Genomic DNA, 101,047 nt, shown 5'->3' on the forward strand with positions numbered 1-101,047 from the left:
CGCTGCAACCAGGCAGGGGTGTCAACTCGACACGCTTTTCGTCGAGTTGACACCCCTCCCTGGTTGTGGCGCGCTCTAGGTACGGCTTGTGACGGGACCACCCACCCGAACCGCACCACCTACGCAACGCAACTCCGCCCAACGCAACAGGCGTGCCATCAACCTGCTGACGGCGTGGAACCGGTCCTTGATCAGATTGGCGGGGTCCGGGGCGGAGCCCCGAAAGCTTGAAAACCGGCGGCCGACGGTGCCAACCCGAGCCCCCGCCACCCAACCTCCCCAGCCTGCGTCAAAACCACCGCCCGAGACGACCCGATCCGCTTGATCCACCCACGCTCAAAAAACACCGCACAAAGATGCGCCCCAGCAGCCCCCGCGACATGCGGCACCCGCTCAGTCCAATCCAGACAAGCCCGACTGACCACCCGCTTCGACGCCTCGAACCCGAGCTCCTTCAACCAGACCATCCCAGTCTCAGTAACCGCCAACTCCCCAGTCACAACCCCCAACTCCACCAACCCAGCCCTCAACGACACCCCAAGCCGCCCAGCCAGGTGGTCGTAACAGGTCCGCCCCCGAACCATCGCCTCCGAAGCCGAAACCGCCCTCAACCCCCGCGGCACACCCCCAGGCCCAGCAAACGCCGCCATCGTCTCCAACAACTCGGCAACATGCGGCCCAGCCAACGCCACATACCGATGCCGCCCCTGCCGGTGCTCAACCAGCACCCCACCCTCGATCAACCGAGTCAGATGCTCGCTGGCAGTAGAAGGCGCAACCCGAGCGTGCGCAGCCAACTCGTTGGCCGTCCACGCCCGCCCATCCAGCAAAGCTCCGCAAAACGCCGCCCGCGTCCGATCCGCGAGCAGCCCGGCAACCGCAGCAAGTCCCTCCACACGCCCCATTCTGCGACCAGAACACTTCGGCCCCCACCGAAACGTCCGCGCCATACGGTCACCCCATGACCGAAGAGCTGCTGAGCCTTCCCGTCCCCCAGGTACCCGCCGGAGACACCGGAGTCGCCTGGCTACGAGCCCACGTGGTCCGCTTCAGCAACGGCCCCGACCACACTCGCAGGCGCACGCTCACCACCAAGCTCCTCGAAAACATCACCGCCACCACTCTCGACGAGCTGGCCACGGCCCTGAACCTGCCCGGCTCACTCAACGACATCGCCACAATCGCCCCGGCTTACCAACCCCACGAACAGATCACCCCAGAAGCCGACGCCGCCGTAGAACGACTGGCCCCCACCAAATCCGAGGAATCCGCAGCCCGAATCGGCCTACTGGTCCAAGCCTGGGCAGCCACCCACACCCTCGCGGACCACCTCCGTACCTCAAACCCAGCCCCACCGGTCCCGATCACTCGCAGGGCCACCGATTCCGGCGTGATCGAGGTCAGCCTCGAAACCCACCCGTTCGGCCACGGCCCCCACGCCTGCCCAGGCCAGGCACTGGCCACCCGAATCGCCAAGAACATGGCGTTCCAAGCCCTCCACCACCAACCCGAGCCCTTGATCCTCCCCAACGCCTGGGACTACACCTCAGCCACCGCTCTGCACGCAGCAGGCTTCCCGGCGATCGGCACCACCAGCCTCGGCGTGGCGGCAGCACACGGCATCCCGGACGGCATGGGCCAAGCCGGAGCACAGGCCACAGCACTGGCCAGGCTGCTGGCGAATCTGCCCTGCCCGGTCACCGCCGACCTGGAGTCAGGCTTCGGCGCCACCCCAGCAGAACTGGCCGAAACAGTGGCCGGCCTGGGAGTAGCCGGCATCAACCTGGAAGACGGCAGGCCCCACGGCCTGGCCACACCCGACGAGCAGGCCAAGCTGATCGAAGCCGTCAAACAGCGAGCACCAGGCGTGTTCATCAACGCCCGCGTGGACACGCACTGGCAGGGCACAGCCATCAACGAAACCGTCGACCGCGCCAAGCGGTACGTCGACGCCGGCGCAGACGGGATCTTCGTGCCAGGCGTGACCGAGCCTCACGACATCGAAAAGCTCGCAACCCTGGCCCCGCTGAACGTCCTGGCCCAGCAACGCACGCCAAAAGAACTCGCAGACCTGGGCGTCAAACGCATCAGCACCGGCTCGCTGCTGTTCCGCGCAGCCCTCCAGCACACCGTCGCTACCGCGCAGGCAGTGCGCGACGGCCGACCCGCCGGCCCGGCGTTCAGCTACGCCGACGTGCAGGCGCTGATCAGCCCAGGAACACGTTCCGCCGCTGGGTGAGCAGGCGGTACAGGGTCTGCTGGATGGTCTCGCGGATCTGGTCGGTGAGGTTGAAGACCAGCATCGGGTCGTCGGCCGGGTTCTCGCCGAACACGTCGGTGCGGATCGGCTCGCCGAACTCGATGTACCACTTCGAGGGCAGCGGGATGGCGCCCAGCGGGCCGAGCAGCGGGAAGAACGGCGTCACCGGGAAGTACGGGAAGCCGAACAGCCGGGCCAGCGCCTTGATGTCGCCGATCATCGGGTAGATCTCCTCGGCCCCGACGATCGAGCACGGGATGATCGGCACGCCGGTCTTCAGCGCGGCCGACACGAAGCCGCCGCGGCCGAAGCGCTGCAGCTTGTAGCGGTCCTTGAACGGCTTGCCGACGCCCTTGAAGCCCTCCGGCCACACGCCGACGAGCTCTCCGGACGACAGCAGGCGCTCGGCGTCCGGGTTGCACGCCAGCGTCTGGCCGCCCTTGCGGGCGAGCGCGCCGAGCAGCGGGGTGCGGAAGACCAGGTCGGCACCGAGGCCGCGCAGGTGGCGCTGGGCCGGGTGCTCGTTCGCGATGCCGTAGGACGTCATCAGGGCGTCGAGCGGCAACGTGCCGGAGTGGTTCGCCACGATCAGCGCGCCGCCGGCCGTCGGGATGTTCGACATGCCGATGGTCTCGACCCGGAACCACTTCTCGTACAACGGCTTCAGCGGCGGCATCAGCACGTTCTCGGTCAGGTCGCGGTCGAACCCGAACTCGTCGATCTGGTAGTCGCCCGCGATCCGCCTGCGCGCGAACGACAGCAGGTCGGTCAGCCTGCGTTCCCAGTCCGGTGTCTCGGACTGCTGCTGCGCTGGCTCGGGGACCACCTCGACGTGGCGTGATCTGCGCGCGGCGTCGCGCTCCGGGTCGTGCAGCGGGATAACGCGTGCTCCTGCCACTGCGTTCATCTCCTCAAGGCAAAGATCAGCGGAAACGAGCGGCTGCGTCGAGGATTCCCCGTTCCGCCGACGCAATCGTCTCTGGATCGATGAACGGCCTCAGACCCCGGCCGCTCACGTAGTCGTCGAAGGCCTGTTGCGTGGTCCACCGCGGCGTGAACCCGAACTCCTTCTTCAGTGCGGTGGTGTCGACCACCCGGCCCCAGTTGAGGAACCTCATCTGGTCCGGCGAGAAGTCGACGAGCCGGGCGCTCCGGAAGAAGCCGCCGACCGTGGGCACGGCCATGCTGGGCACCGGCAGGTTCAGCCTGCCCGCCCGCCTGATGGCCTGCGACAGCAGCAGCACACCGTCGCCTCCCACGTTGTACACACCGGGCAGGTCGTGCAGCGTCGCGCGCTCCAGGACCGCCAGCGCGTCCTCGGAGTGCAGCAGCTGCACCCGAGCGTCGTAGCCCAGGACGGTGGGCACGACCGGTAGGGCGAAGTAGCGGGTCAGCACGGTGTCGATGCGCGGCCCGATGAAGTTCGTGAAGCGCAGCGTGGTGACGTTCACGTCCGGCCTGCGGCGGCCGAACCCGCGGACGTACCCCTCGACCTCGACCGCGTCCTTGGCGTAACCGGACGACGGCAGGTCCTTGGGGCCCATGTCCTCGGTGAACACCGCGGGGTCACGCGACGACGACCCGTACACGGCGCTCGTGGACTTCACGACGAGCTTCTGGACCTTCGGCGACTTCTGGCACGCGGCCAGCAGCTGCATGGTCCCGATGACGTTCATCTCCTTCATCGCCGTGCGACCGGTGGGGCCCGCCGGGTTGGCGGTGACGGAGGCGTGGACGACCGTGTCCACGTTCGCGGTGGAGATGACCTTGCTGATCAGCGGGTTGCGGATGTCCGCCCGCACGAACTCCGCCCTGCCCATGCGGCGCAGGAGGTCACGTGGCGGCGGCTCGGTGTCCACACCGAGCACGCGCTCGATGTCCGGGTTCGCGGCGAAGCGTGCGGCGAGGTGGCCGCCGAGGAAGCGGCTGACTCCGGTGACGAGGACGACCTTGGGCGTCATGCGACTCCAAGCAGAAGGGCGTTGCGATTGGTCGATGCTACAGACCAGATGTGAAACCGGAGGGGGCCGGAACGCCGTCTTGACGCAGGTCACGCAGGCTTTACCGGCTAATCACCCGATCGGCGGCGACCGTTCCCGTGTTTCCCGGCGCTCGTCTCACTGGGTGATATTCCGTGCCACTGCAAGCACCCGGCCAGGTCACGGACAGGCCCGGAAACGCAACCGCCGCCGATCCCCGTGAGGGGACCGGCGGCGGTAAAGCGCATGCGGGGCTTACTTGCCGCGCTTCCTGCGCTGGACCCTGGTCTTGCGCAGCAGCTTGCGGTGCTTCTTCTTCGACATGCGCTTGCGGCGCTTCTTGATGACCGAGCCCATGCGGGTTCCTTAGCTCTAGACGTTGCTTTGACTGGCGCGCCCCAGCCTTGGCCGTGTCAAGCACGGCGCGCCGGTAAGCACGATCGGCCTACCAGTCTACCCGCTGGGGTTCGCCAGCCTTCAGCCAGCGTCGAAGTACGCGTTCTCGAGGTAGGCATGCACCGCTTTTTCAGGCACCCGGAACGACTTTCCCACCCGCACAGCGGGCAGTTCGCCGGAGTGCACCAGCCGGTACACGGTCATCTTCGAGACCCGCATCATCGAGGCCACTTCGGCCACGGTCAGGAACTGGACCTGAGCGAGACCTGTTCGTTCGTTCTCCTTCGCAGGCATAAATCACCGCATCCTTCGACACGTGTCGTGCCGTCGGTCTTCCCCACCGACGGTTCGACACGCACGTGCTGCCTCTGAGAGTAGCGGGACTGGTGTGACTCCTGCGACGTCCAACCCAGTCAATCCTGGTCAGTCTTCGTGCTGACGGCCCAGCTCGACCGAGCGGTCACGCGCCGATTCGATGGCAGCGAGCAGGGCCGCACGGACGCCGTGCTTCTCCAGCTCCCGGATCGCCATGATCGTCGTTCCCGCCGGCGAGGTGACCGCCTCACGCAGGATGACCGGGTGGCTCGTGCCCTCGGCCAGCATCGTCGCGGCGCCCACCGCGGACTGGATGATCAGCGTCGAGGCCAGGTCGCGCGGGATGCCGAGCAGGATGCCCGCGTCGATCATCGCCTCGACCAGGAAGAAGAAGTAGGCGGGCCCGGAGCCGGACAGGGCCGTCACCGCGTCCTGCTGCGACTCCGGCACCACTGCGACCTTGCCCACGGTCGAGAGGAGCTCCTCGACGACCTTGAGGTGCTCAGGCGTGGCGTTGGAGCCGCCGGACACCGCGCTCATGGCCTCGCCGACGACCATCGGGGTGTTCGGCATGACCCGCACGACCGGCGTGCCCGCGGGCAGCCTGCGTTCGTACAGCGACGTCGGCAGGCCGGCGCACAACGACACGATGAGCGTGCCCGCGCGCAGGACCGGCTTCAGCTCCGTGAGCAACGGCTCGATGTCCTGCGGCTTGACCGCGACGATCAACACGTCGGCCTTGGCCGCGGCACCGGCGACGTCCACCGCCTCGAACCCGTACTGCTCGGTGAGCGAGCGCGCACGGGCCTCGTGCTTCTCGGTGAACATCAGATCGGCAGCCGAACGACCACCCTGCAGAAGCCCGGACAGCAGCGCCTCACCGATCTTGCCCGCGCCGAGCACCGCGATCTTCGTCATCGGTCAAGTCTCACACAGCAGGCGTCAACGCCAACTGCCGTGCCTGACACACCAGCCGGCCGGCTGAGTCGATCACCGTGGCGTCCTCGTCGAACCACTGCCCGTGCACCGCCTGGCAGGTGACGTGGATGCGCAGCCACCCCGGCGCCGGCCGGGCCCGCAGCAACGCGGTCAGCTGCACCGTCGGCGACCACCCGAAGCGGCCGAGGTTGAACGTCACCGGCATCGACAGATCGCCCGCGAGCAACGCGAAGTACGGGTCCGGCTGCTCGTCGATCGGCCGCGCCCACAGCTTCAGGGTCAGCGGGCCGTCCGTGCGCCGGTCGAGGAACGTCGCCGAATCCCGGTCGATCCGCAGGTCGCAGAGGCTGCCGACCTTGTAGACACCACCGGTGGGGAACGTCGCCAGCTCCACCGAACCGGGCGGCGGCGCGGCCGGGATCGCCGGCAGGTTCACGTAGTCGGCCCGGTGCTCGGGAATCCGTCCCGTCGTCACCGTCGCCTCGACGCACACCTGACCGCGCTGTTCCAAGGTCACCGCGATGACCGTTGCCGTCCGCCCCGCCTTGCGCACCTCGGTCCTGACCAGCACCGGACCGATCTCCGGCGCCCGCAGGAACTGGGCCGACACGGCGAGCGGATCGCCCTCGGCGACGTGGGCAGCGGCCCGCGTCATCACCGCGAGCAGGAACCCGCCGTGGGGTTTGGGACCGACGGTCCACTCGGCGGGCAGGGACGCGGTGAAGGTTCCGTCACCGAGCGACCGGACCGCACTGGACTTGGTGAAGGTCATGAGCGGCTGGCCAGCGACCGCAAGAAGAAAGTCACGTTGGCAGGCCGTTCCGCTAGTCGCCGCATGAGATATCCGTACCACTGCTCGCCATATGGGACATAAACACGAGTGCCAAGACGCCTCTGCTCTTCCGGCCGGATGCCGTAGAGCATCTGGTACTCGAACTCAGTTTTGTCATACCAGCGGGCCCGTTCGCCAATGATTTCGATCAACCGCGGATCGTGCGTGGCGAACATCGGGTAACCCTCTCCTGCGAGGAGAACGTTCAGGCACCGCACGTAGTTCAAGTCCACCTCGTGTGGATCCTGAATCGCAACCTCGGCAGGCTCCGCGTAGGCGCCCTTGACCAGCCTGACCCGTGATCCGGGCCCGGCCAGCGCCTTGCAGTCGTCCAGCGTCCGGTGCAGGTAGGTCTGCAACACCGCACCCACCCACGGCCAGGTGCGCCGCAGCTCCAGCAGGATCCGCAACGTCGAATCCGTGGTGGTGTGATCCTCCATGTCGAGCGTGACCGTCGTGCCGCACTGCTCGGCCGCCGCGCAGATCCGGCTGGCATTCGTCAGGGCGAGCGCCTCGTCGAGGTTCTGCCCCACCGCCGACAGCTTCACGCTGACCTCGGCGTCCCTGGCCAGCCCTGCGGCGTGCAACGCGTCGAGCAACTCCAGGTACGCCTGCACGATCTTCTCGGCCTGCGCCTTGTCCGTGGTGTCCTCGCCGAGGTAGTCCAGCGTCACCGGCAGACCAAGACCGCGCACGACGTCTACGGCGTCCTGCGTGGTCTCGCCCGCCACGAACCGCTTCACGACGTCACGGCTGATCGGCGCGCTGGCGACGAGATGACGGACAGTCTCGTTGCGAGACGCGGCCATGATCAACGCTCGCAGCGGGTTCACAGCACGAACCCTAACTCGCCAGTCGAATTACCGGTGTCTGGCCACCGCGACATCAGTGCGACAGCGACGAACGGCCCTTCCCCGTGCCACCCTCGGTCGGGAACTCCAGGTGCAGCCGCGCGAACAGCAACGACTCCGCGAGCATCTCCCGCCGAGCAGCAGGCGACGCCGCGCGACGGGTGTTGACCTCCAGCACGACCTGCCCGTCGAACCCGCCCCGAGCCAGCAGCTCACAGAGCTCGGCACAGGGCTGAGTGCCGCGGCCGGGGACCATGTGCTCGTCCTTGGGCGCGCCGGACCCGTCCGCGAGGTGGATGTGCCGCAGCCCGTCGCCCATCCGCTTGGCCAGTTCCAGCGCGTCCATGTGCGCGGCTGCCGAGTGCGACAGGTCCAGGGTGTAGTTGGAATGTCCCACGTCGGTGGGGTCGATCGAGGGCTTGAACGCGGTCATCTGCACCGACCGGCCCCGCCCCAGCGGCCGCCGGACCGGGAACATGTTCTCGACCGCGATCGCGATCCCGCTCTCGTCCTCCAGCGACGAGACGAGGTCGGCGAACCCGTCCGCGTACTTGCGCTGCCACCGGAACGGCGGGTGCAGCACGACGGTCGGTGCCCCGAGATCGGCGGCGGCCTGCACCGACTTGCGCAGGCGCTCGACCGGGTCCGGGGACCACACCCGCTGCGAGATGAGCAGGCAGGGGGCGTGCACGGCGAGAACCGGCATGCCCGATCGGGACGACAGGCGGTCGACGGCCCTGATGTCCTGCGACACCGGGTCGGCCCACACCATCAGCTCGACGCCGTCGTAGCCCAGGTCGGAGGCCATCTCGAAGGCGGCTCCGGCGGGCTGCGGGTAGACCGACGCCGTGGAAAGCCCGACCGGGATGCGGGCGGTCAACTCTTCACCAGCAGCATCGCCGCTGGTGAGACCGTGACGATGAGGCCCACGAGCACGGCCAGGACGGTGGTCTGCAGATCGTCTGCTCGGCGGATCTTGCGAACTAGCAACACCAGACCCACGGTAACGGCAAGCGCCACGACGAGTGCGGCGGCGGGTACGGAGCGCCACAGGAAGTTGAACGCGAGCCACAGGGCAGCACCGCCGAGCACGCCGACGGCGAGCTGGCCGATCATGATCAGCCATTCCTTGGCCGCAGAGCGCTGACCTGCGTCTTCCGGGTCCTCGTCGGTGACCTCTTCGGCGTCGTCGAGACCCGCGGGGCCGTCGTCTTCCGCCTCGTCGTCCTCGTCCGCGAGGTAGTCGTCCTCGGCGCGGTAGACGGCGTACTCCTGCGAGTCGTCGTCGTCCACGTACGGGGCGGGATGGGCCGCGGTCGACTCCATCGGCGGCATCGGAGCCATGGCCAGGTCGGTCTGGGCGGCCATCTCGTCGTCGGAGAACCAGGCGTCCGGCTGGTTGTTCGGCAGCGGTTCCGGCAGCCGCGGCGGGGCCGGCGGCACGATCAGCACGGACTCGGTCTCGAGCGCGGCGATCTGGTCCACCGGCGCCTTGGCCGGGATGCGCGGGAGCTGCTCGGTCATCGCCTCGCGCGGCGGGCCCGGCGGAGCGGGCTTCGGCACGGGAGGCGGTCCCGGCTTGGGCGGCCGGGCGATGTTCGTGCGCGACGTGGCCGGCGGGGCACCCGCCTCCAGGCGCGAGCTCACGTCGGGCCGGGGCATGTCGGAACGCGACGGTGCCTCGGGACGTGCGGCCTCGGGACGCGGCATGTCGGAACGCGACGGCTGGTCGCGGACCTGCGGCACCTGCCTGGTCTGCTCGGCGGCGGCGACGGGCGGCGGTACGACCGGCGGGGCGGGAGGCGCGGGTCTGCGGACCTGCGGCGGACCGGCGGGCGGCGCGACCGGCGGTTTCGGCTGGTACGCGGTGCGCTCGGCGGGCGGCGGCCCGACGGGAGGCGCCGGAGGTTCGGGTGCCGCGCGACGGCCCGGCTGGGGCTGGTCGTCGTCGCGGATGGCCATCAGCCGGCCGCTGTCGGACAGGACCCTCTCGATGATCGTCTGGGGTGCGGTCTCCGGCTGCTGGACATCGTCCTCGTCATCAGCCGCCCGGCGGCGTCGCCGACGAGGCGCACTCTCTGCGCTGCCCCCGTACTGGGCGAGCAGCTCAGCGACTGTGCGCTGCGTCTGGTCCGATCCGCTCTCTCGACTCATCAACTCCACCGTGCCCCGGTCTGGCCAGTCCGTCCAGTATCGCTCTGGTCCGTCCCATCAGTGTGGTCCAGCCGCCGGAGGATGACACCCTCCCGGAGTGCCCAGGGGCAAATCTCCAGCTGCGTGAGTGACAGGGCTCGCATTGTTGCCTCCGCGACCAACGCGCCCGCGACGAGCTGATGGGCGCGCGAGGTGCTCACGCCTTCCAGCTCGGCGAGGTCGCTGGCCGACATCCGGGAAATGAACGCGATCAGCTGCCGCAGGCCGGCGTCGGTGAGAACCCGGCGCGCCCTGGGCCCGGCAGACGATGGCGCGGCCCCGGTGAGCCGCGCCAGCGTTCGGAAAGTTTTTGAGGTCGCAACCACTCGATCGGGTTCACCCGCGCGTTTCAGCTTCCGCGCGACGGGCGCGAGCTGTTCGGCGAGCCAGTCGGTGGTCTCGCGGACCTCCGAGCGCCGGGGCGGGTCCTTCTTGAACCGGGTCCTGGTGAGCCTGCCCGCGCCCAGTGGCACGGAGAAGGCCATGTCGGGGTTCTCGTCGCGGCCGACGGCGAGCTCCAGCGAGCCGCCGCCGATGTCGAGGCTCAGCAGCTTGCCCGCGGACCAGCCGTACCAGCGGCGGACCGCGAGGAACGTGTACCGCGCCTCGTCCTCGCCGGACAGGACCTTGAGGTCGACCCCGGTCTCGGTGCGCACCCGGTCGAGCACCTCGGCGGAGTTGCCCGCCTCGCGCACGGCCGAGGTCGCGAACGCCATCAGGTCCTCGCAGCCGGACCGCTTGGCCGACGCCTTCGCGCCGGCCACCGCACGAACCAGCTGGTCAGCGCCCGACTTGGAGAGCTGACCCTTGTCGTCGAGCTGCTCTGCGAGACGCAGGATCGTCTTCTCGGACGTCGTCGGAATCGGGTGGGCACCACGATGTGCGTCCACCACCAGTAGGTGGACGGTGTTGGACCCCACGTCTAGAACGCCCAGGCGCACGCCGGAAACGGTACCTGGTCGTGTCCGTCAGGACTCGAACTTGTAACCGAGACCCCTCACCGTCACCAGGTGACGAGGAGCCGACGGGTCCGGTTCGATCTTCGACCGCAGCCGCTTGACGTGCACGTCCAGCGTCTTCGTGTCGCCCACGTAGTCCGCGCCCCACACCCGGTCGATCAACTGACCGCGGGTGAGCACGCGACCGACGTTGCGCAGCAGGTACTCGAGAAGGTCGAACTCCTTGAGCGGGAGGCTGATGTCCTGACCTGCGACGGTGACGACGTGGCGTTCCACGTCCATGCGCACCGGACCGGCCTCCAGGATCTGCGGCAGCAGGTCCTCGGACTCGCCGCCGCGGCGCAGCACCGCGCGGATGCGGGCGATGAGCTCGCGGGCCGAGTACGGCTTGGTGACGTAGTCGTCCGCGCCCAGTTCCAGGCCGACGACCTTGTCGATCTCGCTGTCCCGCGCGGTCACCATGATCACGGGGACGGCGGAGCGCTGCCGCAGCTGCTTGCAGACGTCGGTACCGCTCATGCCGGGCAGCATCAGGTCGAGCAGCACGATGTCGGCGCCGTTGCGGTCGAACTCCTCGAGCGCCTCCTGGCCGGTGGCCGCGAGCGCGGCGGTGAACCCTTCCTTGCGCAGCAGGAAGGCGAGCGGATCGGCGAAGGACTCCTCGTCCTCCACGATGAGCACCCTGGTCACAGCTCTCCTCCAGTGTCGCCCGCGCCGGTGGGGACGAGGGTCGGGTTGGGTTCGGTTGCCGCGGCCGGAAGCCGCAGCGTGAAGGTGGACCCCGTTCCTGGCAGGCTCCACAGCTTCACCTCGCCGCCGTGGTTGGCGGCGACGTGCTTGACGATCGCGAGCCCGAGACCGGTGCCTCCGGTCGCGCGCGACCGAGCCTTGTCGACGCGGTAGAACCGCTCGAAAACCCGTGTCTGCTGGTCCTCGGCGATGCCGATGCCGCGGTCGGTCACGGCGATCTCGACGTGCCCGTCCACCAGTCTGCGGCTCACGCTCACCGGGCTGCCAGGAGGCGAGTACGCGACGGCGTTGTCCAGCAGGTTCGTCAGCGCCGTGACCAGCAACGACCTGTCACCCGGCACGACGAACCCACTCGGTTCGTCGGTGGTGATCGAGATGTTGACCGACTCGGCGGCGAGCTTGGACCGCGACAGCGCCTCGTTGATCACGACGTCGATCTCGGTGTCGGACAGCTCCGGCAGCTTCTCCGCGCCCTGCAGGCGGGACAGCGCGATCAGCTCGGTGACCAGCACACCGAGGCGAGTCGCCTCCTGCATGATCTTCGCGCTGAACCGGCGGACCTCGTCCTGGTCGTCGCTCGCGTCCAGCACGGCCTCGGCCAGCAGCGCGAGCGCGCCGACCGGGGTCTTGAGCTCGTGGCTGACGTTCGCCACGAAGTCGCGCCGGGTCTTCTCCAGCCGCACCGCCTCGGACTCGTCGCTCGCGTCGACCACCGTGAAGCCCTCGGTGAGCAACCGGACCTCGGCGTGCACCGCCGCCGGCTGACGGCCCTTGGTGCCCGTCCCGTCCGGTGGCGAGATGTCGACGTAAACGATCTCGTTGCTGCTGCGGACGGCCTCCGCGGCCTTGCGTGCGCGGTCGTCGACGCGGTTGTTGCGAACGACGCCCAGCTCTTCTGCCCTCGGGTTGTGCAGCACTACGTCACCGAAGTGGTTCAGCACCACGATGCCGTCGTGGGAGTCCTCGACGATCCGCTGCATCAGGTCGGCGACCGTGAGGCCCTCGGGGACCTTCGGTGCGCGCGGGGCGGTGAACCGGCCGACGAAGAAAGCAGCGATCACGCCGATGAGCGCGAGGCCGATCGACACAGCGAGGTAACCCGTTGTGGTCACGAGGCGAATGGTAAGCAGCTCAGAGGTGTCTTGGCCTAGTGCGGAAGCGTGAACCGTGACACCCGCGACACCTCAGTGGACGGTTGTTCCCGCCCTGGTCAGACCGTGTTCACCCAACCGTGTCCTTAGACGCGAAAAGCGCACCCGAACGCCGGGTGCGCTTTTCCCGAAATGTGGTCAGCGGCCTTGGTTCGCGACCGCCGCGATGGCGTCCTTGGCGGCGTCCGGGTCGAGGTATTCGCCACCCGGCTTGAGCGGCTTCAGGTCCTCGTCGAGGTCGTAGCGCAGCGGGATGCCGGTCGGGATGTTGAGGCCCGCGATGGCCTCGTCCGAGATGCCGTCGAGGTGCTTCACGAGCGCGCGCAGCGAGTTGCCGTGCGCGGCCACGAGGACCGTCTTGCCGGTGCGCAGGTCCGGCACGATCGCCTCGTCCCAGTACGGGAGCATGCGCTTGACGACGTCCAGCAGGCACTCGGTCAGCGGCAGGTCGGGACCGAGGTCCGCGTAGCGCGGGTCGGTGTCCTGGGAGTACTCGCTGCCGGGCTCGATGGGCGGCGGCGGAGTGTCGTAGGACCGGCGCCAGAGCATGAACTGCTCCTCGCCGAACTCCTCCAGCGTCTGCTTCTTGTTCTTGCCCTGCAACGCGCCGTAGTGCCGCTCGTTGAGGCGCCAGTCGCGCTTGACCGGGATCCAGTGCCGGTCGGCGGCGTCGAGCGCCAGGTTCGCGGTCATGATCGCCCGGCGCATGAGGCTGGTGTGCAGGATCTCCGGCAGCACACCGGCTTCGCGCAGCAGCTGACCGCCGCGGCGGGCCTCCCGCTCGCCCTTCTCCGACAAGGGAACGTCCACCCAGCCGGTGAACAGGTTCTCCGCGTTCCACGTGCTCTCGCCGTGGCGGAGCAGCACCAAGGTTCCGACAGACATGGCGGCTAGCCTGCCATGCCGACCCTCCTGCCGTACCCCGGCCGGTCACCGTGATCCACGCCATGGGACTCGTCGGTGTAGACGTGGATCTCCAGCCCGTCCGGGTCGTTGAAGACCAGCAGCCAGCCGATGCTCGCCTCGATCTCCGGCGAGTGCGGGATGTCCAGCTCGTCGAGGCGCTCGATCCACTCGTTGAGGTCCTTGCGCGTCTCCACGGCCCAGTTGACCGGGTCGAACCCGGCGATCGCCGTGGCTTTTCCGGGGTTGAGCCTGAGGCTGAGCCCCGCCGCACCGTTGCCCACCGTGCCCGCGACGCCCCTCACCACCTCGTCCGCGTCCGCGAACTCCCACTCGACCTGGAAGCCGAACACCTGGCCGTACCAGTCGATGCTTCGCGCGAGGTCGGTCACCGGGATCTTCACGCCTCTGATGCCTCTGAGCTGCGCCATCGCTGTTGCTCCTTTTGACTGCAGACGCTATGCAACGAATACAGCTAGACTGCGCTCGATGAATGACGAAGTCAAGCGTTCGTACAGCTCACCGCTGCGAGAGCAGGGGGCCGCCTACACGCGCCTCCTGGTGCGCGACGCGGGCCACCGCCTGTTCGCGCGGGACGGGTTCGTGGCGACGTCGATCAAGAAGATCGCGTACGAGGCGGGCGTGTCCGAGCGGACCGTGTACACGCACTACCGGAACAAGGTCGAGATCTTCCAGGACGCCCTCAACGTCGCCATCGCGGGCGACGAGGCCCCGGTCGCGATGCGGGACCGGCCGGAGTTCCAGGAGGTGCTGGAGGTCTCGGCGGGACGCGAGATGATCGCCTCGATCGTGCGGCGCAACGCCGCCGTGCTGGAGCGCGCGGGTGCGTTGATCATGGCCGGCATCGAGTCGTCCGGGGCGGACGCGGACATGCGGCGAATCTCCGACGAGGGCGAGGTGGCGATGCGCGCCAACTGCCTGGCGCTGGCCACGGCGCTGGCCGGGACCGGGGAGGTGGTGGCGGAGCTCGACGTCGAGCGGGTGGCGGACGTGCTGACGACGATGTTGTCGCCGCACGTGCACCAGGTGCTGGGATGGCCGGCCGACCGCTACCAGGACTGGCTGATCGGAGCGCTGCAGAAGACGCTGCTGACCTACTCCTCCAGCTGAGCCAGGACGTCCGCCGCGTCGCTGCTGCCCGCGTCGGCGAGGCGGCGCAGCTCGTCGAGGTCGCCGCGCTCCTGGGCGAGCTCCACGAGCTGGTCCACGGCGTCGCTGGACCCGGCCGCAGCGAGCCGGCGCAACTCGTCGAAGTCGCCGCGCTCACCCGCGAGCATCACCAGCTGGTCGACGGCGTCGGACGAACCGCCCGCGGCGAGCCGGCGCAACTCGTCGAGATCGCCGCGCTCACCCGCGAGTTCCACGAGTTCGTCCACGGCGTCGCTGTCACCTTCCGCAGCCCGCCTGCGCAGGTCCGCCAGTTCGTCGTCCATCCCAGCCCACCTTCCCCGAGAAAGCCGAGAGGCCCCGGCAGCATCCTGCCGGGGCCTCCTCGACTCTGCCGATCAGGCCTGTTCGCGGGCCCTCAGGTCCTTGCGAAGGATCTTGCCCGCGGCCGACTTCGGGATCGCCTCGATGAACTCCACCGCGCGCACCTTCTTGTGCGGCGACACGTTCTCGGCCACGAACGCCATCACGGCGTCGGCGTCGATCGCCGAGTCGGCCTGCCGGACCACGAAGGCCTTCGGGACCTCTTCGCCGTCCGCGTCCCGCACGCCGATGACCGCCGCGTCGGCGATCTCCGGGTGGGTGAGCAGCACGGCTTCGAGTTCGGCCGGTGGGACCTGGTAGCCCTTGTACTTGATGAGCTCCTTGACGCGGTCGACGATCGAGACGATGCCGTCGGCGTCGATCACGGCCACGTCGCCGGTGTGCAGCCAGCCCTCGTCGTCGATGGTGGCTGCGGTGGCGTCGGCGTTGTTGAGGTAGCCCTTCATGATGTTCGGGCCCTTGCACCACAGCTCACCGCGTTCGCCGACGCCGACGTCCTCGCCCGACGCCGGGTCGACCAGGCGGCATTCGAGGTTCGGGATGATCACGCCGACGGTGCCCACCGAGATGTCGTCGCGGTCGTCCGGGATCGCGTGGCTGACCGGGGACATCTCGGTCATGCCGTAGCCCTGGGAGACGCGGCAGCCGAGGCGCTTGCGGACCGCGGCGGCGAGTTCCACGTCCAGCGGTGCGGCGCCCGAGAACAGCGTGGACATGGCGGACAGGTCGTAGTTGTCGACGATCGGGTGCTTGGCCAGGGCGACGGCGACCGGCGGTGCGATGTAGACGCGGTCGGTCTTGTGTTCGGCGATGACGCGGAGGAACTCGGGCAGTTCGAACTTCGGCAGCGTCACGACGACACCGCCGATGTACAGGCCGTTGTTCATCAACACCTGCATGCCGTAGATGTGGAAGAACGGCAATACCGCAAGAATTCGGGTGTGCGGGCCAACATCCGAAAGAATTGGGCCGCATTGCACGAGATTCGCGACCAAATTGCGGTGCGTCAGCATGACGCCCTTGGGCAACGCGGTCGTGCCGGACGAGTACGGCAGCACCGCGATGTCCTCGGCCGGGTTGATCTCGACCGACGGCACCGGGTGGTCGTTCGCCAGCAGCTCCGGCAACGACGGGTAGCCCTCGGCGCCGTCCAGCACCACGACGTCGGTCACGCCGGCCTTCGCGGCGCCGGGTGCGGCGTTGGGCAACAGCACGGACACCGTGAACAGCATCTTCGCGCCCGCGTCGTGCAGCTGATGGGCGACGTCGTCGGCCGTGTAGAGCGCGTTGATCGTGGTCGCCGTGGCGCCCGCACGCAGGATGCCGTGGAACACGACGGCGTAGTAGGGCGTGTTCGGACTGAGGATGCCGACCACGTCGCCCTTGCCGATGCCGCGCGCGGCCAGTGCGGCGGCCATGCGGTCGATCATGCCGGCGAGTTGGCCGTACGTGATCGAGGCGCCGGACATGCCGTCGATCAGCGCAACCCGGTCCGCCCGGTCGGCGATGTCGCCGAACAACAGCTCGTGCAGCGACACATCAGGGATCTCGACATCGGGGAACGGACTGCGAAAGACCATGCGGCGACCTCATTCACTCGCTGTACACCCAGCCTGTGGGGTCATCGTGAGCCAGGCCACTGAGCAGGTCAAGGACTGCTCGATCGCTACAGATGCGTTACTTAGCAGGTCTAAATACACTCGAATGGAGTAATACAAGCACTTGTGAACGCAATGATGTATCTGAGAAGTTGATACCGCCTCCGCGAGTCGGCTCCCACGCTTACTCGACGAGCGCGAGGCACCGAGCGCGGTTCGTCATCCCCCGTCGAATCGCGTGGCCCGCTTGGGATCCGCAGGCACCCCCCGTCCACGGATCCATGCAGCGGGGACCTTTGACGCGGGACGGCTCGATGCGACTCCCCCTCTCTCCCGAGCCGTTCCGCGCATCAACGAAGGACCACTCTCAGTAGAACTCGATCACGCTGCTTCGTTCATTCGAGTGACACGCTTCCGGCGGCGCAGCAGGTAGATCACCGCCGCCGCGGGCACGCCGAGCGCCACCACGAACGGCAGCACGGCGCCGACCGCGATCAGGATCCCGCCCAGCACCGCGAGCAGCGCGTTCCAGCCACCGGCGAGAGCGCTGAGGAACCCGGCCTTCTCCGGCTCGGGCGCCGCGATCGGCACCGTCGCGACCTGCACGGTCAGCGTGGCGAGCGAGACCTTGCCCTTCAACGACTCGCTGCGCCGCTGCATCGACTCGAGCTCGCTCTGCCGCTTGGTCAGCTCGGACTCGATCTGCGCGATCTCGGCCGTCGTCCCCGCCCGCTCGAACAGCACCCGCAGCCGCTCGACGCTGGCCTTCTGCGTCGCGATCCGCGCCTCGACGTCGACCAGCTGGTCGGTGACGTCCTCGCTGCGCACCTCGCTCCGGGTGACCTCACCGACGTTCGCGAGATCCCGGACGACCCTGTCCAGCTCGGAAGACGGCACCCGCACGGTCACGGACCCCGAGCTCTTGGTCGAGTTCTCCTGTCCCGCGAACCCGCCCACGGCCTGAGCGCGGTCCTTCACCTGACCGATGGCCTTCAGCACGTCGTCGGCACGCAGGTCAACGGTCGCCGTGCGCACCAACTGCCGTTCCTGCTGCTGCACCGGCTGCACGCCCTGTGCGTTCTGGCCGTTCTGTGCGTTGTTCTCCTGCTGCGGCGCCTTTTGCTGCGCCGCCTGTGGTGGCGCAGCGGCGTCCTGCGCCGACATGCCACCACTGTTCTTGCTGCTGCTACACCCCGTTGAAACCAGGGCCAGCAACGCGACTCCCACCCACAGCACTGGTTTACGCATGTCTGTCCGACGGTGCGGGCGGGACCGGGGGTTGCCGCCTAGGCCGAAACGAGTTGCCGCCTACTCCGAAACGAGATGTTGGAAGGCCTGCAGGTTCGCCAGCGACTCACCGCGCGACACCCGCCACGCCCACTCCCGCCGGATCGCGTCGGCGAACCCGATCTCCAGCAACGGGTTGAAGTCGCCGTCGGCGGCCTCCAGCACCTGGCCGAGCACGCGGTCCAGCTCATCGGCCGTCACAGCGTGCTTCCCGACCCGTCCGACCAGGTAGATGTCACCCTCGCCGTCGATCGTGTAGTGCACGCCGTACAGCCGTGCGTTGCGACGCAGCAGGAACCGGTAGACGTCCTCGAACGACTGGTCCGGCCTCCGGCACACGAACGCCTCGACGACCAACGCGTGCGTCGTCTCGACCAGCCACACGTTCGTCTGCAGCTTCTTGGTGCCCGGCAGCGTCACGAAGAACTTCCCGGGCTCACGCCGGTCGTACTTCAGCTCCCGCTCGTCCAGGAAAGCCTTGATCACGTCGTCAATCGAGTCGCTCAAGCGAAAACCTCCCGGCGGAACACGTCTGCCGCCTCTTGATACCCCGCCAGCAGAGCATCAGTCGTGCGATCCCACGAGAAGCGTCGCGCATGCCCCACCGCGTTGCTCGCCAGGTGCTCCCGCTGCGGCAACGCCACCCCGCTGATCGCGGAGGCCCACTCACCGGCCTCGTGCCCGTGCACGAGCACCCCGGACACCCCGTCGTTGACCGCGACCGGCAACCCGCCGACCGCCGCCGCGACCACCGGTGTCCCACAGGCCTGGGCCTCCAGCGCCACCAGCCCGAACGACTCGTTGTAGCTCGGCACGGCCACCAGATCGGCCGCCCGGTAGACCTCCGCCAGCGTCGGGCCCGGCTGCGGCGGCAGGAACCGCACCACGTCGGTGATGCCCAGCTGCACGGCCAGTTCTTCCAGCGCCTTCGGCCGTTCCGTGCCACTGCCGGACGGTCCGCCGACGATCAGCACGACCAGCTTCGACCGCAGCCCTGGATCGCGCACGAGCATCTCCGCGGCGGCGCGCAGCAGCACGTCAGGAGCCTTCAGCGGCTGAATGCGGCCGACGAACGCCAGCACGATCGCGTCGCGCGGGATCCCGAACCAGTGCCGCGCCTTGTCGCGGTCGCCGGGGGTGAACCTGTCGAGGTCCACACCGGGCGGCACCACGGCGACCTTGGACGGTTCGGCGTCGTAGAGCTTGATCAGTTCGCTGGCCTCGATGTCGGTGTTGGCCACCAGCCGGTCCGACTCGTTGACCACCTGTTCCTCGCCGATCACCCGCATCCGGGGCTCCGGAGTGTCGCCCTCGGCCAGCGCCAGGTTCTTCACCTTGGCCAGCGTGTGCGCGGTGTGCACGAGCGGCACGCCCCACCGTTCCCGCGCGAGCCAGCCGACCTGCCCGGACAGCCAGTAGTGCGAGTGGATCGCGTCGTAGTAGCCGGGCTCGTGCCGTGCCTCAGCGCGTAAGACACCCGCCGTGAACGCACAGAGCTGACCGGGCAGCTCTTCCTTGCCCAGCCCTTCGAACGGTCCCGCGGCGACGTGCCGGACGCGCACGCCGGGCGCCAGTTCGGCCACCGGCGGCAGCTCCGACGACGTGGCGCGGGTGAAGATCTCCACCTCGACGCCGCGCTGGGCCATCCGCGTGGCCGTCTGCACGATGTAGACGTTCATCCCGCCCGCGTCGCCCGTGCCCGGTTGTTCCAGGGGCGAGGTGTGGACCGAGAGCACGGCTACGCGCTTCACCGGACCACCCGCTTCAGGTCGGAGAGGAACTGCGCGGGCCGCTCCAGGAAGGGCGCGTGCGCGGTGTCGGGGTACAGGCTCAACTCGGCTCCGGGGATCAGGGCGGCGGAGTACTCGGCGGCGGCAGGGGCGACCACCTCGTCTTGAGTTCCGTGCACGATCAGCGTCGGCACGTCGACTGCCTTCAGCACGTCAGCGCTGCCCACATCCCTGCGGAACAGCTCACCTCGCACTTTATGGCTCACCGAAGTCGCTGAGGCTGTGAGTTCGCCGACCGTCCCGGCAGCCAGCGCGGGTGCCATGGCCTGGCAGAACGTCGCCATCACGGCGTCATCGGTGATCGCGCCGGGCAACGCGGCGCGCATCACGGGGCCGGTGGCACCGCCGGGGCGGCCACGGCCGATCTCGGTGATGGCGCTCACGAACACCAGCGCGTTGATCAGCGCGGTGCCGTGGAAGCGCAAGTAGTCGGCGATCACGAGCCCGCCGTAGGACCATCCGACGACGGTCACGGGTCCCGTGTGATCGAGCACGGTCTTGAGGTCGTCGGCCCACCGGGCGGAATCACGGTAGTCGCCGAAATCGTCGGACTCGCCGTGTCCTCGCAGGTCAACGGCGTAGGTGTGGAAGTCCGGCAGGTCCCAGACCGCACCTGTCTGCGCCCACCCGTGGATCAACACCACCGGCGGCGCGTCGGACGGTCCTGCCTCACGGACGGCCAGTCGTCCCCCGCCGGCCGCCGTCACGTGTGTTAGGTGCACACACCTTCAAACGACCTGGTCGGGGGACGCATTCCCGCTAGTCCGCCTACTTCACGGCGGACTTGGCCTTCCACTGGTCCCACGGGATCTGCCAGTCGTACCAGTCGAACTGCGGCGGCAACGTGGTGATGGAGCCGGTCACCTCGACCGGGTCACCGACCAGTGCCGAGTCGTAGTAGGCCTTCGCGTCGGCTTCGAGCAGGTTCGCGCAGCCGTGCGAGGTGTTCGCCTTGCCGATGTTGGCCGCGTTGTCGTTGTTCTCGTGGATGAACTCGCCGTGGTTCGAGAACCGGACGGCCCACTTCTTCACGACGTTGGTGTAGCCGTAACGCGGGTTGTCGAACGAGAACGTGTCGTTCTTCGACATGACCACGAACGTGCCGTTCGGCGTGGTCAGCTCCGCGTCGGCGTCCTTGCCGAACGACGCCGGGTACGAGGCGACCTGCTGGCCGTCGCGCAGGACCACGAGCTGGTGCGTCGGGTTGTTGATCTGCACGACCTGGTTGCGGCCGATGGTGAAGTCCGAGGTCACGTCGGCCTTGCCGAACGCGCCACCGCCGTAGTTCACGCCGTAGAGCTTCGCCTCGACCTTGACCGTGGTGTTCGCCGGCCAGTACTTCTCCGGCCGGTAGTGCACTTCCTGGGCGTTGAGCCAGGCCCAGGTGCCGGTGACGTTCGCCGAGTTGGTGACCTTGAGCGCCTTCTCGACGGTCGCCTTGTCCTCGACCGGGGCCTCGAACTTGACCATGATCGGCGCCGCGACGCCGACCGTCTGGTTGTCGCTGGGCCACAGCGTCGCGCGGGTCTGCGAACCAGGCGCGACGGTGGTGAACGAGCCCTTGAGCTCGACCGGCCTGCCGTCCTTGCCGACGACCTTGCCGGAGTAGCTGTACGTCTTGCCGTAGCCCAGCGGCTCGGCGGCGGTCCAGCCCGACTTGTCCTCGGTCAGGGTGCCCTTGACGTCTTTGCCCTCCGGCGACTTCACCGCGACGGACTCGATGTTGCCGTCCACCACGGTGACCTGCACCGGGGTCGTGACCTGCACGTCCTTGGTGCCGTCTACCGGGGACAGGGTGACCTTCGCGGACGGTTGCGAGGTGTCCGCTTTCGGTGACCCCGCCTCGACACTCGAGCAGCCGGTCAGCAGCGTCAGCCCGGCGACCAGCGCGACAAGTGTTCTCTTCACGGTTTCGACCTCCCACAAAGCAGGACGTCCAGGACGACCCGATGGTGCGAGTGACGTCGGTCACACGCCGTTCGGCCGCCTACGATCGAGGTCGTGAATCGACCTGTCGCAGTAGTGACCGGAGCTAGCGCGGGCATCGGCGAGGCCACCGCGCGGCGGTTGGCCGCCGAGGGGTTCCACGTCGTGCTCGGTGCACGTCGTCTGGACCTTCTCCACGTTATCGCGAAGGAGATCGACGGGACGGCCGTCGAGTTGGACGTCACGGACGCCGACTCCGTCGCCTCCTTCGCAGAGCGGGTACCCCGGGCGAACGTGCTCGTGAACAACGCGGGTGGCGCGCGTGGGCTCTCGACCGTCGCCGAGGGGAATCCAGAGGAGTGGCGCTGGATGTGGGAGGCGAACGTCCTCGGCACCCTGCTGGTGACCAAGGCGTTCATCCCGAAGCTGATCGAGTCCGGTGACGGGCGCATCGTGTCCGTGACGTCCATCGCGGCGTTCGAGGCCTACGACAACGGCTCCGGGTACACCAGCGCCAAGCACGCCCAATCGGCGCTGCACCGGACGTTGCGGGGCGAGCTGCTGGGCCAGCCGGTGCGGATCACCGAGATCCTGCCGGGCATGGTCGAGACGGAGTTCTCGGCCAACCGGTTCGGCGGCGACACCGAGCGCGCGGCCAAGGTCTACCAGGGCATCACGCCGCTGGTCGCGGACGACGTGGCGGACGTGATCGCGTTCGCGGTCACCCGGCCGTCGCACGTGAACCTCGACACGATCGTGCTCAAGCCCCGCGCTCAGGCCTCCGCGACTCGGGCACACCGGGAGTGAGCAAGTCCACGTCGAGCTGACGCAGGACGGGTTCGACGGGGTTCGCGAATCCCGTCGAACCTGATCCGGCGACGTACAGGCCGACGACGCGGTTGTCGGCGTCGACCAGCACCGCGCCGCTGTCGCCGTGGTCGCCGAAGCGTTCGGCCGAGTGGACGCGGATCTGGTCGCGCAACGTCCTCATGCCGATTCCGTCGCCGAAGTCGAGCCGGACGGTCGCGTCCGTCGACGTGACCATGCCGTGGGTCAGACCCGTTGTGCGGCCGTGTTTGCGCACGGTGGAGCCGATCGTCGCGGGTGCGGTGCCGGTGATCGCGCCGATGTCGAGCACCTCCGCGCGGAACGGCCGGTTGCCCATCCGCAGGCCCGCCGCGCTGACCGCGCCGGCCAGCGCCGCCCGGTCCAGCACCGCGATCTGGTCGGCACCGGGGACTCCACCGTCCACTCTGGACGGATGCACGAACTCGTCGCCCACGGCCCAGGAGTCGTCGACGCAGCCGACGTGGAACGTGGTGAGCCCCAGCACTTTCCTGGCCTCGTCCCTGGTGACCACGAACGCGCCGAGCGTGCCCGCGATCACGTACTCGCCGGCTTTCGGCACCTCCGGCGGCACGACCCTGAACGACCTGGCCGGGCCGATGCTGATGCCGCCGCGCAGCACCGGATGGCGTTGCGCCTCAACAGGTTGCTCGTCTTCGGTGCGGGTGATCCTGGCGCGGTGCAGCACGATCGACTCCGCGATCACGTCCGTCGGCACGCCGCCGACCTCGGCCGGGATCTGCTGCGGGTGCTGAGACCCCTTGGCGCACACGTAGACCACGATCGCTGCTTGGCCCGTCGGGCGTCCGGCGGTGACCTTCTCGCCGATGTCGACGCCGATCACGCCGGGCCGCGACAGGAACTCGTCTTCGACCATGCGCTTGATCGGCCGGATGACCTCTCGCGCGTTCTCGTCGAGGTAGCTCATAGCGACCCCCGTTCCACAGCCCCTACCTCAATGAAACACGCCAAGTAGTGGTTCGTCACAAGGAGTCACCCAGACGGACTTAGACCCAGACGGACTCAGACCGGACTGACTCAGAGCTGAACGCCCACGAAAACCGGTTCGGGGTGCAGTTCGACGCCGAACGCGGCCCGCACGCCGTCGCGCACCTCGCGCGCCAGGTCGAGCAGGTCCTCGGTCGACGCGCCGCCGCGGTTGGTCAGCGCCAGCGTGTGCTTGCCGGACAGCGACACCCGGCCGCCGGGGCCCTGGTGGCCCTTGCGGAAGCCGGCCCGTTCGATCAGCCACGCGGCGGAGAGCTTCTTCTGACCGTGGCCCGCGGGGTAGACCGGCACGTTCACGTCGGCGCCGAGCCGTTCGGAGATGCGGATCAGCACGCTCGTGAAGGTCGAGTCGTCGATGATCGGGTTGGTGAAGAACGAGCCGGCGCTCCACGTGTCGTGGTCCGTGGCGTCGAGCACCATGCCCTTGCCGCGGCGCAGCTCCAGGACGGCCTTGCGGGCCTCGTCCGCCGGCACGCGATCACCTTGCGCCACACCGAGAACGCGCGCCAGCTCGGCGTAGCGGATCGGGGCGGACATGCCGCCGGCGGTGAGCGAGAACCGGGTGCGCAGCACGACCGCGTTGTCCGTGCCCTTCAGCACGCTGGTGCGGTAGTCGAGGCCCAGCTTGGCGGCGGGCACCTGGTGCACCTTGCCGCTGCGCCGGTCCAGCAGATCCACCGACTGCAGCACCTGGGAGATCTCGACGCCGTACGCGCCGACGTTCTGCACGGACGTGGCGCCGTTGAGGCCGGGGATGCCGGAGAGGCACTCGAGGCCACCGAGGCCCTGCGCGACCGCCTCGGCGACGACCGCGTCCCACTCCTCGCCCGCCTCGACGGTGAACTGGACGATCCCGCCGCCCAGCGGATCGAGCCGGAAACCCTTGGTGGCGACGTGCACCACGGTGCCGTCGAAGCCGCCGTCGGAGATCACGAGGTTGGACCCGCCACCGAGCACGAGGACTTTCTCGTCGGCGGCGGCGTCGGCTGTTCGCACGGCTTCGACCAGCTCAGCGGCGGTCGTGGCGTGGACGAACCGCGCGGCCGGTCCACCGAGTCGGAGCGTGGTGCGCTCGGCCAGAGGTACGGACTGCGTGGTGGTCACAGACGTCAACGGTAGCCTCCGCGACATGGCACGCCGCATCGAGCACCACACCACGTCACCCCATTCGGCGGAGAAGGTCTTCGGCGCGATGGTCGACGAGACCTATCTGCGGGACAGGCTGGCCGCGATCGGCGGCACCAACGCCGAGCTCGTGACGTTCACCTCGGTGGACGGAAAGACGTCGTACCAGCTCAAGCAGGGCGTGCCCGCGGAGCACCTGCCCTCGGTGGCCAAGTCGCTGCTCGGTGGCGACCTCGTGATCCAGCGCGTCGAGAACTGGGCGGCCGGCGCGGGCACGGTCGAGGTCACGCTGGTCGGCGTGCCGGGCCGGTTGGACGGTTCGTTCACCGTCACGGACAACGGATCCGGCTCGAAGCTCACCCTCGCGGGGGAGGTCAAGGTGAGCATCCCGCTCGTCGGCGGCAAGCTCGAGAAGGTGATCGCCGAGCAGGTCGCGGTGCTGCTGGACAAGGAGAGCGAGTTCACGTCGGAATGGCTCGCAAACCGCGGCTAGCGGCCGGCCGGGCCCGTGCGCTCGGCCTGCCGACGCGCGGCACGACCAACCCGAACCGCCTGCGCCGGGTCGACCGGTGGATGACCGGCACGCTGGCCGACTTCCTGTCGGACGCCGCCGATCCACTCGTGGTCGACCTCGGGTACGGCTCGTCGCCGATCACCACCGTCGAGATGGCGTTGCGGCTGCGGACGGTGCGTCCTGACGTGCGCGTGCTCGGGCTGGAGATCGACCAGGAGCGCGTCGACGCGGGCAAGGCGGTGGCTGACCCGCCGTGGCTGGACTTCCGGCGCGGTGGCTTCGAACTGGCCGGCGCGCGGCCGGTGTTGTTGCGCGCGTTCAACGTGCTGCGCCAGTACACCGAGGAGCAGTCGTTCGAGGCGTGGGACACGATGCTGTCGCGCATGGCTCCCGGCGGGCTGGTGATCGAGGGCACGTGCGACGAGATCGGCCGCCGGTGCACGTGGGTGACGCTGTCGTCGGACGGGCCGCTGAGGTTCACGCTGGCGTGCAAACCGTCCGCGATCGAGACGCCAGGTGACATCGCCGAGAGGCTGCCCAAGGCGTTGATCCACAAGAACGTGCCGGGCGAGCGCGTGCACGCGTTGCTGACCGAGCTGGACGCCTGCTGGGCGACCGCGGCACCGTTCGCGCCGTTCGGGCCTCGTGCGCGGTGGGTGGAGTCGGCGCGGTTGCTGCGCGAACGGGGCTGGCCGGTGCTGGACGACCGGCGGCGCTGGCGGCTCGGCGAAATCACGCTCGATTGGGCAGCCGTCGCACCATAGTGTGGTTGTGTGGACTTCGTCGCGCAGGTCGAGACCCAGGCTTCGTTGATGCGTTCGGCCGCTCTCAAGGCAGGCCCGGACGCCCCGGTTCCCACGTGTCCTGAGTGGACGGTGTTGAAACTCGTGCGGCACATGGCGGAGGTGCACACGTGGGCGGCTCAGGCGGTCGTCACCGCACCCGAGGCCGGCCGGCCGGAGTGGCAGAAGGCCCCGCGCGACTTCGACGAGGCGCTTTCCTGGTGGGACAACGGGCTTTCGCTGCTCCTGCCGCGCTTGCGCGAGACTCCCGCGGACCGTCCCGCGTGGACGTTCGGCGGACCTGCCCTCGCCGGCTTCTGGACCCGCAGGCAGGCGCACGAGACGTCGATCCACCGCCTGGACGCCGAACTCGCGGCCGGCCAGGACCTGCCGTCGCTGGTGTTCGACCCGGAGTTCGCCGCGGACGGCATCGACGAGTACCTCACCGTGCTGGTGGCCCGCCGGATCGAACTGGGCAACGCCGTCGGGGGAACCGGCCGGCTCCTGGTCCACGCCGCCGACGCGGGCCGCACCTGGCAGGTCAGGCTGACCGCGGGCGAGCCGCTGGTCGTGACCGCTCCGCAGGACGCGGCCTTCGACGAGGACGCCACCATCGCGGGCACGGCCGACGCGATCTACCGGGCGCTCTACGCCCGCCCGAGCAACGCGATCGTCACCGGCGACGAGTCCCTGGTGGCGGCGCTGCCCAGGCCGTGACCACCGCAGCGAATACTCTGGGGGCGTGTCATCGCCTGAGCGTCGCTATGTGATCACCTTCGGCTGCCCGGACCGCACCGGCATCATCGCGAGGATCTCGTCGTTCCTCGCGGAGAACGGCGGCTGGATCGTCGAGGCCGCGTACCACACCGACCCCGAGACCGGCTGGTTCTTCACGCGCCAGGAGGTCCGCGCGGACTCCCTGCCGTTCGGCGTGGACGAGCTGCGTTCGAAGTTCGCCGACGTGGCCACCGACCTGGGCGCGCTGTCGACGTGGACGGTGACCGACACGGGCGAGCGCAAGCGCGTGGTGATCCTGGTGTCCCGCGAGGGCCACTGCCTCTACGACCTGCTGGCGCGCGTGGCCACCGGCGAACTCGACGTCGAGGTGTCCGCCGTCATCGGCAACCACCCGGAACTGGGCGACATCACCCGCGCCCACGGCATCCCGTTCCACCACGTGCCGTTCCCGTCGAACAACCCGGAAGGCAAGCAGGCCGCGTTCGCCGAACTGCGCGAACTGGTGGAGAAGCACGACCCGCACGCCGTGGTGCTGGCCCGCTTCATGCAGATCCTGCCGCCGGAACTGTGCGCTGCCTGGACCGGCCGCACGATCAACATCCACCACAGCTTCCTGCCGTCGTTCATCGGCGCCCGCCCCTACCACCAGGCACACCGGCGCGGCGTGAAACTCGTCGGCGCCACCTGCCACTACGTGACGGCGGACCTGGACGCGGGGCCGATCATCGAGCAGGACGTCCTGCGCGTGCAGCACGGCGACTCGGTCGCGGACATGGTGCGCAAGGGGCGGGACATCGAGAAGGTGGTGCTGGCGCGCGGGCTGCGGTGGCACCTGGAGGACCGCGTGCTGGTGCACGGCAACCAGACGGTGATCTTCTGACCTACCAGCTCTCCTTGCGGTAGACCGTCTTCTCGCTGCTCAGCGGCCCGGTTCGAGCTCGCCGGCCGTTGAGCGTGGACCGTGTTCGCGCTCCATCTCCACGACGTCACCGAGCTTGAACTTGATGTCGTTGCTGGTCAGAACCTCGGCTCCGGCAGGCGAGCGGAAAGTGATCCGGAAGTCGACCCTGCGACCGGTGCCCATCCAGTAGTCGCGTCGGATGATCTCCATGGCCTCATCCGCCTTGGTGCGGTCCGGCACGGTCGCCGTGACGCTGAGGTACTGCCGGTAGTCCATGCCGGTCGTGTACTTCACCTCGACCGCGGAGACGCCGTCGTGCGACTTCAGGTCGGATTCGATGCGGTCGCTCAGGTCCTCGACGGTGTCGTCGGAGTTGCCGCACGCGGTTAGAAGCAGCAACAGCGCCAGGAGCGCGAGACGCCTCATTTGCTCTGCCTCGTCGGGCGCGGGCCGTAGCTGGTCTCCAGCTCGGGTGGGAGATCGAGTTTGCCGTTGCGCACCGGTTTGCCCGATTCAGGTTTGTCGGCGTAGGGCGGATCCGCTGTCGTGTAGACGACGTAGCTCGCGCTGCACGACTTCCACGTGCCGCGCCAGCAGTCGCGGCGGGCGACTTCCACCACCTCGTCGACCACCGGGCCGGTGATCGCCTCTGCCTTCAGCATGACCTCCAGGCGGAGGCTGTCGCCGGCGTCGAGGCCGTGGGTGTACTCGAACTGGGCCGCTGCCACGTCCGGGCGTTGCTTCCAGTCGGCGACGACCTGCTTGCCGATGGCGTCGAGTTCCGGGTCGAAGCCTTCGAGCACGCTGCAACCGGTCAGCAGCAAGAGAATCGGCAGAAGTCTGAGCATCGCGCACCCCCGCCGTGGATCTTGGCAGGGGTGCGCGACGCGTGCCGGGCGAACGTCAGATCTTGGCCGCGGCCCTGCCCACGGACTCGACCAGCCACCCGGCGTCCGCGGCGGTCATGACCGCCGGAGGTGTGAAGCTCACCGTGCGGCCGCGGAAGTCGGCGAGGATGCGCAGGCGCAGGAGTTCGCCGGTGAAGATGTCGGCAGTGCGTTTGTCCGGCAGTTCGATGCCGAGCAACAGGCCGCGGCCGGACGCGTGGGCCTTGCCGGCGACCACGGCTCGGAAGCCCAGCAGCAGTTCGTCGCCGAGCAGGGAGGCGCGTTCGACCAGGCCTTCGGCGGCGGTGACGCGCAGGGCGGCGTTGACGGCGGCGGTGGCCAGGGGTGACACGTCGTCGGAGCCGCGCCACAGCGGTACTTCCACGGCGGCGGTGGCCACGACGGCGGCGATCGGGAGCACGCCGCCGGAGAGACCTTCGCCGACCAGGAGGATGTCCGGGGTCACGCCGTCCAGGTCGGAGCCCCACCAGACGCCCAGGCGGCCCAGGCCGGTGCGGGTTTCGTCGACGATCAGCAGCGCGTCGTGCTCGCGGCACACCTCGGCGATCGCGGTCAGGTAGCCGGAGGGTGGGCACGCGACGCCGCGGACCGGTTCCACGAGCACGCAGGCCGGTGGGCCGGAGGCCAGGACGGCGCGCAACGAGTCGATGCCGCCGTACGGGACTTCGCCGGTGGTCAGGACTCGTGGGCGGCCGTTGGCTTGGGCCAGTGCCACGGCGAACTGGGCCGCTTCGGAGGCCGACGAGAAGGTGTGCACGTGGTCCAGGCCGTTGGGCGTGACCAGGTCGAGCATCAGGCGGTCCAGCAGCGACGGACGGCGCACCTGGCCGACCACAGCCTGCACCACTGCCGGGTGGGCGTGGCCTAGCAGAGGTACTCCGTAGCCACCGCAGTCCAGGTACTCGACGCGGTGGGGATCTACCACTCGGGCGCCACGGGCGGCGCATCCGGTCAGCTGTTCGGTAGCCATGGCGGGGAACCTTTCACTGGGCAGCGCGGCCCGAGGCCGCTCGACGAGACGACGAGCGGACCTGTAGTTCCCACCTACTCATTCGGATTCCAGGGCACGTTGGTTCGCCTCAGGCATAGGCTTTCTTTCGTGCGGACCGAAATCACCGACCTCGACCAGCTGCGGGCACAGCCTGACCTGCGCAAAGCCGTCATCATCGGGCTGGACCTGACTCGCGAGGACGTGCGAGTGCCGTTGGACGGGGCGCTGCTGCTCGGCTGCGCCCTCAGCGAGAGGATGCAGCGCCAGGCCGACGCCGCCGGAGCGTTGATCTTCCCGGTGATCCCGGACCTGCCCTACGAGGTGTACCGGTCGAAGCTCTACTCGCCGGACGAGCTGTTCGCGGGCTTCGACCCGGCGAACCCCAGGTCGTACGCGGACACCCCGGACGCGGTGATCTACAAGCACAGCAAGCAGCAGGGCCACCACCCCGACCCGTTGCACGCGCTGGCCGAACGCCTGCACGACCACTCGATCACCGAGGCCCTCGACGAGACGCTGACGGGCTCGCCGATCGCGGTCATGGGCGGCCACGCGCTGGCCCGCGGCTCGGACGGCTACCGCAGCGCCGTCGAACTCGGCGCCGCGCTGGGCCGGTCCGGTTTCACGGTGCTGACTGGCGGCGGACCGGGTGCGATGGAGGCCGTGCCACTGGGCGTGCGGCTCGGCTCGGCCGACAAGGACGTCCTGAACACCATCGCGCGGGCACCGTCGTTCGGCAACGACGACGAGTCGATCGGCCGGTGGCTGGCGGCGTTCCCGGAGATCCCGAGCTTCGAGCGGCCGCGCACGATCGGCATCCCGACCTGGTTCTACGGCCACGAGCCGCCCAACCCCGCCTGCGAGCTGCACGCGAAGTACTTCGCCAACTCGGTGCGCGAGGAAGGCCTGCTGACCGTCGCGACCGGCGGCATCGTCTACACACCGGGCAAGGCGGGCACGGTCCAGGAGGTCTTCCAGGACTTCACGCAGAACTACTACGCCAGCGTCGGCCCGGCCGCGCCCATGATCTTCCTGGGCAGGGAGTTCTGGACCGACGAGGTCCCGGCCGCGCCGCTCGTGCAGAAGCTCGCAGCGGGCCGGGAGGCCGAGCAGTGGATCCTCGTCACCGACGACGTCGACGAGGCGATCGAGCTACTGGTCAAGTACGCGGGCTAGATCAGGCAGCACCTCGGCGCCGGGCAGCTTCATCAGCACGTCGCCGGGGATGAGGATCTTGCTGCCCCGGATGCCGCTGCCCACGACCAGTTCGGGGGCGGCGGCCACCTCCGGCGACACCAGGATCGGCCAGTCCGCGGGCACCCCGATGGGCGTGATGCCGCCGTACTCCATGCCGGTCAACGCCACGGCCTCGTCCATCGGCGCGAACGACGCCTTGCGCGCGTCCAGCCGCTTGCGGATGACGCCGTTGACGTCCGCGCGCATGGTCGCGAGCACCATGCAGGCCGCATAACGGATCTCGCCGCCGCGCTTGCCCGCGACCACCACGCAGTTGGCCGAGGCCGCGAGCGGTGAGCCGTAGTGCGCGCAGAACTCGGCGGTGTCCGCCAGCGAAGCGTCGATCTCGGCCACGGCGACGCGGTCAGCGCCGTCCAGGTTCTTCAACGCGGCCTCGACGGGCACGGGCACCAGGTCGAGGCGCGAGAGCACAGGAAAGGGTTCCAACGATCCAGCGATGGTCCACACAGTGTTCATTGTCGCTGCTTCGCAGACTCCGGCGAATTCGCCTGGTAGCTGGTCGTCCGGCCGCCGCTTCGCCGCGATTGGGCTTCGCCGAATCCCGACGATGGGGCGACCGGACGACCAGCGCGAATTCGCAACCATCCTGCCAAACTCGGTTTGACTTTGACGCTGCGTCAACCTCTACCTTCGATTTCAGAGCGCGAAGGGGGAACTGGAATGGCCTGGTCGATCGCCCAAGTGGCCCGGATGTCGAAGGTGACGTCCAGGACGCTGCGGCACTACGACTCGATCGGGCTGCTGCCGCCGGCCTGGATCGGCGACAACGGTTACCGCTACTACGAGAAGGAACAGGTGCACCGCCTGCAGCAGATCCTGCTGCTGCGCGACCTGGGCCTGGGCCTCGACGTGGTGGCGGACCTGCTGAACGGCACGGACCAGCTGACGGTCCTGCGCAACCACCACCGGTGGCTGCGGGAGGAACGCGAACGGCTGGACCGGCTCGCCGGCACCGTCGCGCGCACGATCGCCGAACTGGAAGGAGGGGACGAAGTGAAGATGGAAGAGCTGTTCGACGGGTTCGACGCGTCGAAGCAGAAGCGCCACGAGGCCGAGCTGATCGAGCGCTACGGCGACGGGGTCAAGGAGCACCTCGCCGAGAGCAGGGAGAAGCTGAAGACCTGGACGCGCTCCGACGCGGACGCGTTCATGAAGCAGTGGCAGGACATCGCGCGCGAGCTCGGTGCCCTGTTCACAGCGGGCACGGCGATCGACGCTCCGGAGGCTCAGGAGCTGGTCGACCGCCACTACCGCTGGATCTGCCTGAGCTGGACGCCGAACCGCGAGTCGTACAAGGGGCTCGGCGATCTCTACGTCGACTCGGACGAGTTCCGGGTGAACTTCGAGGTCAACGGCGACAACATGGCCGAATGGCTTCGTGACGCCATGGCGCACTACGCCGAGACGCGTCTCTAGGAGCTGGCCGGGGGCTGCAGACCCCGCTCAGCCAGGCTCAGTCCAGACCGAACGCCTTCAGCGCCGCGCGGTTGAACGCCGGCAGGTCATCGGGATTGCGGGACGTCACGAGCGTCCACCCGTTCATGTCGCACACCCGGACCTCTTCGTCGGCCCAGTCGCCGCCCGCGTTGCGGATGTCGGTCTGCAGGCTGGGGAACGAGGTCAGCATCTTGCCGCGCACCACGTTGGCCTCTACCAGCAACCACGGTCCGTGGCAGATGGCAGCGATCGGCTTGCCTGCCGAGACCAGTGCATGAACCAGCTCAACGGCATCGTTGTCCATGCGCAGAAAGTCGCTGTTGGCCACACCGCCCGGAATGACGGCACCGTCGTAGTCGTCCGCGTTCGCGTCGGCGTACGTGGTGTCGACCGGGAACGCGTCGGCGGGCGTGAGGTGGTGGTAACCACGAACCTCGCCGAGCTTCGGCGCGAGCAGGCGGGGCACTCCGCCGGCCTTCTCGACGTGCGTCCACGGGTCGGTGAGCTCGATCTGCTCGATGCCCTCCGTGTCGACCAGGAATGCGATCTTCTTCTGTTCAGCCATGCACTTCGGCTACCCGGCGAAGAAGGAGATCAACCTGTGCCGCACCTCGTTGCGGTGGGTCAGCATCGGTGAGGGCGAGTCCACCAGCCACAGCTCACCGTTCGGGAACGCGGCCGCGGTCGCCTTCGCCACGTCCTCGGGGTGCAGCGGATCTCCGACAGCCCCGATTACCAGCACCGGGATCTTGACCGACGCGAGCACCGACGCGTCCTCGACCGCGACCTGACCAGGCAGTTCCTCGGCCGCCGCGGTCAACCGCTTCAGCGCCTCGCGCCGTTCGGCCACGTAGATCGGCGGCCCGACGGTCAGCTCGGCGAGCTGCTGCATCGTGAACGACTGGCGCGGCTGGTCCAGCACGGCGGGCAGCAGCAACGCGACCCGTTGAAAACGATCAGGCGCCAAGGACAACAACCGGACCAGTGCTCCGGCACCGAGCGAGACGCCCACGGCCTGATCAGCGGGAACGGAGCCGAGATCAGCGGCGATGCGGCCGTAGTCCCAGTAGCCGGGTGGCGCGTCGGGTGCGTCACCGTGCGACGGCAGCGTCACGACGACGCGGGTGCCGGGCAGCCCGGAGGCGGGGATCCGCGCCTCACCGGGCGTGGCGCCGAGCCCGTGCGCGACCAGGGTCACCGGCGAGCCGGTGCCGTAGGCGTTCGTGATCACCAGCGAGGGCCGCGCTGCACCTCGATCAGCTTCGGTCGCACGTCCACCATGTAGACGAGGACCGCGACGAGGCCGGCGAGCCAGAAGATCGAGCCGAAGCTGTACGGCTGGAACAGCAGAATCGCCGCCGTACCGCCACCGGTGATGCCCAGCCAGGCGGGCTTGGTCATGCGCTCGGCCGCGGTGTACGCGTCGACGCGCTGGGTCAGCGCGTGGAAGAACGCGAACAGCCCGACAACGCTGAACCCCAGGTCGGCGAAGAAGTACACGATGCCGTCGAGGTTCCAGAAGCTGAAGATCGGCACGTAGAACACGCACCCAGACTACGTGCCGGTACGAAAAGAGGGGAGCGGCCCCGACTGGGCCACTCCCCTCGACTCGATTCAGACTTTCAACGACTCACTTGGTGGTGTTCGGCGTGGTCTTCTTGGCCGCCGCGGTACCCGTGGTCGTGCCGGTGGTGCGGGTCGTCGTCGCCGGCTTGCGGGGCGCCGTGCGGTTCGCGGCCTTGCGGGTGGTGCTGCGGACCTCGTGCGCGGCGTCGCCACCGGCCTCGACGATCTCCTCGGCCAGCTTCTCGGCGCCGTCCTCGACCTCGTGGGCGACCTTCTCGCCGATCGAACGGGTGCGGCGGGTCACCTTGCCGAGCACGTCGTCAGCCAGCTCGCGGGCGTCGGCGGCAGCGGACTCGGCGCGCTTCTGCGCGGCCTCGACGGCGTGCTCGACCTGCTCCACGGCCTGCTTGACCTGCGGCTGGGCCTTGATCTGCTCCAGCGTCTGCTCGCCCTGCTCGGCGAGGTAGGTGTACAGGTTCACCGCGGAGGCGGTGTAGGCGTCGACGAGCTTCTTCAGCTCGGCCGGCTGCAGCTTGTCGCGCAGGTCGTTCAGCTCGGTCGGGAGGTCCTTGGCCTGGGTGCGGGCCTCTTCAGCGCGCTCCTTGGCCTTGGTCAGGGCCTCGACCACGGCCTTGGCGGCGAGGTCACCGGCACCGAGCGCGGCGAGCAGCGCCTGGCGTGCGGCGTGGGCGCCCTGCTCGGCGGCCTTGCGAACGTCGTCCTGGGTGAGCTTCGGCATGGAGATCAGTCCTCCTTGTTGGTGGCGGTGTTCTCCCGCCTGAAAGATTCGTAAACGTCGAGCAGCACCTGCTTCTGCCGCTCGGTCAGATCGGTCGCGGCGACGATGGCGTCCGCCAACGCACCGCCTTCGCGCTGCTGGAGGATCCCGGCCTCGACGTAGAGCACTTCGGCCGAGATGCGCAGGCCCTTGGCGATCTGTTGAAGGATCTCCGCGGACGGCTTGCGCAGTCCTCGCTCGATCTGGCTGAGGTATGGGTTGGAGACACCCGCCTGCTTCGCCAGTTCCCGCAAGGAGATCTTGGCGGTGTTGCGCTGTTCGCGGATGTACTCACCGATGTTGCGGCCGAGGTCCGCGACTGCTTTGTCGATGGACTTGTCCACTGTTCCTGCTCCCGTTCCTCGTGCCACCAACTACGTTAGCGACGAGTGCTAGCTATTGCAAGCACCCTGCTAGCAATCGCTGCGTGTGCTCCGCCACAGGGATACCGTGGGAGGTGACATGAACAAGGCCGGGGTCCTGCGCACCGAGCTCGCCGACCACCTGCTCGGCGATGGCGTGCTGCACGAACCCAGATGGCTCAAGGCTTTCCGGGCCGTGCCGCGGCACGAGTTCCTGCCGCGCTTCTACCGTCAGCTGCCGGGCGGCGACTGGGAACGGATCACCGCGAGGCACCCGGACTGGCTGGAACTCGTCTACGCCGATCGAGTGTGGGTTACCCAGTTCGACGGCGATGACACGGTGACCGGCGGCACACCGACCTGTTCGTCGAGCATGCCCACCATCATGGCGATCATGCTGGAGGCCCTGGACGTCCACAACGGACAGACAGTGCTCGAGGTCGGCACCGGCACCGGCTACAACGCGGCTCTCCTGTGCCACGCCATGGGTTCCGCGAACGTGACGACGATCGACGTCGACCGGAACATTTCGCAACGAGCGCAGGAACGCCTGCGTCGCAACGGGTTCTTCCCGACCTGCGTCACGGCCGACGGCGCGCTCGGCCATCCGGAACGCGCGCCCTACGACCGCTTGCTCGCCACCTGCTCCGTCGCGACCATCCCGCCCGCCTGGCTGAAGCAGGTCAGACCCGGCGGTCTGGTGGTCACGACGCTGCACCGCCCGATCGGCGCCGGGCTCGTGCTGATCGTGTCCAACGGTGACGGCACCGGCGAGGGCCGCGTGCTCATGGAGGACGGCCGCTTCATGCCGATGCGCGCACACGCCCACCCGCCGGCGCTCGCGGGTGCCGGCACGTTCGAGAGGCGCGCCACCGAGGTGCCGCTCGACACCGTGGTCAACCCGGCCAGCCCCGCCGAGTTCTTCTCCGGCATCGCGCTGCCCGGAGTAGCCGCCGGCCAGGACTGGCTAGCCCATCCGGACGGATCCTGGGTGCACCACCACGGCTCGCACGTCGACCAGGGCGGCCCGCGCAGGCTGTGGGATCTCGCGGAGCAGGCCGTCGTCGACTGGCGCGACCTGGGCAAACCCCGCCGGCACCAGTTCGGGATCGAGGTGAGACCCGACGGCCAGTTCCTCACGCTCGGCGATCTGCGCTGGCATCTGTGATCAACAACCAAACGTCACGACACGAGTCACTGAATCGACTCCAGGCGGATGCGGTGCGTCATGATGCGTCGCATGTCCAGATTCCGCCAGCAGGCGTTGCTGGCCGGCTGTGTGCTGACCGCGTTGCTGACGGCGGCCGGTCTCTTCGTGACCGACCACGGCATCAACCCGCATTTGTGGCTGATCGTTCTGGCGCTGGCGTTTCTGGGCCTGCTGGCGTTGCTCGACCCGTGGGTCCGGCGCAGGCACAACGCCGCGCTGAGCACCGACGAGCACCTCGACGCCGCCTGCCGCGCGTTGGCGATCGGCCTGCAGGCGCAGTGGAACGAGGAGGTGCGGTCGCGCGGCCTCACCGACCCGGACGTGCTCGACCTGCACTGGACGGCCGCGGAACTGGACGTGAGCGACGAGCCGGACGCGCCGCCGGGACGCAGCGACGCGGTGGTGGGCGCCTTCGAACGGCAGATCAACCGCAGGATGGTGATCGTCGGCGAGGCGGGCACCGGCAAGACGACCGTCGCGATGCTGCTGACGTGTGGCCTGCTGGACCGCTACGACGGCGGCATGGTGCCCGTTCTGCTGCCGCTGTCGACGTGGAACCCGGCGGTCGAGGACATCCGCACGTGGCTCACGCGCCGGCTGTACGAGGACCACCCGGCGTTGCGCAACACCGAGCTGTACGGCAGCTACGCCGGCGACCTGCTGGTCGAGCAGCACAAGGTGTTGCCCGTGCTGGACGGTCTCGACGACATCCCCGCCCACCAGCGCGCGGACGCTCTGTCCCGCATCGCGAAGGCGTTCGGGGCGAAGCGCCCGATGGTGCTGACCTGCCGCACGGCCGAGTTCGCGCAGGCGGTCCATCTGGCCGGACCGATGCCAGGCGCGGACGTCGTCGAACTGGCGCCCCTCGACCTGGAGGAGGTCGCCGCCTACCTGCGGGCGAGCGCGGACAGCGTGGGCGCGGCGCGGTGGGAGCCGGTGTTCATCCAGCTGCGCGAGGAACCGGACGGCAGGCTCGCGGACGCGTTGTCGACGCCGCTGACGATGTGGCTGGCCAGCATGGTCTACGCGGACAGCGAGGCCGAGCCGACCGAACTGCTTGATCGCGGCCGTTTCCCGGACGCACGGGCGATCTCCGACCACCTCTGCGACGAGCTGGTCTCACGGGCGTTCGGCAACCGGGCGTTCGCGCACCACGCCGGCGCCACCCAGGTCTGGCCACGCGACCGGGCCCGCCGGTGGCTCGAGTTCCTCGCCCACGAGATGCGCGACCGCGACATCCGCGAACTGGCCTGGTGGGAGTTGCGCCGGTCGGTCGGCAACACCTGGCTCGCGGTGCTCGGCGCACTGGTGCTGGGCGCGATCGGCGGGTTCGGCGTCGGCTGGCTGATGGCGTACTCGATCACGCCGTCGCTCGCCCCGATCACCGGTCTGGTCGCCGGCATCGCCGTCGGTGCCGCCGCACTGACCGCGTCGAACGAACGCAAAGCCAAGCCACGTCTGGGGATCTGGCGCAGTCTGCTGCTCGTGCCCGGCGTGCTGGGGCTCGCCGGGGGTCTCGTCTTCGGTGCGCTGTACGGACTTTCCGCCGGGCTCGTGGTCGGGCTCGGACTCGCCGTGGCGGTCGCGCTGCGGTTCGCGTTGTCGAGCGCAGCCGAGCTCTCGCAGGCTTCCAGTCCTCAGTGGACGATGGCGCGCGACCGGATCGCGGTGTGGACCGGATCTCTCGTGCTCGCGGTGGTGTTCGGTTCGGCGGCGGCACTGGTGTTCGGTCCCGGCCAGACCGGCATGGTCGGGCTGGGTCTCGCGTCCGGCCTGATGCTCGGGTTCGCGCTCGCCGTGCTGCACCTGCGCTGGTGGTGGTTCACCGTCGCGCGGATCTGGCTGGCGTTGCGCGGAAAACTGCCGTGGGAGCTGATGGTCTTCCTGGAGGACGCGCGCAAGCTCGGCGTGCTCTGCCGGGCGGGAGCCTGCTACCAGTTCCGGCACGGACTGGTGCAGGACCGCCTGGCAGAGCACGAGGTGACTACTCGCTCTGCAACCCAAGTGCTCCGGTCGCCTTTCTCAGCGAAGGCAACGTCAGAGCAGTGACCGCCAGCACCAGCGCCATCGACGCGACGGTGAGCGCGGCGATGCCCGGCCAGTCGTAGGCGACCTCGGCGTTGAACACCCGCGTGACCATCACGCCGAGTCCGATGCCGGTGCCCACCGCGATCACCGTGGACAGCACCAGCGGCACGCCGTTCTGCCACAGCAGCGACCTGGCGAGCGTGCCGCGCGGCACCCCGGTGGCCGCCAGCACGGCGAGCGGGCGGCGGCGTTCGCGGACCTGTTCCAACGCCATGACCAGCAACGACGCCCCGGCCAGCAGCAACGTCAGCACCGCGCCCGCGAGCAACGCCCTGCGGATCGCACCGAAGATCAGCTCGATCTCGGCGGAGTCGTCCTGGCCGACGAAGTACGCGTGCACCCGCCAGCTGTAGTCGGCGATGGAGTTGCGCATGTGCTCGGCGGCGTCCGGCACCGCGAGGTCCAGCTCGGCCTGGAACTGGGGGTTGCCGTCGGTGAAGTCGATGCCCTTGGCCGCGGCAGAGGTGAGGTAGATGCCCGGACTGATGCCGGGAACCTCCTGCAGCGCGGGCAGGGTCCACGCGGTCCTGCCCTGGATCATGAGCACTTCGCCGGCCTCGCTCTCGGGCACGTCCCGCGCGAACCGCACCCGGTAGGCCTTGCCGTCAACGCAGTCCGTGACGTCCACCTGTGCTTTGAGCGCCGCACAAGTGCCGACGGAGACGTTCGTGGTGCGGTCGTTCGAGTCGATCGCATAGGTGCGGTCGAGCACGTGCACGGCCTTCACACCCTTGCTGCCCGCCACCGCTTTCTGCAGTCCGGCGGTGTCGATGTCGTCCTTGGGCGTCAGAGCGACGAAGTTGTGGGTCGCGTCCCGCTTCTCCTCGGAGACGACGTCCTTCTGCACGCTCGCGAGGATGACCTGGAGCGTCACCGTGCCGGCGAGCACCACGGCCACACCACCGACGACGCGCGCCGCCGTGCCCGCGTCGAGCTGCAACCGGCGCACCGCCAGCTGCAGCGCCGGAGTGGCACCGCGCATCCAGTTCGCGACCCGCTCCACCAGCCACGGCAGCAGCACCGGGATGCCCAGCATCAGCAGCACGACACCGGTGATGACGACGACCTGGAACGGGGTGTCCTTCTCCCCGGTGTCACCGAACTGGCTGGCCAGCAGCGCGATTCCGCCGGCCACCGGCACCAGGCGCCACCACAGCCTGCGCCGGACCGGCTTCTGGTGCCGGACCACGCCGAGCGGTTCGATGATCGTGCGGCGCATGGCGAACAACGACGTGAGAACCGCGAGCACCGGCACCGCCACCAGCACCACCGCCGCGAGTGGCGGTGCGGGCAGAAGATCGCCGGGGAAGAACGCGAGCTCGGCGACCGGAACGTCGTCGGCCAGCGGCCGCACCGCGAGGAAGAACCCGATGCCGAACACGAGCCCGGTCAGCGCGCCGACCAGCGTCTCACCGGACGCGATCAGCCGAACCCGGCTCGCTGCCGCGCCGACCAGCCGCAACGCCGCCAGCCGGCGGTCGCGCTGCGCCGCGGCGAGCCGGGTGGCGACGCCGACGAACACCAGCACGGGGAACAGCAGCACGACGATGCCGACCAGGCTGAGCATCCACAGCACCGGGTCGGGCCCCATGCGCTGGTACGCCCGCCCGTAGCCGTACACCTTGGTGCCGGAGTCCTCCGCGATCTTGCTGTCACCCGCGTAGAACTTCAGGTCGTGAGGTCCGATCAGGCCTGCCGCGCCGATCGTGCCGATCACCTTCTGCGGGAACCGGGGACGCAGCAGCTCACCGTCCGGCGACGCGAGCAGCTCCGCGAGCGCGGGCGACACGACGACCTCGCCGTCCTGCGGCAACCGTTCGAGGCCCGGTGGCACAGGAGCGTTCTGCGCGCGCACGTTGACGTACGTGCCGGGAATGTCGTGCGAGCGGAAGTGGACGTACATCTCCTGCGCGAGCACCGGTGCCGGGCCGTTGCCTTCGGTCACCGTGTTGCGCGCATCACCGCGGTCGTCCCGTGCGCTCAGTGCGTTCGGCAACGCGGCGGCGAGCAGCAACATCGCCACGCACAGACCGATGCCGACGCCCTGCAGCGCGAGCCTCCCCCACGACTTCCGGCTGCCCCCGACGGCCAGCCGGACGCCCAGAGCGAGATCGCCGATCACCTGCTTCATCGAGCGAACTCCACGTCCCTGGCCTTGCCGTCGCGCACGACGACCTCGCGATCGGAGTAGGCGGCGACGCGGGCCTCGTGCGTCACCAGCACGACCGCCGCGCCGGTCTCCCTGGCGGCCTTGGTGAGCAGGTGCATCACCCGCTCGCCGTTGAGCGAGTCGAGTGCGCCGGTCGGTTCGTCGGCGAAGATCACCTTCGGCCCGGTGACCAGCGCACGGGCGATGGCGACGCGTTGCCCCTGACCGCCGGACGTCTCACCGGGCCGCTGGTCGGCGACGGTGTCGACCTCCAGCTTGGCCATCCAGTCCTTCGCGGCACGTTCGGCGTTCTTGCGCTTCATGCCGCTGAGCCGCAACGGCAGCGCGACGTTCTCCAGGCAGGTCAGCTCGGGGACAAGCTGGCCGAACTGGAAGACGAACCCGAAGTCGGTGCGCCGCAGCTCACTGCGCTCCCGGTCGGACATCGAGGTGAGCTCGCGGTCGCCGTAACGGACCACGCCGGAGTCCGGCGGCAGGATGCCCGCGATGCAGTGCAGCAGCGTGGACTTCCCGGAGCCGGACGGCCCCATCACCGCCACGATCTCGCCGGCGCGCACGGTGAGGCCCGCCCCTTCGAGCGCATGCGTCTTGCCGAACGACTTGTGCAGGTCCTCAGCGCTCAACAGGCTCATTTCCCGACCTCCTGGGCCAGCTTGTCGATGCGGGCCGCGGTCAGTTCGAGCCACCGCAGGTCGGCTTCGAGGTGGAACAGGGCGAAGTCGCAGATCAGCTGGTCGGCGAGGTCGCCGTCCGCCTTGCGCCTGGTCAGGTCGCGCATCGTGGTGAGGTGCGCGGACCGTTGCGTGTCGAGCACGTCCTCGGCGCTGCGGCCGGACAGCAGGGCCAGCACGACCTTCGCGTACAGGGTGTTCTGCAGGTACGGCTCCGGCTTTTCCGGCGTGCCGAGCCAGCGTTCGACATCGGTGACCCCGGCGTCCGTGATCGCGTAGCGCTTGCGCTCCGGACCGTCGCCCGCCTCGACGCCCGCTTCGGTCACGAGGCCGTTCTTCAGCAACCTCGACAGGGTCGAATACACCTGTCCGTAGTGCAGCGGCCGGTCCTGACCAAAGCGCTCGTCGTAGGCGCGCTTGAGGTCGTATCCGTGCCTTGGACCGCCCTCTAGCAGCCCCAACAGTGCGTGTCCGATCGACATGAGGAGCACTATACACACCATGTATACACCGAGTGTATTCATCGGATGCCCTGACGAGCACTCGCCGTGGCGCCTACAGTGGAGGGGTGACTGGTCTGACTGTCGGCTGGGATCACGACGTCGAGCTGGTGCTCGACTTCCTGAACACTCGACACGTACTGGACAGTGAAGCCTCCTGGCGCGCCTGGGTGACCGAGCGCGGCCTGGGGCGGAGCGGGGAAATCGCACAGGCGCGCGCCGCGAGAGCGGCACTGCGGTCGTCCATCGAGGGGTCGTCAGGCCCTCAGACCGCGGCCGGTGTGGTCCACATCGAGCTGACCGACGGCGTCCCGGTGCTGTCCAGCTCGGACGCGCTCGGCGCGGTGCTCGCGGCCTCCGCCCGCCTGGCGGTGCTGGGATCGTGGGAACGGCTCAAGATCTGTCCGGCCGACGATTGCCTGCGTGCGTTCTTCGACCGTTCCCGCAACCGCTCGCGCACCTGGTGCTCGATGCAGGTCTGCGGCAACCGGGAGAAGGCCCGCACGTTCCGAAAACGGTCCCGTGCTCAGAACAGCACGTTGGCCACCGTGTAGATCACGAGGCCGGCCAGCGCGCCGACCACCGTGCCGTTGATCCGGATGAACTGCAGGTCCCTGCCGACCTGCAGTTCGATCTTGCGCGAGGTCTCCTCGGCGTCCCAGCGCTCGACGGTGTCGGTGATCAGCGTGGTGATCTCCGCGCGGTAGTTACCGACGACGTACCCGGCGGCCTGCTCCAGCCAGCCGTCGACCTTGGCGCGCAGTTCGTCGTCCGTCGTGAGGTTCGTGCCGAGCGTGATCAGGCCCTGCGTGACGCGCTTGCGGAGTTCGCTGGAGGGGTCCTCGGCGGCGTCGATCAGCATCTTCTTGGCCGTGCCCCAAGCACTGCTGATCAGCTTCTGGACGTCCGGGTGGGTGATCACCTGGTGCTTGACCTGCTCGGCCCGCTGCATGGTGACCGGGTCGGTCTGCATGTCCGTGGAGAACTCGAGCAGGAACTGGTCCACCGCGAGCCGCATCGGGTGGTTGACGTCGGTCTTGACCGCCCAGGAGAAGTTGACCAGCTCGGTGTAGACCTTGTCGCCGAGCAGCGCGTCGACGAACTTGGGCGACCACGTGGGCGCGCGGTCCGTGACAATCAGGCTGACCTTGTCGTAGTTGTCCCGCACCCACTCGTACGCGCGGTCGCACATCAGGTCCACGAGCTTGTGATGCGCGCCGTCGCTGAGCACCTGGTTGAGCAGCTTGCCCAGCGGCGGACCCCAGGGCTTCTCGGTGACCCGCTTGACGATCGCCTGCTCGAGAACGGCCTGGACCTCTTCGTCCTTGAGCACGGTGATCGCGCCCTTGATGACGTTGGCCAGCTCGTTCGTGACGCGTTCGGCGTTCTCCGGCTCCTTGATCCACGCTCCGGCCCGCTCGGCGATGCCCGCCCGCCGGAGCTTGTCCTGGACGATCTCGGGGCTGAGGAAGTTGACGCCTACGAAGTCGCCGAGCGTCTGGCCGAACATGTTCTTGCGTTCCGGGATGATCGCGGTGTGCGGGATCGGCAGTCCCAGCGGCCTGCGGAACAGCGCGGTGACCGCGAACCAGTCCGCGAGCGCGCCCACCATGCCGGCTTCCGCGGCGGCTCTCACATAACCCACCCACGCGCCTTCGAACGCGTGGGTGGCGAAGAAGATGACCGTCGCGCCTATCAGGAAGCTCGTCGCGACGAGCTTCATCTTGCGCAGGTCGGTGCGCTTCTGCTGGTCAGCGGCGGTCAGTTGCTCCACAACGCCATTGTCCGTGAAGATCCTGCGTTGTGCGGGTACCAGCGCTAGTTCCCCGGTTGCAGCCGTTCACGTCGACCATCTTCGCGGAGATGACGGCGCTGGCCGTGCAGCACGACGCCGTCAACCTCGGTCAGGGCTTCCCCGACACCGACGGTCCGGCGTCGATGCTCGCGGCGGCCCAGTCCGCGATCGGGTCGGGCGTGAACCAGTACCCACCCGGCCCCGGCATGCCGGTGCTGCGCAACGCGGTGGCGGCTCACCGTTCGCGGTACGGGCTCTCGTACGACCCGGACACCGAGGTCCTGGTGACCGTCGGCGCGACCGAGGCGATCGCGGCCTCGCTGCTGGCTCTGGTCGAGGCCGGCGACGAGGTCATCCTGATCGAGCCCTACTACGACTCCTACGCCGCTTCCGTGGCCCTGGCCGGGGCGACGCGGGTGACCGTCGGCCTGCGCGAGGACGCTTCCGGCCGGCTGGCTCTCGACGTGGACGCCCTGCGCGCTGCCGTCAGCCCTCGGACGCGAGCGATCCTGGTCAACTCGCCGCACAACCCCACCGGCACCGTGTTCCGCTTGGAGGAGCTCCAAGCCATCGCCGCGTTGTGCGTCGAGCACGACCTGCTGGCGATCACCGACGAGGTCTACGAGCACCTGGTGTTCGACGGCCTGGTGCACATCCCGCTGGCCTCGCTGCCGGGCATGGCGCCGCGGACGTTGTCGATCTCCGGCGCCGGCAAGACGTTCAACTGCACCGGCTGGAAGATCGGCTGGGTGTGCGGCCCCGCCGAGCTCGTGTCCGCGGTCCGGGCGGCCAAGCAGTTCATGACCTTCGTGGGCGGGGCGCCGTTCCAGCCCGCCGTCGCCCACGCCCTGACCACCGAACTGGACTGGGTCACCGGCTTGCGCGACTCGCTGGCCTCGAAGCGCGCGCGGCTGGCCGAGGGCCTGCGCGCGGCCGGTTTCGAGGTGCGGTCGTCTGAGGGCACGTACTTCATCTGCGCCGACGTCCGCCCGCTCGGCTACACCGACGGCCTGGCCCTGTGCCGCGACCTGCCCGCCCGAATCGGCGTCGCCGCGGTGCCGGTCCAGGTGTTCACGGACCGCCCAGCCGACTGGCAGCACCTGATCCGTTTCGCGTTCTGCAAGCAGGACGCGGTGATCGACGAAGCCGTGGAACGCCTCCACAAGCTGTAGTTGTCCACAAGTGTGGATGAGTTTCTCCACACCTGTGGACAACCCACTTTCGGGTGAGTCCGGGAGCCTTGACGCCGGAGTTCGACTCCAAATGGCATGGACTCGAACACTGAGGTTCTCATCGGGTGGCGTTCCGGCCTGCACGGCTGGGACGCCCTGGTCGAGCGCTACTCCCGGCTGGTCTGGTCGGTGCCCAGATCGTTCCGCCTGAGCCACACCGACGCCGCCGACGTCTACCAGTGCACCTGGCTCTGCCTGGCCGAACACCTGACCCGCATCCGCCAACCCGAGGCGTTGGGCACCTGGCTGGTCCGTACCGCCACCCGGCACTCCATCGCCGTGGTGCGGGCGCGCGGACGTGAGGTGTCGTTCGATCTGTGGGAGCCGGAGTCTCCCTTGCCTGCGCCGGACGAGGTCGCTCTGACCAACGACCGGCAGCGGCGGCTGTGGGCGGCGCTGGTGACGTTGAACGAGCGGTGCCAGCGGCTGCTGCGGATCGCTGCCCACAGCCCGGAACTGAGTTATGCACAGGTTGCGGAGGCCCTGGGGATAAAGGTGGGGAGCGTTGGCTCTACACGCAGCCGGTGCCTGGCTGAGCTGCGGCGGAAGGTGGGGGACCTGCGATGAGGGACGCACTGCTCCACGAGATCGCCGACCTGTTCAGCTCCGACTCCCCGCCGCCCGTGTCGGCACCCCGCGCGACCGGACTCGACCCGATGACCCCCGTCGACGAACCTGTCCGCGGCCCGTCGCGGCAGCTCGTGTTCCACGTCGGCGTCGGCCGGATGTACCTGCAGCTCGACTCCGGCGCGTCGAGCCTGCACCTCACCGGCGTGCTGGACGACAAGGGCGTGTCCGTCGAGGTCCGCTCACCCAGCTCCACCCAGGCCCTCCGCCCGGACGCCGAAGGGTGGTTCCGCGCCGACGTCAAGCCAGGGCCGTTGTGTGTGACCGTCCCCGAGCTGGGGCTGACCACGGGGTGGTTCGTCGCATGAGCGCCAGCGCCGATCCCCAGGCCACGATCGCGGCGACCGAGGTCCGCGGCACGAAGGCCGAGCGTGCCGACGCCCTGCACGACCTGAGCATCGCGCACGTCGAACTCGGGCGGCTCGACGTCGCCGCACGGTTCGCCCAGCGAGGGCTTCGGCTCACCGGTGAGGCGCGCTTTCACCTCACGCTCGCGTGGATCGACCTGGATCGGGGGCGACGCAAGCAGAGTCTCCGGCACCTCGACCTGGCCACGCCGCACCTCCGCGGGCCGGAGCTGGCGCGGGCCAGGTGCCTGCGCGGGCTGCATCTCTGCGGGTCGGCCGATCCCCGGCCGGCGATCGCGGAGCTCACGTCGGTCATCAGGGACCTGCGGAGATACAGCGATCAGCGGTGGCTGGCCAACGCGTTGATCGGCAGGGGGATTGCCCGGTGCGGTGCCACGAAGCTGGTGGACGCCGAGGCTGACTTCGCGGCCGCGCAGATGTTGTTGCAGGCCATCGGTGAGCCTGGGCGGGCGGCGATGTGCCTGCACAACAGGGGGTTCGTGGCGATGCTCGCCGGCGACCTGCCGCTGGCGTTGCGGCGGTACGAGGACGCGGCGAAGGCCGGGCTCGACTCGACGAGCAGGCCCGAGGCACTCGTGGACAGGGCTGAGGCGTTGCTGGCCGCCGGGCTCACCACCGAGGCGCGGCGGGTGCTGGCGCCTGCGTTGGAGTTGCTCAGCAAGTGCAATCGGCACGTGCCGGAGCTGGCGGTTCTCAGTGCGCGCTGTGCGTTGCGGGATGGGGATCCGGCGCCCGCGCGGAGGCTCGGGGGCACGGACGTCGAGTTCATGCTGGCCGCGGGGAAGCTGGATGCCGTTGCGGCGCATCGGTTTCGCGGGCCGGTGCAGACGCGGGCGCTCGGGTGGCTCGCACAGGCGCGCAGGTCCGACCGGCGTGGGGCGCTGGCTGCTTGCCGGGCCGGACTCCGGTTGCTCGACGAGCACCACGGGGACTGGCCGCGGGAGGAGCTGACCGGGCATGCGCTCGGGCTCGCACGGACCGCTCGCGAGGTGTTGCACTGGTCCGAGCAGCATCGTCGCTCGGCTCCCTTGCCTCTCAACGATCCTGAGCTCGCGCTGGCGCTCACGAGGCTGCGGCGGGCGAGAGCGTTCGGCCTGCCGTTGGAACCGTTCGAGAGGGACGTCCGCAGGCTTACCCTCGCCACGGCGGCACGGGTGCGGCGGTCGCCGGCCGAGTTGTCGGGACTACCGCTGGTCAGCTTCATCTTCCACAAAGGACGGATGCGGGCGGTGACGGTGCTGGACGGCCGCGCGAGAATGCGCGACATCCCCGATCCCGCCCGGCTGGTGACGGACGCCAGGCTGGCCGTGGCGGCCGGACGAGCGGTGCCTGAGCTGCTGCCCGACGTCGACGAGGTGGTGGTGATCCCGGACGGCGTGCTGCACGCGATGCCGTGGGCGGTGATCGGTCCCAGGGTCCACGTCGTTCCGTCGATGCGGCATTGGCGTCCGGCGAGCAACGGTGGCCATCGGGCCTGGGTTGCCGGTCCGAGGCTGCGGCACGAGGAAGTCACCGCGCTGCAGCGGGAACACGGCGGCGAAGCAGCGTCCACAGTGGAGGAGACGCTTCGAGTGCTGGAAGGTGCCGGGATCGCGCACATCGCGGCGCACGGGCACGTTCATCCGGAGAACCCGTTGTTCTCGTACCTGGAGCTGAAGGACGGCCCGCTCTACGGCTACGACATCGCCCGAATCCAGAACCCGCCGGAGATCGTCGTGTTGTCTGCCTGCGAGTCGGGGCTGGCCAGGGCGTTCCTCGACGCGGGCAGCAGGGCGGTGATCGCCAGCGTGCTGCCGGTGCCGGACGCGCAGGTCAGTGACGCCATGGCCGAGGTCCATCGGCTGATCGGGCACCCCGCGGAGGCGGCGCAGGCCGTCGCGCACCTCGGATTCAGTTGCTACGGCACCGGGACGAGAGTGGCGGCGTGCAGAGCGGCGGCGAACGAGGTGCCGGTGCACAGCGACTGAGTGCAGCCCACCGTTGCGGGCACGTCGACGCCGTCAACAACTACGTCCACCCACGGGCCGTGGCCGGAGAACGGCGCTGAGGCACCCACGGCCGTTACGGAAGACAGGGCGGCTGGCCACCACGGACGGGTGGAGGCGCCGTTGCCCGCGGCGGCGACCACGTTGTGGCCGTAGGAGGACAGGACAGGTGGGCATTCGTCGTTGAACGAGTACGTGCCGGAAGCGACCAGCACCACCGGGAGTGAGCGAGTGGCCTTCAACGCTGCCGCGAGGGTCAGGTCGTCGCCGAAGCCGTTCGGCGTAAGCACCGGGAACGGGCGGACGGTGGCGCCGTGGTGGCGCAGGACGCCGCCGACCAACGAGCCGTGCGGGGCGTCGAGAGGAGTGTCGAGCAACGCGACGGTGCCCTCGCCCAGGAGTTCCGGCAGCCGCTCGCCCACGACCGGGCGGGAGGTGCCGATCATGATCGGACAAGACACGTGGACGTGGTTCGGGGTGCCACCGACGTCGGCGGCGATGTCCACGACGCGCGCCCGATCGGACGCTTTGGTGTACATGCGGATGGCGCCGGAAGAGATCTCTTCGTGTGAGTAGGCGCCCCGCAAACGCTTGCGCACAGTGGGTGCGTCTGCGGGCAGCACGATCAATTCGCCCGAACGGACCAAACACTCGTTTGGACCCTCAGGATCGTGCACGTGCACCGGGCCGAGGGCACGGACGGCGTGATCCACCAGCTCAGAGAGGCTGCTGACCTGCTTTGGCGTGTCCACATCGGACACCATCCCCCGCCGCGACACGGTCCACAGGGGACCGAGGCGCAAAGTCACTCGATCCGATGACGACACTGACGGTGTTCATGCCTGATCAGGGCAACCCGGACAGCCGCACGTGGCCGCCCTTCCGGGTGTTTCACGCCGAGTCGGTTCGCAAAATCACTCACCAATGCTAGACATACCTCAACGTCGACCTCCGGCGGCGCTGTGACGTTGACGGTGACCTGAACGGTGGACGGGTGGTGATCCTGTGGCTGGTGGTGGAGCTGGTGCACTGCTGCTGCGGGCCGCTGCGCTCGGCGGGCTGACCGCCGCCGCCTGGCTGCTGAGCGGGACGTCCGCGTCCGCCAGCCCGGAGGAACCGCCGGCCGTCGAGATCACCGCAGATGCGTCGACCGCCGAGATCCCGCAGCTCCTCGAGGACCCCGCCGGATGGGCCAAGGCCTTCACCGCGTCGGTCGTCGAACAGCATCAGCCGGCCAAGCTCGTGCCGCCCGTGACGAAACCGGACAAGCCCGAGGAAGAGCCCGCGGACGAGGACGAGGGCCCGGTCCTCGACTTCACCGGCGGCAACCATGGCAACACGCGCTCCGGCACCGTGTCGAACCAGGCGCCGCCCGAGGTCATCCAGGCGAAGGCCCAGGTTCGCGCCGCCAAGGTCGCCGCGAGGCTCGCCGCCGCGTTGCCGCCGCCTCCGCCTCCGCCCGCACCGCCAGTCGTTTCCGTCAAAAAGGTCGTGCCGCTGCTGCCCGACCTGCCGGTACCCGCACCCGCGAAGGCCGACCCCGCGCCCGCGAGCGACCTGAACTGGACCACCCCCGGACCGGACGCGCCGCTGCCCTCTCCGCAGCAGGCACCCGTGACCGCGACGGCCTCCGCGTCGTCCGGCCACACCGACAACTCCGGCGGCACGCGCGGCGTGCTCGCCGTCCTGACGTCGCACAACTCGCTGTTCCCGCCCGCCACGTGGTCGGTGGAGGAACGCCGCGACGCATCGGTACCCGGCAGTGTTCCGGGTCTGCCGAGCACGTCACCCGACTGAGCAACACGGGACATCTCTGCCCTCTGCGCGATTTGTGACCGTCTAGTTCCGTCGCGCCAGTAACTCCTCCTCTTATTTCCCGTTGTACGCAAGGAACCCAGTCTTCCTGACCTGCCAACCGCGCCCTGGCAGGTCGGGTCTGGTCCGAGTGCCGCGCTGCCCCCGCAGTCTCGGACCACACGGGAAACCTGCGGACGGGGGACGCCAATCCCTGGGACGTCCCCCGCCGCAGGCCTCTCGTTGGCAAGTTCGTCGGCCCGGTCTTCACCGCTGTGGGAGACCGGGCCGACGTGTCTCACGCGACCGGCACCGACAGATCGGCATCCGCCGGAAAGCCTGTTCCTGCAACGGTTGCAGCCACCACACCCAAACGGCCGATGGCTTCGCGCAGCACCTCGGGCGATTGCGTGTACGGCACTCGGAGCATCTGCTCGCATCCGCCGTGCACCGCGAACCGGGGACCAGGGACGAGTCGCAGGCCGTGGTTCTGCGCCACCACCGCGATCCGCGTGCTCACCGGGCCGTCGAGCGTGCACCACACGCCGAGCCCGCCCGCCGGCACCACAAAACTCCACTGTGGACAGTGCTCCCGCAGCGCCGCGACCGTCACGTCCCGCTGCTCCAGGGCCTCCGCACGCCGTTGCCGCAGAACAGGTTCCGGATTCTCCAGCAACGCGGCCAGCACCAGCTGCTCGAACACCGGCGTGCCCAGGTCGATCGCCGCCCGCGTCGACAGCAGCCGGTGCACGATGTCCGCGGACGCCCTGATCCATCCGATCCGCAGTCCGCCCCAGTGCGACTTGCTCGCGGATCCCAGCGTCACCACCGAATCCCCGCCGAACGCGGCCATCGGCAACGGCGCCTCCGAGCCGTCCAGCGCAAGCTCCACCAAAGTTTCGTCGACGACCAAGGGAGTACGGGCTCTGCGCAGCACGGCGGCAAGCGCTTCCCGCGACTCGGACGACATCCGCAGTCCCGTCGGGTTCTGGAAGTCCGGGATCAGATAGGCCAAACGGGGGCCTGCCTGTCGCAAGGCGGCCTCATATCCGTCCAGATCCCAGCCATCACCCAGCATCGGCACCGGTACCGGGATGCCGAACGACGCCCGCACCGCCTCCAGCGCGTTGGGGTAGCTCGGCTGCTCCACCAGCACCCGGTCGCCGGGCCCGACGAAGAGCCGCAGCACCAACGCCCACGCGTGCTGAGCGCCGGACGTCACCACGATCTGGTCGGCGGAGGTCGGCAGGCCGCGCGAGGTGTACCGGTCCGCGATCCGTTGCCGCAGCACCGGCAACCCGCGCTCGTCGTATCCGTGCGACGCCAGGTGTTCCGGCATTTGGCCCAGCGCCACGTCCATCGCCATGCGCAGCGACGGCAACGCGGGAGGCGCGGCGCGGGACAGGTCGATCAACGTGTCGTCGCCACCGGTGATGCCACCACCGGCACCGACGGGCCCGTTGATCCACGACCCGGCCCCGCGCCGCGACTCCACCACCCCCTCGGCACGCAGCTGGTCCAACGCCGCGGTGATCGTGGTGCGGCTCACCGGCAGCGCGTCGGTGAGCTCGCGTTCGGACGGCAACCGGGTCCCGACGGGCAGCCGGCCGTCCGCGACCAGCAGTTTCAACGCCGCGGTGAGGTCGGCCGAACCCTGCCGGGCACCGCCGCGCCGCCACGACCCGAGCAGTCGCGCGAGCCGGGCACCCGATATACGTCCACCTGGTGGGAGCATGAGGCCAATTATCGCGAATTGGCTATGGATTACCAGTCCAATCGACGCTCAGTATGGCCACATGGCCACCATGACCGCACTCCACCAGGTCTCCGTCCGGATCTCACCCACTCGTCGCCTCGCCCAGCTGTTCGCCGGTCTGTGGCTCTACGGCGCGAGCATGGCGATGCAGATCCGCGCGACCCTCGGCCTGGATCCGTGGGACGTGCTCCACGAGGGCCTGACCAGACGCACCGGCCTGAGCTTCGGCCTGATCACCGCGATCACCGGCGTGCTGGTGCTGCTGGCGTGGATCCCGCTGAGGCAGAAGCCCGGGATCGGCACCATCGCGAACGTCGTGCTGATCGCGGTCAGCGTCGACGTGACGCTCGCGATCCTGCCAGCGCCACAAGGACTTGTGCCGCGAATCGTGCTGCTGACGCTGGGCATCGTGCTCAACGCTGTCGCGTTCGCCGCGTACGTCGGTTCGCGTCTCGGACCGGGCCCGCGCGACGGCATGGTGACCGGGTTCTGCCGCCGCACGGGCATTTCCCTGCGACTCGTGCGCACCGTCGTCGAACTGCTCGTGCTCGGCACCGGCTGGTTGCTCGGCGGCACCGTCGGCATCGGCACGATCCTTTACGCCGTCGGCATCGGCCCGCTCTCGCAGCTGTTCCTGCCGATGCTCACCTGGCGCGAGCGCTCGCAGCCCGCTTCCTGATCTCCTCGTAGGTGACCCCGCGCTCGGTCAGCACCTCGGCCACGATTCCCTTGCCCTGCAACAACGCCAGCAGGATGTGCTCAGCACCGAGGTAGTTGTGGCCGAGGTCGCGCGACTCGCGCAACGAGTTCTCCAGCACCTTCCTGAACGCGGGCTCCAGCGGCATGCCGAACCACCGCCGGCGCGGACCCGGCCGCAGCACACCGGTCCCGAGCGACTGCTCGACCGAGTCGATCACCTGGTCGACGTCGATCCCCAAGCCCCGCAACGCTTCCGCGTCGGCCTTTGTCAGGCCGCCCTTGCGCCGGTACTCGTGGAACGCCGCTTCCAGCTCCTCGCGCGGCAGGTCGAACCCCGCCAGCACCGGCGCGTCGAGCAACGCCAGCAGCAGGAACTCCACGCCCACCTCGCCGGCGTGCGCCTGTTCCGCGTCCCGCACCGCGGCCTTGACCGCCTCGCGGGCCTCCTTGGTGAACCGCTCGCCAACCATCATCGACCCCCGTGCTTCTTGTGCACCGCTTGGCGGGAGACCCCGAGTTCCGCCGCGATGTCCTGCCACGACCAGCCCTGGGCCCGCGCGCTGCGGACCTGGGCTGCTTCCAGATGTTCCAAAAGTCGCCGCAGCGCGGTGACGGCCCGCAACCCGACCTTCGGGTCGCGGTCTCCTGCCGCCGTGGCGAGATCCGTCGCTTCAGTCATGATGTCAACGTACGTTGACAATCGCCTGCCGTCAACCGAAGTTGACACGTACGGTGGGGCCGTGAAGATCGAGACTGCCGAACAGGCAGCACCGGGGCGCACTTCCGAGGACCGGATCCGGGTCACGACCAGCGCCGTCATCGTTCTCGACGGCGCCACCTCACGCAGGCCGCCTGATCGCAACGGCGGTTGGTACGCCACCGAACTCGCCGACGAGCTCGCCAGGCTGATCAACGACACCGACCCGCTGACCGACCTGCTCGCCCAGGCCATCACGAACCTCGTGGCAGCACACGCCCTCGTGCCCGGCGACTCCCCGTCCGCCACCGCGTCGATCGTGCGCTGGACCGACGACCGGATCGATGCGCTCGTCCTGTGCGACACCCCGGTCGTCGCGTTCGGACGGACAACTCACGTGCTCGAGGACACCCGGCTCGAAGATCTGCGACCGCAGCCGGACATCCTGGCGTGGCAGAACAAGCCGGACGGGTGGTGGGTCGCGGAGGCCGATCCCGTTGCGGCACACCAGGCCCGGACCGCGAGCTGGCCGCGTGCGGAGATCAGGAAAGTGATCGCTCTCACCGACGGTGTCTCATGTGGAGTGTCCGAGTACGGACTCTTTTCGTGGGAGGACCTCGAAGAAATGCCGCTGGGCGACGTCCTCGACCGAATTCGCGAAGCTGAGCGCGGCGATCCGGAACACCGGCGTTGGCCGCGCTTCAAAACTCACGACGACCAGGCAATCGCCCGCATCACCGCATAAACGAAAGAAGCCCCGCAGCACGCTGCGGGGCTTCTTTCGAAGGAGGTATGGCCAGGGGCGGGGTCGAACCGCCGACCTACCGCTTTTCAGGCGGTCGCTCGTACCAACTGAGCTACCTGGCCATGAGAAGGTAAAGCGACCCAGACGGGACTCGAACCCGCGACCTTCGCCGTGACAGGGCGACGCGCTAACCAACTGCGCCACTGGGCCTTGCTCTTGCTGATCTAACCGTACCTTACATTACTGCGTGCCCCCAACGGGATTCGAACCCGCGCGACCGCCTTGAAAGGGCGGGATCCTAGGCCGCTAGATGATGGGGACTAGCTGGTCTCTGGAAGCATCGTAAGCATATGGCATAGGTGCGCGCACCTCCAAAACGGGGGGTCCACTTATGCCTTGACCTGCCCAAACCACCTTCGGCACCACACCGTCCAGATCAACAAACGCCTGTTCACGGCCCAGCAGACCCGTCAAGCGCGTTTTGTGATCCAGACAACTTCCACCTGGAAGATGCGACGCACGGCAGCACGTGGCCCAGAACTTCGCGGATCCGAGCCGGGAAGTCGGCACACGCCGTCGTCGCCGAGGAGATCAGCCGCGCACCCAGGGCAGCTCCGCACAACGTCCGCGCGACGGCCTCCGGATCGACACCGGAGCGCAGGTCTCCGCGCTGTAGGGCCTCTGCCAGATAGCCGGTGATCAGCTTCTCCCACATGACGTGCGCGCTCGGGACACCCGGATAGCCGATCTCACGGTCGGCGTTCAACCGCACGCCCGCGCGCAGCACGACGTCCGCGGCCATCCGGTCGGCGGACTCGACGAACATGCCGTGCAGGGCGCTCAGCGGGTCGACGCCGCGCAGGCGCCACGACTCCCGCATCTGCGCCCACGTCTCGCTCTGCTGCTCGATCAGGGCAGCGGCGACCGCCTCCTTGGAGGCGAAGTGGAAGTAGAACGCGCCCTTGGTCAGTCTGGCGCGCGCCAACACGGCGGTAAGCGACGTGCGCTCGTAGCCGAGCCGGTCGAACTCCTCCGCCGCGGCGTGGAGTATCGCCTCACGTGTCGCGTACGCCCGGTCCTGCTGGGGCATGCGTCAAGGTTAGCCGTTGCCGCTAAAGAGACCCGTGGGTATGTTTCCAGATGCGGCCCTGTCCTGCAGACGCACTCCGGGGGGTGCGCGTCTGGAGTCAGGGCCGCATTCGCGTACGCATCACTTCACCGTTGTGCCGGTGGCAACCCGCCGTCCTCGCCGGGTGACAGCCCCAGCATGTCGAGCAGCATCCGGCAGTCCTCGGCGCCCAGCGCACTCCGCGCGACCGCGAGCCTGGCTCGGTGGACCTGATCATCGGAGATCCGCGAGGGCTCTCCGCTCCGCTGGGCCGGCACGTTCGGCCCGCCCTGTCGCGACATGCTGTCGTCCTGTGTGAACAGGAACTTCCGCACTTCCAGTGACCCGCTCATGAGCACCCTCCCCGACTTGAGGTTGGCGCGAGGCTAAGCGACCTGGGACAACGGCCGCAGCCCCCCGCAGAGTGATTCCACCGCCACCCAGCGTTACTTTCCGTACAGGTGCGGTCCGTGTCTCGTGGGGAACTGGCCAGGGGATGATGGACCCATGACCGACCCCACGCCGGAGCCTTCCCCCGATGCAGAGGGCCAAAACGCGTCTCAGACACCGCCCGCGGTCGACCCGCAGGAGATCTTGAAGGCGCTCAGCGGTATCGACCTGAACACCATCGACGCCGACATCGAGTCCGCGTTCGGTTCCAGGATGGCCGAGCTCGACAAGATGCTCGAGGGCCTGGACGACCTGGTCAACAAGATCGAGTCGGACATCCAGAACCTGGACCAGCCGAAACCCGAGAGTCCTCAATAGATCCTTTACCCCAGGGGGGTATAAGATCGGAGTCCCGAGGAAGAAAGGGACCCCCGATGTCCGTCAGCACCACCTACACCGTCACCGGCATGACCTGCGGTCACTGCGTCAGCTCCGTCAAGGAGGAGCTGGGCGAGGTCGCCGGCGTCACGGCCGTCGACGTCGTCCTGGAGACCGGCGCCGTGACCGTCACGAGCGACCGCGAGCTCGAACGCGCCGAGGTCGTCTCCGCCGTCACCGAGGCCGGGTACCAGGTCGCCTGATGACCACGACCGAGCCTCGTCACGTCGAGCTCAGCATCAGCGGCATGACGTGCGCCTCCTGCGCGAACCGCATCGAACGCAAGCTGAACAAGCTCGACGGCGTGTCCGCCACCGTGAACTACGCGACCGAGAAAGCCAGCGTTCAGTTCCCGGACAACCTGCGCGTGGACGACCTGGTGTCGACCGTGCGCGCGGCGGGCTACGACGCGGAGGAGCCCACACCCGAGGCTCCCGACGGTGACGAGGCAGGTGAGCTGCGGCTGAGGTTCAGCCTCTCCGCGCTGCTCGGTGTGCCGGTGATCGCGTTCTCGATGGTCCCGGCGTGGCAGTTCCCCACCTGGCAGTGGGTCTCGTTGGCGCTGGCCAGCGTGGTCGTGTGGGTGTGTGGCTGGCCGTTCCACCGTGCGGCGTTCGTGAACGCACGGCACGGCGCCAGCACGATGGACACCCTCGTGTCGATGGGTGTCACGGTCTCGTACCTGTGGTCGCTCTACGCGCTGGTGTTCGGCGAGGCCGGCACCATCGGCATGCGGCACGAGTTCAGTTTGATGCCGCGGCCAACCACCTCCGGTGACATCTACCTGGAGGTCGCTGTCGGCGTGACCGTGTTCCTGCTGCTCGGACGGTGGCTGGAGGCCCGGTCCAAGCGCAGCGCGGGTGCCGCCCTGCGGTCGTTGCTCGCGCTCGGCGCCAAGGACGTGGCAGTGCTGCGTGACGGCGTCGAAACCCGTGTGTCGATCGGCCGGCTCCAGGTCGGCGAACGCTTCGTGGTCCGTCCGGGTGAGCGGATCGCCACGGACGGCCTAGTGGTCGAGGGCAGCTCGGCCGTGGACCGCTCGATGGTCACCGGAGAATCGGTGCCGGTCGAGGTCGGCGTGGGCGATTCGGTCGTCGGCGGGACGGTCAACGCGGGCGGCCGGCTGGTCGTCGAGGCGTCGTCCGTCGGCTCGGACACCCAGCTCGCCAGGATGGCTCGGCTGGTCGAGCAGGCTCAGGCGGGCAAGGCCGACGTGCAGCGGCTGGCCGACCGGGTGTCGGCCGTGTTCGTCCCCGTCGTCGCGCTGATCGCGCTGGTGTCGTTCGGCGCCTGGCTGCTCGCCGGGCGGCCGCTCGAGTTCGCGGTGACGACAGCAGTGGCGGTCCTCGTGATCGCCTGCCCGTGCGCACTGGGGCTCGCGACGCCGACGGCGTTGCTCGTGGGCACCGGCCGCGGCGCCCAGCTCGGGATCCTGGTGAAGGGTCCGGAGGTGCTGGAGTCGACCCGGCGCGTGGACACCGTGGTGCTGGACAAGACCGGCACCGTCACGAGCGGTCGACTGACGCTCGTCGACGTGATTCCCGCGGACGGCGTGTCCCGGGACGAGGTGCTGCGGTTCGCGGCGGCCGTCGAGAACGCGTCCGAACATCCGATCGGCGCGGCGATCGTCCGCGAAGTCGCCGATCTGCTGCCCGTGTCGGAATTCGTTTCCACGGATGGCATCGGTGTCAGCGGTGTGGTGGAAGATCGACGCGTTGCCGTCGGGCGGTTGCGCAACGTTTCGCTGCCGAAGGAATTGACTGAGGCCGCAGTTGCACAAGGTGCTCGAACCGTTGTCGCAGTTTCCTTTGATGACAAGGTTGTCGGACTCGTCGTCGTGTCGGACGTCGTCAAACCCACGTCCGCACAAGCGATTCGCGACCTGGTGGCGCTCGGGCTGCGTCCGGTCCTGCTGACCGGCGACAACGCCGCGGTGGCCGCCGAGGTCGCGGCCGAGGTCGGGATCGACGAGGTCATCGCCGACGTGCTGCCGTCGGGGAAAGTCGAGGCGGTGCGGAATCTCCAGGCACAGGGCCGAGTTGTGGCCATGGTCGGCGACGGCGTGAACGACGCGCCGGCGCTCGCGGCCGCGGATCTGGGGCTGGCCATGGGAACTGGGACCGATGTCGCAATTGAGGCGAGCGACCTGACCCTCGTGCGCGGCGACCTGCGCGTGGCGGCGGACGCGATCCGGTTGTCCCGCAAGACTTTGGGCACCATCAAGGGGAATCTTTTCTGGGCGTTCGCCTACAACGTCGCTGGACTTCCACTCGCGGCACTGGGACTGCTGAACCCGATGATCGCGGGGGCCGCAATGGCCTTCAGCAGCGTGTTCGTTGTTAGCAACAGCTTGCGACTACGGGGTTTCCGTACATCGGCAACTTAAGAATCTTGCGTGAGAACTCTCCCCAACGGGCTTGTGCGCGTGCAACAATCCAAAAGCTGACATACCCCCGGTCAGCGCCTGTGGAGATCCCCTCCGGCCCCCGCGTTCCTCCCCCTGGCGCGGGGGCCTCTCCATGCCCGACGGTGCCCGGATCTTGCCCGGCAGGAGATCCACTCTGAGTAGACCCATTTACACCTTGGGGTGACTCAGGTCACAGGGGTTTGGGTTCCGTGACCGAGCCGTTATCGTGTCCCGGTGCCCATAGGATCCCTCGGACGCTCCAAGTCCGGCCGTCACCGCCCAGCGGACGAACCGCAGGAGACGTTGCCCGACGAGGAGCTGACCTCTTACCTGGCCGCGCTCGCCCCGGACTCGGACAACGAGACCACCGCCTCGGGGTTCGGCAACGCGCAGGTGTACCAGCTGCGACTGCAGCTGATGGCCAACGAACAGCTCAAGGAGCTCGCCGCCGAGCGCCAGACCTCCCCGCAGGCTCTCGCCACGGAGTGGGTCATGCAGCGACTGGAGTGGGAAGCGCGCCAGCGCGGCCACTAAGTCACTCGAAGTTCCACCGAAGCCAACGAAGAAGGACCCTCGACCGAGCCCGGTCGAGGGTCCTTCTCACTTACGACTCAATTGCGGCGAACTAGAAATCAGACCGCGCGGACGTTCTGGGCCTGCGGACCCTTGGTGCCCTGCCCGACCTCGAACTCCACGCGCTGGTTCTCCTCCAGGGTCCGGAAGCCCTGACCCTGGATCTCCGAGTAGTGGACGAAGACGTCTGCGCCGCCGTTGTCCTGGGCGATGAAGCCGAAGCCCTTTTCGGAGTTGAACCACTTGACAGTGCCCTGTGCCATGTACCTGCCTCCATCGCAGGAAAGCTTGGGGCTGCACCGTGCAACCCCGGCCGTCCCGGGGGCGGTCAGTTCACTCCGTGAGAGCGCACCGCACGCCCGCGTGTCGTTCCGCGAGCGTGTGAAGCACGAACACAGAAACCACGGCCTGCGCGGGTCAGCCTAACGTGTGATGCGTCATAGCACTACAGGTCATTACTGGCCAGTTCGCTGCCTCAATAGGAGGAAACCCGCTGGTCCGGGTGGGTGATCGCAAACTCCCACGCAACGTGTTTCGCACTCCACGCGTCTCTTGTCCGTCAGGCGAGGGGATCTTGGGGGCAAACGTGTTCAGGCCACTGATTTTGGCTGTACTGCTGGGGTTGACCGCGTGCAGCGCCGCGCCCGTTTCGGGTTCGTCGCCGGCTGCCCAGGTCGTGGAGGAGAAGGCCAAGGCGGCACTGACCGTGACGCCGGCCGAGGGCGAGGGGATCAGCCCGGCGGGCCCGTTTCAGGTTGGGGTGACTGGAGGTTCACTGACCGCCGTAGCGCTCACCGGCGCGGACGGCAAGGCGGTCAAGGGGGAGCTGGCGGCCGACAAGTGGGTCGCCACCGAGGACCTGGGTTACGACAAGGTCTACACGTGGTCCGGTTCCGCGAAGGGCGCGGACGGAGCCGATGTGCCGGTCAACGGTTCGTTCCGCACGATCAAGCCGCAGCGGCTCACCAACGCGTCGATGAACGTCGGCGACCACGAGACCTACGGCATCGCGATGCCGATCAAGGTGAAGTTCAGCGCGCCGGTGCAGGACAAGGCTTCGGTGCAGAAGGCCATGACCGTCACGACTTCCGTGCCGACCGAGGGCGCGTGGGCCTGGCTGTCGGAGACCGAGGCGCACTGGCGGCCGCGCGAGTACTGGAAGCCGAACACCGAGGTGTCCGTGGACGCCGACGTGTACGGGGTGCCGTTCGGGGGCGGCGCTTTCGGTGCCGAGGACGTGCACGTGCAGTTCAAAATCGCTGACCGCGCGCTGGTGGCCAAGGCGAACACGCAGACCCACCGGTTCGAGATCCACCGCGATGGCGTGCTGCTGCACGACTTCCCGGCCTCGTACGGGATGGAGAGCGACAAGCGCGCGGAGACCCGCAGCGGCATCCACGTGGTGCAGATGAAGCAAGCCAGTCGGTTGATGACCAACCCGATCTTCAACTACGAGAACATCCCGGTCACCTGGGCAGTGCTGATCTCGCAGAACGGCGAGTTCGTGCACGAGAACAACGGCACCATCGCCAAGCAGGGCGTGGAGAACGTCTCGCACGGGTGCGCGAACCTGTCCGGGCCCAACGCGAAGATCTTCTACGACCTGACGATGATCGGTGACCCGGTCGAGATCACGGGTTCGTCGGTGCCGCTCGGGCAGGCCGACCCGATGGGGGTGGCTCCCGGCGACTACTGGGACTGGACGCTGGACTGGGCGACCTGGACCGCCAAGTCGGCCGCCACTCCCTAGCTCTTTTCGGTGATCTGGGGTGGCTGCGGGATCTCGTAACCCGACGGACCGACGTTGCGTTCGAGGGCCCGCTTCCACTCTCCGCTCGAAATCATCTTCTCGATGGCCTCGTTCACGGCGTCACGGGACTTCGCGTCACCCTTCGGCACGCCGATTCCGTAGCGCTCCTTGGAGAACGGCTTGCCGACGAGCTTGAGCAGCTCGGGGTTCTCCGCGGCGAACCCGGCGAGGATGACCTCGTCGGTCGTCACGGCGTCGACGTTGCCCGCCATCAGCGCGATCACGCAGTCGGAGTACTGGCCGTACTCGACGATCTGCACGCCCTGGGCGTAGTCGCTCTTCACCTTCTGCGCGGAGGTGGAGCCCTTGACGGAGCACAGCTTGCGGCCGTTCAGCGTCTCCGGGCCCTGGATGCCTTCCTCCGTGTAGCGGACCAGCATGCCCTGGCCAGTCTCGAAGTACGGGCCGGCGAAGGCGACCTTCTCCTTGCGGGCGTCGGTGATCGAGTACGAGGCGATGATCAGGTCCGCCTCGCCGTTCTCGAGCATCGACTCGCGGGCGGCACCGCGCGCCTCCTTGAAGGTGATGCCGGTGTCCTTCACGCCGAGTTCGCTCGCCACGTACTTGGCGACGTCCACGTCGAACCCGACGTACCGGCCGTCGAGCCGGCGCTGGCTCAGGCCCGGCTGGTCGTAGCGGATGCCGATGGTCAACTTGCCGGAGTCAGCACGTCCGATGACTGTGCTGGTGTCACCGCTCCCACAGGCGGTGGCGAGCACCGCTACGGCAGTCAGGAGCGCAGCACGACGGATCACGACAGACCTTCCGGGGGTGTTGTGGAGTCGTGAGCAATGCTACGGACCTGCGGCGATGATCGACTGTGATGTATGACAACTACGGAAGCCTTGCCCTACTGGGTGTCACATGGCGGCCGTGGCGTTCGATCGCGCGCTTGAGATGGCCGGGCGGAGCGAGCCTCCTGATCTTGCCCGGCACCAAAAGCGCAGCTCGGCGCATGATTCGCAGCCATCGGTCAGCGTGCACATAGGACGGACGGCCATGCAGTTCGAGCGCCCAATCGGGCAGTGCCGAATACGCCAGGTGGCCCACCAGGACCCGGTAGAGCGGGAGTCCGTGCCGGATCCAGCCTTGCACCGGTGGACCGTGCAGGAAGTCGTAGATCACATCGGAATCCGCTGTTCGGCGCAGCTCAGGCCGCATCCGTTCGAAGTAGTCGGCCATCTCGCGCCGCGAGCCCGGGACCTCGTCCTCGTGCAGACCGACCAGCGTCGCAGCGAATCTCTGCTCCGCGTAGTACTGATCCTTCTGCCGATTCGTCAGTCCGTACCCCGCACGGTCGAGGACTGTTTCGAAACACGAAACCTCCGAGCAATGCACCCACAGCAGCAGTTCGGGTTCGTCCACTCGGAACGTCCGGCCGTCGACGACCCCGCGCAGGCCGCGGTGGGTGGCGCGGACCCGTGCCGCGGCTGTGGCGATCTCCGCGTCGGTGCCGTAGACGCCGAGCCCGACGAAGTCCGCCGTCCGCTTCAGCCTGCCGAGCGGGTCGGCCTGGAAGTTCGAGTTCTGCACCACACCCGCGACGGCCCTGGGGTGCAGCGCCTGCAGGTAGAGACTCGCTATCCCGGCGATCCACATCGTGGGGTCCGCGTGCATCTGCCAGCTGACGGAGTTCGGATCGGGCATGCGGACATCGTCCCGTCTCGCGAAGATGATGGCCATGGACCTGGACCAGGCACGAGAAGTGCTCCGCAGCCAGCACCGCGCGGTGTTCTGCGCACTGAAGTCGGACGGAACGCCGGCCATGTCGCCGGTGCTCGTCGCGTTGGACGACAACGGCGACGTGCTCGTCTCCACGCGAGCGACGGCTTACAAGACCAAGCAAGTCCAACGTGATCCGAACGTCGCGCTGTGCGTGTTGCCGGACAGCTTCTTCGGCCGATGGATCCAGGTCAACGGAACGGCGACGGTCGTGCCGTTGCCGGAAGCGATGGATCTGCTGGTCGAGTACTACCGGACGATCTCCGGCGAACACCCCGACTGGAACGACTACCGCGCGTCGATGGAACGCGAGCAGCGGGTGATCCTGCGGATTTCGCTGACCAGCGCGGGACCCGATAAGACAGGCTGATTCCTCGCCGGTAACACCGTTAGCCTGCGCAACGATTCCACGGGGACGGCGGCGACCGGCAGGCGGAACCTGGGGAGCGGGAAGCGATGACTGGTGACAGACGCCGCGGCTACTTCACAGCCGCGGTGGCGGTGTTGAGCGCTGCCTTGATCGCAGCGCTGTTCGCCGCACCCCCGGACAGACCGGTGGACATCCGCCTGGTCGCACCGCCGCCCCCGCCGCCTCCGATGGTCACCGCGACCGCCACCACGACCGTCTCCGCCATCGGTCTCGCGCCGGCCCACCCGCCGCCTCCGCCACCGCCCCCGCCTCGACCCGCCAAGCCGCTGCCCCGGCCGAAACCAGGGCAGCCCTCCGCGGCACCGCCGCCGCAGAAGCCCCGTCCGCCCAGCCTGACCGACCTGCTGCGGTGCGACGCGAAGTACTTCGGGGACGACGACTTCGAGCGCTGCCTGAAGTGGCCGTTCGACAACGACGACTTCTGCGACTTCCTGGAGGAGCACCACCTGCACCCGGTCGACCTGCGCGGCCCCGACGGACGGCGGCTGGACGGACTCGACCTGGACTGCGACGACTAGGCCCCCTGGCTCATCAGCTCCTTCAGCCGCTCGAGGTTCGCCTCCGCGCGGGTGCCGAGCAGCTGCGCTTCGCCGAGGTAGTGGTCGTCGATCAACGCCTCGACCTCGTCGTCGTTCATCGCCGGCACGATCCTGGCGGCCATCCGGTTCATGTTGCGATAGCTGCCCTGCAACAGGAAGTCGCCTCCGCTCGCCGCCGACGCGATGTACTCCTGGTTGACCGCGAGCACGACCTCCTGGATCCGCCGCAGCTTTCGGACCACGGACAACATCCGGTCCAGCTCGACGGCTTCGTACTCGTGGCGGACGCTTTCGCCGTTCGCCAGGCGCACCAACGGTTCCACGTCGACACCGCCCAGCGTCGGGTTCGAGGCGGACGCGTTTTCCAGGTAGCTCAACGCAAAGAGGGCGTCGCGACCGGACAGCACGTCGCCGAGGTTCCACACGTCCGCGCGGTTCGCGAGCATGTCCGGGACGCGGAAAGCGCGGCCGGTCTCGGTGTACGGGTTGCCGGCCATCGACACCGCGAAGCGCTTGCCCCGCAGGTCGAACGTGCGTGCCTCGCCGTCCCACACGCCGTCAACGCGTCGTTGTGCGTCGCACAGCGAGATGAACTTCTGCAGCAGCTCAGGCGATGTGTGCTGGATGTCGTCGAGGTGCAGCAGAACGTTGCTGCCCAGGGCGAACGCGAAGTTGATCCGCTCGACCTCCTGGCGTGCGGTGGCATTCGGGGCCTCCTCCGGGTCGAGCGAGGTGACGCCGTTGCCCAGCGCCGGGCCGTTGACCTTGACGAACACCATGCCGAGCCGGTTCGCGACGTACTCCATCAGCGTCGTCTTGCCGTAGCCGGGCGGGGAGATCAGCATCAGCAGGCCGGTGCCGTCGTTGAGCTGTTTGGCGAGGTTGTCGCCGATCAGCGGCAGGTACACCTCGTTCAGCAACCTGTTGCGCACGAACGTGTTCAGCACTGCGGGCCGGTAGTCGTCGAGCCGGAGCCGCTGACGTTCCAGTGCGATCAGTTCGTCGCGTTGCCGTTGGTAGGCGCGGAAAGCGGGGACCTGTCCGCGTTGGAACTCGCGCAGCCTGGTCAGGGCTTCGTCCAGGCGCAGTTCCATCGACTGGTTCGTCACGCGCGGGTGCGTGCCGAGCAAGCCGGTGACCGTTTCGGTCAGGGCAGCGCTGGAGTCGTAGCGCGGCAGATCGGTGAGCAGGACCGCGACGACTTCGGGGAACTCCGGGCAGTCCTCGTCGCCCAGGAACCCCCGCAACCACGCCTCGATCAGGTCGCGGTCGTGCAGTTCCTCGCTCACCGCCGCGCGGAACCTGTCGATCACCGCGCGGGCGGCCTTGCTGGTGACGAATCCCCTCGGCTCGCAGGCCAGTTCCTCGAACAGGTACTCGGCGGCCAGGTCGTCGATGCCGAACTGCCTGGTCAGCTCCGGAATTCCGTGCGTGCCACCGAAGATCGTGCGGGCGCGTGCCAGTGACTCGGCCTTGTGCGCCCACACCGCCCGTTGGTCGGCCGGCTGTTCGGACCAGAAGAGTTGGGCCTGGGCGCGCACCGACGGCGGGTACCTGAGCAGTCCGGCACCGGCGTGGAGTCGTTGCAGGACAGCGAGGATCTTCTCGGCGTCGTGATCGTGGACGCCCTTCTCGTAGCCCTCGTCGTAGCGTTCCGCGGCAGCGTTCACCACGTCCGTGCGGCCTTCGGCGAGCAGGCAGCCGGCGAGGTGCTCGGACCGGTAGACGTCCTGCGTCTCCGAGACCAGCAGCTGGTCCCAGAACGGCCTGGTCGCGGCGAATTCCGGGTCGGTGACCTCGCTGCGGTAGTCGGTGCCGGTGACCGCGTAGAACAGCCGCCCGTCCCGAGGCACCAGGGTGAGGTTCATCGGCTCGGTCGTCACCGGGAAGCGATGACGACCGAGCACGATCGACGCGCCGTCGTACAGATCGGCCCGGTCGCGCAGTGCCCGGCCTCCCTCTTGCCGGGCATCGCGCAGACTCGCGTCGAGCTCGTCGGCCCGCACGTCACCGAGCTTGCGCAGCTCTTCCGCGACGTTGCGCACCTTGGCGACCATCGGGTCGCCCGCGAAGTACGTGTTGATCTCGTCGGTCGAGGTGAGCTTGCCGACGCGCCGGCGGATCGTGCCGAGCACGCGTTCGGCCGACTGCACGAGCCTGTCGGCCTTCCGCGCGCGTTCGTCCAGCAACGTCTGTTTGCGAGCGGAGAAGGCCTCGTAGACGTCCGTGCGCTTGGCGCCGATCTGGGCCAGGAAGTCGTCGAACTCGCCGAACCGCGACTCCAGGTTCTCCAGCTGCAGCAACAGCCTGCCGAGCTGGTCGTCGCAGCGCTGCGGGCTGTCCGCGACCGACAGCGCTCCGGTGATGGCCTGGCCGAGCAGCGCGAACTCCGCCGCGAACTCGGCGCGGCCCTCGGTGTTCGCGAGCTGAGCCCTGCGACCGTCCACAGTGGCCCGTGCCCGGTTGACCGCGGCCAGCACCTCGCCGATGCTCGCCAGGATCGCCGTGCGGGTGGTCGTGTCGGCGGCGTCGAGCGTGCTGACGACCTCGGTCAGCACCTCCAACCCGGTCTGCTGCTGCTCCAGCCGTTCGCGCAACGGCTTCGCCTCGGCCGCGGTCTTGAGCTCCGCGGCCGCGATCTGCTCGATCTCCTCGTGGTACTGGGCGAACGCGTCCTCGCCGCTGAGGAACGCGACGGCCCGGCGAGCGGACGCGCCCAGTTCCTCGACGAGTTCGGCTTCCCGCCGGTCGATCTCTTCGAGGTCGACGTACTTGAGGTCCTTCAGGGTGATCAGGCGGCCTTGTGCGGACCGCAGATCGGCCAGCAGCCGCACCCACTCGTCGGCGCTTCGCGGAGCTGCCGATCGGGCAAGCCTGATGAGTGAGGCGAGCTTTTCCGCTGCCGTTTGGAGCTGCTGGGCGGCGTGCTCGGTGAGCGTGCGGACCGCCTCGAACTCGTCCAGCACCTGCTCGGCGGTGGCGCGGACGGCCAGGACGTCTTCCCTGAGCCCCAGCTCCGCCAGCCAGTGGACACCGTCGATCACCCTGGTGCACAGGGCGATCAGGCCCTCGAACACCGGAATGCTCGGGGTCATCTCGGCGCTCATCCTGGTGATGGACAGGCAGTCCGAGATGCCGCGGACCAGTTCGGCGTTGCCGATGCGGGCGAGCGGACCGGCCTGCTCCGGCAGTTCCTCGTCGTGCAGGAACGGCGTGCGCCACACCTGCATCGGGTGCACGCGCACGGGGTCGGAGCCGGTCTCGCGGAAGATCACCAACGTGCCGTCGGCGAAGAGCGAGTAGCCGTGGCACACCAGCGGCGTGGCGACTTCCTTGCGTATCACGTTGTAGGGCAACAACAAGCTGCGGCCCTCGCGGCGGGCGTGGTAGACGAACAGCACGTCCTCGCCGTTCGCCGACCGGACGACCCGCTCGAACTCCAGCTCGTCGGTGCTGACGTCGAACGTCTTGTCCGCACCGGTGACGAGGTAGTAGCCGCCGGGGAAGATGATCCCCTGGTCCTCCGGCAACCGCTGGCAGGCCTGGCCGATGCCGTCGAGCCGCACCACGGCCTTGGTGCGGGTGTTGAAGACCAGGTGACGCCACGCGGTCTCGTTGTACGGGCGGATCCTGAGCAGGATCAACGGGCCGACGCGGGCGTAGTGCACGTCCGCGTCCGCCAGGCTCTGCAGCGGTTCGTCGACGGGCTCCTCGTAGATGCCCTGGCCGACCTCGGTGTTGTTCTCGATCTTGACGGTCAGCGTGCCGCCGACCGTCTCGACGAAGACCTCGTTGTCGATCGCGATGTGCGGGTGCCGGCCGAGCACGTGCTGCTCGCGGGTCGTCTCGACCCACGTGACGTCGTGCGAGGGCGGGAACACGTGGTCGCGGTCGCCGCGGTTGTCGAGGTAGGTGACCGTGCCGTCGACCGCGACGTCCCAGCGCAGCACGCGGATGTCCTCGATCCGCGCACCGGTCTGGAACACCGCGAGCAGCCGTGACTCGACGATCCGCAGCTGGAGCAGCCGTGTTTCCCGGTAGTACCGGTAGAGCTCGGCGAAGTCGTTGACGAACTTCGGGTCCTGCAGGAACGAGGCCTCGACCGCGCTGAAATCCCTGCCGTGGACCGCGAAGACGTCGCTGACCGCTGTTTCGGGCTTGAGGCCCATGAACACGTTGTAGCCGAACAACATCGAGTCGCCGAGTGCCACGATATCGCGCGGCACGCAGTTGTTCTCGGTGCGGATCCGTTCGGTCGCAACGAGTTCGATCGCGGTGCTGCCGAACGTCTCGACGCGCTGGGCGTTCAGCGCTTCCGTGCTCCGGGCGAGCCCGGCGGCCTGTTCGGCCAGCCGGGCCCGCAGCACCTCGTAGGTGCCCGCGTCGAGTTGCGTCATGCGTTCTGGCCGTTGTTCTTGGCCATCTGGGTCAGGGCGATCGCGGCAGCGAGGTTCTGCGCGTCACCCGTGGTGAACGAGCTGAGGATCTTGGTCAGGTCCTCGGGGAAGTTCGACGACCCGTCCATCCACTTCGAACCCAGCGCCTGCACCACGTCCGAGCTGCCGACGAACCCGTCGACCTGCTTGCCCGCGGTGATCGCACCGGCGATCTTGTCGAAGAACATCGAGTCGCCACCGACGATGTCGATGTTGGCCTTCTCCAGGCCGGCGGCGAGGACCATGGCCTGCGCCTCGGCGACCTGGCGCTGCACGTCGATGCCCTTGAGCCGGATCTCCTTCTCCGCCTCGAGACGCAGCCGGTACTCCTCGTGCTCGCGGGTCGCGGTGTCGAGCGCGGCCATCGCCTCCGCCTTGTGCGACAGGCCTTCCGCCTCGCCCTTGAGCCGTTCCTTGATGCCCTCGGCGTCGGCCAGCGCCTTCTCGCGGTCGACCACGGCCTCGGCGCGACCGAGCGCCTCGGACGCGGCGGCGTCGCGTTCCTTGACCAGAGCGTCCGCCAAGCCCTTCGCCGCGGCCTCAGCCTGCGTGCCCTCCGCGAGACGGATCTTGGAGCGGGTGTCCAGTTCCGCTGCCTTGTTGCGCGCCTCCGCGAGCACGACCTCCTCGCGGGCCTTGTGCTGCGCCGACTGCTCCGCGGCCTCGGCAGCCTTGATGTCCTTGACCAGCGACTCCTGCGCCTCGGCCTCGGCGCGGATGATGATCTGCTGACGGTCGCGCTCGGCCTCCTCGACCGCGCGCAGCCGCTTGATGTTCTCCTCCTGCTCGGCCACGGTCTTCTCGACCGCGACCCGCTCGCGCACCAGGTCGGCGATCGCGCGGCGCTCGTGCTCGAGCTCCTTGTCCTTCTCGATCATGCGCAGCGACGTCTCGCGTTCGCGCGCGATGACCTCGAGCAGGCGGTCCTTCTCGATGCGCTCGGTCTCGACGGCGATCACGCGCTCGCGGTTCTTCTCGGCGACGGCGATCTCGCGGGCCTTGTTCTCGGTCTGGATGCCGAGCTGCTCCTCGGTGCGGATGAACGCGGTGTTGGCCTTGAGCCGTTCCTCGGCCTGGACCTTCTGGGTCTCCGCCTCCTGCTGTGCGCGGGCGGTCTCGATCTCGCGCTTCTGCCTGATCTCCGCGTCCGCCTGACGCCGTTCGAGCTCGAGGATCGCCTCACGCGCGCTGACGTTCTGACGCGTGATCTCCTTCTCCTCGTTGCGGGTGAACTCGTTCGTCTTGACGTGCTCGATCGCGGTCAGCTCGGTGATCTTGCGGATGCCCTGCGCGTCCAGGATGTTCGCCGGGTCGAGCTGCTTGAGCGGCGTCTGCTCCAGGTAGTCGATGGCCGCGTCTTCAAGGCTGTAGCCGTTGAGGTCGGTGCCGATGACCTGGACGATCCGGTCGCGGAACTCGTCGCGGTGGGTGTAGAGGTCGACGAAGTCCAGCTGCTTGCCGACGGTCTTGAGCGCCTCGGAGAACTTGGCGTTGAACAGCTCCTGCAGCGTCTGCTCGTGGCTGGCCCGCTCGGTGCCGATCGCCTGCGCCACCTTGATGACGTCCTCGACGGTCTTGTTGACCCGCACGAAGAACGTGATGCGGATGTCCGCGCGGATGTTGTCGCGGCAGATCAGGCCCTCGTTGCCGGCCCGGCGGATCTCGATGGTCTTCACCGAGATGTCCATCGTCTCGCATCTGTGCAGCACCGGTAGGACGACCGTGCCGGTGAAGGTCACGTCGACCTTGCGCATCTTCGAGACGATCAGCGCCTTGCCCTGCTCACACTTCTTGAACAACCTGCTCAACGTGATCATCATCAGGACCAGCACGACGACGATCACGGCGATCAGCACGACCAAACCCGTTGAGATCGCACCCATTTCAGCCCCCTGTGGTGATGTCGACGACCCAGAAGAACTCGCCTTCGGCGTCGTAATCGAAGATCAACGCGGTCTGTCCCGCTGTCAGTTCGGTGCTCTGCGCCGCTCGCACCTGCACGACCGCCGTGCCGCCGTCGTCGGCGGTGACCTCGGCCTGCCCGTAGTTCTCAGTGACCCGCGCTGTCTTCACGATCGCCGTGCGGCCCACGAAGTCGTTGCGGGACGCGGGTTTCTCCGGCTTGGTCCAGTTTCTGACCGGGATCAGGAAGATCTTGGTGAGGAGCGCGCCCACCAGCAACGCCCCGATGAGGACGACGTACCGGAGCTTGTTCTCCGGCGTCAGGACCGTGCCGACCAGCGCGGCGAACCACGTGATCACCACGAAAAGCGAGATCGAGATCGGCATGACCGGGGCGTCGAAGTCCAGGCCCACCAACGCCACCGTCAGCCAGTACGCCAGCACTACGAGTAACAGCAAGCTGAACAGCACCGTCGGAAACGCCACCGCGGCAGCCAAGAACTCGGTCATCATCGCCCCCTCTCGCCATTCTGATGCGCCGAGGGCCGAATCCGTTGCACTTTCGGGAATGATCGATGCAAATCGATGGTTGCCGAGATCATGGACATCGGGGTGCAGGGACTCAACATCGGCGACACCGCCGGCCCGGACGAAACACGACGACTCGCCCAGCTGGCCGAATCACTCGGCTACCACTCGTGGTGGGCATCGGACCACGTGGTGCTGCCGAGCCCGCGCGTCGAGCCGTCACCGTCCGAACCGGACACCGTGATCGTGGACCCGCTCGCGCACCTGAGTTATGTGGCGGCGGTCACGTCCAGGCTGGAGCTCGCCACCGGCATCGTGATCCTGCCCCAGCGCAACCCGCTGGTGCTCGCGAAGCAGGTGGCATCGCTGGACCTGCTCAGCGGCGGTCGCTTCACGCTCGGAGTCGGGGCGGGCTACCTCGAACCGGAGATGACCGCCGTCGGGGTGTCGTTCGACGACCGAGGCGCGCGGACCGACGAGTACCTGGACGCGATGAACCAGTTGTGGCACGCCCCAACGCCGTCGTTCGCGGGCAAGTTCGTGTCGTTCTCCGGCATCGAGGCCCACCCCCGGCCGTCCAACGTGCGCGTGGTCGTCGGCGGGCACAGCCCCTCGGCGTTCCGGCGGGCGGTCACCCGTGCGCAGGGGTGGTTCGGCATCGGGACGCCCGACGACGTTCGCGGCCACCTCGCCCGGTTCCCCGAGCGCCCGAACGGCTTCCGCATCAGCGTGTCGGCGCAGGTCCCGCTGTCCGCCGAGGTGATCAGGAAGTACGAAGACCTCGGCGTCGACGAGCTGGTGATCTACCCGCCGATGTTCGACGGCACCGTGGACGAGGTGTTGAAGAGGAACTCGGAGTTCACCGGCTAGCCTCGGATGCCGTGATCCCCGTTGTCGTGCTCGCCGGCTTCCTCGGTTCCGGCAAGACCACCCTGCTCAACCACCTGCTGCGCACGTCGGGCGGCACGCGGATCGGCGTGGTGGTGAACGACTTCGGCCGGATCAACATCGACGCGTTCGCGGTGTCGGCGCAGGTCGACTCGATGGTGTCGCTGTCGAACGGCTGCCTGTGCTGCGCGGTCGACGGCACCGAACTCGACGCCATGCTGGAGAAGCTGGCGAAGGCGGACCTGGACGTCATCGTGATCGAGGCGTCCGGTCTCGCCGAGCCGTCCACGCTGGTCAGGATGGTGCTGCAGGCACCGGGGGTGACGTACGGCGGGCTGATCTACGTGGTCGATGCCGTGGAGTTCGCCGCGGTGCCGGACCTGGCCCGGGATCTCGCGCTGGCCGACCTGGTGGTGCTGAACAAGGTCGACCGGGCTGCTTTGGTGCCTTCGTTCGACGTGCCGGTGCCGGTGCTTCCCGTTTCGTACGGGCGCATCGATCCGGCCTTGCTGTTCGAGGTGCAGCCGCCGGATGCCGGGCCGAGGCAGCTGTCGTTCGATGATCTGGACGACCACTCCACGCACGCCCACGCCACCTACGACAGCGTGACCTTCGAGTCGTCCGATCCGTTGCATCCCAAGCTGTTCATGGACTTCTTGGACGCACGACCCGAGGGCTTGTTCCGCGCCAAGGGTTTTGTGCGCTTCGAGCACGGCACGTTCATGCTGCACACCGTGGGCGGGTACGTGTCGTTCACCCGAGTCGACGACGCCCCGACTCAGCTGGTGCTGATCGGGGCGGGCATCGATCCGGATTCGCTGACGGACTGGCTGATGGCGTGCGTCGCGGACGGACCGGTTGCCGAGCAGGAGATGCTCTGGGTGCTCCGGTACGTCCGCGACTGATCACTTCTTGCAGAGCGCCGTGTCCATCACGTCGAACATCTGCTGCAACGTCCTGGCCGGGTCCTTGCCGAACGTGCCGGGCAACGCGGTGAGCGTGATCGCGGCGTTGCGGCCGTTGTCCGTGGCCCCACCGAGAGAAGCCCAGCCGTGGATCGTGCCGCCGTGGCCCCACCACTCCCCGCCGCAGCTGAGCTTGAAGCTCTCCAGACCGAGACCGTAGGCACTCTTGTCGTCAGCGGGGACGGTCTTGCGCATCTCGTCGAGCTGGGGCTTTGCCAGCAGGCCGCCACCAAGCAGGGTCTTGTAGAACTTCGCGACGTCGGCGGGCGTGGAGACCATCGCCCCGGCCGCCCAGGCGGCGGACGTGTCGAGCTCCGTCGCGTTGACCACGGGTGACTTGGGGTCCAGCAGGTCGCTCACCGCGAACGCCTGAGCGTGCTTTCCGCGGATGCGTTGTTCACCCTGCTTCGGCCAGTAGGTGTCCTTGAGGCCGGCGCGGTCGACGACGCGTCGCTGCACCTCCTCCGCGACCGGCCGGCCGGTGACCTTCTGGATCATCAGTCCGGCGACGACGTAGTTCGTGTTGCTGTACTGGTACTTCTCGCCCGGCTGGAAACTCGGCGGCTGCTTCAGCGCGGCGTCGAGCAACTCGTGCGGTTCGAAGTGCCTGTTGCGGATGTCGGCGATCTTGTTGACCCCGATCGCCAGCGGGTAGTCCGGCAAACCGCTGGTGTGCTGCAGGACCTGCCGCACGGTGATGCGGCTGTCCTTGACGTACTGGACGTATTTGCTCGCCGGGCCGTCCAGCTCGATCTTGCCCTCTGCGACGAGCTGCAACGTGGTGACCGCGACGAACGACTTGGTGATGCTGCCGACCCGCACCTGCCCGTTGACCGGTGCTTTGCCCGCGGCGTAGTTGCGGCCGTTGGCGTGGGCCTCCACACCAGGCGTGCCTTCGTGGACGATCTGGTCCAGTTGCTGAGGAATCAGCAGCGACAGGGCTGCTACGGCTGCCACGATCATTTCGCACCACACAGAGCAGCGTCCACAGTGGCCAGTACAGCGTCGTGCGCCTTCCCGGCTTCCTCAGGCGTGTCCTGGAACGTGCCCGGCAATGCCGTGACCGCAACGGAGAACGCCCTGCCGTCCTGCGTGACGCCACCGCGGGTCTCGTACCCGGGGATGTCACCGCCGTGGCCCCAGGACCGTCCGCCGCACGAGAGCGGCGCGCTGGCGATGCCAAGGCCGTACTCGACGCCGGGCCACATCTCGCCCGCGGTGTCGACGGTCTTCTGCATCTCCTTGAGCTGAGCCTGCGGCAGAAGGTCGCCCTTCAACAGCCCGCGGTAGAAGGTGTTGAGATCCTTCGTCGTGGAGATGATCTGCCCGGCGGCCCAGCCCCACGAGGGGTCGAGCTCGGTGACGTCCTCGACGCCGTTGCTGGTCCTGGCATACCCGTGCGGGTGCTTGCCGGCGATCGTCTCGTCGCCGACACCGGGCCAGTAGGTGTCTTTGAGGCCGAGCTTCCTGATGATCCGCTGGTCGACGTTCTCCGCGACCGGCCGCCCGGTGACCTTCTGCGTCAACAGCCCGAGCAGCACGTAGTTCGTGTTGCTGTACTTGAACTTCTCACCCGGCTGGTTGGTCACCGGGTGCGCGTTCGCGATGTCCAGCAACTCGCGCGGCTCCATGTAGCGGTGCCGCACCTCCTCGAACTTCTCCAGCCCCATGTACTGCGTGTAGTTCGCGAGCCCGCTGGTGTGGTTGAGCAGCTGCCGGACCGTGATCCGCTCGTCCTTGATCGCGCCGGGCAGGTACTTCACGATCGGCTGGTCCAACTCGACCTTGCCCTCGGCCACCAGCTGCATGACCACGGTGGCGACGAACGCCTTGGTGTTCGACCCGGCCCGAACCTGCCCGTTCCTGGGCACCGGCACGTTCTTGCCGAGTTCGGCCGTACCCGAAGTCTGGGACGTCGTCCTGCCGTTGGGTTCCGTGACGGTCGACAGCGCCGCCGGGAACTTGTACTGCTTGACGAGCCCGTCGAGCTGCTTCTGAACAGTGGTGGCCGGCGTGGCCACAGCCGTTCCGGTGAACAGCATGGCCACCGCCAACACGCCTACCAGCGTCTTCTTCATCCTGTGCCTCCCCGTTTTTTCGGACATGCACAGGTTTTCAATTCTCGTCGCCCGGCACAGTCACGCACGCTGCCGTTGATCAGGTGGAGCAGGCTCTACCTAGTAGCGGACGTCGCTCAGCAGCAACGGCGGGTAGACGTTCGACGCTTCGCCATCCACCGTCGTGCCCGCGAACTGCAGCATCGCCCGCAACTCGCCATGCAGCTGCGCCGGGTAGTTCAACTCGGGCTTGGAGACCTCGTCGAGCTTCGCGAGTTGATCTGTAGTGAGCACAACCTCCTCGAGGTTGCTCTCCAAGTGCTCCAGCCTCCGCGCCCCGATGATCGGCACCACAGTGCCCCGCTGCGCCCGGAGCCAAGCCAACGACACCGCCGCCGCCGTGCTGTCGTGCTGCCCGGCGATCTCGTTGGCCACATCAATGACCTTGAAGTCCTCCTCCGTGGGCCCACCCACGTACTTGACCCGCTCCGAGTCGGTGACCTGCACGTTCCTCCGGTACTTGCCACTCAGGAACCCGTTCTTGAGCGGACTCCAAGGCACCAGCGCCATCCCCATGTCCCGAGCCATCGGCGCGATCTCCCCTTCAACCGTCCGCGCCAGCAACGAGTACTCAACCTGCAACGCGATCAACGGCGCCCACCCCTTGAGCACCGCCATCGTCTGCGCCTGAGCCGTCACCCAAGCCGGCACGTTGGAGAACCCGATGTACCTGACCTTGCCCGATCCCACCAGGTCGTCCAACGTCCTGAGCGTCTCCTCGATCGGGGTGTTCCGATCCCAGTTGTGCATCCAGTAGAGGTCCAGGTAGTCCGTGCCAAGCCGACGCAACGTCTCCTCGAGCTGCCCCAGAACAGCCTTCCGCCCAGCCCCGCCCCCGTTCGGGTCGCCGGGGTACATGTTGAAGAAGAACTTGGACGCGACCACCACCCGATCCCTGGCCTTGGTGGCTCGGAAGAAGTCACCGAGGATCTTCTCCGAGTGCCCGTTGGAGTAGAAGTTGGCGGTGTCGACGAAGTTCCCGCCGCGATCGAGGTAAGCACCGAGAATCTTCTCGGACTCCTCGACACTGCACCCGGCAGCCCCGGCGTCCTCGCCGAAGGTCATCGCGCCGAGGGCGAAGGGGCTGACCCGCAGTCCGGACCGGCCGAGCGTGACGTAATGGTCGAGAGGCATCTTCTTGGCTCCTTGGAGTCGTTCTGGCGTTGCTCCAATGGAAGCCGTCCTGGCGGCCCGGCGGTACGAAGATCCGCTCGCGCTCTTGCCCAATCCTCTTGGTTCTGGCTTCGTCGCTCGTTTGGGTGCGTTGGGCGTGGTGGGCGTGACGTAGGCAACCCGAGCGACAACCGGTGATGGCGATCGGTAGGCTGTCGCGTCGAGGGCTGCTAGCTCAATTGGCAGAGCAGGAGACTTTTAATCTTCGGGTTCAGGGTTCGAGTCCCTGGCGGCCCACAACTGAACACAGCACGCGAATCGCCCGCTGACCTGCGTGAGCAAGTTGGCGGGCGATCTTGTTCGTCCTTCTGGGTTGGACGGTGGTATGCCGCAGCCGCCAAGTACCGTGGCTGCGCGGCTGACCTACATCGACTGGAAGACGCCGACGAGCACGGTGCCGAGGAAGACGATCGAGTTGATGGTCGCCAGCACAGCGAAGAAGTTCGACACCTTGTCCATGGCAGCCGTCGCGAACATGAACGCGACGACGAGGCACGCGACGGTCATCCCGCACGAGAAGACGATCAGCCCGACGCCGCCGTACTTCTCGACGAGGCCGATCGCTGCGGTCAGCAGGACGACGATCACCTGTGTGACCAGTCCCACCAGCACCTGAGGACCGTACTTCGGCAACCACGTCGCCGACTTGACGGGCACAGACGCGAAGCGTGCTTCGCGGCTGCGGCGCTTGTTGGCGAACAGGGCCGCGGAGATGCCTGCGACCACGCCGAGCACGGCGATGACGCGGCTGGGCGGCTGGCTGCGCATGAGGCCGATGGTCCCAAGTCGGCAGATGACAGGCATAGGGACCGTTCGGGTCCATAGGCCATCCCTATCGTGAGCTCACGGCAGTCTCTGACCGAACATGGTTGGTTCCACGGGATCCGACGGACTTGATGGATAGCTCAGGTCCCTGAACAGCCACAACGGGGGTTCTCATGCTGACCCGTTCGGCCCACCAAACCCCCAGGTCCTGAGACCTGGGGGTTTCGTCGTTCACCGGACCTGTGCCACGAAGCGGGCCGTCGCGCGTGGATTCCGGAGCACGACCAGCTGCGCGTCTTTGGCGTGGGTCTGGATCGCGTTGAGGAGGAGTGGGCGGTGGCGGCGGCGCCAGGACCACACCCAGAGCCAGAAGTCGACGCGTTCGCGTGAGCGGCGTAGTGCTTGCCAGGCGCAGCGTGGGAAGGAGTAGTCGAGCAGGAGGACGGTGTCTGCCCTGCGGAGGCGGACTTCCAGGACGTCGTAGGGGCCCAGGTCGCCGTCCATGATCCAGTGGTTGGCGCTGGCCAGTTCGTCTTGGAGGGTGGCCCAGTGGGCTGGGGGTGTTGGTTCTAGAGATGGGCCCCAGAAGTGCTTGTCGAGTTCGACTACGGGGAGGCCGGTTGCGGTGCCCAGGGTGGTGGCGAGGGTTGATTTGCCTGCGCCGCCGCGGCCGAGGATCACCACGCGCTTCATGAGGGTGATCGTGCCAGAACGGGCGGGACGTGCTCAGAGAACAAGCGAGCCTTCCGTTCGAGGCGGCGGCTCGAACGGAAGGCTGGCGTGGTGGGTTAGGCGTGAGCTGGGGTGTTTGTGGGGTCGGTGGTGGTTCGGTTGGGGAGCAGGGCGGCCACTACGACGGTGGCTGCGGCCAGGACGGCTGCTACTACGAAGGCCAGCTTCATGCCGCTCAGCTGTGCTGCGGCGGCTGGGGTGCCGTCGGCCATCAGTTGGCCTGTGCGGGCGGACATCACGGTTACGACCAGGGCGGTGCCCAGGGCTGCTGCTACCTGTTGCAGGGTGCCGAGGATTGAGCTGCCGTGCGGGTACATGTCTGGCGGGAGGGCGCCCATGCCCAGGGTGAACATTGGGGTGAAGGTTGCGGCGAGGCTGATCATCAGCAGGCCGTAGAGGGCCAGGACCTGCCAGTACGGCATGGTTGTCGAGACCTGGGTGAAGCCGGCCAGGGAGAGCACCATGCCGATCGAGCCGGGCAGGACGAGTGGGCGGCTGCCGAAGCGGTCGTAGAGCTTGCCCACGGTTGGGCCCAGCAGGCCCATGGCCAGGCCGCCCGGCATGAGGAGCAGGCCGGTTTGCAGTGGGGTCAGGCCGCGCAGTTTCTGCAGGTAGAGCGGCAGCAGCATCATCGAGCCCATCATCGCCAGGAAGGCGATGCACAGGAAGACCAACGCCAGCGCGAAGGTGCGGTGCTTGAGGGCTCGCAGGTCCATCAGGGGTGCGTTGGTGCGTTGCAGCTTGAGCTGGCGGAACACGAAGATCGCGATGACGGCGACGCCGGCCAGGGCGATGCCGATGCTCGGGCCGAGTTGGACGTGGACTTCGCCGAACAGGCTCAGGCCGTAGACCAGGCCGCCGAAGCCGAGGGTTGCCATGGCGGCGCTGAACCAGTCGATGGAGCTCACCTTGGGCTCGCCGATGTTCTCGAGCTGGCGCAGGCCGAAGTAGGTCACGGCGCCGGCGATCGGCAGGACGGCGACGAACAGCAGGCGCCAGGAGCCCAGTTGCAGGATCAGGCCGGACACGGCTGGGCCCAGGGCTGGTGCCACGGAGATCGCGAGCGTGACGTTGCCCATCACGCGGCCTCGGTCTTGTTCTGGCACGACGGTCATCAGCGTCGTCATCAGCAGCGGCATCATCACGGCCGTGCCTGCGGCTTGGACCACACGGCCGAGCAGCAGCACTGCGAACGTGGGCGCGGCGGCGGACAGGGCGGTGCCTGCCAGGAAGACGCCCATTGCGATCGCGTAGCCCTGGCGCGTGGTGACGCGCTGCAGGAACCAGCCGGTGATCGGGATCACGGCGGCCATGGTGAGCATGAACGCGGTGGAGACCCATTGGGCGGCTTGCTCGGTGACGAGCAGCGATTCCATGAGGCGCGGGATCGCGTTGATCATGAGGGTCTCGTTGAGGATCACCACGAACGTGGCCAGCACCAGCAGGCGCACCACCAGCGGTGTTCGACTCGCTTGCGCGGTCGGGCGGTCTTGGATCGCAGCAGGCATGTCAGGCCCTCACTAGGTTGCTGGCAGTCGTGTTGCGGCCAAGGCCGCCGGTGTCGACGTCGTCGTCGTTGCACCGGTGGAGACCGGCAGATCCGACGGAACTCATCGGTACACCCGAGTGTTCCTCATCGCTGCCTCCATCTCACCCGATATTCGCCATCGGCGGATCAGGTCCTCGTCCGTCTACAACTACGTCGAACCGCGACGGCGCTAATCGACATCGGCGTCGAAGACTTTGACCACCACGTTGCCGCGCTTGTGGCCCGACTCGACGTAGCGGTGTGCCTCGGCTATCTCTGCCAGCGGAAACGTCCGGTCGACCACCACGCGCAGCTTGCCCGCTTCGATCAGTGAGCTGATGACGGGCAGGGTCGCGCGCTTGTTCACGGACATGCCCACGACGACGCGCTTGCCGCCGCGCAGGGCTGTCCAGAGGGCTCGGAAGTTGTTCGGGAGGCCTGTCGTGGGGAGGTACTTGCCGCCTGGGCGCAGCGAACGGCGGGCCGCGGCGAACGAGGACATGGTCACGGTGTCGAAGACGACGTCGTAGGTGTCGAGGTCGGCGGTGAAGTCACGCACGGTGTAGTCGATGACCTCGTCGGCGCCCAGGGACTTCACCAGGTCGACGTTGGACGGGCCGCAGACGCCGGTCACCGAGGCGCCCAGGTGTTTGGCCAACTGGACGGCGTAGGTGCCGATGCTGCCGGACGCGCCGTTCACCAGCACCCGCTGACCTGGGCGGACGTGGGCCTTGTCGCGCAGGAAGAACAAAGCGGTGGTGGCGCCGTCCACAGCGGCCGCGGCTTCCGCGAAGGTCAGATTCGACGGCTTCGGCGCCAATGAGCCGCTCGCGGGGAGGCGAACGTAGTCGGCGTGGGCTCCTACTGCGAAGCCGGTGAAGCCGAAGACCTCGTCGCCGACCTGGAAGTTCGTCACGTCAGCGCCCAACCGTTCAACGACACCGGACACTTCCAGGCCCAGCGTGCGGAGATTCCTGCGCGGTCCGCGCAGGCCGAGAATTGCTCTGCCCCACAACGGTTCGCCGCGGCGCATCGCGGTCTCGGCGGAGGTCACGGTGGTGGCGTGGACCTTGATCAGGACGTCACCAGGGCGGAGGACGGGGATCGGTCTCTCGACCACCTGGACCACGTCCGGTGGGCCGAACTTCGTGTGCACGGCGGCTCTCATGGGCTGACGCTAGGGACAACGAGACCCGTTGCGGGGAAACGGGTCTGAGAATCAGGGACAAAGCAGGGGAACCACCTAGGGTCTCGGCCCCTGGTCTGAGACGAAGGTTCGGACCGCGGGCCGATCCTGGGGCACGCCGGCGGTGGCAGCGTCTTCTGGCATGAGGTTTCCGAACGGGTGGGTTGGTGGGGCGGCGCTGGTGCTGGGGCCGCTGTTGCTGCTGGGTGGCACGTTGTTGCGGTCACCGTTCAACTTCTTCTTCCCTGACCAGTTGAGGGCGGTGGCCGAGCAGCCGGGGCTCATGACGGCGGCCTATACGGCGTTCCTGGCGGGCAACGTCGTGATGTGGGCGGGGGTGGCTTGGCTCGTGCAGCTGATCGGCCGGGAAAGGCCCAGGTGGGCGGCTTGGGCGGGGGTCCTGGTGACGGTCGGGCTGTTCGAGCGGACGTTCCACGCCGGAGTGGATCAGGCCGCGTTCAGCGCTACGAAACACCTCGGGGTCACCGAGGCCACGGAGCTGGTGGCGCAGGGTTACGGGGATCTGCACCTGTTCAGCTTCCTGTCGTTCACGATCATGTTCGGGTGGTTCGTGCTGGCGTTCGGGGCCTGGCGGAGCGGTGTGCTCGGGCCGGTCAGGGCGGTCGCGCTGGGGGCAATGGGATTGCTGCCGCTCGGGGTGCTGAAGGGCACCGAGGTGGTGTCGATCATCGGGACCGTCGGTCTGTGCATCGCGCTGGTGCCGTTGGGGATTCGGACGCTGCGCGAGCAGCCGACGCCCACCAGGCGGAACGTGCTGACGGCGATTCCGGTGGCGGTGGGGCTAGGGGCGGTCGCGGTCCTCAGCACCATGGGCTGAGGCGGAGGGCCAGGCGAACCAGAGGCCCGCGAAGACGAGGAACGCCACCACGCCGACGATCACCGCGGGCCAGCCGCCGAGGATCACCTCGGCCAGCAGGAGGACGGTGCCGGTCATCGCCAGGGCCAGGAAGCCGAGGCCGATGAGGGCGAACGTGTTGCCCGAGCTGACCACGTCCTCGCGGCGGCCCTGGCGGAACAGCACGCGGTGCCAGGCGGCGGGGGCGGTCAGGAAGGCCACGGCGACGGCGGCGCACAGCACGGTGACCAGGTGGGTGACGCGGACATATCCGCTGGTGGAGGCGTACTTTTCGGTGAAGGCGATGGAGAGCAGGAAGCCGAACAGGATCTGCACGCCAGCCTGGGCGACGCGGAGCTCCTGCAGCAGCTCGTTGACGTTGCGGGCGAGTCTGCGTTGGCTGGATTCCTCGGCTTCGCTCACCACCTTCGCCTACCCCTGCGACGGCCGGTTGAAACAGCCTTCCTGTCCCAAAAATGGCGGGGCGGGCCGACTACCGCTAAGCAAGTGATCCATGAAGATCTTTGCAGTCGTGGTCGCCGCCGCGCTCGTGTTCACCCCAACCGCGCACGCCGAACCCGCGAAGGTGGCCCACACGTCCGGCAAGTTCGAGAGTTTCAGCGCCACAGCCGAGGCCGTCACGTACGACGCCAAGGTGCCGAACGGCGCGAAGGTGACCGTCGTCAGTGTGCCGACGATCAGCGGTGGCACGAATGTTCTGTTGAAGCTCAACGGATTGCTGCCGCACCGGGCTTACGGCGCGCATGTGCACGTGAAGAAGTGCGGTGCGGCGCCGGCGGACTCGGGTCCGCACTTCCAGAACGTCGTCGACCCGGTGCAGCCGTCGGTCGACCCGGCGTATGCCAATCCCCGCAACGAGATCTGGCTCGACGTGCACACGAACGGCAACGGGTTCGCCTACACCTCGTCCACTGTGGACTGGCAGTTTACCGAACGACACGCGCAGTCCGTGGTGCTCCACAACGAACACACGCACACCAAGCCGGGCGAGGCCGGTACTGCAGGGCCACGGCTCGCGTGTGTGAACGTCGAGTTCTAAAAACGGTTAATCACAAAGAAATCAGTGACGAACGCGACCGGGTCGCCCGCGGTGTTGCGGCCGACCCAGGTCGGGTAGACACCGTCACCCCATCCGGTCGAGAACGCCACGACGTTCAGACCGGACTGGAAGTCCGTCACGTTGGCGGGACCGCGGCCGCCGCCCACCTTGCCCAGCGCGTCGATGAGGTCGCAGTTGCCCACCTCGTCGTCACTCGCCAGGCGGTCCAGCGCCGGGGCGGCGGAGAGGTCGAAGAACGCGCCGGTGCTCGACTTCACGTCGTAGCCGAACTCCTCCTGCATCGGCACGAGCTCGCCGGGCAGCACGGCCGGGGTCCACGAGTACGCGGGCTCGTCCTGGATCGTCACCCTGGCCGCGGCGACGCGGTAGCCCTGGCGGAGATCCGGGTAGCCGTCACCGTCGACCCACGAGACCAGCGAGACCGACACCGGGTACGTGCCCGGCGCGACCGTGTCCGTGAACGCCTCGGCGTCCTCCGGCCACACCACGAACGGGTCAGCGGCCACGAGCCTGCCGGTCGGCAGGGCCAGCTCACCCACCTGCTGCACGGCCACGACCTGCTGTTCACCGCCGCCGGTCGGCTTGCCGACTGGCCCGTCGACGAAGAACCGCTCGAACCCGGACCTGATCAGTTGAACCGCCCCCACGCTTAGGCACCTCCAAGGGCATGTTGGCAGAAGGCCCTGACACCCGATCGGGGCACCGGGTGTGTTCGCGCTGCGTGAAGTCCACCCGGACGGAACCGCGCAGGTGACAGGCTCTGTGGCATGGGGACGATCGAAGTGGTGCTGGGTGACGTCACGACCGAGGACGTCGACGCGATCGTGACGGCGGCGAACGAGTCGCTGCTCGGTGGCGGCGGGGTGGACGGGGCGATCCACCGCGCGGCCGGGCCGAGGCTCGCCGAAGCCGGGGCGAAGCTGGCGCCGTGCCCACCGGGGAAGGCCGTCGCGACGCCCGCGTTCGACCTCGCGCCGGTCCAGTACGTGATCCACACGGTGGGACCGGTCTGGGAGGGCGGGGACCACGGCGAGGACGAGGTGCTCAGGAGCTGCTACGTCGAGTCCCTCCTGCTGGCCGACGACCTCGCCCTCGACAGCATCGCGTTTCCCGCCATCTCGACCGGGATCTACGGCTTCCCGCTGGAACGGGCGGCGAAGATCGCGGCGATGGCCGTCAGGTCGCTGCCGCTCTTCGACCGGATCCGGCTGGTGGCGTTCGACGAAGCCACCAGGGAAGCGCTGACCAGGTACCTGGCCGTGCCGGTGCAGGAGTGGTGCCCGACCTGCGGGGCGAAGGCCGTCCCGATGCTGTTCGGCCGTCCGGTCGACGAGGTGATGAAGGCCGCGGACCTCGGACTGGTGGCACTCGGCGGCTGCTTGGTCACGGGCGACGGCACGGACCCGCAGTGGCGGTGCACCGCGGATCGCGAGCACCGGTGGACGAACGGTGCAGGTGACGAAGATCGTCAGCAGATCGCCATCTGGGAAGCCAAAGCGACAGCCGACCGCCTGGAGGGTTGACCTCCACCGAAGACGAGGTACGACGATCGCCCTCCACGACGGGAGGTGGCGGTTGCTCGCCAAATGGATCACCTGCGACGTGCCTGCGCACATGCGCGATCGTTTCGACGCGACCCAGCGGAGCTGGTCGGTGATCGCCGGCCAGCCCGGACTGATCGGGCAGGTGGGTGGCTGGGACGGCCGGACCGGCCGCGCGCACGTGTTCGCGCTGTGGGCGAACGACGACAGCCACCGGGTGTTCCTGCGTGACCGGCATGACGCGGTGGCGGACGCGGGCGGCTACACCGGGATCGCGGTCGCCCACGGCGAAGTGATCCTCACCATGCCCGGCGCCGCGGAGACGGTGGCCGGCGCGATGAGCGGCGGGTTGCTGCGCGTCGCGGACTGTCACCTCGCCGCTGGTGCGGAGGAGCACTTCGTCGCCGTCCAGCGCGAGGTGTGGACGCCGGCGATGGCGGCGGCGGGTGTGCTCGGCGGGGTTCTCGCGCAGGTGACAGCGCACCGCTGGCTGGTCGCCACGTTCTGGCCCGACGCCGGAACGCACCGCCGGTACGCCGTGGACGTGCCCGGTCTGCGGGCCCAGGCGACCGCGGGCAGCGACATCGCCTCGATGTCCGGTCACGTCCTGGAGCTGGAACCGGCGTGGCGGGTCCCCCTGCGCCGATGACGCTCTGTGAAGATCGCGGCTGGTCAGTGCCGTAACCTGAAGGGCGTGTCCGTCCCCTCCACCCTCAAGATCGGCCCGTTCGCCGTCGACCCGCCCGTTGTGCTGGCCCCCATGGCGGGCATCACCAACGTGGCGTTCCGGCAGCTGTGCCGTCGGTACGGGGCCGGGCTGTACGTGTGCGAGATGATCACGGCGCGGGCGCTGGTCGAGCGCGACCCGATGACCATGCACATGATCACGTTCGACGAGGGCGAGAGCCCCCGGTCGATGCAGCTCTACGGCGTCGACCCGCGCAACGTCGGCGAGGCCACGAAGATGATCGTGGACGAGAACCTCGCCGACCACATGGACATGAACTTCGGCTGCCCGGTGCCCAAGGTGACGCGCAAGGGCGGCGGGGCCGCGCTGCCGTACAAGCGGGAGCTGTTCCGGCAGATCGTGCGCGCCGCGGTGCGCAACGCCGGGGACATGCCGGTCACCGTGAAGTTCCGCATCGGCATCGACGACGACCACCTGACGTACCTCGACGCGGGACGTATCGCGGCAGACGAGGGCGCACAGGCCGTGGCACTGCACGCGCGCACGGCGTCGCAGCGCTACTCCGGCAAGGCCGACTGGACGGCGATCGCCAGGCTCAAGGAAGCCGTGACGAGCATTCCGGTCCTGGGCAACGGCGACATCTTCAGCGCGCAGGACGCGCTCGACATGGTCGCCCAGACGGGCTGCGACGGCGTGGTCGTCGGACGTGGCTGCCTCGGCCGCCCGTGGCTGTTCCGCGACCTCCAAGCCGCCTTCCGCGGCGAGCCGATCCCCGAGGGCCCGACGCTGGGCGAGGTCGCCAAGGTCCTGCGCACGCACGCCCAGCTCCTCGCGGCCCACGACGGCGAGCACAAGGGCCTGCGCGACCTCCGCAAGCACATGGCCTGGTACTGGCACGGCTTCCCGGTCGGTGGCGACACGCGCCGGGCGTTCGCGATGGTGTCGAGCCTGCAGGAACTGGACGACCTCATCGGCACGCTCGACCGGAGCGTTCCCTTTCCGGAGAACGCGGAGGGCCCGCGCGGCAGGCAGGGGTCCTCGGCCAAGGTCGTGCTGCCGGAGGGGTGGCTGGACGACCCCGAGGACGCCACGGTTCCGTCCGGCGCGGACGTGATGCACTCCGGTGGCTGACCGCGTCGCGCTCCTCCTCGCCTCGCTCGCGCTGCTCGCGGGCTGCGCTGGTCCGATCGCGGGCACGGCACGACCCGTTCAGCTCAGCGACGGCGACCGCGCGAAGTTCAAGACGTTCTACGAGAGCCTGAACAAGGCGGGCGACGAGGGTGCGCCGCAGCAGCAGAAGATGCTCAAGGACACCCAGCACCCGGACTACCGGCAGAAGACGTGCGATCTTCGCGGAGCCACCATCAAGGTGGAACCGACCTGGTCGACGCTTCGTACGGACGCCGACTGGACACCTCCCGGCGACAAGGCCCACCCGCGTGGCGACGTCTACGTCGTCGCGGTCACGATCACGCTGCGCCAGGAGGACCAGGCGATCGGCAGCCAGATCGGATCGCTGCACGTCGTGCTCCTGGACGACGAGGTGTACGGGTTCGCGCCCTGTCTCGGTGGCTGAACGGGTTGTTGATCTTCCAAGCTCACTTGATCGGAGCAGCTGACGGTCAACCGGACGGGGGAAATCCCGTCTCTACGCGTCCTTCTCGCTCAAGCGGCGCCTCTCAGGGGACGACACCTGGCAGGTAAGGAGGTGACCGCGATGACCGCGCTGCGACCAGAAACCGCAGAGACCCAGCAGGCCGACGTCAGCGTCGACGAGCAGGGTTCCGGGCCGATCGGCCTGCACGAGTCCATCGCGACGCTGTTCGCCTCCCGCGGCCAGTGGCGCCAGGCGTACCAGCACCTGCGTTCCGCTCTCGACCTCGTCCACGCCGACCAGGTCGAGGAGCCGCACGTTCCCGAGCAGCTGCGCCGCGAGGTCGACAGGCTGCGCCGGGAGCACGCCGAGGCGCGCGAGCAGAGCCTGCGCGACAGCCTCACCGACTCCTACAACCGCCGCTACCTCGACCAGCGCCTGATGGACATGCTGACCGAGCACGGCACGCGCCGGCACGGGCTCGCCATCGCGCTGATCGACCTCGACTGGTTCAAGCAGGTCAACGACACCTTCGGTCACCTGCTCGGCGACCGCGTGCTGCAGCGCGTGGTGGAACTGCTGCAGCAGGGCCTGCCGGAAGGGGCCTTCTGCGCCCGCTACGGCGGCGAGGAGTTCGTCCTCGTCCTGCCACGGGTGGACGCCACGACAGCCGTGGAAATCGTCGAGAACGCCCGCGAACGTGTCGAGCGTCACGCTTGGGCGGAGATCGCGCCGGGGCTGCGCGTGACGGTCAGCGCGGGCCTCGCGTACGAGCCGCCGGCGGACGAGGCGCCGGAGCGTCCGGCGGTCAGTGCCGAGCAGCAACTGCTCCGGGCCGACAGCCTCCTGTACACGGCCAAGCAGTCCGGACGCAACGCGGTGGCGTACCGTGCGGATGGGCGGGTCCGCCTCGCAGGCGCGGCGTCTGGTCGCCGTGCCATCACTGAGACACGTGTTCTCGGTTACTACTGAGTGAGCTGGCTCACCCGTTCAGGGCAAGCGGACTGCCCGCAATCGCGCGCAGATCGAATCCGTATCACCCGGAGTGGTCGTCAGAAGTCGGCTACATCCGTAGTATCGCGGGCGCAACTGACACGCCGGTGATGCAACCCTTGTGTCCCGGTCGTCGTCACTTCGTAATGACGAACCGCTATTTCAGCTTCTGACCCAGAAGGGAGATTGGGTGCCCGACGACCCCCGACGTGGCGGCCCCTCTTCCCGTGGTGATCAGGATCCCCAGCACCAGGACCAGCCGACCGGCCGTAGACGTCGCTCGATGGAAGGCTCTGGGGGCCTGAGCGTCTCGGACCTCATCGAGCAGCACAGCAGGACGAACATCCCCCGACCCGTCCCGCCAGGCTCGCCCGACGCTTCCACTACAGGCAGGCGTGCCCTGCCAGACCCGCCCGCGACCGGCAGGCGTGCGCTTCCCGACCCGCCGGCCCCACAGCAACCACCACAGGCTCAGCCTCAGCAACCGCGGCAGCAGCCGCCCGCCGCCCACCGGACTGGTGAGCAGACGGGTACGCGCCCGCGGCCGCCGATGGCCGACCAGGCACCACCGCAGAACTTCACCGGTGAGCAGACCGGCAGGCGGCGTCGACCCGACGCGCCCGCCGAGCAGACCGGTACCCGGCCCAGGCCTGCCCAGGGTCCGGCCCAGAACCCGGTGCAGCACCCGGCCCAGAATCCGGCGCAGAATCCGACGCAGACCGGGTCCTACCAGGTGCCCGGCGAGCAGACCGGTCCGCGACCGCGACCGGACGCGACCGGGATGCAGCGCCGCCCGGCACCAGGGGATCCGAACGGTGCGGTCCGGCGTCCCGAGGCGGACGCCACCGGCACCCGGCGACGTCCCGCACCCGGCGAGATGGGCCCCAACGGCGCACCTCGCAGGCCCGCGCCCGGCGACGTCCCGTCGTCGAACGGCATCCCGCGCCCGCCCGCACCCGATGCGAACGGCGCACCGCCGCGCAGGCCCGCTGACGCACCGTCGTCCAACGGCATCCCGCGGTCACCCGCGCCGGGTGACGTCACCTCCAACGGCATGCCCAGGCCACCGGCACCCGGCGACCCTCGCCGGATGCCTCCTGGCGACGCGCCCTCGTCGAACGGCATCCCGCGGCGCCCGGCGCCCGGTGTGCCCGAGGCGAACGGCATGCCCAGCGGCACCATCCGCCGCCCGGCACCCGACGCGAACGGCGTACCGCCGCGCAGGCTCGCCCCCGGCGACGCACCGTCGTCCAACGGAATCCCGCGCCCGCCCGCACCTGACGCGAACGGCGTGCCACCGCGCAGGCCCGCTGACCCGCCGTCGTCCAACGGCATTCCGCGCGCCCTGGCACCTGACGCCAACGGCATGGCACGTCCGCCCGCACCGGGTGACGTGACGTCCAACGGCATGCCCAGGCCACCGGCTCCCGGTGACGCCAAGGCGAACGGCATGCCCAGGCCGCCGGCACCCGACACGCCCGGCAACGGCATCCCGCGTCCCCCCGCCCCCGGAGGGACGCCAGAGCCCGGTGCACCTCGCCGGCTGCTCGCGGGTGAAGCGCCGTCGCCGACCAGCCTTCCGCGTCCTCCCGCCCCCGGCGAGGGGCCGGACCGCCGGCCGGTGCCCCCGAACGGGGACCTGACCGGCAGGCAGCCGATGCCGTCGCGCGCGGAGTCCAGCGGACCCCGTCCGATGCCTCGTCCCGCAGCCGGTGGCGCGGTTGGCGGCGCTCCGATCGCCAACAGGCTCGGCGCGACGCCCGACGCACCGGCCGAGGAGCCCAAGGCCGACGCGCCTGGACCCGAAGCCACCCAGATCGCCTCGGCGGCGGGGGTGGCCAAGGTCGAGAAGCGCGAAGACATGGACCTGATGTGCCTCACCACCGAGATGGAGGCCATCGGCGACGACGTGAAGAAGCGTCGCGAGGTCGACCACACCCTCGCGCGGTTCTCCGCGGTGCACGACGAACTGCTCGAGCAGGAGCGTCAGCGCAAGGAACGCCGCTCGAAGCTCATGCCGTGGGTCAAGGACGACGAGGAGAACGAGGAGGCGACCCAGTTCGCCGAGCCGGTCGTCCTCGGCGAAGAGGGCGACGAGCAGAAGGTCACCGGACGCACGCCCCAGCAGCGCAAGTTGATGCGCGGCGCCAAGATCGGGGCGATCGCCGCCGCGGCCGTGGTGTTCGCGTCGACCGGCATCGGCTGGACCGCGGTGAAGTGGGCCGACTCCAAGATCCCGAAGATCGACGCGCTCGGCGGCAACTCGCAGGCCGTGCAGCAGGCGGAGAAGCAGCTCGGTGACGAGAACTTCCTGCTCGTCGGCTCGGACACCAGGGCGGGCGCGAAGGCCGGCGACAACGTCGGCACGCAGGCCCAGGAGGGTGGTGCGCGGTCGGACGTGATCATGCTCGCGCACATCCCGGCTGACCGTAAGCGCATGGTCGTCGTGTCCCTGCCGCGTGACGTGCGGGTCGACCGGCCCGAGTGCCGCAGCTGGAATCCGGACAACGGCCAGTACGCGGGACCCCTCAAGCCCGAGAAGGGGGTCATGGCGAACTCCGTCTACAACGACGGTGGGCCCGAGTGCGTCGCCAACCTGATGACCCAGCTGAGCGGCCTGAAGATCAACCACTTCGTCAGCATCGACTTCGTCGGCTTCCGCGAGATGTCGACGGCGATCGGCGGTGTGCAGATCTGCTCGCCGACGGCGATCGTGGACGACGAGCTGGGTGTCATCCTCGACAAACCCGGCAAGTACACGCTCAAGGGCGACCAGGCGCTGCAGTACGTGCGCGCTCGCAAGGTCCAGGCCAAGGGCGACAGCGGTACGGACTTCGACCGGATCAAGCGGCAGCAGGGCTTCCTGTCGGCGATGTTGCGGCAGGCGCTGTCGAACGAGGTGTTGCTGAGCCCGACCAAGCTCAACAACTTCATCAGCGCGCTCACGAAGTCCACCGTCGGCGACAACATCGACGTGGCGTCGCTGCTGGAACTCGCGAACTCCTTGCAGAGCCTCGACGCCGGCCGCGTCTCGTTCGTGACGATGCCGCACTGGACCGACGACAACAAGCTGAAGGACATCCCGGACGACAACATCGAGCGCCTCAGGGACGACGAGGTCAAGGCGCTGTTCCAGACGATCATCGACGGGACGCCGCTGCCACAGGAGAAGCCCGTCGAGCCCAAGCCAGGCGAACAGGCGAACACGCCGGCTCAGCCCGGCACGGTGCTCGACGCCAAGGACGTGAGCATCCAGGTGCTCAACGGCGACCCGACGAACGGCGGCCTGGTCGCCAGGACGTCGAACGCGCTGGAGCAGCAGGGTTTCAAGATCGCCCGGCGGGACAACGCGCCGGAGAACGCGCCGAAGACGACCATCAAGTACTCCAAGGGCAACGAGAACAAGGCCGCGACCCTCAAGGCCGCGGTGCCCAGTGCGGAACTGGTGGAGTCACCGGGCCTGGGCGGCGCGGTCGTGCTGACGCTCGGCGCGAACTTCGACGAGAAGGTCGTGTCACCGAAGGCAGGCGGCACTCCGCAGGGCAACAACAACCAGGGACAAGCCGGAAACGATCTGTCCATTGTGAACGCGGCACAGGACCCCTGCGCGAAGTGATTCGCCTGGGGTTCACCTCGGGTTCATGCTGGCATGTCGCTGCCGCGATGGTCGGGACGTAGGCTGAGCGCCATGCGCGAGGCCTACCACGACCAGCTAGAAGAGCTCGCCGGCCGACTTGCCGACATGACCGGCATGGTCGCTGACGCGATGGAGAACGCGACCTCCGCTTTGCTGCAGGCCGACCTCGGTCTCGCGGAGCAGGTCATCAGCGGTGACCAGAAGGTCGACGACGTCCGCTCCAGCATCGAGGAGCAGTCGTACGCGCTGCTCGCGTTGCAGGCACCGGTCGCGACCGATCTGCGCACTGTGCTCGCGGTGATCCACGCCGCGGAAAGCGTCGAGCGGATGGGCGACCTGGCCCTGCACGTGGCGAAGGCCGCGCGGCGCAGGCACCCGGCGTCGGCCGTCCCGGAGGACGTGCAGCCGTACTTCGCCGAGATGGGCACCATCGCGACGAAGCTCGCCCGCGACGCCGCCGTGATCATCCGCGAGAAGGACGTCACCCGCGCTCGTGCCCTCGAAGAGGACGACGACGCGATGGACGACATCCACCGTCACCTGTTCTCGGTGATCATGGACAAGGAGTGGGCGCACGGCGTCGCCGCGGCGGTCGACGTGACCCTCCTCGGACGCTTCTACGAGCGCTACGGCGACCACGCCGTGTCGGTCGCCAAGCGCACCGTCTTCGTCGTCACCGGCCGGATGCCCGGCTACGGTGGCGACGAAGACCTCTAAGCCTCAACTACCGAAACTGCCCATCGCGTTCTGCCGCGAGCTCCGGATCGGCGTAAGCCTCGGAGAACTCGGCGAGCACGGTGGGCAGTTCCTCGTCCCAGGCCGCACGCGCTTCCTCGCGCGGCAGATCCCTCGCGTCGACGGTGAAGTACGCCCACGCGCGCACGACCTCGGGCAGCAGCGCCAGATCCGCGTCCGACACGTGCACCTTCGCGGCCACGTTCAGGATCAGCACGGCCGTGAGCGACGCGGGCCCGTACACAACGGGATCCCGGTTCTGCTCGACAGCAGCACCGGCAAAGATTCGCGCGAACGCCCGTGCCACCTCGACGTCGGCGATCCCGTGCTCCGAGGCCAGGAACGCCTCCACCACCTCGTCCGTCCTTTCCGGACTGACGGTGGGGATCTCGTACTCCTTTGGCACCAAGGAACTCACGCGTGCGTCGGCGAGCGCGATCAGCTGAACGGGGTGCCGCACGTCCTCGGACCCGATCAGGCCCTCTTCCGCTTCCTCGTCAGGCCCGTCCGCCCAGAACTGCTCGACGTCCGGCCACACGCGGTCGTAGACGCCGGTGGCGCTCAACGGCGTGATCTCGTTGCGGAACGCATCCGGTGTGGAGGCGATCATGTCCTCCAGCAACGCGACCGTGCCCTCGTCCGGCGTGGCGAACAGCTCGATGGCGGTGGCGCCCAGCACCGGCTGACGCATGAACAGCACGGTCTCGCCGACGCCTGCCCGCTCCTGGGTGAACGCGACGACCTCCACGTCTCCCAACAGGTTCGTGACGAGGAAGGCGTCGCGGAAGTCCGGCACGGCACCGGGGACGTACCAGGACGGCTCGGCGGCACCGCGCGCCGCAACGGTTTCCGCGGCGGCGAACGCTTCTGCTCTGGTCTCCGCGGAACCCACACCGGACAGCGCGCGCAACGCGGTGAGCGCCGCCGGGTCGTTCATCGCGGCGAGCGCGTCGATCAACGGCGTGTGGCCGGATCCGGCGAGCCAGAGCGTGGCGTACAGCTCGCTCGCCCAGGCGTCCGCGAGCAGCCATGACTCCGAACGCAGCACGGCCGCCGACTCGAGCAACGCCCCGTACGGGGAGTTGTTCTCCGGCCGGCGGCCGGGTGCCTTGCCTTGCTTCTTCTTGCGGGGCTTGCTTTGCGGGCTCACGCCCAGCAATTTATCCGAAGCGGCCGGAGATGTAGTCCTCGGTCGCCTTCTGGCCCGGGTTGGAGAAGATCTTCTCCGTGTCGTCCACCTCGATCAGCTGTCCCGGCTGACCGACACCCAGCAGGTTGAAGAACGCGGTCTGGTCCGACACACGCGCGGCCTGCTGCATGTTGTGAGTCACGATGACGATCGTGTACTCCTTCTTCAGCTCCGTGATCAGGTCCTCGATCGCCAGCGTGGAGATCGGGTCCAGAGCCGAGCAGGGCTCGTCCATCAGCAGGACGTCCGGCTGCACCGCGATGGCACGCGCGATGCACAGACGCTGCTGCTGACCACCGGAGAGGCCGCCGCCCGGCTTTTCGAGGCGGTCCTTGACCTCGTTCCAGAGGTTGGCGCCGCGCAGCGAGCGCTCGGCGACCTCGTCGAGCTCCTTCTTGTTCTTCACGCCCGCGAGCTTCAGGCCCGCCACCACGTTGTCGCGAATGGACATCGTGGGGAACGGGTTGGGCCGCTGGAACACCATGCCGATGGTGCGGCGCACCTCGACCGGGTCCACAGTGGACGCGTAGATGTCCTCGCCGTCGAGCAGCACCTTGCCCTCGCAACGGGCGCCGGGGGCAACCTCGTGCATGCGGTTGAGCGACCGCAGCACGGTCGACTTGCCGCAACCGGAGGGGCCGATGAACGCGGTCACGTTCTTCGGCGGCACCGCGAGCGAGACGTTCTCGACGGCGTGGAACTTGCCGTAGAAGAGGTTCAGGTCCTTGATGTCGAGTCGCTTGGCCATGTCCGCCCGCTCACTTCGTCTTCGGCGCCAGCGCCCGCGAGATCACGGTCGCCAGGAGGTTGAACAGGGTGATGAGCACGACGAGCGTGATCGCCGCGCCCCAGATGCGCTCGAAGCCCGCCTGCGTCGGGTTGTTGCGCTCGTTCACCATCATCAACGGCAGCGAGGCCATCGGGCCGTCGAACAGGTTGTAGTTGATGAACGGCGCGTAGGCCGCGAGCACCAGCACCGGTGCGGTCTCACCCATGACGCGGGCGAGGGCCAGCATGATGCCGGTCAGGATGCCGGACAGCGCGGTCGGAATGACGATCTTGACGATCGTCTTCCACTTCGGGATGCCCAGCGCGTAGGAGGCCTCGCGCAGCTCGTCCGGGACGATCTTGAGCATTTCCTCGGTGGTGCGCACGATGACCGGCACCATCAGCAACACCAGGGCGAGCGACACCGCGAACGCGCTCCGGCCAAGGCCGAACGTCGTGATCCACACCGTGTAGACGAACAGGGCGGCGACGATCGACGGGACACCGGTGAGGATGTCGACCATGAACGTCGTGGCCTTCGAGAGCTTCGAACGGCCGCCGTACTCGACGAGGTAGATGGCGATCATGATGCCGATCGGCACGGAGATTACCGCGCAGATCAAGCCTTGGACCAGGGTGCCGTAGATCGCGTGGTACGCGCCGCCGCCCTGCTGCTTGGACAGCAGGCCCGACATCGACTTCTGCCACCAGTCACCGTCGAGGATGACCGGGAAACCGCGCTGGATCACGGTGTAGAGCACCCACACCAGCGGGATGATCGCGATCAGGAACGCGCCCCACACGAGCGCGGTGGCGAGACCGTTCTTGATCTGGCGGGAGGTGCTGACCGACTGGAACGTCGGGGGCGTCGCGAGGCGCTGGGGATCCGCGAGGTTGGTGCTCACTCGTACTCCTTGTGGCCGGCGACGATCGAGCGCGCGATGGCGTTCACGACGAAGGTCAGCACGAACAGCACCAGACCGGCGGCGATGTAGGCACCGGCCGAGCGCGCGTCGTTGAACTCCGGTGCGGCCAGGGCGATCTTCGAGGCGAACGTCGAGCCACCGTCGAAGAGCGACCAGCCGAACGAACTGGTGGCGGTGCTCAGGATGATCGCGACGGCGATGGTCTCGCCCAGCGCACGGCCGAGGCCGAGCATCGAGGCGCTGACGTAACCGGCCTTGCCGAACGGCAGGACCGTCGTGCGGACGACCTCCCACTTGGTCGCGCCGAGCGCGATCGCACCCTCGATGTGCATCGTGGGCGTGCGCTCGAAGACCTCGCGGCTGACGGCCGTGATGATCGGCAGGATCATCACCGCGACGACGATGCCCGCGGTGAAGATGGTGCCGCCGAGCTGCACGTTCACGTTGCCCTTGGCGAAGATCGGGATCCAGCCGAGGTTCTCGATCACCCACTCCGAGAACGGGAAGAGCACGGGGCCGAGCACGAACAGGCCCCAGAGGCCGAAGACGATCGACGGCACGGCCGCCAGCAGGTCGACGACGTAGGCGAACGGCCGGGCGAGGTTGCGCGGCGCGTACTGCGTGAGGAACAGCGCGATGCCCAGCGCGATCGGCATGGCGATCACCAGGGCCACCAGCGCGACCACGACCGTGACGAGCGTCAGGTCGAGGATGCCGAACCGCAGGTTCGTCGGGTCGGTGGTGTTCCACTCGCGGCTGGTCAGGAAGTTGACGTTGTCCAGCCCGAGCGACGGGATGGCCTGCAGGATCAGGAACAGGCCGATCGCACCGATGAGAACGACGATGAAGACACCGGATCCCGTCGCCAGGCCGCGGAAGATGCGGTCGCCGGGCCGGACGTGAGGTGCCTTGGCAGTTGCTGAAGCTTCCGGTGTCGGGGGAATCGGAGCCTCCGAGGCGTGGTGAGCAGCCGCGACGCCCCGCTCCCCACCGGTGTCACCGGTGGAGGCGGGGCGCTTGGCCACGACGGGATCGTTCATCGCGTCTGTGTGTCAACCGAAGTTTCGCATCAACCTCAGGCGATCGCCTTCACGGCGGTCAGGATCTTGTCCTGGAACGCCTTGGGCAGCGGCACGTAGCCGGCGTCGGCGAGCTGCGCCTGACCGGTGGTGGCGGCAACCGTGAGGAACGCCTTGACGGCCTTCGCGGTGTCGGCGTCGTAGCCCTTCGAGCACACGATCTCGTAGGTCGCGAGCAGCAGCGGGTACGCACCGGCGGCCTTGGAGCCGTAGATCGAGTCGAGGTCGAGGACCAGGTTGTTGCCCTCGCCCTTGACCTTCGCACCGTCGATGGCCTTGCCAGCCGACTCGGCGGTCAGCTCGACGGCACCGGCACCAGAGTCGATCTTGGCGATCGAGAGCTTGTTGTCCTGCGCGAACGACCACTCGACGTAGGTGATCGCACCGTCGATGGAGCCGACGGCCTGCGCGACACCGGCGGACTTCTCCTTGCCCTCGCCGATACCACCCTTGAACTGCTTGCCGTCACCCTTGGTCCAGCCGCCGGCGACCTTCAGGTACTTCTGGAAGTTGTCGGTCGTGCCCGACTCGTCCGAGCGGTAGATGACCGCGATGTCCTTGTCGGGCAGGGTCGCGGAACCGTTCAGGGCCTTGATGGCCGGGTCGTTCCACTTCTTGACCGTGCCGGAGAAGATCGCGGCGGTGGTCTTGGCGTCCAGCACGAGGCTGTCCACACCGGAGACCTTGTAGCCGACGGCGACCGGGCCGAACACCAGCGGGAGGTTCCACGCCGGGTTGGTCTGGCAGCGCTTGGTGGCGGCCTCGGTCTCGGCCCCCTCCTTCAGCGCGGAGTCCGAACCACCGAAGTCGACCTGGCCGGCGTTGAAGTTCTTCACGCCCGCACCGGAGCCGGAGGGGTTGTACGCGAGGTCCACACCGGGGCAGGCGGCCTGGTAGGCCTGCACGAACGCGTCGACCGCGTTCTTCTGCGCGGAGGAGCCCTCGGCGTTGAGCTTGGTCTTGCCGCCACACTCGACCGGGACGGAGGCGGCGTTCGACGAAGTGTTCGTGCCACCCGTCGGCGCGTTGTTGTCACTGCCACACGCACCGAGCAGCAGCGCGCTGGCCGCGACGAGGCCGAGAACGGCACCGTGCCGCTGGATCTTCACCTTGGTCCTCCACCTTGCGGAAAGCATTAGCGGTTCGCGACGGACGCCGCCGCTCGCTACGGAAGGTAGGTAGCCAGAATGGACAGTCCGCCTAGTCAGGGTGAACGAGAGGTGAACACCGAACGGGAAGTGACGGGTCACACGGCCAAAAGAGTGACGGCGTGACCAGCGCGTATGCGTTTTGTGACGGTACGTTGACTACCGGGCGTACTGGACGTCCGCGTCCCAAAGGGTGAATCCGAGCTTCGTGTAGACCCGGACCGCCGCCGCGTTGTCCGATTCGACGTAGAGCATCACTTCCTTGACGCCCTGTTCCCGCAGGTGACGCAGGCCCGCGAGGGTGAGCGCCTTGCCCAGCCCGCCGCCCTGGCTGTCCGGATCGACGCCCACGACGTACACCTCGCCCAGGTCGGGCGTGTGCACCTTCGTCCAGTGGAAGCCGGCCAGCTTCTCGTCGGCGTCGAACGCGAGCAGGAAGCCTTCCGGGTCGAACCAGTCCTCGTCCTCCTTGGCACGGACGTCCTCGATCGACATCGAGCCCTGCTCGGGGTGCCAGTCGAACGCGCGGTGGTTCACGTAGACGACCGCGGCCTCGTCCTTGCCGGGGATGAACGGCCTGATGGTGATGCCTTCCGGCAGCTTGGGCTCCGACAGGTCGTTCTCGACCCGCAGCCGCATCCGCAGCAGCTCACGCACCTTGCGGAAGCCCAGCTTCGTCGCGAGCTTCTCGGCGTCCGGGTGGCCTCCGTGCGCCCAGATCCGCAGGGATTCCTGCGGGAGCGCCTTCACCAGCGCCTCGCCGACGCCGTGATGGCGGTGCTTCGGGTGCACGGCGAACTCGGCGACCTTGTTGCCGCCGGAGTCACCGAGAAGATCGACGTGCGCGTACCCGGCGAGCTCGCCGTTCAGGTGCGCGAGGAGGTGCCTGCTGCCGGTGGCGCCGGGGCGCAACCGCAGTCGCACGGCCTCGCCGACCGGGGCCACCCCGTCAGTGCTCTCCGCGGCCGTCAGCAGCTGCCCCACCTCGGCAGCCTGCTCGGTCGTCAGCTCGTCGTACCAGCTCAGTTGCGCCACACAGGCGAACCTACCGCGCGATCAAATGCTCATCCAGGACACGGACCGAGTCGTCGACCTCGGTGACCTCGGCCGGACGGCGCGGCGAACCGGGACGCGGCGGCCGGACGAACTTGTAGCCGACGTTGCGCACGGTGCCGATCAACGCCTCGTGCTCGGGGCCGAGCTTGGCGCGCAGCCGTCGCACGTGGACGTCCACCGTGCGGGTGCCGCCGAAGAAGTCGTAGCCCCAGACCTCCTGCAGCAGCTGGGCGCGGGTGAACACCCGGCCCGCGTGCTGCGCGAGGTACTTGAGCAGCTCGAACTCCTTGTAGGTGAGGTCGAGCGGGCGGCCTTTGAGGCGCGCGGTGTAGGTGGCCTCGTCGATCACGAGGTCGCCGAGCTGGATGGCGCCGTCGCCACCGGGCTGCGTGGTGCCGCGGCGCGAGCGGACCAGCCGCAGGCGGGCGTCGACCTCGGCGGGGCCGGAGTTCGGCAGCAGGATCTCGTCGACCGACCAGTCGGAGTTCACGGCGACCAGACCGCCCTCGGTGACCACGGCCACCACGGGCACGTCCACGCCGGACGAGTCGAGCAGGCGGCACAGCGAACGTGCGCCCACCAGATCCGTGCGGGCGTCGACCAGCACGATGTCGTGGGGTCCGGCCTCGAGAAGTGCGGAAACCTCTGGACGCAACGGTCGTACGGCGTGCGGCAGGAGTGCCAGTGCGGGAAGCACGGCCTCCGGGTCCGGGTCTGTCGTAAGCAGAAGCACGTCGATGCTCATCGCGGCGCCCTCCAAATCGGCCGTGGTCAGGTCACCTCGACCAGACCAGCGGCGTACGGTGACCGGGCCCCGTTGCCTGCGGATGACGGAGACAATACCGGTGCAACCCGAGAAAGTCCCAGGTCAAGAAGCCGTGCTCACACTTGTTTCCACAAGCGTCACGCCTGTTACATCCATGTCACATGACGGCGTCCGCCTGCACGGCGTCCACCACAAGAGTAAAAGCTCTCTTGCTTTCGTTGTGGGACACGGGTTTACGAACAACGTGCAGAAGCCGTACGTCTCGCGAGTGCTGGCCCGATTGGCCGCGCATGCCGGTGTCGTCGCATTCGATTTCCGCGGGCACGGACGCTCCGAGGGCAAGTCCACCGTCGGCGCGGACGAGATCCACGACATAGAGGCAGCGGTGCTGAAGGCCCGCGAACTCGGTTACTCGAAGATCGCCACGGTCGGGTTCTCGATGGGCGCCTCGATCACCATCCGGCACGCGGCACTGGGGGAGACCAGGCCGGACGCCGTGGTGTCGGTGAGCGGCCCTGCCAGGTGGTGGTCACGGGAGACCGCTCCCATGCGCCGGGTGCACTGGTTGCTGGAGCAGCCGCACGGGAAGCTCGCGGCGCGGGCGATGGGGGTTCGGCTCGGCGACAGCTGGGTACAACCGCCGGAGAGTCCGCTCGAGGTGGTGGCACGCATCACGCCCACCCCACTGCTGCTCGTGCACGGTGACCTGGACCACTATTTCGGTCCGGAGCACGCCATGTCACTGCACCGCGCGTCCTTGGGACATGCCGAGTTGTGGATCGAGAAGGGCATGAGGCACGCGGAATCGGCCGCGACTCCAGACCTGGTAGACCGGATGGCGGCATGGATCGCCGGCAACGTCGAGGACGAGGAATGACTGCAGGGTATTCCGGACAGGCCCCCGCCCGCGCAAAGCCGAAGAGGAAGTCGCGGCGCGGGAAGTTCCTCATCATCACGGTGCTGGTGCTGGGCGTGCTGCTGGTCGCGGCGGACTTCGCGCTGGCGGCGGCCGGCGAGTACCAGATCGCCCAGCGGATGCGCGAGAAGCTGCAGCTCAAAGAGGACCCGAACGTGCGCATCAACGGGTTCCCGTTCATCGTGCAGGCGTTGCGCGGTGACTACCAGCACGTGGAGATCCGCGCGTACGGCGTGCCGATCAAGGACGAGCAGCAGGGCGTCGACCTGCGCGACCTCGACGTCGAGGCCGACCTGCGGCACACCCGCGTCGAACTGGCGGACCTCCTGGCGGGCAACGTCTCCAAGGCGACCATCGACCAGGTGGACGGCAGCATCAAGATCAAGGCGATGGACCTGAACCGCCTCGCCAACCAGGTGACGCCGTTCGACAAGCTCTCGATCGAGCCGGACAACCGCGTCGCCACGCCGGCGACTGCCGACCCGAAGACGCCCAAGACCACCGCCGCGATCAAGCTCTCCGGCGAGACCAACGTCGCGGGCAAGGTCGTCACGCTCACCGCGTTCGGCCAGATCGCGCTGGTCAGCGGTGCCATCCAGATCAACATCGACGACATCGAGCTGAACGACGCCTCGCTGAAGCAGATCATCCCGCAGCTGCGCCAGGCGCTCGCGATCAAGATCGACCCCGGCACGCTCCCGTTCGGTGCGACACCCACCGCCGTCGAGGTGGAGAGCGGTGCGTTCAAGCTGAGCGGCCTGGTCAGGGATGTACCGTTGGTCCAACGATGACTGGTGTGTGGGCGCTGCTGGGCGCGCTGGCCGTGGCCGGTGCGATCGGTGTGCTGCTCAAGGTCCGCGAGGGCCGCATCTCCCGTCGTGACAACACGATCGACCTGCCCACCCCCGTGCGCGACCTGCTCGCGCCGGGGGTGACGCTGGTCCAGCTCTCCACCACGTTCTGCGCTCCGTGCCGGCACGCGAAGGTGATCCTGCGCGACCTGGCCGACCGCACCGACGGCCTCACGCACGCCGAACTGGACGTCACCGACCTGCCGGACGTCGCCGCGAAACTCGGCGTCATGCGCACCCCCACGACGCTGGCGCTGACCGCCGACGGCACCGAGGTGTTGCGAGTCGGTGGCGTGCCGAAACGCGACTCGTTGCTGGCCGCCCTGCAACCGCATTTGCCCTAATCCGGTCGAGTGAACCTGCGTTGTTCCACCAGATGGACATACCTCCCGGACCGAGGGATTGAGGGCTACCCTCGCTGGCATGACCTTGCTGCTCACGAAGCGACGCGCGGTTGACCTGTGCCGCGTGCGCAGCAGCCTGTGTCGCACGACGAGCTGATTGGGCCGCTTGACGCCCACCAGCTACCTCTGCCGGACTGATTTCCCTCGTCCGCATGCCCGGAGGTCGTCGTGCCCAAGGACAATCCTGTAGACCCGCGCGGACCGCGCTTCTCCGCCTGGATGACCACCGTCATTCTGGCAATCGTGTTGCTCACCGGCTGGTGGCGTCTGCTCGCCGCCCAGACGGTCCTCTTCGCGATGTGCGCGTTCATCTCGCTGAAGCTCAACCCGTGGGGTCACGTCTACCGCTTCGCGATCCAGCCCAGGATCACCCCGACCACCGAACGCGAAGAGGCAGCACCACTGCGCTTCGCCCAGGGCGTCGGTTTCATCTTCGCGCTGATCGGCACCCTCGGCTACGCCACGGGCCTGACCACGCTGGGCATGGTCGCCACCGGCTTCGCACTGATCGCAGCGCTGCTCAACGCCGCGCTGGGCCTGTGCCTCGGGTGCGAGATGTACCTGCTGCTGCGCAGGTACGCACCCGCCCTCGCACGTCCGCAATAAAGACACGCACACGCACTAACACAGGAGCAACTTCCCATGAGCCGTGAGAACGTGCTGGTCTCGGCCGCCTGGTCCGAGGAGAACCTCCAGACGCCCGGCGTCGTCTTCGCGGAGGTCGACGAGGACACCACCGCGTACGACGGCGGGCACATCCCCGGCGCCGTCCGAATCGACTGGAAGACCGAACTCCAGGACCAGGTCCGCCGCGACTTCGTGGACCGCGAGGGCTTCGAGAAGCTGCTCTCGGCCAAGGGCATCTCCAACGACGACCAGGTGATCCTCTACGGCGGCAACAACAACTGGTTCGCCGCCTACGCCTACTGGTACTTCAAGCTCTACGGCCACACCAACGTCAAGCTCCTCGACGGCGGCCGCAAGAAGTGGGAACTCGACGGCCGCCCCCTGGACAAGGAAGAGGTCACCCGCGCGGCGACCTCCTACAAGGCTCAGGAGCAGGACCTCTCGATCCGCGCCTTCCGCGACGAGGTCGTCGACGCCATCGGCAACAAGAACCTCGTCGACGTGCGCTCCCCCGACGAGTTCTCCGGCAAGCTCCTCGCCCCGGCCCACCTCCCGCAGGAACAGGCCCAGCGCGGCGGCCACATCCCGTCCGCCGTCAACGTCCCGTGGAGCAAGGCGGCCAACGAGGACGGCACCTTCAAGTCCGACGACGACCTCCGCGCGATCTACGCCGAGGCAGGCTTCGACGGCTCCCGCAAGACCATCGCCTACTGCCGCATCGGCGAGCGCTCGTCCCACACCTGGTTCGCCCTGCGCGAACTGCTCGGCCACGAAGACGTCAAGAACTACGACGGTTCTTGGACGGAGTACGGCTCGCTCGTCGGCGTGCCGATCGAACTCGGTTCCGGCAAGGAGGCCTGACAATGAGCAACGGCTGCGGCGCCCCCACCCAGGGCGGCACCATCGAGTCCGACACCACCGAAACGGTGCTGGAGGGCAAAGTCCTCTCCGAAGGCACCCCCGTAGGCGGCGCCTTCGTCCGCCTGCTCGACTCAACCGGCGAATTCACCGCCGAAGTCGTCTCCTCCCCAGAAGGCGACTTCCGCTTCTTCGCCGCCCCCGGCACCTGGACCGTGCGCGCACTCCACCGCACCGGCAACGGCCAGGCCGACGTCTCAGCGTCCGGCCCAGGCATCCACGCCGTGGAAATCGCAGTCGCCTGACCAAGTAGGTACAACGAGGACCCCGGCGGTAGCACACCGCCGGGGTCTTCGGCGTCCGGGCACGCCCCGATGATCATGCGCGAAGCCGAAGGCGAGCCGACCCGATGGCGAAGCCGAGGCGTCCTTAAGTCTTGAAACAGCGCTCCGGGCGGGTCCCCGTCACGAGTCGTGCCTCAGCACTCGCTGCACCCAGGCAGGGGT

At 68.3% G+C, this 101,047-nt stretch carries 109 protein-coding genes and 4 tRNA genes; 45 read left to right on the plus strand and 68 right to left on the minus strand.

Translation table 11 applies throughout. The features are described from left to right. Positions 1 to 191: 191 nt before the first annotated feature. Positions 192 to 950, minus strand: coding sequence for an ArsR/SmtB family transcription factor (locus ACWGE0_RS33995; protein ID WP_452264995.1), 759 nt, complete (start codon positions 948 to 950; stop codon positions 192 to 194). A gap of 11 nt (positions 951 to 961) precedes the next feature. Here ACWGE0_RS33995 and ACWGE0_RS34000 point away from each other — a divergent pair, with 11 nt between their 5' ends. Further along, positions 962 to 2,239, plus strand: a complete 1,278-nt coding sequence (locus ACWGE0_RS34000) for an isocitrate lyase/PEP mutase family protein (RefSeq protein WP_452264996.1) — start codon at positions 962 to 964, stop codon at positions 2,237 to 2,239. On the opposite strand, the gene ACWGE0_RS34005 is transcribed toward ACWGE0_RS34000, so the two are convergent. The 14 genes from ACWGE0_RS34005 to ACWGE0_RS34070 all read right to left on the minus strand — a co-directional run bounded on the left by ACWGE0_RS34005 (position 2,208) and on the right by ACWGE0_RS34070 (position 13,959). Continuing rightward, entirely contained in the window at positions 2,208 to 3,167 is a 960-nt protein-coding gene (locus tag ACWGE0_RS34005) for a lysophospholipid acyltransferase family protein (RefSeq protein WP_452264997.1), read from the minus strand. The two genes, ACWGE0_RS34000 and ACWGE0_RS34005, sit on opposite strands and share 32 nt — an antisense overlap. Positions 3,168 to 3,183: 16 nt before the next feature. After that, positions 3,184 to 4,221 carry an NAD-dependent epimerase/dehydratase family protein gene (locus tag ACWGE0_RS34010; RefSeq protein WP_452264998.1) on the minus strand — a complete coding sequence of 346 codons (1,038 nt, stop codon included), beginning with the start codon at positions 4,219 to 4,221 and terminating at the stop codon, positions 3,184 to 3,186. Positions 4,222 to 4,494: 273 nt separating this feature from the next. Beyond that, positions 4,495 to 4,596, minus strand: coding sequence for a 30S ribosomal protein bS22 (locus tag ACWGE0_RS34015; protein ID WP_015105422.1), 102 nt, complete (start codon positions 4,594 to 4,596; stop codon positions 4,495 to 4,497). A 120-nt stretch (positions 4,597 to 4,716) separates the two neighbouring features. Next, on the minus strand, positions 4,717 to 4,929 hold the full coding sequence (locus ACWGE0_RS34020) for a helix-turn-helix domain-containing protein (RefSeq protein WP_030477960.1): 213 nt from the start codon (positions 4,927 to 4,929) through the stop codon (positions 4,717 to 4,719). Positions 4,930 to 5,058: 129 nt separating this feature from the next. After that, positions 5,059 to 5,868, minus strand: coding sequence for a pyrroline-5-carboxylate reductase (gene proC, locus ACWGE0_RS34025; protein ID WP_452264999.1), 810 nt, complete (start codon positions 5,866 to 5,868; stop codon positions 5,059 to 5,061). 10 nt (positions 5,869 to 5,878) lie between these two features. Continuing rightward, positions 5,879 to 6,661 carry a thioesterase family protein gene (locus ACWGE0_RS34030; RefSeq protein ID WP_452265000.1) on the minus strand — a complete coding sequence of 261 codons (783 nt, stop codon included), beginning with the start codon at positions 6,659 to 6,661 and terminating at the stop codon, positions 5,879 to 5,881. Next, a complete protein-coding gene (locus ACWGE0_RS34035) occupies positions 6,658 to 7,554 on the minus strand; it encodes a proline dehydrogenase family protein (protein WP_319969568.1) in 897 nt (298 codons plus the stop codon). The genes ACWGE0_RS34030 and ACWGE0_RS34035 overlap by 4 nt, the downstream gene beginning before the upstream one ends. 52 nt (positions 7,555 to 7,606) lie before the next feature. Further along, complete coding sequence (locus ACWGE0_RS34040) at positions 7,607 to 8,452, minus strand: sugar phosphate isomerase/epimerase family protein (protein ID WP_452265001.1); 846 nt, start codon at positions 8,450 to 8,452, stop codon at positions 7,607 to 7,609. Next, a complete protein-coding gene (locus ACWGE0_RS34045; RefSeq protein ID WP_452265002.1) occupies positions 8,449 to 9,726 on the minus strand; it encodes a hypothetical protein in 1,278 nt (425 codons plus the stop codon). The genes ACWGE0_RS34040 and ACWGE0_RS34045 overlap by 4 nt, the downstream gene beginning before the upstream one ends. Further along, entirely contained in the window at positions 9,726 to 10,706 is a 981-nt protein-coding gene (locus ACWGE0_RS34050; RefSeq protein ID WP_452265003.1) for a Ppx/GppA phosphatase family protein, read from the minus strand. Before ACWGE0_RS34050 ends, ACWGE0_RS34045 begins: the two co-directional genes overlap by 1 nt. 27 nt (positions 10,707 to 10,733) lie before the next feature. Beyond that, the gene (locus ACWGE0_RS34055; protein WP_030477953.1) at positions 10,734 to 11,414 is read right to left on the minus strand and encodes a response regulator transcription factor; all 681 of its coding nucleotides are present in this window, start codon (positions 11,412 to 11,414) and stop codon (positions 10,734 to 10,736) included. Further along, positions 11,411 to 12,586, minus strand: a complete 1,176-nt coding sequence (locus tag ACWGE0_RS34060) for a sensor histidine kinase (RefSeq protein WP_452265004.1) — start codon at positions 12,584 to 12,586, stop codon at positions 11,411 to 11,413. Before ACWGE0_RS34060 ends, ACWGE0_RS34055 begins: the two co-directional genes overlap by 4 nt. 177 nt (positions 12,587 to 12,763) lie before the next feature. Continuing rightward, entirely contained in the window at positions 12,764 to 13,510 is a 747-nt protein-coding gene (locus tag ACWGE0_RS34065; protein WP_452265005.1) for a phosphoglyceromutase, read from the minus strand. A 5-nt stretch (positions 13,511 to 13,515) separates the two neighbouring features. After that, a complete protein-coding gene (locus ACWGE0_RS34070) occupies positions 13,516 to 13,959 on the minus strand; it encodes a VOC family protein (protein WP_452265006.1) in 444 nt (147 codons plus the stop codon). A 58-nt stretch (positions 13,960 to 14,017) separates the two neighbouring features. On the opposite strand from ACWGE0_RS34070, the gene ACWGE0_RS34075 reads away from it, so the two are divergent. Next, positions 14,018 to 14,659: a TetR/AcrR family transcriptional regulator gene (locus tag ACWGE0_RS34075; RefSeq protein WP_452265007.1), complete on the plus strand. Its 642-nt coding sequence runs from the start codon at positions 14,018 to 14,020 to the stop codon at positions 14,657 to 14,659. On the opposite strand, the gene ACWGE0_RS34080 is transcribed toward ACWGE0_RS34075, so the two are convergent. The 7 genes from ACWGE0_RS34080 to ACWGE0_RS34110 form a co-directional block, all read right to left on the minus strand. After that, entirely contained in the window at positions 14,644 to 14,982 is a 339-nt protein-coding gene (locus ACWGE0_RS34080; protein WP_452265008.1) for a hypothetical protein, read from the minus strand. The two genes, ACWGE0_RS34075 and ACWGE0_RS34080, sit on opposite strands and share 16 nt — an antisense overlap. A 72-nt stretch (positions 14,983 to 15,054) precedes the next feature. Beyond that, positions 15,055 to 16,620, minus strand: a complete 1,566-nt coding sequence (locus ACWGE0_RS34085; protein WP_452265009.1) for a 4-coumarate--CoA ligase family protein — start codon at positions 16,618 to 16,620, stop codon at positions 15,055 to 15,057. A 399-nt stretch (positions 16,621 to 17,019) separates the two neighbouring features. Continuing rightward, on the minus strand, positions 17,020 to 17,886 hold the full coding sequence (locus tag ACWGE0_RS34090; protein WP_452265010.1) for a DUF4349 domain-containing protein: 867 nt from the start codon (positions 17,884 to 17,886) through the stop codon (positions 17,020 to 17,022). Positions 17,887 to 17,946: 60 nt separating this feature from the next. Beyond that, positions 17,947 to 18,432 carry a YbjN domain-containing protein gene (locus ACWGE0_RS34095; protein WP_452265011.1) on the minus strand — a complete coding sequence of 162 codons (486 nt, stop codon included), beginning with the start codon at positions 18,430 to 18,432 and terminating at the stop codon, positions 17,947 to 17,949. Next, positions 18,429 to 19,676: a D-inositol-3-phosphate glycosyltransferase gene (gene mshA, locus ACWGE0_RS34100; protein WP_452265012.1), complete on the minus strand. Its 1,248-nt coding sequence runs from the start codon at positions 19,674 to 19,676 to the stop codon at positions 18,429 to 18,431. Before mshA ends, ACWGE0_RS34095 begins: the two co-directional genes overlap by 4 nt. After that, positions 19,673 to 20,422, minus strand: a complete 750-nt coding sequence (locus ACWGE0_RS34105) for an alpha/beta fold hydrolase (protein ID WP_452265013.1) — start codon at positions 20,420 to 20,422, stop codon at positions 19,673 to 19,675. The genes mshA and ACWGE0_RS34105 overlap by 4 nt, the downstream gene beginning before the upstream one ends. 61 nt (positions 20,423 to 20,483) lie before the next feature. Beyond that, positions 20,484 to 21,623 (minus strand): L,D-transpeptidase, encoded by a 1,140-nt coding sequence (locus tag ACWGE0_RS34110; protein ID WP_452265014.1) that lies wholly within the window; start codon positions 21,621 to 21,623, stop codon positions 20,484 to 20,486. 93 nt (positions 21,624 to 21,716) lie between these two features. Between ACWGE0_RS34110 and ACWGE0_RS34115 the strand changes: the two genes are divergently transcribed. Beyond that, positions 21,717 to 22,448 (plus strand): SDR family oxidoreductase, encoded by a 732-nt coding sequence (locus ACWGE0_RS34115; protein WP_452265015.1) that lies wholly within the window; start codon positions 21,717 to 21,719, stop codon positions 22,446 to 22,448. Here ACWGE0_RS34115 and ACWGE0_RS34120 read toward each other — a convergent pair. Both ACWGE0_RS34120 and ACWGE0_RS34125 read right to left on the minus strand, forming a co-directional pair. Continuing rightward, positions 22,402 to 23,415, minus strand: coding sequence for a hypothetical protein (locus ACWGE0_RS34120; RefSeq protein WP_452265016.1), 1,014 nt, complete (start codon positions 23,413 to 23,415; stop codon positions 22,402 to 22,404). The two genes, ACWGE0_RS34115 and ACWGE0_RS34120, sit on opposite strands and share 47 nt — an antisense overlap. A gap of 110 nt (positions 23,416 to 23,525) precedes the next feature. After that, the gene (locus tag ACWGE0_RS34125; RefSeq protein ID WP_452265017.1) at positions 23,526 to 24,626 is read right to left on the minus strand and encodes a UDP-N-acetylmuramate dehydrogenase; all 1,101 of its coding nucleotides are present in this window, start codon (positions 24,624 to 24,626) and stop codon (positions 23,526 to 23,528) included. Between ACWGE0_RS34125 and ACWGE0_RS34130 the strand changes: the two genes are divergently transcribed. The 4 genes from ACWGE0_RS34130 to purU are packed head-to-tail and all read left to right on the plus strand — an operon-like array spanning position 24,625 to position 27,534. Further along, positions 24,625 to 25,113, plus strand: coding sequence for a DUF2505 domain-containing protein (locus ACWGE0_RS34130; protein WP_452265018.1), 489 nt, complete (start codon positions 24,625 to 24,627; stop codon positions 25,111 to 25,113). The two genes, ACWGE0_RS34125 and ACWGE0_RS34130, sit on opposite strands and share 2 nt — an antisense overlap. After that, on the plus strand, positions 25,092 to 25,898 hold the full coding sequence (locus tag ACWGE0_RS34135; RefSeq protein ID WP_452265019.1) for a class I SAM-dependent methyltransferase: 807 nt from the start codon (positions 25,092 to 25,094) through the stop codon (positions 25,896 to 25,898). Before ACWGE0_RS34130 ends, ACWGE0_RS34135 begins: the two co-directional genes overlap by 22 nt. Positions 25,899 to 25,907: 9 nt before the next feature. Continuing rightward, positions 25,908 to 26,633, plus strand: a complete 726-nt coding sequence (locus tag ACWGE0_RS34140) for a maleylpyruvate isomerase family mycothiol-dependent enzyme (RefSeq protein ID WP_452265020.1) — start codon at positions 25,908 to 25,910, stop codon at positions 26,631 to 26,633. A gap of 25 nt (positions 26,634 to 26,658) precedes the next feature. Next, positions 26,659 to 27,534 (plus strand): formyltetrahydrofolate deformylase, encoded by an 876-nt coding sequence (gene purU / locus ACWGE0_RS34145; protein WP_452265021.1) that lies wholly within the window; start codon positions 26,659 to 26,661, stop codon positions 27,532 to 27,534. A gap of 39 nt (positions 27,535 to 27,573) precedes the next feature. Here purU and ACWGE0_RS34150 read toward each other — a convergent pair whose 3' ends face one another. The 3 genes from ACWGE0_RS34150 to ACWGE0_RS34160 are packed head-to-tail and all read right to left on the minus strand — an operon-like array spanning position 27,574 to position 29,433. Then, positions 27,574 to 27,981, minus strand: a complete 408-nt coding sequence (locus ACWGE0_RS34150; protein ID WP_452265022.1) for a hypothetical protein — start codon at positions 27,979 to 27,981, stop codon at positions 27,574 to 27,576. Beyond that, on the minus strand, positions 27,978 to 28,403 hold the full coding sequence (locus tag ACWGE0_RS34155) for a hypothetical protein (RefSeq protein ID WP_452265023.1): 426 nt from the start codon (positions 28,401 to 28,403) through the stop codon (positions 27,978 to 27,980). The genes ACWGE0_RS34150 and ACWGE0_RS34155 overlap by 4 nt, the downstream gene beginning before the upstream one ends. A 55-nt stretch (positions 28,404 to 28,458) precedes the next feature. Next, a complete protein-coding gene (locus ACWGE0_RS34160; protein WP_452265024.1) occupies positions 28,459 to 29,433 on the minus strand; it encodes an aminotransferase class III-fold pyridoxal phosphate-dependent enzyme in 975 nt (324 codons plus the stop codon). Between the two features lie 129 nt (positions 29,434 to 29,562). Here ACWGE0_RS34160 and ACWGE0_RS34165 point away from each other — a divergent pair, with 129 nt between their 5' ends. Next, entirely contained in the window at positions 29,563 to 30,630 is a 1,068-nt protein-coding gene (locus ACWGE0_RS34165) for an LOG family protein (protein WP_452265025.1), read from the plus strand. Here ACWGE0_RS34165 and ACWGE0_RS34170 read toward each other — a convergent pair. Beyond that, positions 30,607 to 31,167 (minus strand): YbaK/EbsC family protein, encoded by a 561-nt coding sequence (locus ACWGE0_RS34170; protein WP_452265026.1) that lies wholly within the window; start codon positions 31,165 to 31,167, stop codon positions 30,607 to 30,609. The genes ACWGE0_RS34165 and ACWGE0_RS34170 overlap by 24 nt on opposite strands. A 204-nt stretch (positions 31,168 to 31,371) precedes the next feature. On the opposite strand from ACWGE0_RS34170, the gene ACWGE0_RS34175 reads away from it, so the two are divergent. After that, complete coding sequence (locus ACWGE0_RS34175; protein ID WP_452265027.1) at positions 31,372 to 32,127, plus strand: MerR family transcriptional regulator; 756 nt, start codon at positions 31,372 to 31,374, stop codon at positions 32,125 to 32,127. A 37-nt stretch (positions 32,128 to 32,164) separates the two neighbouring features. Here the strand turns inward: ACWGE0_RS34175 and ACWGE0_RS34180 are convergent, their stop codons facing one another. From ACWGE0_RS34180 to ACWGE0_RS34200, 5 genes are all read right to left on the minus strand, one after another. After that, the gene (locus ACWGE0_RS34180; RefSeq protein ID WP_452265028.1) at positions 32,165 to 32,713 is read right to left on the minus strand and encodes a type 1 glutamine amidotransferase domain-containing protein; all 549 of its coding nucleotides are present in this window, start codon (positions 32,711 to 32,713) and stop codon (positions 32,165 to 32,167) included. A gap of 9 nt (positions 32,714 to 32,722) precedes the next feature. Then, positions 32,723 to 33,379 carry an alpha/beta fold hydrolase gene (locus ACWGE0_RS34185; protein WP_452265029.1) on the minus strand — a complete coding sequence of 219 codons (657 nt, stop codon included), beginning with the start codon at positions 33,377 to 33,379 and terminating at the stop codon, positions 32,723 to 32,725. Further along, positions 33,376 to 33,651 (minus strand): DUF2516 family protein, encoded by a 276-nt coding sequence (locus tag ACWGE0_RS34190; RefSeq protein WP_319969703.1) that lies wholly within the window; start codon positions 33,649 to 33,651, stop codon positions 33,376 to 33,378. Before ACWGE0_RS34190 ends, ACWGE0_RS34185 begins: the two co-directional genes overlap by 4 nt. 127 nt (positions 33,652 to 33,778) lie before the next feature. After that, the gene (locus ACWGE0_RS34195; RefSeq protein ID WP_452265030.1) at positions 33,779 to 34,453 is read right to left on the minus strand and encodes a hypothetical protein; all 675 of its coding nucleotides are present in this window, start codon (positions 34,451 to 34,453) and stop codon (positions 33,779 to 33,781) included. Positions 34,454 to 34,458: 5 nt separating this feature from the next. Next, on the minus strand, positions 34,459 to 34,836 hold the full coding sequence (locus ACWGE0_RS34200) for a helix-turn-helix domain-containing protein (RefSeq protein ID WP_030477927.1): 378 nt from the start codon (positions 34,834 to 34,836) through the stop codon (positions 34,459 to 34,461). Between the two features lie 118 nt (positions 34,837 to 34,954). Here ACWGE0_RS34200 and ACWGE0_RS34205 point away from each other — a divergent pair, with 118 nt between their 5' ends. Together ACWGE0_RS34205 and ACWGE0_RS34210 are read left to right on the plus strand one after the other, a co-directional pair. Then, positions 34,955 to 36,022, plus strand: a complete 1,068-nt coding sequence (locus ACWGE0_RS34205; protein WP_452265031.1) for a methyltransferase domain-containing protein — start codon at positions 34,955 to 34,957, stop codon at positions 36,020 to 36,022. A 72-nt stretch (positions 36,023 to 36,094) separates the two neighbouring features. Next, a complete protein-coding gene (locus tag ACWGE0_RS34210; RefSeq protein ID WP_452265032.1) occupies positions 36,095 to 38,113 on the plus strand; it encodes an NACHT domain-containing protein in 2,019 nt (672 codons plus the stop codon). On the opposite strand, the gene ACWGE0_RS34215 is transcribed toward ACWGE0_RS34210, so the two are convergent. The 3 genes from ACWGE0_RS34215 to ACWGE0_RS34225 are packed head-to-tail and all read right to left on the minus strand — an operon-like array spanning position 38,049 to position 41,475. Then, complete coding sequence (locus ACWGE0_RS34215; RefSeq protein WP_452265033.1) at positions 38,049 to 40,283, minus strand: FtsX-like permease family protein; 2,235 nt, start codon at positions 40,281 to 40,283, stop codon at positions 38,049 to 38,051. The genes ACWGE0_RS34210 and ACWGE0_RS34215 overlap by 65 nt on opposite strands. Next, on the minus strand, positions 40,280 to 40,954 hold the full coding sequence (locus ACWGE0_RS34220; RefSeq protein WP_452265034.1) for an ABC transporter ATP-binding protein: 675 nt from the start codon (positions 40,952 to 40,954) through the stop codon (positions 40,280 to 40,282). The genes ACWGE0_RS34215 and ACWGE0_RS34220 overlap by 4 nt, the downstream gene beginning before the upstream one ends. After that, positions 40,951 to 41,475 carry a PadR family transcriptional regulator gene (locus tag ACWGE0_RS34225; RefSeq protein WP_452265035.1) on the minus strand — a complete coding sequence of 175 codons (525 nt, stop codon included), beginning with the start codon at positions 41,473 to 41,475 and terminating at the stop codon, positions 40,951 to 40,953. The genes ACWGE0_RS34220 and ACWGE0_RS34225 overlap by 4 nt, the downstream gene beginning before the upstream one ends. 86 nt (positions 41,476 to 41,561) lie before the next feature. On the opposite strand from ACWGE0_RS34225, the gene ACWGE0_RS34230 reads away from it, so the two are divergent. Continuing rightward, a complete protein-coding gene (locus ACWGE0_RS34230) occupies positions 41,562 to 42,047 on the plus strand; it encodes a CGNR zinc finger domain-containing protein (RefSeq protein WP_319969607.1) in 486 nt (161 codons plus the stop codon). Here ACWGE0_RS34230 and ACWGE0_RS34235 read toward each other — a convergent pair. Then, positions 42,020 to 43,267, minus strand: coding sequence for a DUF445 domain-containing protein (locus ACWGE0_RS34235; RefSeq protein WP_452265036.1), 1,248 nt, complete (start codon positions 43,265 to 43,267; stop codon positions 42,020 to 42,022). The genes ACWGE0_RS34230 and ACWGE0_RS34235 overlap by 28 nt on opposite strands. A gap of 29 nt (positions 43,268 to 43,296) precedes the next feature. Here ACWGE0_RS34235 and ACWGE0_RS34240 point away from each other — a divergent pair, with 29 nt between their 5' ends. From ACWGE0_RS34240 to ACWGE0_RS34255, 4 genes are all read left to right on the plus strand, one after another. Further along, positions 43,297 to 44,460, plus strand: a complete 1,164-nt coding sequence (locus tag ACWGE0_RS34240) for a pyridoxal phosphate-dependent aminotransferase (RefSeq protein ID WP_452265037.1) — start codon at positions 43,297 to 43,299, stop codon at positions 44,458 to 44,460. 96 nt (positions 44,461 to 44,556) lie between these two features. Then, complete coding sequence (locus ACWGE0_RS34245) at positions 44,557 to 45,087, plus strand: RNA polymerase sigma factor (protein WP_452265038.1); 531 nt, start codon at positions 44,557 to 44,559, stop codon at positions 45,085 to 45,087. Next, on the plus strand, positions 45,084 to 45,455 hold the full coding sequence (locus ACWGE0_RS34250) for a hypothetical protein (protein ID WP_452265039.1): 372 nt from the start codon (positions 45,084 to 45,086) through the stop codon (positions 45,453 to 45,455). Before ACWGE0_RS34245 ends, ACWGE0_RS34250 begins: the two co-directional genes overlap by 4 nt. Then, a complete protein-coding gene (locus tag ACWGE0_RS34255; protein ID WP_452265040.1) occupies positions 45,452 to 47,482 on the plus strand; it encodes a CHAT domain-containing protein in 2,031 nt (676 codons plus the stop codon). Before ACWGE0_RS34250 ends, ACWGE0_RS34255 begins: the two co-directional genes overlap by 4 nt. Here ACWGE0_RS34255 and ACWGE0_RS34260 read toward each other — a convergent pair. Next, positions 47,413 to 48,123: a S8/S53 family peptidase gene (locus ACWGE0_RS34260; protein WP_452265041.1), complete on the minus strand. Its 711-nt coding sequence runs from the start codon at positions 48,121 to 48,123 to the stop codon at positions 47,413 to 47,415. The genes ACWGE0_RS34255 and ACWGE0_RS34260 overlap by 70 nt on opposite strands. 382 nt (positions 48,124 to 48,505) lie before the next feature. Between ACWGE0_RS34260 and ACWGE0_RS34265 the strand changes: the two genes are divergently transcribed. Further along, positions 48,506 to 49,297: a hypothetical protein gene (locus ACWGE0_RS34265; RefSeq protein ID WP_452265042.1), complete on the plus strand. Its 792-nt coding sequence runs from the start codon at positions 48,506 to 48,508 to the stop codon at positions 49,295 to 49,297. Between the two features lie 295 nt (positions 49,298 to 49,592). Here ACWGE0_RS34265 and yczR read toward each other — a convergent pair whose 3' ends face one another. Beyond that, positions 49,593 to 51,029, minus strand: a complete 1,437-nt coding sequence (gene yczR, locus ACWGE0_RS34270; RefSeq protein WP_452265043.1) for a MocR-like transcription factor YczR — start codon at positions 51,027 to 51,029, stop codon at positions 49,593 to 49,595. A gap of 61 nt (positions 51,030 to 51,090) precedes the next feature. Here yczR and yczE point away from each other — a divergent pair, with 61 nt between their 5' ends. Beyond that, the gene (gene yczE, locus ACWGE0_RS34275) at positions 51,091 to 51,729 is read left to right on the plus strand and encodes a membrane protein YczE (RefSeq protein WP_319969616.1); all 639 of its coding nucleotides are present in this window, start codon (positions 51,091 to 51,093) and stop codon (positions 51,727 to 51,729) included. Here the strand turns inward: yczE and ACWGE0_RS34280 are convergent. Both ACWGE0_RS34280 and ACWGE0_RS34285 read right to left on the minus strand, forming a co-directional pair. Next, positions 51,695 to 52,222: a Clp protease N-terminal domain-containing protein gene (locus ACWGE0_RS34280; RefSeq protein WP_319969617.1), complete on the minus strand. Its 528-nt coding sequence runs from the start codon at positions 52,220 to 52,222 to the stop codon at positions 51,695 to 51,697. The genes yczE and ACWGE0_RS34280 overlap by 35 nt on opposite strands. Beyond that, a complete protein-coding gene (locus tag ACWGE0_RS34285) occupies positions 52,219 to 52,428 on the minus strand; it encodes a helix-turn-helix domain-containing protein (RefSeq protein WP_086665473.1) in 210 nt (69 codons plus the stop codon). The genes ACWGE0_RS34280 and ACWGE0_RS34285 overlap by 4 nt, the downstream gene beginning before the upstream one ends. A 61-nt stretch (positions 52,429 to 52,489) precedes the next feature. Here ACWGE0_RS34285 and ACWGE0_RS34290 point away from each other — a divergent pair, with 61 nt between their 5' ends. Continuing rightward, on the plus strand, positions 52,490 to 53,191 hold the full coding sequence (locus tag ACWGE0_RS34290) for a protein phosphatase 2C domain-containing protein (protein WP_452265044.1): 702 nt from the start codon (positions 52,490 to 52,492) through the stop codon (positions 53,189 to 53,191). Positions 53,192 to 53,239: 48 nt separating this feature from the next. On the opposite strand, the gene ACWGE0_RS34295 is transcribed toward ACWGE0_RS34290, so the two are convergent. The 5 genes from ACWGE0_RS34295 to ACWGE0_RS34315 all read right to left on the minus strand — a co-directional run bounded on the left by ACWGE0_RS34295 (position 53,240) and on the right by ACWGE0_RS34315 (position 54,652). Then, positions 53,240 to 53,313: transfer RNA gene (locus ACWGE0_RS34295), tRNA-Phe, on the minus strand. A gap of 14 nt (positions 53,314 to 53,327) precedes the next feature. Then, positions 53,328 to 53,401, minus strand: a tRNA-Asp gene (locus ACWGE0_RS34300). A 38-nt stretch (positions 53,402 to 53,439) separates the two neighbouring features. Further along, positions 53,440 to 53,512: transfer RNA gene (locus ACWGE0_RS34305), tRNA-Glu, on the minus strand. Positions 53,513 to 53,642: 130 nt separating this feature from the next. Beyond that, positions 53,643 to 54,281 carry a ScbR family autoregulator-binding transcription factor gene (locus ACWGE0_RS34310; RefSeq protein WP_452265045.1) on the minus strand — a complete coding sequence of 213 codons (639 nt, stop codon included), beginning with the start codon at positions 54,279 to 54,281 and terminating at the stop codon, positions 53,643 to 53,645. Positions 54,282 to 54,406: 125 nt separating this feature from the next. After that, positions 54,407 to 54,652 carry a hypothetical protein gene (locus ACWGE0_RS34315; protein WP_093605799.1) on the minus strand — a complete coding sequence of 82 codons (246 nt, stop codon included), beginning with the start codon at positions 54,650 to 54,652 and terminating at the stop codon, positions 54,407 to 54,409. Positions 54,653 to 54,806: 154 nt separating this feature from the next. Here ACWGE0_RS34315 and ACWGE0_RS34320 point away from each other — a divergent pair, with 154 nt between their 5' ends. The 4 genes from ACWGE0_RS34320 (at position 54,807) to ACWGE0_RS34335 (ending at position 58,068) form a co-directional block, all read left to right on the plus strand. Beyond that, positions 54,807 to 55,067 carry a hypothetical protein gene (locus tag ACWGE0_RS34320; protein ID WP_452265046.1) on the plus strand — a complete coding sequence of 87 codons (261 nt, stop codon included), beginning with the start codon at positions 54,807 to 54,809 and terminating at the stop codon, positions 55,065 to 55,067. Between the two features lie 56 nt (positions 55,068 to 55,123). Continuing rightward, positions 55,124 to 55,330 (plus strand): heavy-metal-associated domain-containing protein, encoded by a 207-nt coding sequence (locus ACWGE0_RS34325; protein ID WP_452265047.1) that lies wholly within the window; start codon positions 55,124 to 55,126, stop codon positions 55,328 to 55,330. Continuing rightward, on the plus strand, positions 55,330 to 57,513 hold the full coding sequence (locus ACWGE0_RS34330; RefSeq protein WP_452265048.1) for a heavy metal translocating P-type ATPase: 2,184 nt from the start codon (positions 55,330 to 55,332) through the stop codon (positions 57,511 to 57,513). The genes ACWGE0_RS34325 and ACWGE0_RS34330 overlap by 1 nt, the downstream gene beginning before the upstream one ends. Before the next feature lie 255 nt (positions 57,514 to 57,768). Next, the gene (locus ACWGE0_RS34335) at positions 57,769 to 58,068 is read left to right on the plus strand and encodes a hypothetical protein (protein ID WP_109629158.1); all 300 of its coding nucleotides are present in this window, start codon (positions 57,769 to 57,771) and stop codon (positions 58,066 to 58,068) included. 98 nt (positions 58,069 to 58,166) lie between these two features. On the opposite strand, the gene ACWGE0_RS34340 is transcribed toward ACWGE0_RS34335, so the two are convergent. Then, positions 58,167 to 58,370 (minus strand): cold-shock protein, encoded by a 204-nt coding sequence (locus ACWGE0_RS34340; protein WP_030477903.1) that lies wholly within the window; start codon positions 58,368 to 58,370, stop codon positions 58,167 to 58,169. Positions 58,371 to 58,693: 323 nt separating this feature from the next. Between ACWGE0_RS34340 and ACWGE0_RS34345 the strand changes: the two genes are divergently transcribed. Then, a complete protein-coding gene (locus ACWGE0_RS34345; protein ID WP_452265049.1) occupies positions 58,694 to 59,857 on the plus strand; it encodes a L,D-transpeptidase in 1,164 nt (387 codons plus the stop codon). Here the strand turns inward: ACWGE0_RS34345 and ACWGE0_RS34350 are convergent. Then, positions 59,854 to 60,669 (minus strand): glutamate ABC transporter substrate-binding protein, encoded by an 816-nt coding sequence (locus ACWGE0_RS34350; RefSeq protein ID WP_452265088.1) that lies wholly within the window; start codon positions 60,667 to 60,669, stop codon positions 59,854 to 59,856. The genes ACWGE0_RS34345 and ACWGE0_RS34350 overlap by 4 nt on opposite strands. Before the next feature lie 82 nt (positions 60,670 to 60,751). Further along, positions 60,752 to 61,564, minus strand: coding sequence for an oxygenase MpaB family protein (locus ACWGE0_RS34355; RefSeq protein ID WP_452265050.1), 813 nt, complete (start codon positions 61,562 to 61,564; stop codon positions 60,752 to 60,754). Here ACWGE0_RS34355 and ACWGE0_RS34360 point away from each other — a divergent pair. Together ACWGE0_RS34360 and ACWGE0_RS34365 are read left to right on the plus strand one after the other, a co-directional pair. Continuing rightward, a complete protein-coding gene (locus tag ACWGE0_RS34360) occupies positions 61,563 to 62,009 on the plus strand; it encodes a PPOX class F420-dependent oxidoreductase (RefSeq protein WP_452265051.1) in 447 nt (148 codons plus the stop codon). The genes ACWGE0_RS34355 and ACWGE0_RS34360 overlap by 2 nt on opposite strands. A gap of 86 nt (positions 62,010 to 62,095) precedes the next feature. After that, positions 62,096 to 62,587, plus strand: coding sequence for a hypothetical protein (locus ACWGE0_RS34365; RefSeq protein ID WP_452265052.1), 492 nt, complete (start codon positions 62,096 to 62,098; stop codon positions 62,585 to 62,587). On the opposite strand, the gene ACWGE0_RS34370 is transcribed toward ACWGE0_RS34365, so the two are convergent. The 3 genes from ACWGE0_RS34370 to ACWGE0_RS34380 are packed head-to-tail and all read right to left on the minus strand — an operon-like array spanning position 62,584 to position 69,456. Further along, the gene (locus ACWGE0_RS34370) at positions 62,584 to 67,005 is read right to left on the minus strand and encodes a DNA repair ATPase (protein ID WP_452265053.1); all 4,422 of its coding nucleotides are present in this window, start codon (positions 67,003 to 67,005) and stop codon (positions 62,584 to 62,586) included. The genes ACWGE0_RS34365 and ACWGE0_RS34370 overlap by 4 nt on opposite strands. Then, positions 67,002 to 68,927: a flotillin family protein gene (locus ACWGE0_RS34375; RefSeq protein ID WP_452265054.1), complete on the minus strand. Its 1,926-nt coding sequence runs from the start codon at positions 68,925 to 68,927 to the stop codon at positions 67,002 to 67,004. The genes ACWGE0_RS34370 and ACWGE0_RS34375 overlap by 4 nt, the downstream gene beginning before the upstream one ends. A gap of 1 nt (position 68,928) precedes the next feature. Continuing rightward, positions 68,929 to 69,456, minus strand: a complete 528-nt coding sequence (locus ACWGE0_RS34380; protein ID WP_452265055.1) for a hypothetical protein — start codon at positions 69,454 to 69,456, stop codon at positions 68,929 to 68,931. A gap of 75 nt (positions 69,457 to 69,531) precedes the next feature. Between ACWGE0_RS34380 and ACWGE0_RS34385 the strand changes: the two genes are divergently transcribed. Both ACWGE0_RS34385 and ACWGE0_RS34390 read left to right on the plus strand, forming a co-directional pair. Beyond that, positions 69,532 to 70,344: an LLM class F420-dependent oxidoreductase gene (locus ACWGE0_RS34385; RefSeq protein WP_452265056.1), complete on the plus strand. Its 813-nt coding sequence runs from the start codon at positions 69,532 to 69,534 to the stop codon at positions 70,342 to 70,344. 11 nt (positions 70,345 to 70,355) lie between these two features. Continuing rightward, on the plus strand, positions 70,356 to 71,267 hold the full coding sequence (locus ACWGE0_RS34390) for a CobW family GTP-binding protein (RefSeq protein WP_452265057.1): 912 nt from the start codon (positions 70,356 to 70,358) through the stop codon (positions 71,265 to 71,267). Here the strand turns inward: ACWGE0_RS34390 and ACWGE0_RS34395 are convergent, their stop codons facing one another. The 3 genes from ACWGE0_RS34395 to ACWGE0_RS34405 form a co-directional block, all read right to left on the minus strand. After that, positions 71,268 to 72,290, minus strand: a complete 1,023-nt coding sequence (locus tag ACWGE0_RS34395) for a serine hydrolase domain-containing protein (RefSeq protein WP_452265058.1) — start codon at positions 72,288 to 72,290, stop codon at positions 71,268 to 71,270. Beyond that, positions 72,287 to 73,405, minus strand: a complete 1,119-nt coding sequence (locus tag ACWGE0_RS34400; RefSeq protein WP_452265059.1) for a serine hydrolase domain-containing protein — start codon at positions 73,403 to 73,405, stop codon at positions 72,287 to 72,289. The genes ACWGE0_RS34395 and ACWGE0_RS34400 overlap by 4 nt, the downstream gene beginning before the upstream one ends. Positions 73,406 to 73,504: 99 nt before the next feature. Further along, positions 73,505 to 74,578 carry an aldo/keto reductase gene (locus tag ACWGE0_RS34405; RefSeq protein ID WP_452265060.1) on the minus strand — a complete coding sequence of 358 codons (1,074 nt, stop codon included), beginning with the start codon at positions 74,576 to 74,578 and terminating at the stop codon, positions 73,505 to 73,507. Between the two features lie 203 nt (positions 74,579 to 74,781). Between ACWGE0_RS34405 and ACWGE0_RS34410 the strand changes: the two genes are divergently transcribed. Further along, positions 74,782 to 74,854, plus strand: a tRNA-Lys gene (locus tag ACWGE0_RS34410). Positions 74,855 to 74,980: 126 nt separating this feature from the next. Here the strand turns inward: ACWGE0_RS34410 and ACWGE0_RS34415 are convergent. The 4 genes from ACWGE0_RS34415 to ACWGE0_RS34430 form a co-directional block, all read right to left on the minus strand. Next, positions 74,981 to 75,385, minus strand: a complete 405-nt coding sequence (locus tag ACWGE0_RS34415; RefSeq protein WP_452265061.1) for a hypothetical protein — start codon at positions 75,383 to 75,385, stop codon at positions 74,981 to 74,983. A gap of 228 nt (positions 75,386 to 75,613) precedes the next feature. After that, complete coding sequence (locus ACWGE0_RS34420; RefSeq protein ID WP_452265062.1) at positions 75,614 to 76,075, minus strand: hypothetical protein; 462 nt, start codon at positions 76,073 to 76,075, stop codon at positions 75,614 to 75,616. A gap of 95 nt (positions 76,076 to 76,170) precedes the next feature. Next, positions 76,171 to 77,622 carry an MDR family MFS transporter gene (locus ACWGE0_RS34425; protein ID WP_452265063.1) on the minus strand — a complete coding sequence of 484 codons (1,452 nt, stop codon included), beginning with the start codon at positions 77,620 to 77,622 and terminating at the stop codon, positions 76,171 to 76,173. A gap of 210 nt (positions 77,623 to 77,832) precedes the next feature. Next, entirely contained in the window at positions 77,833 to 78,810 is a 978-nt protein-coding gene (locus ACWGE0_RS34430; protein WP_452265064.1) for an NAD(P)-dependent alcohol dehydrogenase, read from the minus strand. A gap of 160 nt (positions 78,811 to 78,970) precedes the next feature. Here ACWGE0_RS34430 and ACWGE0_RS34435 point away from each other — a divergent pair, with 160 nt between their 5' ends. Beyond that, a complete protein-coding gene (locus ACWGE0_RS34435) occupies positions 78,971 to 79,666 on the plus strand; it encodes a hypothetical protein (protein ID WP_452265065.1) in 696 nt (231 codons plus the stop codon). Here ACWGE0_RS34435 and ACWGE0_RS34440 read toward each other — a convergent pair. Then, the gene (locus ACWGE0_RS34440; protein ID WP_452265066.1) at positions 79,631 to 80,107 is read right to left on the minus strand and encodes a DUF6328 family protein; all 477 of its coding nucleotides are present in this window, start codon (positions 80,105 to 80,107) and stop codon (positions 79,631 to 79,633) included. The two genes, ACWGE0_RS34435 and ACWGE0_RS34440, sit on opposite strands and share 36 nt — an antisense overlap. Positions 80,108 to 80,198: 91 nt before the next feature. On the opposite strand from ACWGE0_RS34440, the gene ACWGE0_RS34445 reads away from it, so the two are divergent. Next, positions 80,199 to 80,744 (plus strand): superoxide dismutase, encoded by a 546-nt coding sequence (locus tag ACWGE0_RS34445; RefSeq protein WP_452265067.1) that lies wholly within the window; start codon positions 80,199 to 80,201, stop codon positions 80,742 to 80,744. Here the strand turns inward: ACWGE0_RS34445 and ACWGE0_RS34450 are convergent. Further along, positions 80,741 to 81,412, minus strand: a complete 672-nt coding sequence (locus tag ACWGE0_RS34450) for a DUF4241 domain-containing protein (RefSeq protein ID WP_452265068.1) — start codon at positions 81,410 to 81,412, stop codon at positions 80,741 to 80,743. The genes ACWGE0_RS34445 and ACWGE0_RS34450 overlap by 4 nt on opposite strands. Positions 81,413 to 81,532: 120 nt before the next feature. On the opposite strand from ACWGE0_RS34450, the gene ACWGE0_RS34455 reads away from it, so the two are divergent. From ACWGE0_RS34455 to phoU, 7 genes are all read left to right on the plus strand, one after another. Then, positions 81,533 to 82,288: a macro domain-containing protein gene (locus tag ACWGE0_RS34455; protein ID WP_452265069.1), complete on the plus strand. Its 756-nt coding sequence runs from the start codon at positions 81,533 to 81,535 to the stop codon at positions 82,286 to 82,288. Beyond that, entirely contained in the window at positions 82,221 to 82,955 is a 735-nt protein-coding gene (locus ACWGE0_RS34460) for a DUF4937 domain-containing protein (RefSeq protein WP_452265070.1), read from the plus strand. The genes ACWGE0_RS34455 and ACWGE0_RS34460 overlap by 68 nt, the downstream gene beginning before the upstream one ends. Before the next feature lie 45 nt (positions 82,956 to 83,000). Then, entirely contained in the window at positions 83,001 to 84,125 is a 1,125-nt protein-coding gene (gene dusB, locus ACWGE0_RS34465; protein ID WP_452265071.1) for a tRNA dihydrouridine synthase DusB, read from the plus strand. Beyond that, positions 84,118 to 84,570, plus strand: a complete 453-nt coding sequence (locus ACWGE0_RS34470; RefSeq protein ID WP_452265072.1) for a hypothetical protein — start codon at positions 84,118 to 84,120, stop codon at positions 84,568 to 84,570. The genes dusB and ACWGE0_RS34470 overlap by 8 nt, the downstream gene beginning before the upstream one ends. A gap of 141 nt (positions 84,571 to 84,711) precedes the next feature. Beyond that, positions 84,712 to 85,560, plus strand: a complete 849-nt coding sequence (locus ACWGE0_RS34475; RefSeq protein WP_452265073.1) for a GGDEF domain-containing protein — start codon at positions 84,712 to 84,714, stop codon at positions 85,558 to 85,560. 571 nt (positions 85,561 to 86,131) lie between these two features. After that, positions 86,132 to 89,197: an LCP family glycopolymer transferase gene (locus ACWGE0_RS34480; protein ID WP_452265074.1), complete on the plus strand. Its 3,066-nt coding sequence runs from the start codon at positions 86,132 to 86,134 to the stop codon at positions 89,195 to 89,197. Between the two features lie 72 nt (positions 89,198 to 89,269). Next, entirely contained in the window at positions 89,270 to 89,935 is a 666-nt protein-coding gene (gene phoU, locus ACWGE0_RS34485) for a phosphate signaling complex protein PhoU (protein WP_452265075.1), read from the plus strand. 7 nt (positions 89,936 to 89,942) lie between these two features. Here phoU and ACWGE0_RS34490 read toward each other — a convergent pair whose 3' ends face one another. The 7 genes from ACWGE0_RS34490 to ACWGE0_RS34520 all read right to left on the minus strand — a co-directional run bounded on the left by ACWGE0_RS34490 (position 89,943) and on the right by ACWGE0_RS34520 (position 96,864). Beyond that, positions 89,943 to 91,103 (minus strand): hypothetical protein, encoded by a 1,161-nt coding sequence (locus tag ACWGE0_RS34490; protein WP_452265076.1) that lies wholly within the window; start codon positions 91,101 to 91,103, stop codon positions 89,943 to 89,945. A 10-nt stretch (positions 91,104 to 91,113) separates the two neighbouring features. Continuing rightward, entirely contained in the window at positions 91,114 to 91,890 is a 777-nt protein-coding gene (gene pstB, locus ACWGE0_RS34495; RefSeq protein ID WP_452265077.1) for a phosphate ABC transporter ATP-binding protein PstB, read from the minus strand. Positions 91,891 to 91,900: 10 nt separating this feature from the next. Next, positions 91,901 to 92,815, minus strand: a complete 915-nt coding sequence (gene pstA / locus ACWGE0_RS34500) for a phosphate ABC transporter permease PstA (RefSeq protein WP_452265078.1) — start codon at positions 92,813 to 92,815, stop codon at positions 91,901 to 91,903. Continuing rightward, positions 92,812 to 93,876: a phosphate ABC transporter permease subunit PstC gene (gene pstC / locus ACWGE0_RS34505; protein WP_452265079.1), complete on the minus strand. Its 1,065-nt coding sequence runs from the start codon at positions 93,874 to 93,876 to the stop codon at positions 92,812 to 92,814. The genes pstA and pstC overlap by 4 nt, the downstream gene beginning before the upstream one ends. 35 nt (positions 93,877 to 93,911) lie before the next feature. After that, positions 93,912 to 95,024, minus strand: coding sequence for a phosphate ABC transporter substrate-binding protein PstS (pstS, locus tag ACWGE0_RS34510; RefSeq protein WP_452265080.1), 1,113 nt, complete (start codon positions 95,022 to 95,024; stop codon positions 93,912 to 93,914). A gap of 198 nt (positions 95,025 to 95,222) precedes the next feature. After that, positions 95,223 to 96,098: a mycothiol synthase gene (mshD, locus tag ACWGE0_RS34515; protein ID WP_452265081.1), complete on the minus strand. Its 876-nt coding sequence runs from the start codon at positions 96,096 to 96,098 to the stop codon at positions 95,223 to 95,225. A 10-nt stretch (positions 96,099 to 96,108) separates the two neighbouring features. Beyond that, positions 96,109 to 96,864 carry a winged helix-turn-helix domain-containing protein gene (locus ACWGE0_RS34520; protein ID WP_452265082.1) on the minus strand — a complete coding sequence of 252 codons (756 nt, stop codon included), beginning with the start codon at positions 96,862 to 96,864 and terminating at the stop codon, positions 96,109 to 96,111. 241 nt (positions 96,865 to 97,105) lie between these two features. Between ACWGE0_RS34520 and ACWGE0_RS34525 the strand changes: the two genes are divergently transcribed. From ACWGE0_RS34525 to ACWGE0_RS34555, 7 genes are all read left to right on the plus strand, one after another. Beyond that, positions 97,106 to 97,762 carry an alpha/beta hydrolase family protein gene (locus tag ACWGE0_RS34525; RefSeq protein WP_452265083.1) on the plus strand — a complete coding sequence of 219 codons (657 nt, stop codon included), beginning with the start codon at positions 97,106 to 97,108 and terminating at the stop codon, positions 97,760 to 97,762. Continuing rightward, a complete protein-coding gene (locus ACWGE0_RS34530; protein WP_452265084.1) occupies positions 97,759 to 98,592 on the plus strand; it encodes an LmeA family phospholipid-binding protein in 834 nt (277 codons plus the stop codon). The genes ACWGE0_RS34525 and ACWGE0_RS34530 overlap by 4 nt, the downstream gene beginning before the upstream one ends. Beyond that, positions 98,589 to 98,996: a thioredoxin family protein gene (locus ACWGE0_RS34535; protein WP_452265085.1), complete on the plus strand. Its 408-nt coding sequence runs from the start codon at positions 98,589 to 98,591 to the stop codon at positions 98,994 to 98,996. The genes ACWGE0_RS34530 and ACWGE0_RS34535 overlap by 4 nt, the downstream gene beginning before the upstream one ends. Positions 98,997 to 99,075: 79 nt before the next feature. Beyond that, complete coding sequence (locus ACWGE0_RS34540) at positions 99,076 to 99,153, plus strand: putative leader peptide (RefSeq protein WP_373294250.1); 78 nt, start codon at positions 99,076 to 99,078, stop codon at positions 99,151 to 99,153. Positions 99,154 to 99,224: 71 nt separating this feature from the next. After that, on the plus strand, positions 99,225 to 99,662 hold the full coding sequence (locus ACWGE0_RS34545) for a DUF4395 domain-containing protein (protein WP_452265086.1): 438 nt from the start codon (positions 99,225 to 99,227) through the stop codon (positions 99,660 to 99,662). Positions 99,663 to 99,698: 36 nt separating this feature from the next. Beyond that, a complete protein-coding gene (locus ACWGE0_RS34550; RefSeq protein ID WP_452265087.1) occupies positions 99,699 to 100,544 on the plus strand; it encodes a sulfurtransferase in 846 nt (281 codons plus the stop codon). A gap of 2 nt (positions 100,545 to 100,546) precedes the next feature. Further along, positions 100,547 to 100,846 (plus strand): DUF1416 domain-containing protein, encoded by a 300-nt coding sequence (locus ACWGE0_RS34555; protein ID WP_319969676.1) that lies wholly within the window; start codon positions 100,547 to 100,549, stop codon positions 100,844 to 100,846. The last annotated feature ends 201 nt before the right edge of the window (positions 100,847 to 101,047 follow it).

This window comes from Lentzea sp. NPDC054927 (assembly GCF_053610285.1).

Excerpts from the sequence above, each read along its gene's own strand:
- ACWGE0_RS33995 (WP_452264995.1), bottom strand. The coding sequence starts at position 950 with ATGGCGCGGACGTTTCGGTGGGGGCCGAAGTGTTCTGGTCGCAGAATG.
- ACWGE0_RS34000 (WP_452264996.1), top strand. The coding sequence starts at position 962 with ATGACCGAAGAGCTGCTGAGCCTTCCCGTCCCCCAGGTACCCGCCGGA.
- ACWGE0_RS34005 (WP_452264997.1), bottom strand. The coding sequence starts at position 3,167 with ATGAACGCAGTGGCAGGAGCACGCGTTATCCCGCTGCACGACCCGGAG.
- ACWGE0_RS34010 (WP_452264998.1), bottom strand. The coding sequence starts at position 4,221 with ATGACGCCCAAGGTCGTCCTCGTCACCGGAGTCAGCCGCTTCCTCGGC.
- ACWGE0_RS34015 (WP_015105422.1), bottom strand. The coding sequence starts at position 4,596 with ATGGGCTCGGTCATCAAGAAGCGCCGCAAGCGCATGTCGAAGAAGAAG.
- ACWGE0_RS34020 (WP_030477960.1), bottom strand. The coding sequence starts at position 4,929 with ATGCCTGCGAAGGAGAACGAACGAACAGGTCTCGCTCAGGTCCAGTTC.
- proC (WP_452264999.1), bottom strand. The coding sequence starts at position 5,868 with ATGACGAAGATCGCGGTGCTCGGCGCGGGCAAGATCGGTGAGGCGCTG.
- ACWGE0_RS34030 (WP_452265000.1), bottom strand. The coding sequence starts at position 6,661 with ATGACCTTCACCAAGTCCAGTGCGGTCCGGTCGCTCGGTGACGGAACC.
- ACWGE0_RS34045 (WP_452265002.1), bottom strand. The coding sequence starts at position 9,726 with ATGAGTCGAGAGAGCGGATCGGACCAGACGCAGCGCACAGTCGCTGAG.
- ACWGE0_RS34065 (WP_452265005.1), bottom strand. The coding sequence starts at position 13,510 with ATGTCTGTCGGAACCTTGGTGCTGCTCCGCCACGGCGAGAGCACGTGG.
- ACWGE0_RS34070 (WP_452265006.1), bottom strand. The coding sequence starts at position 13,959 with ATGGCGCAGCTCAGAGGCATCAGAGGCGTGAAGATCCCGGTGACCGAC.
- ACWGE0_RS34075 (WP_452265007.1), top strand. The coding sequence starts at position 14,018 with ATGAATGACGAAGTCAAGCGTTCGTACAGCTCACCGCTGCGAGAGCAG.
- ACWGE0_RS34080 (WP_452265008.1), bottom strand. The coding sequence starts at position 14,982 with ATGGACGACGAACTGGCGGACCTGCGCAGGCGGGCTGCGGAAGGTGAC.
- ACWGE0_RS34085 (WP_452265009.1), bottom strand. The coding sequence starts at position 16,620 with ATGGTCTTTCGCAGTCCGTTCCCCGATGTCGAGATCCCTGATGTGTCG.
- ACWGE0_RS34090 (WP_452265010.1), bottom strand. The coding sequence starts at position 17,886 with ATGCGTAAACCAGTGCTGTGGGTGGGAGTCGCGTTGCTGGCCCTGGTT.
- ACWGE0_RS34120 (WP_452265016.1), bottom strand. The coding sequence starts at position 23,415 with ATGAGCTACCTCGACGAGAACGCGCGAGAGGTCATCCGGCCGATCAAG.
- ACWGE0_RS34130 (WP_452265018.1), top strand. The coding sequence starts at position 24,625 with ATGGCACGCCGCATCGAGCACCACACCACGTCACCCCATTCGGCGGAG.
- ACWGE0_RS34125 (WP_452265017.1), bottom strand. The coding sequence starts at position 24,626 with ATGTCGCGGAGGCTACCGTTGACGTCTGTGACCACCACGCAGTCCGTA.
- ACWGE0_RS34135 (WP_452265019.1), top strand. The coding sequence starts at position 25,092 with ATGGCTCGCAAACCGCGGCTAGCGGCCGGCCGGGCCCGTGCGCTCGGC.
- ACWGE0_RS34150 (WP_452265022.1), bottom strand. The coding sequence starts at position 27,981 with ATGAGGCGTCTCGCGCTCCTGGCGCTGTTGCTGCTTCTAACCGCGTGC.
- ACWGE0_RS34155 (WP_452265023.1), bottom strand. The coding sequence starts at position 28,403 with ATGCTCAGACTTCTGCCGATTCTCTTGCTGCTGACCGGTTGCAGCGTG.
- ACWGE0_RS34160 (WP_452265024.1), bottom strand. The coding sequence starts at position 29,433 with ATGGCTACCGAACAGCTGACCGGATGCGCCGCCCGTGGCGCCCGAGTG.
- ACWGE0_RS34170 (WP_452265026.1), bottom strand. The coding sequence starts at position 31,167 with ATGAACACTGTGTGGACCATCGCTGGATCGTTGGAACCCTTTCCTGTG.
- ACWGE0_RS34175 (WP_452265027.1), top strand. The coding sequence starts at position 31,372 with ATGGCCTGGTCGATCGCCCAAGTGGCCCGGATGTCGAAGGTGACGTCC.
- ACWGE0_RS34180 (WP_452265028.1), bottom strand. The coding sequence starts at position 32,713 with ATGGCTGAACAGAAGAAGATCGCATTCCTGGTCGACACGGAGGGCATC.
- ACWGE0_RS34195 (WP_452265030.1), bottom strand. The coding sequence starts at position 34,453 with ATGCCGAAGCTCACCCAGGACGACGTTCGCAAGGCCGCCGAGCAGGGC.
- ACWGE0_RS34205 (WP_452265031.1), top strand. The coding sequence starts at position 34,955 with ATGAACAAGGCCGGGGTCCTGCGCACCGAGCTCGCCGACCACCTGCTC.
- ACWGE0_RS34210 (WP_452265032.1), top strand. The coding sequence starts at position 36,095 with ATGTCCAGATTCCGCCAGCAGGCGTTGCTGGCCGGCTGTGTGCTGACC.
- ACWGE0_RS34215 (WP_452265033.1), bottom strand. The coding sequence starts at position 40,283 with ATGAAGCAGGTGATCGGCGATCTCGCTCTGGGCGTCCGGCTGGCCGTC.
- ACWGE0_RS34220 (WP_452265034.1), bottom strand. The coding sequence starts at position 40,954 with ATGAGCCTGTTGAGCGCTGAGGACCTGCACAAGTCGTTCGGCAAGACG.
- ACWGE0_RS34225 (WP_452265035.1), bottom strand. The coding sequence starts at position 41,475 with ATGTCGATCGGACACGCACTGTTGGGGCTGCTAGAGGGCGGTCCAAGG.
- ACWGE0_RS34245 (WP_452265038.1), top strand. The coding sequence starts at position 44,557 with ATGGACTCGAACACTGAGGTTCTCATCGGGTGGCGTTCCGGCCTGCAC.
- ACWGE0_RS34250 (WP_452265039.1), top strand. The coding sequence starts at position 45,084 with ATGAGGGACGCACTGCTCCACGAGATCGCCGACCTGTTCAGCTCCGAC.
- ACWGE0_RS34255 (WP_452265040.1), top strand. The coding sequence starts at position 45,452 with ATGAGCGCCAGCGCCGATCCCCAGGCCACGATCGCGGCGACCGAGGTC.
- yczR (WP_452265043.1), bottom strand. The coding sequence starts at position 51,029 with ATGCTCCCACCAGGTGGACGTATATCGGGTGCCCGGCTCGCGCGACTG.
- yczE (WP_319969616.1), top strand. The coding sequence starts at position 51,091 with ATGGCCACCATGACCGCACTCCACCAGGTCTCCGTCCGGATCTCACCC.
- ACWGE0_RS34280 (WP_319969617.1), bottom strand. The coding sequence starts at position 52,222 with ATGATGGTTGGCGAGCGGTTCACCAAGGAGGCCCGCGAGGCGGTCAAG.
- ACWGE0_RS34285 (WP_086665473.1), bottom strand. The coding sequence starts at position 52,428 with ATGACTGAAGCGACGGATCTCGCCACGGCGGCAGGAGACCGCGACCCG.
- ACWGE0_RS34310 (WP_452265045.1), bottom strand. The coding sequence starts at position 54,281 with ATGCCCCAGCAGGACCGGGCGTACGCGACACGTGAGGCGATACTCCAC.
- ACWGE0_RS34315 (WP_093605799.1), bottom strand. The coding sequence starts at position 54,652 with ATGAGCGGGTCACTGGAAGTGCGGAAGTTCCTGTTCACACAGGACGAC.
- ACWGE0_RS34320 (WP_452265046.1), top strand. The coding sequence starts at position 54,807 with ATGACCGACCCCACGCCGGAGCCTTCCCCCGATGCAGAGGGCCAAAAC.
- ACWGE0_RS34325 (WP_452265047.1), top strand. The coding sequence starts at position 55,124 with ATGTCCGTCAGCACCACCTACACCGTCACCGGCATGACCTGCGGTCAC.
- ACWGE0_RS34330 (WP_452265048.1), top strand. The coding sequence starts at position 55,330 with ATGACCACGACCGAGCCTCGTCACGTCGAGCTCAGCATCAGCGGCATG.
- ACWGE0_RS34340 (WP_030477903.1), bottom strand. The coding sequence starts at position 58,370 with ATGGCACAGGGCACTGTCAAGTGGTTCAACTCCGAAAAGGGCTTCGGC.
- ACWGE0_RS34360 (WP_452265051.1), top strand. The coding sequence starts at position 61,563 with ATGCGGACATCGTCCCGTCTCGCGAAGATGATGGCCATGGACCTGGAC.
- ACWGE0_RS34355 (WP_452265050.1), bottom strand. The coding sequence starts at position 61,564 with ATGCCCGATCCGAACTCCGTCAGCTGGCAGATGCACGCGGACCCCACG.
- ACWGE0_RS34365 (WP_452265052.1), top strand. The coding sequence starts at position 62,096 with ATGACTGGTGACAGACGCCGCGGCTACTTCACAGCCGCGGTGGCGGTG.
- ACWGE0_RS34370 (WP_452265053.1), bottom strand. The coding sequence starts at position 67,005 with ATGACGCAACTCGACGCGGGCACCTACGAGGTGCTGCGGGCCCGGCTG.
- ACWGE0_RS34375 (WP_452265054.1), bottom strand. The coding sequence starts at position 68,927 with ATGGGTGCGATCTCAACGGGTTTGGTCGTGCTGATCGCCGTGATCGTC.
- ACWGE0_RS34380 (WP_452265055.1), bottom strand. The coding sequence starts at position 69,456 with ATGACCGAGTTCTTGGCTGCCGCGGTGGCGTTTCCGACGGTGCTGTTC.
- ACWGE0_RS34385 (WP_452265056.1), top strand. The coding sequence starts at position 69,532 with ATGGTTGCCGAGATCATGGACATCGGGGTGCAGGGACTCAACATCGGC.
- ACWGE0_RS34395 (WP_452265058.1), bottom strand. The coding sequence starts at position 72,290 with ATGATCGTGGCAGCCGTAGCAGCCCTGTCGCTGCTGATTCCTCAGCAA.
- ACWGE0_RS34400 (WP_452265059.1), bottom strand. The coding sequence starts at position 73,405 with ATGAAGAAGACGCTGGTAGGCGTGTTGGCGGTGGCCATGCTGTTCACC.
- ACWGE0_RS34405 (WP_452265060.1), bottom strand. The coding sequence starts at position 74,578 with ATGCCTCTCGACCATTACGTCACGCTCGGCCGGTCCGGACTGCGGGTC.
- ACWGE0_RS34415 (WP_452265061.1), bottom strand. The coding sequence starts at position 75,385 with ATGCGCAGCCAGCCGCCCAGCCGCGTCATCGCCGTGCTCGGCGTGGTC.
- ACWGE0_RS34420 (WP_452265062.1), bottom strand. The coding sequence starts at position 76,075 with ATGAAGCGCGTGGTGATCCTCGGCCGCGGCGGCGCAGGCAAATCAACC.
- ACWGE0_RS34425 (WP_452265063.1), bottom strand. The coding sequence starts at position 77,622 with ATGCCTGCTGCGATCCAAGACCGCCCGACCGCGCAAGCGAGTCGAACA.
- ACWGE0_RS34430 (WP_452265064.1), bottom strand. The coding sequence starts at position 78,810 with ATGAGAGCCGCCGTGCACACGAAGTTCGGCCCACCGGACGTGGTCCAG.
- ACWGE0_RS34435 (WP_452265065.1), top strand. The coding sequence starts at position 78,971 with ATGAGGTTTCCGAACGGGTGGGTTGGTGGGGCGGCGCTGGTGCTGGGG.
- ACWGE0_RS34445 (WP_452265067.1), top strand. The coding sequence starts at position 80,199 with ATGAAGATCTTTGCAGTCGTGGTCGCCGCCGCGCTCGTGTTCACCCCA.
- ACWGE0_RS34455 (WP_452265069.1), top strand. The coding sequence starts at position 81,533 with ATGGGGACGATCGAAGTGGTGCTGGGTGACGTCACGACCGAGGACGTC.
- ACWGE0_RS34475 (WP_452265073.1), top strand. The coding sequence starts at position 84,712 with ATGACCGCGCTGCGACCAGAAACCGCAGAGACCCAGCAGGCCGACGTC.
- ACWGE0_RS34480 (WP_452265074.1), top strand. The coding sequence starts at position 86,132 with ATGGCCGACCAGGCACCACCGCAGAACTTCACCGGTGAGCAGACCGGC.
- phoU (WP_452265075.1), top strand. The coding sequence starts at position 89,270 with ATGCGCGAGGCCTACCACGACCAGCTAGAAGAGCTCGCCGGCCGACTT.
- pstB (WP_452265077.1), bottom strand. The coding sequence starts at position 91,890 with ATGGCCAAGCGACTCGACATCAAGGACCTGAACCTCTTCTACGGCAAG.
- pstC (WP_452265079.1), bottom strand. The coding sequence starts at position 93,876 with ATGAACGATCCCGTCGTGGCCAAGCGCCCCGCCTCCACCGGTGACACC.
- ACWGE0_RS34520 (WP_452265082.1), bottom strand. The coding sequence starts at position 96,864 with ATGAGCATCGACGTGCTTCTGCTTACGACAGACCCGGACCCGGAGGCC.
- ACWGE0_RS34530 (WP_452265084.1), top strand. The coding sequence starts at position 97,759 with ATGACTGCAGGGTATTCCGGACAGGCCCCCGCCCGCGCAAAGCCGAAG.
- ACWGE0_RS34535 (WP_452265085.1), top strand. The coding sequence starts at position 98,589 with ATGACTGGTGTGTGGGCGCTGCTGGGCGCGCTGGCCGTGGCCGGTGCG.
- ACWGE0_RS34540 (WP_373294250.1), top strand. The coding sequence starts at position 99,076 with ATGACCTTGCTGCTCACGAAGCGACGCGCGGTTGACCTGTGCCGCGTG.
- ACWGE0_RS34550 (WP_452265087.1), top strand. The coding sequence starts at position 99,699 with ATGAGCCGTGAGAACGTGCTGGTCTCGGCCGCCTGGTCCGAGGAGAAC.
- ACWGE0_RS34555 (WP_319969676.1), top strand. The coding sequence starts at position 100,547 with ATGAGCAACGGCTGCGGCGCCCCCACCCAGGGCGGCACCATCGAGTCC.